The 115,343-nt window shown below is 38.3% G+C and carries 111 protein-coding genes and 6 pseudogenes (2 of these 117 cut by a window edge); 85 read left to right on the forward strand and 32 right to left on the reverse strand.

Annotated elements, in window-relative coordinates; all coding sequences use genetic code 11:
• Positions 1-21, forward strand: partial view of a phosphopyruvate hydratase gene (gene eno, locus HJG58_RS10020; protein ID WP_170248754.1) — the end only. It extends 1,269 nt beyond the left edge of the window; only the last 21 of its 1,290 coding nucleotides appear in the window; its start codon lies beyond the left edge, outside the window; the stop codon is at positions 19-21.
• An 82-nt stretch (positions 22-103) separates the two neighbouring features.
• On the opposite strand, the gene HJG58_RS10025 is transcribed toward eno, so the two are convergent.
• On the reverse strand, positions 104-781 hold the full coding sequence (locus HJG58_RS10025) for a DUF421 domain-containing protein (RefSeq protein ID WP_170248755.1): 678 nt from the start codon (positions 779-781) through the stop codon (positions 104-106).
• 347 nt (positions 782-1,128) lie between these two features.
• Entirely contained in the window at positions 1,129-1,809 is a 681-nt protein-coding gene (locus tag HJG58_RS10030; RefSeq protein ID WP_170248756.1) for a hypothetical protein, read from the reverse strand.
• Between the two features lie 373 nt (positions 1,810-2,182).
• Between HJG58_RS10030 and HJG58_RS10035 the strand changes: the two genes are divergently transcribed.
• From HJG58_RS10035 to HJG58_RS10130, 20 genes and pseudogenes are all read left to right on the forward strand, one after another.
• A complete protein-coding gene (locus HJG58_RS10035; protein ID WP_328704628.1) occupies positions 2,183-4,378 on the forward strand; it encodes a TonB-dependent siderophore receptor in 2,196 nt (731 codons plus the stop codon).
• 277 nt (positions 4,379-4,655) lie between these two features.
• Entirely contained in the window at positions 4,656-5,045 is a 390-nt protein-coding gene (ftsB, locus tag HJG58_RS10040) for a cell division protein FtsB (RefSeq protein WP_170248757.1), read from the forward strand.
• Entirely contained in the window at positions 5,011-5,727 is a 717-nt protein-coding gene (ispD, locus tag HJG58_RS10045) for a 2-C-methyl-D-erythritol 4-phosphate cytidylyltransferase (protein WP_170248758.1), read from the forward strand. The genes ftsB and ispD overlap by 35 nt, the downstream gene beginning before the upstream one ends.
• A gap of 348 nt (positions 5,728-6,075) precedes the next feature.
• Entirely contained in the window at positions 6,076-6,747 is a 672-nt protein-coding gene (locus HJG58_RS10050; protein WP_170248759.1) for a 3-oxoacid CoA-transferase subunit A, read from the forward strand.
• A gap of 18 nt (positions 6,748-6,765) precedes the next feature.
• Complete coding sequence (locus HJG58_RS10055; protein WP_170248760.1) at positions 6,766-7,419, forward strand: 3-oxoacid CoA-transferase subunit B; 654 nt, start codon at positions 6,766-6,768, stop codon at positions 7,417-7,419.
• 12 nt (positions 7,420-7,431) lie between these two features.
• Complete coding sequence (pcaF, locus tag HJG58_RS10060) at positions 7,432-8,643, forward strand: 3-oxoadipyl-CoA thiolase (RefSeq protein WP_170248761.1); 1,212 nt, start codon at positions 7,432-7,434, stop codon at positions 8,641-8,643.
• Between the two features lie 2 nt (positions 8,644-8,645).
• Positions 8,646-10,001, forward strand: a complete 1,356-nt coding sequence (locus HJG58_RS10065; RefSeq protein ID WP_170248762.1) for a 3-carboxy-cis,cis-muconate cycloisomerase — start codon at positions 8,646-8,648, stop codon at positions 9,999-10,001.
• Positions 9,998-10,783, forward strand: a complete 786-nt coding sequence (pcaD, locus tag HJG58_RS10070) for a 3-oxoadipate enol-lactonase (protein WP_170248763.1) — start codon at positions 9,998-10,000, stop codon at positions 10,781-10,783. The genes HJG58_RS10065 and pcaD (HJG58_RS10070) overlap by 4 nt, the downstream gene beginning before the upstream one ends.
• Positions 10,784-10,825: 42 nt before the next feature.
• Positions 10,826-12,181 carry a 4-hydroxybenzoate transporter PcaK gene (locus HJG58_RS10075; RefSeq protein ID WP_170248764.1) on the forward strand — a complete coding sequence of 452 codons (1,356 nt, stop codon included), beginning with the start codon at positions 10,826-10,828 and terminating at the stop codon, positions 12,179-12,181.
• Positions 12,182-12,196: 15 nt separating this feature from the next.
• Positions 12,197-12,610 carry a 4-carboxymuconolactone decarboxylase gene (gene pcaC, locus HJG58_RS10080; protein ID WP_000997505.1) on the forward strand — a complete coding sequence of 138 codons (414 nt, stop codon included), beginning with the start codon at positions 12,197-12,199 and terminating at the stop codon, positions 12,608-12,610.
• A gap of 10 nt (positions 12,611-12,620) precedes the next feature.
• Positions 12,621-13,346 carry a protocatechuate 3,4-dioxygenase subunit beta gene (pcaH, locus tag HJG58_RS10085; RefSeq protein ID WP_000077913.1) on the forward strand — a complete coding sequence of 242 codons (726 nt, stop codon included), beginning with the start codon at positions 12,621-12,623 and terminating at the stop codon, positions 13,344-13,346.
• Between the two features lie 14 nt (positions 13,347-13,360).
• Positions 13,361-13,990, forward strand: a complete 630-nt coding sequence (gene pcaG / locus HJG58_RS10090; RefSeq protein ID WP_170248765.1) for a protocatechuate 3,4-dioxygenase subunit alpha — start codon at positions 13,361-13,363, stop codon at positions 13,988-13,990.
• A 69-nt stretch (positions 13,991-14,059) separates the two neighbouring features.
• Positions 14,060-14,887, forward strand: a complete 828-nt coding sequence (gene aroD / locus HJG58_RS10095) for a type I 3-dehydroquinate dehydratase (protein WP_170248852.1) — start codon at positions 14,060-14,062, stop codon at positions 14,885-14,887.
• Positions 14,888-14,906: 19 nt separating this feature from the next.
• Positions 14,907-16,358: pseudogene (locus HJG58_RS10100) on the forward strand (NosD domain-containing protein).
• A gap of 57 nt (positions 16,359-16,415) precedes the next feature.
• Positions 16,416-17,735, forward strand: a complete 1,320-nt coding sequence (locus HJG58_RS10105) for a carbohydrate porin (RefSeq protein WP_170248766.1) — start codon at positions 16,416-16,418, stop codon at positions 17,733-17,735.
• 82 nt (positions 17,736-17,817) lie between these two features.
• The gene (locus HJG58_RS10110) at positions 17,818-20,247 is read left to right on the forward strand and encodes a glucose/quinate/shikimate family membrane-bound PQQ-dependent dehydrogenase (RefSeq protein ID WP_170248767.1); all 2,430 of its coding nucleotides are present in this window, start codon (positions 17,818-17,820) and stop codon (positions 20,245-20,247) included.
• Positions 20,248-20,896: 649 nt separating this feature from the next.
• Positions 20,897-21,355 carry a DUF6438 domain-containing protein gene (locus HJG58_RS10115; RefSeq protein WP_170248853.1) on the forward strand — a complete coding sequence of 153 codons (459 nt, stop codon included), beginning with the start codon at positions 20,897-20,899 and terminating at the stop codon, positions 21,353-21,355.
• A 135-nt stretch (positions 21,356-21,490) separates the two neighbouring features.
• Complete coding sequence (locus tag HJG58_RS10120) at positions 21,491-21,904, forward strand: YeeE/YedE family protein (RefSeq protein ID WP_170248768.1); 414 nt, start codon at positions 21,491-21,493, stop codon at positions 21,902-21,904.
• 4 nt (positions 21,905-21,908) lie between these two features.
• The gene (locus tag HJG58_RS10125; protein WP_032003759.1) at positions 21,909-22,322 is read left to right on the forward strand and encodes a YeeE/YedE family protein; all 414 of its coding nucleotides are present in this window, start codon (positions 21,909-21,911) and stop codon (positions 22,320-22,322) included.
• A gap of 4 nt (positions 22,323-22,326) precedes the next feature.
• Positions 22,327-23,193 (forward strand): MBL fold metallo-hydrolase, encoded by an 867-nt coding sequence (locus HJG58_RS10130; RefSeq protein ID WP_170248769.1) that lies wholly within the window; start codon positions 22,327-22,329, stop codon positions 23,191-23,193.
• An 88-nt stretch (positions 23,194-23,281) separates the two neighbouring features.
• On the opposite strand, the gene pcaU is transcribed toward HJG58_RS10130, so the two are convergent.
• On the reverse strand, positions 23,282-24,094 hold the full coding sequence (pcaU, locus tag HJG58_RS10135) for an IclR family transcriptional regulator PcaU (protein WP_086265678.1): 813 nt from the start codon (positions 24,092-24,094) through the stop codon (positions 23,282-23,284).
• A 42-nt stretch (positions 24,095-24,136) separates the two neighbouring features.
• A complete protein-coding gene (locus tag HJG58_RS10140; protein ID WP_170248770.1) occupies positions 24,137-25,057 on the reverse strand; it encodes a LysR family transcriptional regulator in 921 nt (306 codons plus the stop codon).
• Positions 25,058-25,146: 89 nt separating this feature from the next.
• Between HJG58_RS10140 and HJG58_RS10145 the strand changes: the two genes are divergently transcribed.
• From HJG58_RS10145 to HJG58_RS10160, 4 genes are read left to right on the forward strand one after another with little or no spacing between them, the layout of a single operon-like run.
• Positions 25,147-26,388: an acyl-CoA dehydrogenase family protein gene (locus HJG58_RS10145; protein ID WP_170248771.1), complete on the forward strand. Its 1,242-nt coding sequence runs from the start codon at positions 25,147-25,149 to the stop codon at positions 26,386-26,388.
• Positions 26,389-26,405: 17 nt separating this feature from the next.
• Positions 26,406-27,527, forward strand: a complete 1,122-nt coding sequence (locus HJG58_RS10150) for a phosphotransferase family protein (protein ID WP_086265676.1) — start codon at positions 26,406-26,408, stop codon at positions 27,525-27,527.
• The gene (locus HJG58_RS10155; protein ID WP_017481016.1) at positions 27,524-28,222 is read left to right on the forward strand and encodes a histidine phosphatase family protein; all 699 of its coding nucleotides are present in this window, start codon (positions 27,524-27,526) and stop codon (positions 28,220-28,222) included. Before HJG58_RS10150 ends, HJG58_RS10155 begins: the two co-directional genes overlap by 4 nt.
• A 16-nt stretch (positions 28,223-28,238) precedes the next feature.
• Positions 28,239-28,982, forward strand: a complete 744-nt coding sequence (locus HJG58_RS10160) for an SDR family oxidoreductase (RefSeq protein ID WP_001140455.1) — start codon at positions 28,239-28,241, stop codon at positions 28,980-28,982.
• A gap of 34 nt (positions 28,983-29,016) precedes the next feature.
• Here the strand turns inward: HJG58_RS10160 and HJG58_RS10165 are convergent, their stop codons facing one another.
• The 3 genes from HJG58_RS10165 to HJG58_RS10175 all read right to left on the reverse strand — a co-directional run bounded on the left by HJG58_RS10165 (position 29,017) and on the right by HJG58_RS10175 (position 32,599).
• Positions 29,017-30,273: an OprD family outer membrane porin gene (locus HJG58_RS10165; RefSeq protein ID WP_170248772.1), complete on the reverse strand. Its 1,257-nt coding sequence runs from the start codon at positions 30,271-30,273 to the stop codon at positions 29,017-29,019.
• A gap of 109 nt (positions 30,274-30,382) precedes the next feature.
• The gene (locus tag HJG58_RS10170) at positions 30,383-31,732 is read right to left on the reverse strand and encodes a spinster family MFS transporter (RefSeq protein WP_017481019.1); all 1,350 of its coding nucleotides are present in this window, start codon (positions 31,730-31,732) and stop codon (positions 30,383-30,385) included.
• A gap of 399 nt (positions 31,733-32,131) precedes the next feature.
• Positions 32,132-32,599, reverse strand: coding sequence for a MarR family winged helix-turn-helix transcriptional regulator (locus tag HJG58_RS10175; RefSeq protein WP_000884020.1), 468 nt, complete (start codon positions 32,597-32,599; stop codon positions 32,132-32,134).
• 150 nt (positions 32,600-32,749) lie between these two features.
• Here HJG58_RS10175 and HJG58_RS10180 point away from each other — a divergent pair, with 150 nt between their 5' ends.
• The 13 genes from HJG58_RS10180 (at position 32,750) to HJG58_RS10240 (ending at position 47,029) form a co-directional block, all read left to right on the forward strand.
• The gene (locus HJG58_RS10180; RefSeq protein WP_170248773.1) at positions 32,750-33,859 is read left to right on the forward strand and encodes an amidase; all 1,110 of its coding nucleotides are present in this window, start codon (positions 32,750-32,752) and stop codon (positions 33,857-33,859) included.
• Positions 33,860-33,895: 36 nt separating this feature from the next.
• Positions 33,896-35,044, forward strand: a complete 1,149-nt coding sequence (locus tag HJG58_RS10185; RefSeq protein ID WP_170248854.1) for an acyl-CoA dehydrogenase family protein — start codon at positions 33,896-33,898, stop codon at positions 35,042-35,044.
• Between the two features lie 25 nt (positions 35,045-35,069).
• Entirely contained in the window at positions 35,070-35,429 is a 360-nt protein-coding gene (locus HJG58_RS10190; RefSeq protein ID WP_000387554.1) for a hypothetical protein, read from the forward strand.
• A gap of 10 nt (positions 35,430-35,439) precedes the next feature.
• Complete coding sequence (locus tag HJG58_RS10195) at positions 35,440-35,967, forward strand: nuclear transport factor 2 family protein (RefSeq protein WP_170248774.1); 528 nt, start codon at positions 35,440-35,442, stop codon at positions 35,965-35,967.
• Positions 35,968-35,996: 29 nt separating this feature from the next.
• Complete coding sequence (locus HJG58_RS10200) at positions 35,997-37,274, forward strand: aromatic ring-hydroxylating oxygenase subunit alpha (RefSeq protein ID WP_170248775.1); 1,278 nt, start codon at positions 35,997-35,999, stop codon at positions 37,272-37,274.
• Positions 37,275-37,284: 10 nt separating this feature from the next.
• A complete protein-coding gene (locus HJG58_RS10205; protein ID WP_002120925.1) occupies positions 37,285-37,770 on the forward strand; it encodes an aromatic-ring-hydroxylating dioxygenase subunit beta in 486 nt (161 codons plus the stop codon).
• 10 nt (positions 37,771-37,780) lie between these two features.
• On the forward strand, positions 37,781-38,518 hold the full coding sequence (locus tag HJG58_RS10210) for an SDR family NAD(P)-dependent oxidoreductase (protein WP_170248776.1): 738 nt from the start codon (positions 37,781-37,783) through the stop codon (positions 38,516-38,518).
• Between the two features lie 34 nt (positions 38,519-38,552).
• Entirely contained in the window at positions 38,553-39,506 is a 954-nt protein-coding gene (locus HJG58_RS10215) for a PDR/VanB family oxidoreductase (RefSeq protein WP_170248777.1), read from the forward strand.
• 45 nt (positions 39,507-39,551) lie between these two features.
• Positions 39,552-40,508 (forward strand): p-hydroxyphenylacetate 3-hydroxylase reductase component, encoded by a 957-nt coding sequence (locus HJG58_RS10220; protein ID WP_080592267.1) that lies wholly within the window; start codon positions 39,552-39,554, stop codon positions 40,506-40,508.
• Positions 40,509-40,706: 198 nt separating this feature from the next.
• Positions 40,707-41,621: a transcriptional regulator FeaR gene (gene feaR, locus HJG58_RS10225; RefSeq protein WP_170248778.1), complete on the forward strand. Its 915-nt coding sequence runs from the start codon at positions 40,707-40,709 to the stop codon at positions 41,619-41,621.
• A gap of 209 nt (positions 41,622-41,830) precedes the next feature.
• Positions 41,831-44,146 (forward strand): primary-amine oxidase, encoded by a 2,316-nt coding sequence (gene tynA, locus HJG58_RS10230; RefSeq protein WP_170248779.1) that lies wholly within the window; start codon positions 41,831-41,833, stop codon positions 44,144-44,146.
• A gap of 144 nt (positions 44,147-44,290) precedes the next feature.
• Complete coding sequence (locus tag HJG58_RS10235) at positions 44,291-45,508, forward strand: hypothetical protein (RefSeq protein WP_170248855.1); 1,218 nt, start codon at positions 44,291-44,293, stop codon at positions 45,506-45,508.
• A gap of 33 nt (positions 45,509-45,541) precedes the next feature.
• Complete coding sequence (locus HJG58_RS10240; protein WP_170248780.1) at positions 45,542-47,029, forward strand: NAD-dependent phenylacetaldehyde dehydrogenase; 1,488 nt, start codon at positions 45,542-45,544, stop codon at positions 47,027-47,029.
• A 57-nt stretch (positions 47,030-47,086) separates the two neighbouring features.
• Here the strand turns inward: HJG58_RS10240 and pcaD (HJG58_RS10245) are convergent, their stop codons facing one another.
• The 7 genes from pcaD (HJG58_RS10245) to HJG58_RS10275 all read right to left on the reverse strand — a co-directional run bounded on the left by pcaD (HJG58_RS10245) (position 47,087) and on the right by HJG58_RS10275 (position 53,470).
• Entirely contained in the window at positions 47,087-47,866 is a 780-nt protein-coding gene (pcaD, locus tag HJG58_RS10245; RefSeq protein ID WP_170248781.1) for a 3-oxoadipate enol-lactonase, read from the reverse strand.
• Between the two features lie 10 nt (positions 47,867-47,876).
• Positions 47,877-49,091 carry a 3-oxoadipyl-CoA thiolase gene (pcaF, locus tag HJG58_RS10250; protein ID WP_170248782.1) on the reverse strand — a complete coding sequence of 405 codons (1,215 nt, stop codon included), beginning with the start codon at positions 49,089-49,091 and terminating at the stop codon, positions 47,877-47,879.
• Between the two features lie 399 nt (positions 49,092-49,490).
• The gene (locus tag HJG58_RS10255; protein WP_170248783.1) at positions 49,491-50,144 is read right to left on the reverse strand and encodes a 3-oxoacid CoA-transferase subunit B; all 654 of its coding nucleotides are present in this window, start codon (positions 50,142-50,144) and stop codon (positions 49,491-49,493) included.
• An 18-nt stretch (positions 50,145-50,162) separates the two neighbouring features.
• On the reverse strand, positions 50,163-50,834 hold the full coding sequence (locus tag HJG58_RS10260) for a 3-oxoacid CoA-transferase subunit A (RefSeq protein ID WP_032053885.1): 672 nt from the start codon (positions 50,832-50,834) through the stop codon (positions 50,163-50,165).
• A gap of 134 nt (positions 50,835-50,968) precedes the next feature.
• A complete protein-coding gene (catA, locus tag HJG58_RS10265; protein WP_002113693.1) occupies positions 50,969-51,889 on the reverse strand; it encodes a catechol 1,2-dioxygenase in 921 nt (306 codons plus the stop codon).
• Between the two features lie 160 nt (positions 51,890-52,049).
• Entirely contained in the window at positions 52,050-52,340 is a 291-nt protein-coding gene (gene catC / locus HJG58_RS10270; protein WP_003651954.1) for a muconolactone Delta-isomerase, read from the reverse strand.
• Between the two features lie 23 nt (positions 52,341-52,363).
• Positions 52,364-53,470, reverse strand: a complete 1,107-nt coding sequence (locus HJG58_RS10275; protein ID WP_170248784.1) for a muconate/chloromuconate family cycloisomerase — start codon at positions 53,468-53,470, stop codon at positions 52,364-52,366.
• Positions 53,471-53,570: 100 nt separating this feature from the next.
• On the opposite strand from HJG58_RS10275, the gene HJG58_RS10280 reads away from it, so the two are divergent.
• The 7 genes from HJG58_RS10280 (at position 53,571) to HJG58_RS10310 (ending at position 61,375) form a co-directional block, all read left to right on the forward strand.
• Positions 53,571-54,485, forward strand: coding sequence for a LysR family transcriptional regulator (locus HJG58_RS10280; RefSeq protein WP_005074181.1), 915 nt, complete (start codon positions 53,571-53,573; stop codon positions 54,483-54,485).
• Between the two features lie 81 nt (positions 54,486-54,566).
• On the forward strand, positions 54,567-55,361 hold the full coding sequence (locus HJG58_RS10285; RefSeq protein WP_216076556.1) for a TorF family putative porin: 795 nt from the start codon (positions 54,567-54,569) through the stop codon (positions 55,359-55,361).
• 496 nt (positions 55,362-55,857) lie between these two features.
• On the forward strand, positions 55,858-56,655 hold the full coding sequence (locus HJG58_RS10290; RefSeq protein WP_170248785.1) for a 2-keto-4-pentenoate hydratase: 798 nt from the start codon (positions 55,858-55,860) through the stop codon (positions 56,653-56,655).
• Positions 56,656-56,666: 11 nt separating this feature from the next.
• Positions 56,667-57,572, forward strand: coding sequence for an acetaldehyde dehydrogenase (acetylating) (locus HJG58_RS10295; protein WP_170248786.1), 906 nt, complete (start codon positions 56,667-56,669; stop codon positions 57,570-57,572).
• An 11-nt stretch (positions 57,573-57,583) separates the two neighbouring features.
• On the forward strand, positions 57,584-58,603 hold the full coding sequence (gene dmpG / locus HJG58_RS10300) for a 4-hydroxy-2-oxovalerate aldolase (protein ID WP_170248787.1): 1,020 nt from the start codon (positions 57,584-57,586) through the stop codon (positions 58,601-58,603).
• Between the two features lie 416 nt (positions 58,604-59,019).
• A complete protein-coding gene (locus HJG58_RS10305; RefSeq protein ID WP_170248788.1) occupies positions 59,020-60,330 on the forward strand; it encodes an OprD family outer membrane porin in 1,311 nt (436 codons plus the stop codon).
• Between the two features lie 184 nt (positions 60,331-60,514).
• Complete coding sequence (locus HJG58_RS10310; RefSeq protein ID WP_063098924.1) at positions 60,515-61,375, forward strand: alpha/beta fold hydrolase; 861 nt, start codon at positions 60,515-60,517, stop codon at positions 61,373-61,375.
• 114 nt (positions 61,376-61,489) lie between these two features.
• On the opposite strand, the gene hcaR is transcribed toward HJG58_RS10310, so the two are convergent.
• Positions 61,490-62,389: a DNA-binding transcriptional regulator HcaR gene (hcaR, locus tag HJG58_RS10315; RefSeq protein ID WP_170248789.1), complete on the reverse strand. Its 900-nt coding sequence runs from the start codon at positions 62,387-62,389 to the stop codon at positions 61,490-61,492.
• Positions 62,390-62,653: 264 nt separating this feature from the next.
• On the opposite strand from hcaR, the gene hcaE reads away from it, so the two are divergent.
• The 9 genes from hcaE to HJG58_RS10360 all read left to right on the forward strand — a co-directional run bounded on the left by hcaE (position 62,654) and on the right by HJG58_RS10360 (position 71,894).
• Positions 62,654-64,057, forward strand: coding sequence for a 3-phenylpropionate/cinnamic acid dioxygenase subunit alpha (hcaE, locus tag HJG58_RS10320; protein WP_170248790.1), 1,404 nt, complete (start codon positions 62,654-62,656; stop codon positions 64,055-64,057).
• A complete protein-coding gene (gene hcaF / locus HJG58_RS10325) occupies positions 64,054-64,614 on the forward strand; it encodes a 3-phenylpropionate/cinnamic acid dioxygenase subunit beta (protein ID WP_170248791.1) in 561 nt (186 codons plus the stop codon). Before hcaE ends, hcaF begins: the two co-directional genes overlap by 4 nt.
• A complete protein-coding gene (gene hcaC / locus HJG58_RS10330; RefSeq protein ID WP_170248792.1) occupies positions 64,614-64,940 on the forward strand; it encodes a 3-phenylpropionate/cinnamic acid dioxygenase ferredoxin subunit in 327 nt (108 codons plus the stop codon). Before hcaF ends, hcaC begins: the two co-directional genes overlap by 1 nt.
• A 2-nt stretch (positions 64,941-64,942) precedes the next feature.
• Positions 64,943-65,758, forward strand: coding sequence for a 3-phenylpropionate-dihydrodiol/cinnamic acid-dihydrodiol dehydrogenase (hcaB, locus tag HJG58_RS10335; protein ID WP_170248793.1), 816 nt, complete (start codon positions 64,943-64,945; stop codon positions 65,756-65,758).
• Between the two features lie 62 nt (positions 65,759-65,820).
• Positions 65,821-66,777: a 3-carboxyethylcatechol 2,3-dioxygenase gene (locus tag HJG58_RS10340; protein ID WP_170248794.1), complete on the forward strand. Its 957-nt coding sequence runs from the start codon at positions 65,821-65,823 to the stop codon at positions 66,775-66,777.
• A gap of 10 nt (positions 66,778-66,787) precedes the next feature.
• Complete coding sequence (gene hcaD / locus HJG58_RS10345; RefSeq protein WP_170248795.1) at positions 66,788-68,008, forward strand: 3-phenylpropionate/cinnamic acid dioxygenase ferredoxin--NAD(+) reductase subunit; 1,221 nt, start codon at positions 66,788-66,790, stop codon at positions 68,006-68,008.
• A gap of 420 nt (positions 68,009-68,428) precedes the next feature.
• Positions 68,429-69,634, forward strand: a complete 1,206-nt coding sequence (mhpT, locus tag HJG58_RS10350; protein ID WP_170248796.1) for a 3-(3-hydroxy-phenyl)propionate transporter MhpT — start codon at positions 68,429-68,431, stop codon at positions 69,632-69,634.
• Positions 69,635-69,805: 171 nt separating this feature from the next.
• The gene (locus tag HJG58_RS10355; protein WP_170248797.1) at positions 69,806-70,996 is read left to right on the forward strand and encodes an MFS transporter; all 1,191 of its coding nucleotides are present in this window, start codon (positions 69,806-69,808) and stop codon (positions 70,994-70,996) included.
• Between the two features lies 1 nt (position 70,997).
• Positions 70,998-71,894 (forward strand): LysR substrate-binding domain-containing protein, encoded by an 897-nt coding sequence (locus HJG58_RS10360; RefSeq protein ID WP_170248798.1) that lies wholly within the window; start codon positions 70,998-71,000, stop codon positions 71,892-71,894.
• A 32-nt stretch (positions 71,895-71,926) separates the two neighbouring features.
• Here HJG58_RS10360 and HJG58_RS10365 read toward each other — a convergent pair whose 3' ends face one another.
• Positions 71,927-73,537 (reverse strand): bifunctional 3-(3-hydroxy-phenyl)propionate/3-hydroxycinnamic acid hydroxylase, encoded by a 1,611-nt coding sequence (locus HJG58_RS10365; protein WP_170248799.1) that lies wholly within the window; start codon positions 73,535-73,537, stop codon positions 71,927-71,929.
• Positions 73,538-74,010: 473 nt separating this feature from the next.
• On the opposite strand from HJG58_RS10365, the gene HJG58_RS10370 reads away from it, so the two are divergent.
• From HJG58_RS10370 to HJG58_RS10385, 4 genes and pseudogenes are all read left to right on the forward strand, one after another.
• A complete protein-coding gene (locus HJG58_RS10370; protein ID WP_170248800.1) occupies positions 74,011-74,841 on the forward strand; it encodes an alpha/beta fold hydrolase in 831 nt (276 codons plus the stop codon).
• Between the two features lie 160 nt (positions 74,842-75,001).
• On the forward strand, positions 75,002-76,240 hold the full coding sequence (locus HJG58_RS10375) for an NADH:flavin oxidoreductase/NADH oxidase family protein (protein WP_170248801.1): 1,239 nt from the start codon (positions 75,002-75,004) through the stop codon (positions 76,238-76,240).
• Positions 76,241-76,262: 22 nt separating this feature from the next.
• Positions 76,263-76,593 (forward strand): annotated as a pseudogene (locus tag HJG58_RS10380) (saccharopine dehydrogenase NADP-binding domain-containing protein); the annotation flags it as partial.
• Between the two features lie 155 nt (positions 76,594-76,748).
• Positions 76,749-77,324 carry a dihydrofolate reductase family protein gene (locus HJG58_RS10385; RefSeq protein WP_170248802.1) on the forward strand — a complete coding sequence of 192 codons (576 nt, stop codon included), beginning with the start codon at positions 76,749-76,751 and terminating at the stop codon, positions 77,322-77,324.
• A 48-nt stretch (positions 77,325-77,372) separates the two neighbouring features.
• Here HJG58_RS10385 and HJG58_RS10390 read toward each other — a convergent pair whose 3' ends face one another.
• Entirely contained in the window at positions 77,373-77,789 is a 417-nt protein-coding gene (locus HJG58_RS10390) for a MerR family transcriptional regulator (protein ID WP_170248803.1), read from the reverse strand.
• 155 nt (positions 77,790-77,944) lie between these two features.
• Here HJG58_RS10390 and HJG58_RS10395 point away from each other — a divergent pair, with 155 nt between their 5' ends.
• Positions 77,945-78,637 (forward strand): type 1 glutamine amidotransferase domain-containing protein, encoded by a 693-nt coding sequence (locus HJG58_RS10395; protein WP_170248804.1) that lies wholly within the window; start codon positions 77,945-77,947, stop codon positions 78,635-78,637.
• A gap of 94 nt (positions 78,638-78,731) precedes the next feature.
• Here the strand turns inward: HJG58_RS10395 and HJG58_RS10400 are convergent.
• Positions 78,732-79,937: pseudogene (locus tag HJG58_RS10400) on the reverse strand (NAD(P)/FAD-dependent oxidoreductase).
• A gap of 157 nt (positions 79,938-80,094) precedes the next feature.
• Positions 80,095-80,643, reverse strand: a complete 549-nt coding sequence (locus HJG58_RS10405) for an RrF2 family transcriptional regulator (protein WP_170248805.1) — start codon at positions 80,641-80,643, stop codon at positions 80,095-80,097.
• A gap of 384 nt (positions 80,644-81,027) precedes the next feature.
• On the opposite strand from HJG58_RS10405, the gene HJG58_RS10410 reads away from it, so the two are divergent.
• A complete protein-coding gene (locus tag HJG58_RS10410; protein WP_079381131.1) occupies positions 81,028-81,396 on the forward strand; it encodes a hypothetical protein in 369 nt (122 codons plus the stop codon).
• A 57-nt stretch (positions 81,397-81,453) separates the two neighbouring features.
• Here HJG58_RS10410 and HJG58_RS10415 read toward each other — a convergent pair whose 3' ends face one another.
• Complete coding sequence (locus HJG58_RS10415) at positions 81,454-82,473, reverse strand: MBL fold metallo-hydrolase (RefSeq protein WP_170248806.1); 1,020 nt, start codon at positions 82,471-82,473, stop codon at positions 81,454-81,456.
• A gap of 139 nt (positions 82,474-82,612) precedes the next feature.
• A complete protein-coding gene (locus HJG58_RS10420; protein ID WP_170248807.1) occupies positions 82,613-83,182 on the reverse strand; it encodes a TetR/AcrR family transcriptional regulator in 570 nt (189 codons plus the stop codon).
• A 187-nt stretch (positions 83,183-83,369) separates the two neighbouring features.
• On the opposite strand from HJG58_RS10420, the gene HJG58_RS10425 reads away from it, so the two are divergent.
• The 6 genes from HJG58_RS10425 (at position 83,370) to HJG58_RS10450 (ending at position 88,754) form a co-directional block, all read left to right on the forward strand.
• Positions 83,370-83,786, forward strand: a complete 417-nt coding sequence (locus tag HJG58_RS10425; protein WP_170248808.1) for a DUF2946 domain-containing protein — start codon at positions 83,370-83,372, stop codon at positions 83,784-83,786.
• 52 nt (positions 83,787-83,838) lie between these two features.
• Positions 83,839-85,935, forward strand: coding sequence for a TonB-dependent receptor (locus tag HJG58_RS10430; RefSeq protein ID WP_170248809.1), 2,097 nt, complete (start codon positions 83,839-83,841; stop codon positions 85,933-85,935).
• Positions 85,936-86,211: 276 nt separating this feature from the next.
• Positions 86,212-86,373, forward strand: coding sequence for a hypothetical protein (locus tag HJG58_RS10435; RefSeq protein WP_154020721.1), 162 nt, complete (start codon positions 86,212-86,214; stop codon positions 86,371-86,373).
• Positions 86,374-86,609: 236 nt separating this feature from the next.
• Positions 86,610-87,161: a TetR/AcrR family transcriptional regulator gene (locus HJG58_RS10440; protein ID WP_216076558.1), complete on the forward strand. Its 552-nt coding sequence runs from the start codon at positions 86,610-86,612 to the stop codon at positions 87,159-87,161.
• Positions 87,162-87,264: 103 nt separating this feature from the next.
• Positions 87,265-87,441 (forward strand): hypothetical protein, encoded by a 177-nt coding sequence (locus HJG58_RS10445; RefSeq protein ID WP_170248811.1) that lies wholly within the window; start codon positions 87,265-87,267, stop codon positions 87,439-87,441.
• A gap of 194 nt (positions 87,442-87,635) precedes the next feature.
• Positions 87,636-88,754, forward strand: a complete 1,119-nt coding sequence (locus HJG58_RS10450; protein ID WP_170248812.1) for an MBL fold metallo-hydrolase — start codon at positions 87,636-87,638, stop codon at positions 88,752-88,754.
• Here the strand turns inward: HJG58_RS10450 and HJG58_RS10455 are convergent.
• Entirely contained in the window at positions 88,751-89,665 is a 915-nt protein-coding gene (locus tag HJG58_RS10455) for a LysR family transcriptional regulator (RefSeq protein ID WP_170248813.1), read from the reverse strand. The two genes, HJG58_RS10450 and HJG58_RS10455, sit on opposite strands and share 4 nt — an antisense overlap.
• Before the next feature lie 533 nt (positions 89,666-90,198).
• On the opposite strand from HJG58_RS10455, the gene HJG58_RS10460 reads away from it, so the two are divergent.
• The 5 genes and pseudogenes from HJG58_RS10460 (at position 90,199) to HJG58_RS10480 (ending at position 94,555) form a co-directional block, all read left to right on the forward strand.
• Entirely contained in the window at positions 90,199-92,598 is a 2,400-nt protein-coding gene (locus HJG58_RS10460; RefSeq protein ID WP_170248814.1) for a membrane-bound PQQ-dependent dehydrogenase, glucose/quinate/shikimate family, read from the forward strand.
• A 108-nt stretch (positions 92,599-92,706) separates the two neighbouring features.
• Positions 92,707-92,952: pseudogene (locus HJG58_RS19030) on the forward strand (TetR/AcrR family transcriptional regulator); the annotation flags it as partial.
• 344 nt (positions 92,953-93,296) lie between these two features.
• Positions 93,297-93,644, forward strand: a complete 348-nt coding sequence (locus HJG58_RS10470) for a TonB C-terminal domain-containing protein (RefSeq protein ID WP_170248815.1) — start codon at positions 93,297-93,299, stop codon at positions 93,642-93,644.
• 195 nt (positions 93,645-93,839) lie between these two features.
• Positions 93,840-93,980, forward strand: coding sequence for a hypothetical protein (locus HJG58_RS10475; protein WP_170248816.1), 141 nt, complete (start codon positions 93,840-93,842; stop codon positions 93,978-93,980).
• A gap of 128 nt (positions 93,981-94,108) precedes the next feature.
• Positions 94,109-94,555 carry a hypothetical protein gene (locus tag HJG58_RS10480; protein ID WP_235944502.1) on the forward strand — a complete coding sequence of 149 codons (447 nt, stop codon included), beginning with the start codon at positions 94,109-94,111 and terminating at the stop codon, positions 94,553-94,555.
• A gap of 92 nt (positions 94,556-94,647) precedes the next feature.
• Here HJG58_RS10480 and HJG58_RS10485 read toward each other — a convergent pair whose 3' ends face one another.
• Entirely contained in the window at positions 94,648-95,043 is a 396-nt protein-coding gene (locus HJG58_RS10485; protein WP_328704629.1) for a putative four-helix membrane protein, read from the reverse strand.
• 79 nt (positions 95,044-95,122) lie between these two features.
• Between HJG58_RS10485 and HJG58_RS10490 the strand changes: the two genes are divergently transcribed.
• The 3 genes from HJG58_RS10490 (at position 95,123) to HJG58_RS10500 (ending at position 96,449) form a co-directional block, all read left to right on the forward strand.
• Positions 95,123-95,236 carry a hypothetical protein gene (locus tag HJG58_RS10490; RefSeq protein ID WP_153887866.1) on the forward strand — a complete coding sequence of 38 codons (114 nt, stop codon included), beginning with the start codon at positions 95,123-95,125 and terminating at the stop codon, positions 95,234-95,236.
• Positions 95,237-95,327: 91 nt separating this feature from the next.
• Positions 95,328-96,041 (forward strand): YegJ family protein, encoded by a 714-nt coding sequence (locus tag HJG58_RS10495; RefSeq protein WP_170248857.1) that lies wholly within the window; start codon positions 95,328-95,330, stop codon positions 96,039-96,041.
• 171 nt (positions 96,042-96,212) lie between these two features.
• A complete protein-coding gene (locus tag HJG58_RS10500; protein ID WP_017481067.1) occupies positions 96,213-96,449 on the forward strand; it encodes a hypothetical protein in 237 nt (78 codons plus the stop codon).
• 254 nt (positions 96,450-96,703) lie between these two features.
• Here the strand turns inward: HJG58_RS10500 and HJG58_RS10505 are convergent, their stop codons facing one another.
• Positions 96,704-96,862, reverse strand: a complete 159-nt coding sequence (locus HJG58_RS10505) for a hypothetical protein (RefSeq protein WP_170248818.1) — start codon at positions 96,860-96,862, stop codon at positions 96,704-96,706.
• A 351-nt stretch (positions 96,863-97,213) separates the two neighbouring features.
• On the opposite strand from HJG58_RS10505, the gene HJG58_RS10510 reads away from it, so the two are divergent.
• Entirely contained in the window at positions 97,214-97,429 is a 216-nt protein-coding gene (locus HJG58_RS10510; protein ID WP_017481069.1) for a hypothetical protein, read from the forward strand.
• Positions 97,430-97,554: 125 nt separating this feature from the next.
• On the opposite strand, the gene HJG58_RS10515 is transcribed toward HJG58_RS10510, so the two are convergent.
• A complete protein-coding gene (locus tag HJG58_RS10515; protein ID WP_170248819.1) occupies positions 97,555-98,019 on the reverse strand; it encodes a DoxX family protein in 465 nt (154 codons plus the stop codon).
• Positions 98,020-98,264: 245 nt separating this feature from the next.
• Between HJG58_RS10515 and HJG58_RS10520 the strand changes: the two genes are divergently transcribed.
• On the forward strand, positions 98,265-98,624 hold the full coding sequence (locus tag HJG58_RS10520; RefSeq protein ID WP_170248820.1) for a hypothetical protein: 360 nt from the start codon (positions 98,265-98,267) through the stop codon (positions 98,622-98,624).
• A 29-nt stretch (positions 98,625-98,653) separates the two neighbouring features.
• Here HJG58_RS10520 and HJG58_RS10525 read toward each other — a convergent pair whose 3' ends face one another.
• Positions 98,654-99,586: a LysR family transcriptional regulator gene (locus HJG58_RS10525; RefSeq protein ID WP_170248821.1), complete on the reverse strand. Its 933-nt coding sequence runs from the start codon at positions 99,584-99,586 to the stop codon at positions 98,654-98,656.
• A gap of 99 nt (positions 99,587-99,685) precedes the next feature.
• On the opposite strand from HJG58_RS10525, the gene HJG58_RS10530 reads away from it, so the two are divergent.
• The 4 genes and pseudogenes from HJG58_RS10530 to HJG58_RS10540 all read left to right on the forward strand — a co-directional run.
• Positions 99,686-100,120, forward strand: a complete 435-nt coding sequence (locus HJG58_RS10530) for a DMT family transporter (RefSeq protein ID WP_170248822.1) — start codon at positions 99,686-99,688, stop codon at positions 100,118-100,120.
• A 9-nt stretch (positions 100,121-100,129) separates the two neighbouring features.
• Positions 100,130-100,588, forward strand: a complete 459-nt coding sequence (locus HJG58_RS10535) for a DMT family transporter (protein ID WP_170248823.1) — start codon at positions 100,130-100,132, stop codon at positions 100,586-100,588.
• A 99-nt stretch (positions 100,589-100,687) separates the two neighbouring features.
• Positions 100,688-100,798, forward strand: a pseudogene (locus HJG58_RS19035) (hypothetical protein); the annotation flags it as partial.
• Positions 100,799-100,994: 196 nt separating this feature from the next.
• A pseudogene (locus HJG58_RS10540) lies at positions 100,995-101,300 on the forward strand (ShlB/FhaC/HecB family hemolysin secretion/activation protein); the annotation flags it as partial.
• Positions 101,301-101,522: 222 nt separating this feature from the next.
• Here HJG58_RS10540 and HJG58_RS10545 read toward each other — a convergent pair.
• Positions 101,523-102,440 (reverse strand): LysR family transcriptional regulator, encoded by a 918-nt coding sequence (locus HJG58_RS10545; RefSeq protein ID WP_033850151.1) that lies wholly within the window; start codon positions 102,438-102,440, stop codon positions 101,523-101,525.
• Between the two features lie 98 nt (positions 102,441-102,538).
• On the opposite strand from HJG58_RS10545, the gene HJG58_RS10550 reads away from it, so the two are divergent.
• From HJG58_RS10550 to HJG58_RS10560, 3 genes are all read left to right on the forward strand, one after another.
• Positions 102,539-103,921, forward strand: a complete 1,383-nt coding sequence (locus tag HJG58_RS10550) for an omega-aminotransferase AptA (RefSeq protein WP_170248824.1) — start codon at positions 102,539-102,541, stop codon at positions 103,919-103,921.
• Between the two features lie 106 nt (positions 103,922-104,027).
• Positions 104,028-105,596 carry a CoA-acylating methylmalonate-semialdehyde dehydrogenase gene (locus HJG58_RS10555; protein WP_170248825.1) on the forward strand — a complete coding sequence of 523 codons (1,569 nt, stop codon included), beginning with the start codon at positions 104,028-104,030 and terminating at the stop codon, positions 105,594-105,596.
• A 107-nt stretch (positions 105,597-105,703) separates the two neighbouring features.
• Complete coding sequence (locus HJG58_RS10560; RefSeq protein WP_170248826.1) at positions 105,704-107,095, forward strand: amino acid permease; 1,392 nt, start codon at positions 105,704-105,706, stop codon at positions 107,093-107,095.
• 87 nt (positions 107,096-107,182) lie between these two features.
• Here HJG58_RS10560 and HJG58_RS10565 read toward each other — a convergent pair whose 3' ends face one another.
• Positions 107,183-108,268 carry an HlyD family secretion protein gene (locus HJG58_RS10565; RefSeq protein ID WP_170248827.1) on the reverse strand — a complete coding sequence of 362 codons (1,086 nt, stop codon included), beginning with the start codon at positions 108,266-108,268 and terminating at the stop codon, positions 107,183-107,185.
• Positions 108,265-109,842 carry an MFS transporter gene (locus tag HJG58_RS10570; protein WP_170248828.1) on the reverse strand — a complete coding sequence of 526 codons (1,578 nt, stop codon included), beginning with the start codon at positions 109,840-109,842 and terminating at the stop codon, positions 108,265-108,267. The genes HJG58_RS10565 and HJG58_RS10570 overlap by 4 nt, the downstream gene beginning before the upstream one ends.
• Before the next feature lie 166 nt (positions 109,843-110,008).
• On the opposite strand from HJG58_RS10570, the gene HJG58_RS10575 reads away from it, so the two are divergent.
• Complete coding sequence (locus tag HJG58_RS10575) at positions 110,009-110,632, forward strand: TetR/AcrR family transcriptional regulator (RefSeq protein WP_170248829.1); 624 nt, start codon at positions 110,009-110,011, stop codon at positions 110,630-110,632.
• Between the two features lie 93 nt (positions 110,633-110,725).
• Here the strand turns inward: HJG58_RS10575 and HJG58_RS10580 are convergent, their stop codons facing one another.
• Positions 110,726-111,613 carry an AraC family transcriptional regulator gene (locus HJG58_RS10580; RefSeq protein ID WP_170248830.1) on the reverse strand — a complete coding sequence of 296 codons (888 nt, stop codon included), beginning with the start codon at positions 111,611-111,613 and terminating at the stop codon, positions 110,726-110,728.
• Positions 111,614-111,900: 287 nt separating this feature from the next.
• Here HJG58_RS10580 and HJG58_RS10585 point away from each other — a divergent pair, with 287 nt between their 5' ends.
• Positions 111,901-112,953, forward strand: a complete 1,053-nt coding sequence (locus HJG58_RS10585; protein ID WP_170248831.1) for an NAD(P)-dependent alcohol dehydrogenase — start codon at positions 111,901-111,903, stop codon at positions 112,951-112,953.
• Between the two features lie 72 nt (positions 112,954-113,025).
• On the opposite strand, the gene HJG58_RS10590 is transcribed toward HJG58_RS10585, so the two are convergent.
• The gene (locus HJG58_RS10590) at positions 113,026-114,369 is read right to left on the reverse strand and encodes a PepSY-associated TM helix domain-containing protein (RefSeq protein WP_170248832.1); all 1,344 of its coding nucleotides are present in this window, start codon (positions 114,367-114,369) and stop codon (positions 113,026-113,028) included.
• Between the two features lie 301 nt (positions 114,370-114,670).
• Positions 114,671-115,343 carry the final stretch of a multicopper oxidase family protein gene (locus tag HJG58_RS10595; RefSeq protein ID WP_170248833.1) on the reverse strand. 1,292 nt of this gene lie beyond the right edge of the window, so only the last 673 of its 1,965 coding nucleotides appear in the window; its start codon lies beyond the right edge, outside the window; the stop codon is at positions 114,671-114,673.

Here is a 115,343-nt window from a genome sequence, read left to right on the forward strand (position 1 = left end):
GAGTTTAAAGGTTTAAACTAATCTTTAAATAAAAGTTAAAATTAATTTTTTAACATTTTAAGGTGCTATTTTCTGTTTTTAGTAGGAAATAGCACCTTTTCTATTATCCTAATCGGCGTGTTTTTAAAGACTCAGCCCAACGGTGATGTTGACATCGGCTACATTCTTGGTCGATTTTATTTAAAATTTTAGTTTCACCACATTTCATACATGAATAAAAAGTATTAAGTTTAAGTACATTGGCTCTGCGGTAAGCGTCAGGGAATAATGGTAGGCCCCATTTTACGTCCTCATCTTCAAAATAAAGCAGACTAAGAATACCATCAGACTCTAATAAAGCTGTTCTCACTTGTCCAAGATGCTCAACATGTTGTTGCCGCATTTCTGAGAAAAACTCATCATGAGAATATGATTGTTTTTGGAAATCTTTGTAGACTATAAGACCATCCTTAACAATACAAAGCGCTTTTCCTTCAAGTAAATCTTCAATTTTTTTATGCTTTACCATGCTCCATGTAGCAAATCGATAAAGAAAAAGAATAACGATAAACACAACAAAGGCATGTGCAATAGGTATATCCTCAGTAAACATCGGATCGCCAGCTGCTGACCCCAAACATAAAATGATTGCGAGTTCAAAAAGGGAGAGCTGACGTACACCTCGTTTACCAGATAATCTTAAAAAACTAATAATGATGATAAACATCACGGTACATCGAACTAAAACTTCTAAAACAAAGTTCCAGGTGGTATCACCTATAAATATATTAATAAAATCCATTTTTCACCTTTCTCCTTATTAAAATATTGAGAGAAATCCTTATAAAATTCTTAACAAATTAGAAAATAAAAAAATATACTTTTTAGGTAGTTATTGGTTAAAAGAGTGAAGCATATGTGACTTTTTATAAATTTTATTCGCAACTAATTCTGTGTGAATAAACTTAATATTGTTAGTCTAATTATGTCCTGTACTATTCAAAAATAGATCTATTAAGAGGTGATGCTATTCCCAAAGGGAAGGAAATATTAAAAGATATATCAACAAGAACATTCTTATTAGGTAGATTAGATTTAATAAGGATGCAAGCTATAAAAATAACTGATATTAAGATTTAAAAAAACAGTTTAATGACAATCAGGAGTATAAGGAATCTCATCTAGACGTTTTTGAAAAACTTGAGGATCCATAACATTTTTATACATTTGTTGATATGTTTTTTTGTGATCTTCAATGTTGTGATAATCAATAACTTCTTGGAGTTTATCTTTATATTCTATATGACCAGCATGGAACATTGCTGCATAATGTCCCCATAAAGTATATTGATATCGCAAAGCAGCTTTGGGAATTAAATTTATCTCATTTAAATAACTATTCGCGGTTTTTTCATAACATGCTTTTATTTCATGAGCATCTTTCTTCATTTTACTTAAGAAAATACATTGCATCTCTTGTAATTTTGAATTTTCTGATTTAGTTAGTATTTTTTCGGTAACGCGATAAGCTTCATTAAGACAACCTAAATGTACAAGTATTTTACGTTTAGTTTTTAAAATGTTTAAGTTGTTATCGTTAGATGGCATCTTTTTTAATAAACGTTTTAATTTTATATGGGCTGTTATTTGGTCTTGTTCAGTATTTAATTTATAAATAATGTCATTAAATTCATATGTATAGGTATTAATAGGTCTATTTGTTTTTTGGGAGTCCTCCACATTAATTATTTTTGATGGACTATCATCAGTATGATTATTACAAGCGCTCAAACCTAAGCTTACTAAAGAAAATGCTAAAACTTTATGCACTACAACTTTTACCTTTATTCTCTATGATGAGATTTTGGAAGAATAATAAAATATAAAAGAAAATACTGTTTAGTTTGTTATTTTTTGAGTTAATCATAAAACTATTGCATAACATTTTATTGGCTAATTGAAAGAGCAATAAATTTAAAAGATGTGATGACCAAACAAGGTTTGAAGAGAGTGAAAATATATAAGTGATTAGAACCATTGATAATTTAATTTAAACAAATAGGAATAATTATTAATATATTATTGATAATAACTATCATTTATGTTAATTTTTGTGCCGACTTTTGCTGCTTTGTAATAAGGAACAAAGTAGTAAAAGGGTAAGGAATCTCGCACAGCACATTAATTATTATGGAATTTTCTTATGTACACTTCGCCCTTTAGAAAAGCATTTAGAGCTCATCCTTTAGCATTTGCTATGGCTTTAACTGTTCCTTCAGTTGGTTATGCAGATGAGAAAAATGGAACAGCCACCTTAGAAACGATAAGAGTACAAGCAGAACAAGAAAATTCCACTGTTACCGAAGGTTCGGGCAGCTATACAGCAAAAAGCACAAATACTTCTACAAAATTAAATTTATCTCTTCGTGAAACACCGCAGTCGGTGAAGGTTTTAACCCGTGAATATTTAGATGATCGTAAAATCGATTCTTTTCAAGATTTAATGAACAATATTACGGGTGTTTCGACCTCACGTACTGATGAGCGTCAGAAAGTTTATGCACGTGGTTTTGAGGTAGATTATTACTTAATAGATGGAATACCGAGCACGATTAATTTAGGTACAGGAGACCTTGATTTAGATATTTATGATCGCGTTGAGGTGGTGAAAGGTGCTAATGGTCTAACCACAGGTGCGGGAAATCCAGCGATGGCGCTGAACATGATTCGTAAACATGCAAACTCAAGAGAACTTAGTGGTAATGTCAGTACATCATTAGGCTCATGGAACTCTTGGAGTAGTTCGGCAGATATTTCTGCACCGCTTAATGCTGATGGTTCATTGCGTGGACGTATGTTTGTGAAGCATTCTGATGAAAATTCATTTATGGATTTTTATGAGAAAGAACGGAATGTATTTTATGGCGCTCTTGATTATGATCTGAGCGATAAAACAAGTATGTCGCTTGGAGCTACATATCAAGAATTGCATCGTGATGGTATCCGCTGGGGTGGTACACCAGCTTTTTATACTGATGGGACCCGTACCAATTTTTCTAGAAGCTTAACAGTAAGTGCACCTTGGACTTACTGGGATGTGAATACAAGGGCAGTGTTTGCGAACTTAAAACAGAATTTATTTAGTGACGTTAATTTAAATGTTGCTTATACCTTCCGCAAAGAAGATACGGACTCTATGTTGTTATATACAGCTGGAAGAGTAGACAAGGCAACCAACACCAGTCCATTAGAAAATCCAAATGATAATTCGGAGAATAAAACTGATTATGTTTCTGTATATGGCGCAAAAGCTGCCAGTGAAGAAAACAATATTGATGTTTTTATTAATGCCCCACTTACACTTTTTAATCGCCAACAAGAAATCATTATTGGCGGATCTTGGAATAAGAATGAAAAGACCAAAGATCTTTTTGGTGGATCTAACAAAAACCAAGACATTGAAAAATATTTAGGTGATCCGCTTAACTATAATGATATAGCTCAAGAGTTGCTTCAGCCTGTTGTTTTAAACGGCAAAAATGCGCTGAATGAAACCACACAAACTGCGGCATATATTGCTGGAAAATTTCAAATTCTGGACCCTTTGAAAATTATTGCTGGTGCGCGTTTATCTAACTGGAAATATAAATCTGAAAATGACAAAGGTAACCGTGAATTTAACAATGAATTAGCACCATATATTGGCGCTATTTATGATTTTGCCCAAGATCATTCTGTCTATGCGAGTTATACAGAAATTTTCAAACCTCAAGATCGTAAAGATATAAATGATCAATATATTGACCCGATTAAAGGTAAGAGTTATGAGGCTGGCTTAAAGAGTGAGTGGTTTGGGGGGCATTTAAATACAGCATTGTCAGTATTTCGAATAGAACAATCTAATTTTGCTGAATCGATACCTGGAGTATTTATTGTCCGTAATGGTACACAAACTACAGAGCAAGCTTACCGTGCTGTAGATGGTGTTGAAAGTAAAGGCTTTGAGTTTGAAGCTGATGGGGAAATTAACGATAACTGGGCGGTTAATTTTGGTATTGCTAATTTTGAAGCAAAAGATGCAAAGGGTACGAAGGTTAATACGACAAACTCTCGAACAACTTCAAATTTATTTGTTAAGTACAAACTTAATCAGTGGAGTGCAGGACTTGGCTTAAATTATAAGAGTAAATACTATACGGGTAGTGGAAGCTCTCGTATTGAGCAAGATGCTTATGTTTTAGCAAGTGCGATGTTTGGCTATCAAGTAGATAAAAATATTAAACTTCAATTTAATATCGATAATATTTTTGATGAGAAGTATTACGAAGGTATTGGTGAAAACTCAATGAATTGGGGAACACCGAGAAATGCAACGCTGAGTGTTCGTTATAATTTTTGATACAGACATACTCATATAAGTAACCGATTTATAAAAGCCCTTAAAAGAGGGCTTTTTTGTGCGTAGATTGATTTATAAGCAGTTGTACTTATAAATATTATTTCCCTTTCAAATTCCATTCATTTTTGACAAAATGAAACATGTCACAATGGTCAATTAAAGTAATATGCCCATTAATAATTTTGCTTAAATTTTTGCAGGAATTTCGCATGCTACTTCTTAATTACTATACAATACAATCTCTTAACAAAAGTTTTTAATTAAAAATCTTAATGATATGTTAGAAGTATTTCGATCCACTTCAAGCAAACTGATATTACTACTGGTTATTGTTTTGGTAGCCATACTGCAATATCAATTTTGGTTAGGTGAGGGTGGCTATCTCCCTCATCAAGCTCTCATGCAACAAATTCAGCAACAAGCTGAAGTAAATGAAGAGCTTAAAGAACGAAACCGTATTTTGGCAGCAGAGGTTTTTGACCTGAAAAATGGTACAGAAGCAATAGAAGAACATGCTCGCCTTGATCTTGGTTTGGTTAAACCACACGAGACATTTGTTCAAATGAGTACAATTAGTACCCATTACAAGCCTATTTATATTGACCCGAACGTTAAAGTTGATTTGGAAACGAATGAGACACCTGCATCCCCAGATATCCCAGACTAAATTATGGGCAGTTATTCCAGCTGCAGGTTCAGGAAGTCGATTTTCTAAAACTGAATTGAAACAGTATCAATATATTCAGAATACGACTGTTTTAGAACATACTGTTCGACGCATAAGCCAGCTTCCATTAAATGGTTATGTTCTGGCAATTGGTACCCAAGATACCTTTGCTCAGACGCTCGCATTTCAAAATATAGATAAGGCGCATTTTTGTATAGGTGGGGCTGAACGAGTCCATTCGGTATTAAATGCTTTAAATCATCTTTTAACTTTTGCTAATGAAAATGATTGGGTACTTGTGCATGATGCAGCTCGGCCTTGTGTAACAATTGAATGTTTAAATACCCTTGTTGAACAAGCAATTAAATCAAATCATAGTGCTATTTTAGCGATTCCTGTTCGTGATACGCTAAAACAGGTTGAGGCAAATAATCATATTAATAAAACGGTAAGTCGGGATTCATTATGGCAGGCTCAAACGCCTCAAATTTCTAAAATTGGGAAGCTCAAAAAAGCAATTGAATACGCTTTAGAAAATAACATTGCTATTACCGACGAGGCAAGCGCACTCGAATATATGGGTGAAACTGTGCAGGTTGTGATGGGGCGTTCTGATAATATTAAAATTACTTATCCTGATGATTTAGAACTTGCACGTTTAATTTTACAATCACAGTCTTAAGATAGATATACATAATAATATTTGTAGTTTTATTTGAAAAATAGCCTAAGTAAACATTTCATTTCTACATATCTATTTATAAGAATTAATGTTTTTTACACCTCAAATCTATAAGATTAGTTGAGTAATTTACTTAGATAATGTTCGATCATCGAGCAAAATATATTTATACCGAACAAAACTGTATGTAGCTTACTAGATCAAAATACGAAAATTATCAAAAATGTTTAAAAGGGAAATCTAAGGGAAACACTCGGGATTGAGTGAAATATTTATCTATTCTTCTCGCCTCAGTGTGCCTAACTCTCTTACCTATCTCTTCTTCAATGAGCACAATGGAGTTGTCTAATGATTGACAAAAGTAAGTCCTCACTAAGCGAGGTTCTATCGCAGATTAATGATGGTGCAACCATTCTGATTGGTGGTTTCGGTACCGCAGGACAACCCGCTGAACTCATTGATGGTCTTATTGAACTCGGTGTTAAAGGCCTGACTATTGTCAGCAACAATGCCGGTAATGGCGATTACGGTCTGGCTAAGCTACTTAAAGCTGGTTCGGTTAAAAAAGTCATCTGTTCTTTTCCCCGTCAGTCTGACTCTTATGTGTTTGATGAGTTGTACCGTGCTGGAAAGGTTGAGCTTGAAGTGGTCCCGCAAGGTAATCTGGCTTGCCGTATTCAGGCAGCCGGTATGGGGCTTGGGGCGGTATTTACCCCAACAGGCTTTGGAACACTTTTGGCCGAAGGTAAAGAGACCCGTGAGATTGATGGGAAAGATTACGTACTTGAATATCCAATCAAGGCTGACTTTGCCTTGATTAAAGCTTACAAAGGCGACCGCTGGGGCAATCTGGTTTACCGTAAATCTGCACGTAACTTTGGCCCAATTATGGCGATGGCTGCGGATGTCACCATTGCTCAGGTTTCTGAAGTGGTAGAGCTAGGTGGATTAGACCCTGAGCACATTATCACCCCGGGTATCTTTGTACAGCACGTTGTACAAGTAGCGTCAGCACAGTAAGCAATAAGGAGAAATAACATGAGCTACCAGAAACTCAGCCGTGACCAGATTGCACAACGTGTGGCACAAGATATTCCAGATGGCGCCTATGTGAACTTGGGTATTGGCCTACCGACCAAGATTGCAAGCTACCTACCTAACGATAAAGATATTTTTCTTCATTCTGAAAATGGCCTGTTAGCTTTTGGCCCACCGCCAGCAGCAGGTGAAGAAGACCCTGAACTGATTAATGCGGGTAAAGAGTTTGTGACCATGCTTGAAGGTGGTAGCTTTTTCCACCATGGCGATTCATTTGCGATGATGCGTGGTGGTCACCTTGATATTGCAGTACTCGGTGCATTTCAGGTTGCTGCGAATGGTGACTTGGCAAACTGGCACACGGGAGCACCGGATGCGATTCCTGCGGTTGGTGGTGCGATGGATTTGGCGGTTGGGGCCAAGAAAGTATTTATCACCACAGACCATGTGACCAAACAAGGTGAGCCGAAGATTGTGGCTGAGCTAACTTATCCGGTTACGGGCAAAAAATGTGTTGACCGAATTTACACCGATCTTTGTGTGATTGATGTGACCAAAGAAGGTTTAAAGGTGATTGAGAAAGTGGAAGGCCTTAGCTTTGATGATTTACAGGCTTTAACAGGTGCAACTTTGATTGATGCGACTCAAGGGTAAGGAAGTAGGGAAATGACATTAAAAAACGCTTATATCATCGATGCCATCCGTACTCCATTCGGCCGTTATGCCGGTGGCCTTGCTCCTGTCCGTGCCGATGACCTGGGGGCTGTGCCGATTAAAGCGCTCATGCAGCGTAACCCGAATGTAGATTGGGAACAGGTCGATGATGTGATCTATGGCTGTGCCAACCAAGCCGGTGAAGACAACCGTAATGTCGGCCGTATGTCAGCACTGCTTGCAGGTTTACCATACCAAGTACCGGCAACCACGATTAACCGTTTGTGTGGTTCATCACTTGATGCCATTGCCATTGCTGCCCGTGCCATTAAGGCAGGTGAAGCGAATTTGGTGATTGCTGGGGGTGTAGAAAGCATGAGCCGTGCACCCTATGTGATGGGTAAGTCAGACAGTGCTTTTAGCCGTAGCCAGAAGATTGAAGACACCACCATGGGCTGGCGTTTCATTAACCCGAAACTTAAAGAATTGTATGGTGTAGACACCATGCCCCAGACTGCCGAAAACGTGGCTGAACAGTTTAACGTCAATCGTGCAGATCAGGACCAGTTTGCCTTGGTGAGCCAACAACGCACCGCAAGCGCGCAAGCCAAAGGCTTTTTTTCTAAAGAAATCGTGCCAGTTGAAATCCCTCAGCGTAAGGGTGATGCTGTTGTGATTGATACCGATGAACATCCACGTGCATCAACCACCCTTGAAGGTTTAAGCAAACTTAAACCTGTGGTTAAAGCAGATGGCACAGTCACTGCGGGGAATGCTTCAGGCATCAACGATGGTGCAGCAGCTCTACTGATTGCTTCTGATGATGCAGTTCAGGCTTACAACTTAAAACCACGTGCCAAGATCATTGCTTCAACAGCCGTAGGTGTAGAACCACGCATTATGGGTTTTGCTCCTGCACCAGCCATTAAAAAATTACTTAAACAAGCCAACCTGACTTTAGAGCAGATGGATGTGATTGAGCTCAATGAAGCGTTTGCTGCACAAGCTTTGGCAGTGACCCGTGATTTAGGTTTGCCAGATGATAGCAACAAGGTAAATCCAAACGGTGGTGCCATTGCATTGGGCCATCCACTGGGTGCATCAGGTGCACGCCTCGTGACGACAGCCTTGAACCAACTTGAGCAAACAGGTGGTCGTTATGCCTTGTGTTCAATGTGTATTGGTGTGGGCCAAGGCATTGCTTTGATTATTGAGAGAGTCTAATCATGAGCCAGTTATATGCCAGCTTGTTTTATCAAAAAGACGTCACTGACATCTTTAGTGACTCATCTTTAATCAAATATATGATTCAGGTTGAAGTTGCGTTAGCTCAAGCACAGGCAAAAGTTGGTGTGATTCCTCAAAATGCGGCTAATACAATTGCCCAAGTAGCTGAGCAGGCAATAGAAAAGTTTGACTTTTCAGCTTTGGCTGTCGCAACTGGCTTAGCTGGAAATATCGCAATTCCATTTGTAAAACAGCTTACAGCAATTGTTAAAGATGTTGATGAAGATGCTTCGCGTTATGTGCATTGGGGTGCAACGAGTCAGGATATTTTAGACACAGCTTGTATTTTGCAATGTCGTGATGCGTTGAACATTGTGGAAGCTCAACTTCAACAATGTTATGCGACTGCATTACAGCAAGCCAAGCAATATCGCCATCAAGTCATGATTGGGCGTACATGGTTACAGCAAGCTTTACCCATTACTTTGGGGCATAAACTTGCTCGTTGGGCTTCTGCATTTAAACGTGATTTAGACCGTATTCAAGCTATGAAGTCACGTGTACTGACTGCTCAGTTAGGTGGTGCTGTGGGTTCATTAGCTTCTTTGCAAGATCAAGGTTCACTTGTGGTTAATGCATTTGCGAAGCAACTGAATCTGACTGTACCGACAAGCACATGGCATGGTGAGCGCGATCGTATTGTAGAAATTGCAAGTGTGCTTGGCATGATTGTCGGGAATACGGGCAAGATGGCACGGGATTGGTCACTGATGATGCAAACTGAAATTGCAGAGTTGTTTGAGCCAACCGCCAAGGGGCGTGGTGGTTCATCGACTATGCCTCATAAGCGTAATCCAGTCGCAGCAGCATCCGTATTAGCTGCGGCGAATCGTGTACCAGCACTTATGTCTAGCATCTATCAAAGTATGGTGCAGGAACATGAGCGTAGCTTAGGTGCATGGCATGCAGAATGGTTAGCAGTTCCAGAAATCTTTCAGCTTTGTGCTGGAGCATTAAGTCGTACTGGTGAAGTCTTACAAGGTTTTGAAGTTAATGCTCAGCATATGCAACAGAATCTTGAATGTACGAATGGATTGATTATGGCAGAAGCTGTAATGATGGCACTTGCTCCTAAAATTGGACGTTTAAATGCTCATCATTTAGTTGAAGCTGCATGTAAAACAGCGGTAGCACAAAACCAGCATTTGTTTGATGTTGTTAGCCAACTAGAAGAAGTGAAAGGACAGTTTAGCCAAGCAGAAATACGGGATATTTTCAAACCGGAAAACTATTTGGGCAATATTCAGCAACAGATTGATGCAGTTTTGCAGGAAGCACAAGGAGAGTCAAATTGAAACAGACTATTAGCAATCGCCAAGGAAAACAGCTAGCTGTTTATATTGACGGTTTAAAAGATGCTCCTGTGCTTGTGTTCTCTAATTCATTAGGCACAGACCATGGTATGTGGCAGTCACAGGTAAGTGAATTAAAAAGTCATTTTAATGTCATTACATACGACACACGTGGTCATGGTGAAAGTGATGTAGTTAGTGGCACCACATTGCAAAACTTAGCTGAAGATGTGGTTGATATTTTAAATGCCTTGAGTGTTGAAAAAGCTCATTTTTGTGGCATTTCAATGGGTGGAATTACTGGGCTTTGGTTGGGTATTCATCATCCAGAGCGCTTTTTAAGTATTACTGTTGCGAACTCGGCAGCCAAAATTGGTCAGGCGGAGGCTTGGTTGAGTCGTGCTGACTCGGTAGAACAAAATGGTTTAGCTGAGTTGGTAAAAACCACGCATACCCGCTGGTTCAGTGAAAAATTCGACTATCAACATAATGTTGTTGCGCAGACGACGATTCAAAGTCTTGCAAACACACCGGCACAAGGTTATGCAAATGCATGTCGTGCTTTAGCGTATGCCGATTTAAGAGATGAAATTGCACAAATCCAAATTCCGGTACTGCTGGTTGCGGGAACAGAAGATCCAGTAACTACAGTAGCAGATGCTGAGTTTATGCAGTGCGCTATCAACAATAGTCAGATTGCTAAATTGGAAGCATCTCATCTTTCTAATATTGAGCAACCGCAAAGATTTACTCAGGAATTGACTAGGTTTATTCAGCAAATCTAATAGCTTAGTGATTTAAAAGGAATTGGCCTTAAGGAGGCAAATATGGCGTCTCAGGATTACGCTGCACCAAATAAAAGTATCGATGCTCAAGCATTAATTAATGATGCTCCACTCAGTAAGTATCAATGGATGATCGCAATCATCTGTTTCTTAATTATTTTTACTGATGGTATTGATACTGCTGCAATGGGTTTTATTGCACCAGCTTTGGCACAAGACTGGGGAGTTGATCGCTCTCAGTTAGGTCCAGTAATGAGTGCTGCACTTGGTGGAATGATTATTGGCGCTTTGGTTTCTGGCCCAACAGCTGACCGCTTTGGGCGAAAAATTGTTCTAGCTATTTCAATGTTTGTATTTGGTGGTTTTACCTTAGCTTCTGCTTATGCAACCAACTTAGATAGTCTTGTTGTTTTACGTTTTTTGACAGGTATTGGGCTTGGTGCAGCGATGCCAAATGCCACTACGTTGTTTTCTGAATACTGTCCAACTCGCATTCGTTCACTGCTCGTGACCTGTATGTTCTGTGGTTATAACTTAGGTATGGCAACTGGTGGTTTTATCAGTAGTTGGCTGATCCCGACTTATGGTTGGCACAGTCTATTTTTACTTGGCGGCTGGTCACCTTTGATCTTAATGATTTTAGTGATTTTAGTTTTACCTGAGTCTTACCGCTTTTTAATTGTGAAAGGTAAGAATCCTGAAAAAGTACGCAAAATCTTAAATCATATTGCGCCAGCTCAGATCCAAAATGCGACTGGATTTCACGTACCTGAAGAGAAAACTGAAACAGCTCAAAAGAAAAATGTCTTTGGAATTATGTTTTCTAAACCATATGCAAAAGGAACACTTTTACTTTGGTTGATCTATTTCATGGGGCTCGTGGTTGTTTACTTGCTTACAAGCTGGTTACCAACGCTTATGCGTGAAACAGGTGCCTCAATGGAGCGTGCTGCATTTATCGGTGGATTGTTCCAGTTCGGTGGTGTGGTAAGTGCCTTGTTTATTGGTTGGGCGATGGACAAATTCAACCCGAACCGAGTGATTGCTATTTTCTACTTTGCTGCAGGTCTATTTGCGATTGCTGTTGGTCAAAGCTTAGGAAATTCAACATTACTTGCAGTATTGGTGCTTTGTGCGGGTATCGCAATTAACGGTGCGCAATCTTCAATGCCTGCGTTAAGCGCTCGTTTCTATCCAACGCAGTGCCGTGCAACTGGCGTGTCTTGGATGACTGGTATTGGACGCTTCGGTGCAGTATTTGGTGCTTGGATTGGTGCTGTGTTACTCGGTAATGATTGGTCGTTTACCGCCATTCTTAGTTTATTACTAATTCCAGCGACTGCTGCGGCTGTTGCTGTATTTGTTAAATCAATTGTTGCGCATACCGATGCAACTTAATAGAGGTCTATCACAATGAATGATGAACAACGCTATAAACAAGGCATTGAGGTGCGGACTGAAGTTTTGGGTGAAAAGCATGTTGGTCGGTCTTTGCAAAATCTGAATGACTTTAACCAAGATTTTCAAAATTTTATTAGCCGTTATGCATGGGGTGAGGTGTGGTCTCGTCCAGGCTTACCGCGTCATACACGTAGTTTAGTCACTATCGCAATTTTATTGGCGCTTGGTCGTGAAGACGAACTACGCATGCATTTACGTGCTTGCTTTAACAATGGCGTAACTAAAGAAGATTTAAAAGAGCTGATCTTACACAGTTCACTCTATGCAGGTTTACCTGCTGCAAACGCTGCAATGCATATGGCTGAAGAAGTCTTTAAAGAGTTGGGGATAGAAGTAAACCCAATTGCAGCGAAAGAACAGGATTAAGGAGATAAAGATGTCACAACATAGCTGGGGTGCCTACGCCCAACGTAATACAGATGATCATCCACCAGCGTATACGCCAGGTTATAAAACAAGTGTATTACGTTCGCCAAAAAATGCATTGATCTCAATTAATGAGACTTTAACTGAAGTTACTGCACCGCATTTTTCTTCAAATCTGTTTGGCCCGAAAGATAATGATTTGATTTTGAACTATGCCAAAGATGGTTTGCCAATTGGTGAGCGTGTCATTGTTCATGGCTATGTTCGTGACCAATTTGGTCGTCCTGTAAAAAATGCACTTCTAGAAGTATGGCAGGCCAACGCTTCTGGCCGTTACCGTCATCCAAACGACAAGTTTATTGGTGCAATGGATCCTAACTTTGGTGGTTGTGGTCGTACCTTAACTGATGAAAACGGTTTTTATATTTTCCGTACCATTAAACCGGGTCCGTACCCATGGCGTAACCGTATTAATGAATGGCGTCCTGCACATATTCATTTCTCTTTAATTGCTGATGGTTGGGCTCAGCGCCTAATTTCGCAGTTTTATTTTGAAGGCGATACGCTCATTGACACTTGCCCAATCTTAAAAACGATTCCTTCTGAAGATCAACGTCGTGCCTTGATTGCACTAGAAGATAAAAACAACTTTATCGAAGCTGATAGCCGTTGTTACCGTTTTGACATCACTTTACGTGGCCGTCGAGCGACTTACTTCGAAAATGAATTGACTTAATCGGGAGCACGAGCATGAATAACTGGAATTTTCAGGAACTAAAAGAAACTCCATCTCAAACAGGTGGACCTTACGTTCACATTGGCTTATTGCCACAACAAGCAAATATTGAAGTATTTGAAAACAACTTTAATAACCAGTTAGTACAAGATCAGACCAAAGGTGAGCGTATTCGTCTTGAAGGCCAAGTGTTTGACGGATTAGGTTTACCGCTACGCGATGTGCTGATCGAAATTTGGCAAGCCGATGCGAATGGTATTTATCCAAGTCAGGCAGATACGCGTGAGCAAAAAGCTGACCAGGCATTTCAAGGTTGGGGCCGTACAGGTGCAGACTTTGAAACGGGTGTTTGGAGCTTTAATACAATTAAGCCGGGCGCGACAGCAGGCCGTAAAGGTTCAACTCAAGCACCTCATATTGCATTAGTCATTTTCGCTCGCGGTATTAACTTAGGTCTTCATACACGAGTTTATTTTGAAGATGAAGCTGAAGCAAATGCCAACGACCCGATTCTAAATAGCATTGAGTGGGCACCACGTCGCCAAACACTTATTGCGAAACGTTTTGAAGAAAATGGTGAAGTTGTTTACCGCTTTGATATTCGCATTCAAGGCGATGACGAAACTGTATTTTTTGACATTTAAGAAATACCTAAGGCTACACCTGATTATTCAAGGATGCGTGTAGCCTTTTTAAGGATGAACCATATGAACATGAAAGCATTATTAAGCCTAAGTTTGCTTGCACTCCCATTTTTTACAGCACAGGTGAATGCTGAACCTGTTGCTTTAGCCGCTCAAACACAACCTGCCGCTACAGCCGTTAAAACGATTGTTCCGATTACCGCAAAAACCAAAGAACAAGCTTTGGCACAAGCTCAGGTCATTGCAAATACAGCAGATGCTGATTTGGCAGAGTTTCGTATCGATTTACTCAGTTTCGCGAGTGATACAAAACAAGTGATTGCCTTGGGTCATGAGTTAAAAAAGATTTTAGGCAATAAACCAATGATCGCCACAATTCGTACCAAAAACGAAGGTGGCCAGCTTGAAATTAGTGATGTGGATTATGGTAAGACTTATCAGGCTTACTTAAAGAGTCCGTTCATGGACTGGTTAGATGTTGAAATGTTCCGTGATCAAAAAGTAGTTTTAGACATTGTTCAAAAAGCACATCAAAAGAAAGTGCTCGTTGTCATGTCTAATCATGACTTCCAAAAAACACCAAGCCAAGATGAAATTGAAAAACGCTTATTAAAACAAGATCAAATGGGTGCAGATATTCTCAAAATTGCCGTAATGCCAAAATCTAAACAAGATGTTTTCACTTTAATGAACGCAACTTTAAAGGTAAGCCAGCAAACCACTAAACCTTTATTGACGATGTCAATGGGGCAATTAGGTACGATTTCTCGTGTTGCGACTGGCAATATGGGCGGAAGTTATAGCTTTGGCATGATTGGTCAGGCTTCTGCACCGGGTCAAATTGATGTGACCAAGCTCAAACAGATTTTACAAACCGTTCAACCAACAAACCCATAAATCATAAGGATATGATGAAATGAATACATTACGTTTAACTACTCTTGCATTAGGTTTGATGGTTTCAGGAGTAGCGGCAGCACAAACTTATGTTGTTGATCGTTATCAAGACGATAGCAATAAAGGCTCTTTACGCTGGGCAATTGAACAAGCCAATGCAAACCCAAGCGAAGCTAGCGACATTTTGATTCAAGCAGTAGGCAAAGCGCCTTATGCGATTAAATTAAATAGTGCACTTCCTGAAATTAAAGCACCTGTCAAAATCATTGGTACACAGTGGGATAAAACTGGCGAATACATCGCAATTGATGGTTCAAATTATATTAAAGGCGAAGGGGCGAAAGCTTGTCCCGGTGCAAACCCTGAGCAGTACGGCACCAATGTACGTACTATGACTTTACCGGGATTGGTACTACGTGACGTCAACAATGTCACTTTAAAAGGTTTAGACATTCATCGCTTCTGTATTGGGGTATTGATTAACCGCTCGAGCAATAACCTCATCTAACATAACCGTATTAGTAATAACTACGGCGGTGCTGGTGTCATGCTCACTGGTGATGATGGTCAAGGTAACCCAACCGCAACCACGACCAATAACAACAAAGTTTTAGACAATATTTTCCAAGACAATGGTGATGGTCTAGAGCTGACACGTGGTGCTGCGTTTAACTTAATTGCGAATAACCATTTTGTTTCAACCAAAGCAAACCCAGAACCATCACAAGGTATTGAAATTTTGTGGGGTAATGATAATGCGGTAGTTGGTAATAAATTCGAAAACTATTCAGATGGCTTACAGATCAACTGGGGTAAGCGTAACTATATTGCCTACAACGAAATGACCAATAACTCGATTGGTTTCAACATGACGGGTGATGGCAATATTCTTGATAGTAATAAAGTACATGGTAATCGTATTGGTGTAGCCATCCGTTCTGAAAAAGATGCAAATGCAAAAATTACATTGACTAAAAACCTGATTTGGGACAATGGTAAAGATATTAAACGCTGTGAAGCGGGTGGTTCATGTGTACCAGATCAGCGTTTGGGTGCAATTGTATTTGCTGTGCCTGCACTTGAGCATGCCGGATTTGTAGGTTCTCGTGGTGGCGGTGTGGTTGTTGACCCATCTAAACAACAAAAAACATGTACTCAGCCAAATGAACAAGGCTGTAATGCTCAACCTAATCAGGGTATTAAAGCTCCTAAATTAACTGCAAATAAAGGTTCAGTTGCTGTAGAAGTCAATGGCTTGCCAAATCAACGCTATCAAGTTGAATTTTTTGGTAATCAAAATGCGTCATCAAAAGAAGCTGAGCAATATTTAGGAGCAATAACTGTTGCTACAGATGCACAAGGGATCGCAAAAGCGAATTGGAAGCCGTCTGTAAAAGTTGCCTCAATTACAGCGAATATTACTGATCGTTTTGGCGCAACTTCTGAGCTTGGTTTTACAAGTGTTAAATAACAATAAGGAAAGCGCCTCATATGAGGCGCAGCATAGAAATGATAAAAGGGACTTGAAATGCCAAATTTAATGAAATTGAGTGTTTTAACGCTCGCTGTATTAGGTAGCCAATTTGCGCTCGCGAATGAGCCTTGGTCACAAGACCGTCAATGGTTGCTAGGTGACTGGAATGGAAAACGCCAGCAATTAGAGCAGCAGGGCTATAAATTTACAGCTTCTATTATGAGCCAAAGTGCCACAAATTTAGATGGTGGTTACAACGACAGCAATACTTTTGAAAATGCTGCACAACTTTCTTTAGGTGCAAACCTAGATTTAGAAAAAATTGCTGGATGGAAAGATACAACAGCAAGCGTAATCGTGACCAAACGTGATGGTAATGCATTAACTCTCGAGCGTATTAAAGACCCACGTTCTAGCCAATTGGGTAATGCTCAAGAGATTTATGGTCGCGGTAAAATCTGGCGTTTATCTCAAGCATGGGTGAAGAAGGGTTTTATCGATAATACTGTACAGGTCAAATTTGGCCGTATGGGAATGTCAGAAGACTTTAATAGTTCTCAATGTGAATTTCAGAACTTATTGCTTTGCGGTGGACAACTAGGAAAATCAATCGGTTCAATTTGGTATAACTCACCAGTAGGTGTTTGGGCGACAAACGTTAAATATCAGTTTGCGCCTGAATGGACTTTGGGATTGGGGGTGTATGAGGTCAATCCAGACAACATTAAAACCGAATCAAATAGTGATGGTTTTAATCTGGATATGAACAATGTGAAGGGCGCCACCATACCAGTTGAACTTGCATGGAAACCAAAACTTGCTGCCTTTAATCGCTTGCCGGGTGAATATAAAGTAGGTGCACTGTATTCAACCGCCGAAGCAAATGATATTAAAACTGCGGGTAAAGTGCATGACGGGAAACAAAGTTTCTGGATTAATGTACAACAACAACTGACGAATAAAGGCGAAGATCCGAAACGCGGTTTATATGTAAGTTTTAATGGCGTTGTAAATGATAAGGCAACGACTTTTGTTCAAAGTACGCAACAACTTGCTCTTTGGTATAAGGGGCCATTTGATAGCCGTCCAAATGATTCGATTGGTTTTGGTATAGCCAATTATGTAGTTAATGACCGTGCTAAAGATAAACAGATCGCAACAAATGAAAGTCGTGGATATTACAGCTATGATTCGATTGCATCTGACTATATTCCAATTCAAGACGACGAACTAAATGTCGAGTTGAACTATACCTATCAATGGTCTCCGGCCGTCATGTTACGTCCAAACATCCAATATATTCATCAACCTGCTGGTGTAAAAGAAGTTGATGATGCTTGGGTGGCTGGTCTTAGTGTGAAAGTCAATTTTTAACAATATTGATGGCTGGTTAGACATAGTTTAACTGGCCCAAATGCTTGAACTATTCGGGTTCAGTATATGTGGAGTAGGATCTATGTCTGAATCAGATTCTAAGTTTCATATCTTATTCAAAATATGGTGTTTTATATTAGGTCTAGTTTTATTGGCTACTGGTGTTTTTTATATCGTAGGTGGCGGAAAGCTAGTATCTCTTGGTGGTTCTTGGTATTTCCTTATCTCAGGACTGTTTATAACCATTTCGGCAATTAGTATTTTCCGTAAAAAAGCACTGGGTGTCTGGATTTTTGCGGCTGTTTTTGTTGGTACCGTAATTTGGTCATTTGTTGATGCTGGATGGGAATTTTGGCCGCTATTTTCGCGCTTAATGTTTCCTGCCGGTCTTTTTGCTGCGTTGTTATTTACCTTACCTTCAATTCGACGTTACCAATTTCAAACGAGCTTGGCATCTTCATCCTATGCTATAGGTGGACTAGTTGTTGTAGGTATGTTGATTGCGCTCTATCAAATGTTCCAACCGCATCCAACAGTAGCAAGTTCAGGTGAAAAACTACCTCTAGTACCAGTTGATCCTGCAAAAAAACAGGTAAATTGGGAAAATTATGGTAATGATGCAGGTGGTAGCCGCTTTGTTGCTCTCGATCAAATTAACCGAGATAACGTTCATAAATTAAAAGAAGCTTGGCGCTTTAGAACGGGCGACTTTACAACGGGGAGCGGTAATGGGGCTGAAGACCAAATGACTCCGCTACAAGTTGGAAATAAAGTGTTTTTATGTACACCACATAACAACATTTTTGCGATAGATGCCGACTCGGGCAAGCAACTCTGGAAAGCTGAGGTGAACTCTACAGCCGATGCTTGGGAACGTTGCCGCGGTGTTGCATACTTTGATTCAACTAAACCGCTTGTACAACCAACTTTAGCTGGTGCAAATGCAGTAACTGCGGTTGCAACCAATACAGCATGTCCACGCCGTGTATATACTAATACACCTGATGGTCGTTTAATTGCAGTGAATGCAGATAACGGTCAGCGCTGTGCTGATTTTGGTGTAAATGGAACGGTTGATTTGCTAGAAGGTCTTGGTGCTGGAACAAAAGCTCCACGTTTTGAAGTGACTTCTGCACCGACTATTGCTGGAACAACCATTGTGGTGGGTAGCCGTATTGCCGACAACGTGGCCGCAGATATGCCGGGTGGTGTTATCCGTGGTTATGACGTGATTACGGGTAAACTTCGCTGGGCATTTGACCCGCGTAATCCAAACCCGAACTATGTTCTTAAACCGGGTGAAACCTATAAACGTAGTTCGGCAAACTCATGGGCTGCAATGTCATATGATCCGCAAATGAATACGGTGTTTTTACCTATGGGTAGTTCATCAGTAGATGTTTGGGGGGGGAATCGTAATCCATTAGATCATAAATATAATTCTTCTGTATTAGCACTTGATGCAACAACCGGTAAAGAGAAGTGGGTATATCAAACTGTTCATAATGATTTATGGGACTTTGATTTACCAATGCAACCGAGTTTGGTTGACTTCCCATTAAAAGATGGTACGACTAAACCAGCTGTTGTCATTGGAACCAAATCAGGTCAATTCTTTGTTCTTGACCGAGTAACGGGTAAACCTTTGACTAAAGTAATTGAACAGCCAGTTAAAGCTGCGAATATTCCGGGTGAGCAATACAGCGCAACTCAACCACGTTCAGTTGAAATGCCTCAAATTGGTAATCAGACTTTAACTGAGTCGGATATGTGGGGTGCTACGCCGTTTGATCAGCTCATGTGCCGTATTAACTTTAAGTCAATGCGTTACGAAGGATTATTTACTGCACCGGGTACTGATGTATCATTAAGCTTCCCAGGCTCTTTGGGCGGCATGAACTGGGGTAGCATCGCTTTTGACCCGACTCATCGTTATATGTTCGTGAACGATATGCGCCTTGGCTTATGGATTCAATTGATGGAGCAAACTCCTGAAGATATTAAGATTCAGGCGAATGGTGGAGAGAAGGTAAATACAGGTATGGGTGCTGTACCAATGAAAGGTACACCATATAAAGTGAATAAAAACCGCTTTATGTCAGCACTAAGTATTCCTTGTCAAAAACCGCCATTTGGTACCATGACTGCGATTGATTTGAAAACTCGTCAGGTTGCATGGCAGGTACCATTAGGTACAGTAGAAGATACTGGGCCTATGGGAATTAAGATGGGCTTAAAAGCACCGATCGGTATGCCAACAATTGGCGGGCCGATGGCAACTCAAGGTGGTTTGGTTTTCTTTGCTGCTACACAAGATTACTACTTACGTGCATTTGATTCATCTACAGGTAAAGAACTGTGGAAATCACGTATGCCAGTAGGTAGCCAAGGAACACCTATAAGCTATGTTTCACCTAAAACAGGTAAACAGTATGTAGTTGTTACCGCAGGTGGAGCACGTCAATCACCTGATCATGGTGATTATGTGATCGCTTATAGTTTAGAACAATAATTAAGTTAGGCAAAAGAGAGTATTTCTCTTTTGTCTTTATATTTAATATATTTTTTGTATAAAATGATAAAAGTAATTTCTATATTTTTAACTAGATAGCTTTACCAAATAGTAAAAAAGTGCTTGATGTTGTTGCTAAACTTAAGATAGCCTTATGGTCATTTCATCCTGAACGCTAGATATAGTCTAATGATTGACCATTTTCTTATAATGTTTTACCTATAAATAAAAACTTAACTTTTATTAAGTTTTGTTTAACTTAAGGTTGTGAATTTTAATTAGAAATAAACATTATTAGGTTTTTAATCTTAAAAATTAGGTTTTTTTTGTAGGAAAAACGAGCATAAATATATATTTATATTATATTTATATAATTTATTAGGTTGAGCTAGAATGATCGACGCAGATTATTACTACCCAGTAATAATTTGTATTTCAGGAATTTAAGCTCTTATTAGCTTAAGGCTCATCGAAAGATGGGCCTTTTTTTATGGGTGAAACAAAATGATTTTTTAATTCTGCTCAATAGCCTAAGCAAAATTAAAAGTTAAATAATGAATAAATCACAAAAAATAGTCTTTAATGACAAGAAGTGTATGATTTGATAAATTAAAGCCACTTGATAATAATAGGTGATGTAATGAGATTTTTGGTTCTTGCAACTTTATCTGGTTTAGCCTTGATGGGTTGTGCTTCTGTTCAGCAAGCACCGAATACACAAGAGACAATACGCTATGCTTCTAGCCCATGCTTTGGTGCATGTCCGATTTATTCTGTAGAAGTAACACCTACGGGTTTAATTCGCTTTGAAGGTAAGCAATATACAAAAGCAATTGGTGTTAAAGAAATACAAGGTAGCGTAAAAGATTATCAAAAACTTGCAAAGGATTTAAAAACTTATCGTCCTCAAACAGGAACTCAATCAAAAACTGCAGGTTGCCAGCAAACAGCGACCGATATGTCTAGCTATTACATTACTTGGATTCAACCAAATGGTACTGAAACAAAATTAAGCCATTACACAGGTTGTATCTCTCCAGCAAATAATAGATTGAATAAAGTTATGGAAAAGTTACCTGAACAGTTAGGCATTAAAGATCTAATTTAATGATAAAAGCCCCAAAATCTTGGGGCTTTTTCTTGTTAAGACGAATTATATACTTAAGAGTTTTATTTTAAGTATTTCTAAAAGAATCAGCGTATAATACATATTATAAAAACATATATTGATGAGAGTAGTTATATGTCAAATATTGTCTATGCTTTCTTAGGTGGTTTGCTACTGGGCATTGCAACAGTTGGGTATTTATATATAAATGGCCGTATAGCCGGAATTAGTGGTTTGCTTGCTCAAGTCATCAATCCTACTAAAGACACCTTTAAGAGTTCGGCATTCTGGTTTATTGCGGGACTCGTGATTACACCTTTCATATATGGTTATTTTTATCAGCCTGAAATTGAAATTAAAGCCAATATATTTGCCCTTATTTTAGCAGGCGTACTTGTGGGCTTTGGAACACGGTTAGGGTCGGGTTGTACAAGCGGTCATGGTATTTGTGGTATGAGCAGGCTATCAAAACGCTCGATGATTGCGACAGCAGTTTTTATGTTTGCTGGCATGTTAACGGTTTATATCATTCGTCATGTGTTGGGGTAATCTTATGAAAAATATTTTTGCTTTTTTATTTGGTAGCTTATTTTCATTGGGTTTAATGATCTCTGGCATGTCTAATCCAGAAAAGGTATTAGGTTTTCTAGATATCTTTGGGCAATGGGATATCAGCTTAATGTTTGTAATGTTGGGGGCTATTGCTGTGGCATTTATCCCTTTTCAAAAGGCTATAAAAAGCCCTAAAACACTCTTTAATGAACAAATTCAATTACCAACGAATACGCAGATTGACCAAAGGTTAATTGTAGGCGCTTTTATTTTTGGTATAGGCTGGGGAATAGCAGGCATATGTCCAGCGCCCGCGTTAACACTTATTGGATTAGGACATTTTGAAGCGCTTTATTTTATTGTCGCAATGTTATTAGGAATGTTTATTTATCGAATTTTAAATAAAGGAAATTAAACCTATGCAACAACCTCTAGTAAAAGATTTTTTTGATGAAAATACCAATACTTTCAGCTATGTTGTTGCGGATTTAGCGACTCGTCAATGCGCTATTATTGATAGCGTGCTTGACTACGATGCCGCATCGGCCACTACAAAAACAACTCATGCTGATCTGATTATTGATTATATCTTGGCTCAAAACTTCAAAGTACAATGGATTTTAGAAACCCATGTACATGCCGACCATATGACTGCGGCTCAATATTTAAAATCTAAATTGGGCGGTACAATTGCAATTAGTCAAAAAATTTCAGTAGTACAAGAAACATTTTCTGCTATCTATAATTTTGATTTTAAGAAATTTAACGAAAATCAGCCTTTTGATTATTTATTTGATGATTATGAACATTTCAAAATAGGAGAGATAGAAGCCTATAACATTCCTACACCAGGGCATACGCCCGCTTGCTTAAGCTATGTGATTGCTGATGCTGTTTTTGTAGGTGATACTTTATTTATGCCCGATTATGGCTCGGCCAGATGCGACTTTCCTAAAGGAAGTGCTGCTGAGCTTTATGATTCGGTACAAAAACTTTATACACTTCCTGACGACATGCGCATGTTCTTATGCCATGACTATAAGCCCGAAGGCCGTGATGAATATATCTGTCAAACAGATATAAAAACTCAAAAGCAAAGCAATATTCATTTAAATCGACGAGTTTCCAAGAACTCATTCATCAAAATGCGTCAAGAAAGAGATGCTACTTTGGCAATGCCAAAATTAATTTTGCCTTCAATTCAAATTAATATGAATGGTGGAAATTTTCCGGAACCTGAAGCGAATGGTATCCGTTATTTAAAAATCCCATTTAATTATTTTTAGAAATAGCCTAAGCATATATTCCGATCATTTCACTTATTAAAATAGCCTAAGCAAAAAATTAATCTTATGAAAATAGCCTAAGCAAAATTTAGAGAACTTGTCTTAAATCGCGCGCCGTCTCTTGCAATAGCGGCAAAATGTGTTGAACTAAATATTCTTCAGTTGTTTTCATGGTCGGAGAAACAATATTTAGAGCTGCAACCACTTTAAAGTCTTGCCCATAAATCGGTACGGCGAGCGCATGAACGCCTAATTCGTGTTCTTCACGCGAATAGCACCAATCTTGTTCTCGAATTTCTTTTAATAACTCTAAAAATTTATCATTTTCGACATGCGTATATTTAGTTAGACGCTGAAGTGGATATTTTTGGAGCCAGTCTAATTGTTCTTCTTGGCTTAAATGTGCCAGTAAAATTTTTCCAGCTGAGGTTGCATGAGCAGGCAAGCGATTACCCAAGTGCAAACCATATGGATTTACACGGTCAGTTTGTTGATGGGCTGCACTACGGGCAATGGTAATGGCTTCATAACCATCAAGTACCATCACTGAATAAATAAGAGAGGTTTGGTTAGTTAACAGATTTAATAAAGGTTGAGATACTTTCGGAAGCTGAGCCGCACCTAAATAAGCTCCTGAAAATTTAAGAACTTTTGGGGTTAAATAATAATAGTGGCCATCTGACTCAAGATATCCTAAATATTCTAATGTTAATAAATGACGTCTTGCTGCCGCTCGGGTGAGTCCAGTTTTTTCGGCTGCCATAGAAATGTTTAAACGATGTTGATTACTACTAAAGCTATCTAAAATCGCCATGCCTTTACCAATGCCAGCAATGTAATCTTCATGACGAATCGTTTTTTTGTTGTCCTGATTCTGGATTATCCGTTCATCTTTACTCATTACTGATCCTTGTACGATAGAAGCTTAGTAGATCAATTTGCTTTACTGAAAAAGTTTAATGATTTCATGTCGCAAAAATTGATGCCTTAAATTATCCCTTAAATCTTCGTGCCAAAACATACCCATTTTAATATTGGTTATCTCAAAAGGCAGAGAATGTAAGCGAATTGCAGCACTATAAGACAAATGCTGCAAAATCATTCGAGGCATAGTAAGTATTGCGTCGGCTTGAGCTCCCAAAACTTGTAACGCTGTTGAGTAGTTTTGACAGCGCATAAATACATTTCTTGAAATTTTTTGGTGTTGATTTAAATAAATATCTTCAAGTAAAGCGCCCGTACGGCGTGAGGAAACACCAATATGCCGACCACTGATGTAAGTAGATAAATCGACTTCTTTAAGTTGACTGCAAATGACGAACTCGTCTGTTACCAAATGATCAAAGGTAATTTTGGGTGATAAATATTGTTCTAGGTCAATCACGAAATCGAGCTGCTGTGTCGCTAAGTCAGTCATAATATGTTTTCGATCTAGCTTCATACTCACAAACTGCAAATCTAAATTAAGATTTTGAAAATGTTGAGCCAGTCTTGGAAGAATAATTGGCTCAATTTCATCATGCACGGCGATTTTTAAGTTTTTTAAGCTTGTTGGATCGAACACATGCTTCTGCTGGCTAATATTTTGAATGGTTAAAAGTGCTTGCTTAACAGTTGGGTAAATCTGCTCGGCAAAAGGAGTGGCAGACATTTTATTGCCTACTCGTATAAATACATCATCTTCAAGTTGCTGACGTAACCGCTGCAAAGCATGACTTGCCGCTGACTGCGTAATATTAAGGCTACTTGCCGCATTTGAAATACTTTTTTGCTCATAAATCGCGATAAAAAGCGGATATAAATTGATATCAATCCGGTGGAAAAAACTTAGGTCTAGGCCATGTAGGTTATGAATATTATTCATGAGATGTTATTTAATAAAATCATTTCATTCATATTAAGTTTCAAGTTATGTTGATGTAAAGACCAGATAATGATGTGAAGGAAAAAAGAATGTTTGAACTTTCAAAGAAGGCTCAAGATTTTGCTGAGCGAACAAAAAAATTTATTTTAGAAGAAATAGAACCTAGCGAAGCAAAATTTTGGGAAGAGGTTCATGAGTTAAATCCAGATGGAAACTGGAAAAAATGGCAGTGGCCTGAACTGTTAGAAACTCTGAAAACTAAAGCTAAACAAGCCGGTCTTTGGAATATGTTTTTACCCGATGAAAAGTTGGGTGCTGGGTTAACTGTTCAAGAATATGCGCATATTGCTGAATTGACTGGCCGCAGCTTATTGGCACCTACCGTTTTTAACTGTAATGCACCGGATACCGGAAATATGGAGGTGTTATGGCGCTATGGTAATGAACAGCAAAAACAACAATGGTTACAGCCTTTATTGGACGGAAAAATTCGCTCTGTTTTTTGTATGACTGAACCAGATGTGGCTTCAAGCGATGCAACCAATATGCAAGCGACTGCACTCATCGACGGTAATGAAATTGTTTTAAATGGCAAAAAATGGTGGTCGTCTGGTTTAGGTGACCCAAATGCTAAAGTCATTATTTTTATGGCCCATACTCCAGATGAAACCAAAGACCGCCATCATCAACACTCTATGGTTTTAGTACCGATTGATACGGCGGGTGTGGAGATTCAACGGATGTTACCTGTGTTTGGCGACTACGATGCGCCACATGGACACGGTGAGGTTCACTTTAATAATGTTCGAGTACCTATTGAAAACTTTATTGGTGGAGCGGGTCAAGGTTTTGAAATTGCACAAGGGCGTTTAGGGCCAGGGCGTATTCATCATTGCATGCGCTGTATCGGGGCTGCTGAAAAAGCACTAGAACTGATGATTGATAGAGGCATGTCTAGAATGGCGTTTGGCAAAGAAATTTTAAAACTTGGTGGAAACCTCGAACGCGTAGCCGATGCACGGGTAGCCATAGATCAAGCTAGACTTTTAACCTTGTATGCTGCTTATAAAATGGATACTTTAGGAAATATGGCTGCTTTAACAGAAATATCTGCAATTAAAGTAGTCGCTCCAAGCGTTTTAGAAAAAGTAGTCGATATGGCGATTCAGCTACATGGTGGTGCAGGTGTTTCAAGAGATACGCCATTAACGGGTTTCTTTGCCCAAGCACGCAGTTTACGTTTAGCTGATGGTCCGGATGAAGTGCATAAAGGCATGATTGCCAAATTAGAGTTAGCCAAACGTGGTTATGGTCGTCATAAGAAAGTATAAGTTTAAAGGAAATAAATATGTCGGTAATTGATGTAGGCGGTGAAGTACGTGAAGGTGAAGAACTTGATATTGGGGCAGTTGAAAATTGGTTAAAGAACCAAGATGTTGAGCTGGTTGGTCCAGCAGTTGTTACTCAATATACGGGCGGTGCGTCGAATTGGACTTATCGTTTAAAATATGAAAATACCGATTTAATTTTACGACGTCCTCCTAAAGGAACAAAAGCGAAGTCGGCCCACGATATGGCCCGTGAATATATGGTGCAGAAAAACCTTGCACCGTATTATCCGGTGCTTCCTAAAATGGTGGCACTTTGTCAGGATGAGTCGGTCATTGGCTGTGATTTTTATGTCATGGAACGCATTGAAGGTATTATTCCTCGTGCAAAATTACCGCCTGAGCTTGGTTTTAATGAAGAAGATGTTCATCAACTTTGTGTAAACGTTATTGATAAGCTCATTGAGCTGCATCAAGTTCCATATGAGAACACCCCTTTAGCTGAACTAGGCAAAGGTACAGGATATTGCCGTAGACAAGTTGAAGGTTGGGATAAACGCTATGAAAAAGTCCGTACTATTAACGTTCCTTCATTTAAATATGTTCGAAAATGGCTAAACGATAATATCCCTCAAGACTCTACGACTTGTATTATTCACAATGATTGGCGTTTTGATAATGTGATTTTAGATCCAGAGCACCCAACAGAAGTGATTGGTGTGTTGGATTGGGAAATGGCGACTTTGGGTGATCCATTAATGGATTTGGGTAGCGCTTTGGCCTATTGGGTGGAACCTACGGATAATATGATTTTTAGATCGACGCGCCGTCAGCCTACTCATCTAAAGGGAATGTTCTCTCGTAAAGAAGTCGTTGAATATTATTTGCAAAAAACAGGTCTGGAGCCTCAGAACTGGGCTTTTTATGAAGTCTTCGGTGTATTCCGTTTAGCAGTGATTGCCCAGCAAATCTATTATCGCTATTACCATAAACAAACTCGAAATCCTGCTTTTAAAGATTTCTGGATTGTCATTCATGCGCTACATATTCGAGCTTTAAAACTTATCGCGCAACAAAAACTCCAAGAATCTGAATTTGCTCAGCAATCTCTACAGAAAATACAGGGTATTTTAAGAAAATGACCACAATTTATCTGGTAAGACATGGGCAGGCATCATTTGGTAAAAGTAACTATGATGAACTGTCTGAAAATGGTGAGGCTCAAGCGACGTTATTAGGACAATATTTTAAGCAAATATTGAAAGAACAACCTTATGTGGTTGCAGGAACCATGCAGCGTCATGAACAAACCGCACAACTTGCACTTAATGAATGCTTCCCAGATACAGTAATTCATCATAATAATTTATGGAATGAGTTTAACCACCAACAGGTTTTTGCACGTTATGAGCCACGTTTTGAACAGCCTGAGTTGTTAAAAGCTGACGTAGCACAAGAACAGAATCCTCGCGCTTATCTCGCCAAAATATTTGAAGGCGCAATTGGACGATGGACAGATGGAGATTTTCATCATGAATATGATGAGTCTTGGCCACACTTTAAAGAAAGAGTCGAAACAGCATTGCAGCAACTTTGTGATGAGTTAGCAAAAACCAAACCTCGCTATGCAATTGTTTTTACATCTGGTGGTGTGATTTCTGTTGCAATCGGCAAATTGCTTGAACTTAGCCCCAATCGAACTTTTGCGTTGAATTGGGCAATTGCTAATACAAGTCTCACGACTTTGCGGTTGGTTGGAAATGAAGCTCAGGTTTTAAGTTTAAATGAACATCATTTTATAAAAGCTGAGCGTCCAGATTTACTGACATGGATTTAAAAATAAGGATAAAAGCATGGCAAAGACAATTTTAATTACAGGTGCAAGTTCTGGTTTAGGCGCAGGTATGGCGCATGAATTTGCAGCCAAAGGTTATAACTTAGCGATTTGTGCACGCCGTTTAGACCGATTAGAGACTTTAAAAACCGAACTAGAAAATCAGTACGGTATTAAGGTAATTGCGAAAAGTCTGGACGTTACCAATTACGATCAGGTTTTTGAAGTTTTTCGTGCCTTTAAACAAGAATTTGGCTATTTAGACCGAATTATCGTAAATGCGGGAGTTGGAAATGGTCGCCGTATTGGTAAAGGTAATTTTGAGATTAATAGAGCCACGGCCGAAACAAACTTTATCTCTGCTTTAGCACAGTGTGAGGCAGCGATTGAAATTTTTAGAGCGCAAAATGCAGGTCATTTGGTGGTGATGTCATCCATGAGTGCGATGCGCGGATTACCAAAACATTTATCGACCTATGCGGCAAGTAAAGCTGCGGTTGCTCACTTGGCTGAAGGTATTCGTGCTGAATTACTGGATACGCCAATTAAAGTTTCTACAATTTTCCCGGGTTACATTCGCACAGAAATGAATGAAGGTGCTAAACATTTACCTTTTGAAGTAGATGCCAAAACAGGATGTAAAGCTTTGGTCAAAGCGATCGAAAAGCAACCTGTAAAAGCTTATGTGCCACAGTGGCCGTGGTTACCCATGAGTATTGCCATGAAGGTTTTGCCTTTAAAGTTGGTCAATAAATTAGGATAAAAAATACCCCCTAAAATTAGGGGGTAATATTTATTTAGAACTTTTTGGTGTAATTAACAAATAAACGATCTTCACCAAAGTCATTGCCGTGTTTTACATTGTAATCAATACGAATATATTGTAGAGCCACGCCTTTTAAGAATGGCTGCTGAAATGCATAGTTTAGAATAACGTTTGACTCGGTTTCATGGTTCTTTTCACCATTTGCTGCTTTAAAGTCATTGCCGTAAACATATTTCACCATCGCATTTAAACCCGGTACATAGTCTTTAAAATCGTAGCCATACATGACATGGTAAGACTTTTCATCTTCTTTAAAGAAGCCGGTGGCATTCCAGTTAATGAAATAGGTTTCTGGTAAGAAACCATCCGGTAGTGGGTAAGCCGACTCTCCAATAATTTGTTGGTAACCCAAACCAAAGGTATGGTTTTTTACTTTGACGGTTTCAAGTAACCCAATGTTCTGGGCATCAATATTAAAAGTATTACCGTCATCTTTCGCATTGAAGTATTTAAATTTGGAAGTTAGAGCAAAAGTTGGTTGTTTCCACGTATGTTCCAGCCCCACATAGTGTTTGTTGTAGAGGTCTTCCAAATTACCAAAGTAATATTCGCCCTTTAAAGACGGCGTAAATTGATAGCGCAGGTCAATGTAGTTAAGGCCATCAGATTCTTTAGTAATTCCATTTGATGTGAAAGAAAACTTTTTAAAGTCTTCTTCATTTCGGGGAGACACTTTTTCAACCCGACCAATTTCTGCATAAAGTTGATCTGAAAGTTGCGACTTAAGGTTAGTTCCCCAATATGAAGTAAGTAATTGTCGGCTCGCATCTACGGCAGTGACAGGTAAATCGAGCCAGAGTTCACCGACACTTAAAAGAGTTTTGTCATAACCTAGCTTTAAAGTCGCGCCGTATTTTAAATAGTCTGATGCCTGAGATTGTGTCTCTTTATTAAAAGGCAAAACAGTATCTGCCACGTGTTTGTCTGAACTTAAACGCACGGCGTATTGAACAGATGTATCGGCCCCAATCGTGATTGGCTTATCTGCTATGACTAACGGGGTGTCATGCATTTTCGATTTATAAAATAATGACGCTGCCTGAGACCAACTGCCGGTATCTTTTAAGGCATCATTATCAAAATCACGGTTGATATAGGCATTTTTTAAAGTGAATTTCCATTCATCTTCAGTTTGCTGATTTGGATTTGCGGCCCATGAGTTGCTGCACATCAGTAATAAAGTGGCAACAGCTAAAGTGTGTAGTTTAAAACGGTGAAATAATTTCATAATCCATTTCCCAAGTGTAAGCCAGTCCTCGGCACTAAATAATTTCTAATATTTCAGTACTCTCTAAGCGTTTAGTTAGAGAGTACATTTTTGCAATTGGTGAAACCTATTAATTTAATTTTTCAACCTTCATGCTTTCACTAAAGAATTTACAGCCTTTAAAAAGCAGAATTAGAGCCAGTACACACGACAGACCACCTACAATAGATAAAGAAGAACCCACCATTAACGGACTACCAAAAACTTTATCTGTGATAATGGCCACCAATGTTGTACCAATGCCGAGCCCAATTAAGTTACTCACCAAAAGGAAGAGGGCAGAAAGGCGTGCTCTAAATTGGTTTGGGGCTAACATTTGCAAAGCAGTTGCTGAAATTACTAGAGGGAAAGATGCAAAGAACATTGCAGGAATCAGTAAGCTAACTGAAAGCCAGAGTTGATCTGTTTGGGTAAAAAATGCAATTGGAATAATCAGGCCAACAATACCAATTACACCAGTGAACATTGGTGCATCTTGGCGCCCTTTTTTAATAAACCAGTCATTTAGCCAACCTGCACAAAATACGCCTAATGTATTTGCGACTAACAGAATGGTACCAAGCATATAGCCTGTTTCAGTCGGCGCGAGTTGAAACTTACGAATATAAAATGCAGGTGTCCAGCTAGTTAGGCTATAGAGTGCCATTGCATAAAAGGTAAAACCTAAATAATGACAAGCAAATGTTTTCGAATGTTTTTTAATAAACTGAAGGCATTGTGTGAATTTAACTTGGTCAACTTGTCCATTTGGGTTGAGTTGCTGGCCTTTACGTGCAGGGTCTTTAACGGTGAGGATAAAGAGCAAACCAATAATAATGCCGGGTAAACCCACCACTAAAAAGGCAATTTGCCATGCTTTAAGTGCACCCAATAAAGGAACCTCAATAAGTGTCACGCCTTTAAGCAGGTTAATCACATAACCACCAACTAAAAAGGCGATACCTCCACCTAAGAAAGCGCCAATTGAATAGATCCCAACAGCGCGGCCTAGTTTGTCTTTACTAAACATGTCACTAAACATTGAATAAGCAGCTGGAGATAAAGCCGCTTCACCGACACCTACCGCCATACGGCTTAAGAACAGTTGAATAAAGTTTTTACTTAAACCACAAGTTGCTGTTGCCAGACTCCAAACAATAATCCCGATTGAAATTAGTTTTGGTCGTGAAAAACGGTCAGCAATGTAGGCTAAGGGTAAACCCATCACCGCGTAAAACAGTGAGAAGGCGAGGCCATGTAATAAGCTAAATTGAGTATCTGAAAGTTGGAGGTCTGCTTTGATGGGTTCAATCATCAGTGCCAGAATTTGGCGGTCAATAAATGAAAATATATATGCCAACATACAAAGTATGACCACATACCATGCATATGCATTGCTTTTCTTCTGGGTCCTTTCAACAGCGATATTACTTTGGTTCATACACTTAATCCTTATGTATAAAACGCTTAAAGAAATTGATATCTAACTTTTATTATTCCTCTAAAGTTTTCGATATTTCCCCCTTTTAGATAAGAATAATAAATAGGCTAGAAATGAGTAATTTGGTCTCGTACAGACCGGAAGAGTGCGTCTAAACCCAATTAGGAGTTAATGGGATTTTTAAGGTCATGGAATTATTATTTTCTTTTTATATGTAAAATTCCATTACTTATTGAGTATGTTAGAATACCTAAAAAGTATGTTAAGTAATTATATATAGATAAGCTTGTGATATAAAAATTGATTTTATTTATTTTTATTGTTTTAACGAAAGAGCAGCTAAAGAAAAAGAAATTTTTAACTGCTCTAAGAAAGCTAATTTATCATAATGAGAAATATTTAACTGGATGGCATCAGGTCAAATAATTTTTTTAACTGGTTATTTAAATTATGTAGCTCGTCTTCTGAAAAAGCGTTAAGGATGCCTGCCAAGGTAACCACACTAATCTGATTAATCTGTTCAACCAACTCAATACCTTTGGCCGTTAATTTCACCATCGAGATGCGTTCATCAGAAGTAGAAGAGTAGACCTCGACAATTCCATCTTCTACCAAGCGATATACAGCTTTTGTTGCCGTTGTTAACTTTAAAGTAGAAAGATTAGCAATGTCGGTAATACTGGCTTCCCCAAGGGCATTAGTGCTTAAAATAATTTTACGGCGTGTATTATCAATACCTAGCTTTTTTATTGATTTTTCAATCAGTTGTGAATACTTTCCATTCACTTGGGAAACCCAAAAAAAAGGGAAATTTTGAATACTCGACGGTTCTTTATTAGGAAGAAATTGTTCTAAATGATCAAGCATAGCTAAGCAATAACTTAGTGAAAAAAGGGTAATCCTATTATAAACAAAATTTTGCATATTTCCTTGAGAACAAATTATAAAAAAATACTTGACAATTCCATTAAATTTTCCGATATTTTAATTAATCGATAAAAATACATGGAAAAGTGAATGAATATTATTAGTCAAGAAGTGCATAAAGGAAGTGGCAAGCTCAAGGTCATGGTGAAAGACACAATTGATATTCAAGGTCTAAAAACCATTGCTGGCAGTCGAGCTTTATTAAATGTTGAACTTGCTCAGGATGATGCTGAGGTCGTTAAAAACATTTTACAAGCAGATTGTGAAATTATTGCGAAAACGAATTTGCATGAATTGGCTTTTGGCATTACCGGCATTAACCACGCTTTTGGTACACCCATTAATCCTAAATATCCTGAACTTATTCCTGGTGGCTCTTCAAGTGGTTCTGCTGCGGCTATTGCAGCAAAACAAGCTGACTTTACTCTAGGCACAGACACGGGCGGTTCTATCCGGATGCCCGCTGCATGTTGCGGAGTTTTTGGTTTAAAACCGACTTTTGGTCGGGTAAGTCGCAAAGGCGTATATCCGCCGTCGAGTTCTTTAGATTGTGTTGGTCCTTTTGCAGATTCAATTGAGATGATTGAAAAAGCCATGCAAATTATTGACCCAACTTTCAAGCCTACTGAATGTACTAGTGCACCAAAACTTGCTGTTCTCGATGTAAGCGCAGATGAGGTTGTTTGGAACTGTATCCATCAAGCACTTCAAAAAGCTAATTTACAGACCACTTCAGAAAAAGTTGAACATTTTGAAGCAGCCTATGATGCAGGAATGCAGATTATTAATTATGAAAATTGGCAAGCTTTTGGTGAGTTAACCAAAACAGGTTTAATTGGTTCTGATGTAAATGGTCGTTTATTAAAAGCAGCACACACCACTTTAGAGCAAGTAAAACAAGCCGAAGTTGTGAGAGCGCAACTGACTCAAGAACTCGATGCTTTATTAGAAAAATATGATGCATTGGTTTTACCGACACTTCCACAAATTCCACCGAAAGTTTCTGAAGCTAAAAACACTGTCGCTTTTTTGAATCTTACAGCTTTAGTTCGACCATTTAATTTATCAGGACATCCAGCCATTTCAGTGCCACTTGAAACCAGTGACGGTTTACCAGTGGGCTTACAGATCGTATCAAAGCATCAAAAAGATGAGCAATTATGCGCTATAGCTAAATTTTTTGTTGATGCAATGCAATAAATTACAAGGAGTTAGATGATGAATAAGTTGTCTAAAATGGAGTTTGCTTCTCAAGACAAAGCAGTTGACTTAGACGCTTTGTGTCAAGAAATTCGTGAGCGTGCCTGTGCAGGTGAGTTTGATAATCAGGCCTACGTGAGCCAAGACATTATCGAAAAACTTAAACAGATTGGTGTTTATCGTGCCTTGGTGCCTAAACGTTTTGGCGGTGAAGAATGGTCTCCACGGCAATTTTGTGAGTTGATCGAGACTTTATCTAAAGCTGATGGTTCAGTCGGTTGGGTGGCAAGTTTCGGTATGAGCCCTGCGTATTTAGGAAGTTTGCCTGAAGATACACTGAAAGAATTGTACCAAAACGGGCCAGATGTGGTGTTTGCCGGAGGTATTTTTCCACCGCAACCTGCTGAAATTACCGATGAAGGTGTAGTGGTTCGTGGACGTTGGAAATTTTCCAGCGGTTGTATGGGAGCGGACATTGTTGGTGTGGGGATTTCACCGCTTAAAAACAATGAAATGCAAGGCTTACCACGCATGGCAGTGATGCCTGCCAAAAAAGCCAAAATCGAAATGACTTGGGACACCGTTGGCCTAAAAGGTACAGGAAGCCATGACTTAGTCGTCGAAGATGTATTAGTCGAAAAGAAATGGACCTTTGTACGTGGTGAACCTTCGAAACTAAGTGAGCCATTTTTTAAATATCCGTCACTGTCTTTAGCTACGCAAGTATTAACCGTGGTGGGTATTGGTGTTGCAGCTGCCGCATTAGAAGAATTTGAAAAATTAGCCCCGGGTAAAGCATCTATTACAGGCGGTTCAGAAATTGCCAACCGTCCAGTGACTCAATATGAGTTCGCTCAAGCTGATGCAGAGTTTCAGGCTGCAAAATCTTGGTTTTATCAAACCATGGATATTGTTTGGAATGAAATTATTGCTGGTCGTGAAGCAACAGCTGAACAGATCAGTGACATGCGTTTGGCATGTACCCATGCAGCGCGAGTTTGCGCCAAAGTCACCCGAAAAATACAAATGCTCGCGGGTATGACAGCGATTTATACCAACAATCCATTTAGCCGTTTTGTAAATGACACCAACGTGGTGACTCAGCATGCATTTATGGGCGATGCGACTTTACAAAATGCAGGCTCAATCAGTTTCGGGTTAAAACCAACCCCAGGTTATTTATAAGTTTAATTTTTAAAAGGATATTGAAATGGAAGCTAAAAAATCATTACGCGTCTTGTTCTGCATGGGTATTAACCAAAACTTTTTTGATGCAGAACCTGCTGAAGCAAAAGCGGTTTGGGCAGCGTTTGGTGAAATGTGGAATGGCATTCATGACTTACCGGGTGTGCATGTTTTTGGAAATCTTGATGATGACCAAAGCATGGTTGGCCCAAGTGCAGGTTGGCCATGGACGACATACTTGCTTGCAGATGTTCCAGATATTGAAACAGTTCATGCCGCTTGTAACTTGTTTAGAACTACGGTGGTGGGTGAAGGTCCATACAAACTTTGGAAATATTGCAAAGTTGAAGCTCGTGTTGGACGCGAATTAATTATCCAACGTTAAGGCGACCGTAATGAATGACAAAGTGAATTTTGCAGAAATCATAGAGCGGCTAGAACAGTTAGAAGCGCACAACGCCATTCGTAACTGCCTGAACCGTTATATGGAAATCTGTGACGAGCTTAATGCAAATACAGACCTTGATGAGCTGATGAATCTTTTTGATCAAGACTGTATTTGGGAAGGCGTTGGCGAGAAATATGCCAAATCCTTTGGCCGTTATGATTCTTGGCAGTCGATTTACGACATGTTTAAAAGCTATACCCAAAAAGAATCTCACTTTGTTATGAATGCCCACTTTGTGAATTCAGAACAAATTTATGTAAATCAAAATGATGCAAATGCTTCTTGGCTGATGTTGCAAACTTCAACATTTAAAGATGGCCGTAGTCATCTGAATACAGCAAAGCTCAACGTGAAGTTTCAAAAGCAAGCAGATGGAATATGGAAAATTAAACATTTCCAAACACAGAATATTTTCAGTCGTCCCGTATCGCATTGGCACAGCGAAGCCGAATTGCCGGTACCTTCCCATGAATGACCCAGGACATATTTAAAAGGACTATTGATATGAACAGTATTATCCCAACGCATAACATTGGCACTGATTACGATGCTTTGGTTCAAAGTGACCGTGCTCATACTTCTCTTTATAAAGATGAACGCATTTTTGATGAAGAGATGGAAAAAATCTTTTATAGCACTTGGGTGTGGGTTGCACATGCGAGTGAAATTCCGGAAGGCGGAAGCTATAAAACTATTAATATCGGTAAACAGCCTGTTGTTGTGGTGCGTGACCGTAAAAAGAAAGTCCATGTACTTTTAAATCGTTGTCGTCATCGTGCAGCAACCGTATGCGAACATAAAAAAGGAAAAACTAATAGTTTTGTATGTCCGTACCACGGTTGGAGTTATGCACTTGACGGTAGTTTACGTGGTGTGCCATCTCCGGAAAGCTACGGCGATTGTTTAGATAAGTCAGAATTACCGCTGGTGAGCCTACGGGTAGAAGAATATAACGGCATGATCTTCGCTTCATTTAAAGAAGACATTCAACCGCTTGATGAGTTCCTTGGGCCAGCAAAAAAATGGATTGATCTGTTTATGAAACAAGGCGCGGGTTATCCAATTAAAGTGTTGGGTGAACACCGTTTCCGTTTCCCGGGTAACTGGAAAATCCAGCTTGAAAATACTACAGATGCATATCATTTCCCGTTAGTACACAAGTCATTCTTAAGTTCTGTAGATGAAAAAACCGAAGAGCTCTTTAACTTCGAAAACCAACCGGGCTTTGTTGAAGACTTAGGAAACGGTCACAGTGTCATGGTGATGATTCCTGAACTGGTCGATTTAGAAGAAGAGCTCATGGAACGTCCAATTCAAGAGCGTTTCGAAGACTTGGCTCAAGCTTTGCGCGACGAAGGCCATGAGGAATTAGAAGTACGCCGTATTGTGCGTGCAGTTGGTGGTTCTGGCTTTAACTTAAATTTATTCCCGAATATTGCATGTTCAATGGCGTTCTTCCGAGTGTTACAGCCAATTTCAGTTGCTGAAACAGAAATTCATCACTCGGTGATTACGATGGATGGTGGTCCGCAAATTGCCAACCAATATCGCTTACGTTTGCATGAACATTTCCAAGGTCCATTTGGTTTTGGTACGCCAGATGACTCTGAAGCTTGGGAACGCGTACAACACGGTGCCAATGCTGGTAATGATTTATGGATCATGCTCAACCGAGGTTTGCCGGGCGAAGTCAAAACTGAAGATGGCTTAAAAAGTGATGTCAGTGCTGAAACAGGTATGCGTGCAGCATATCAGCAGTGGAAAAAGATGATGACGGCTTAAGGAGAGAGCAATGAATATGAATCTGCAATTATTAAATGAAGTCACTGCTTTCATCTGGGCTGAAGCAGATATGTTAGATCACAGTGAATACCGTGAATGGCTCAATTTATGGAATGAAAAAGGCGTTTATATCATCCCAATTGACCCAAACTTAACGGACTACGAAAACAACTTAAATTATGCCTATGACGATAATCATATGCGTACTTTGCGTGTACAGCGTCTTGAAAATGGTGAAGCGATTTCTACAGCGCCTAAAGCAAATACTGTGCGTAGCATTTCTCGTGTACGAGTGATTCAAGATCAGGATGATGAAATCGTTTTACGCTGTGCTCAAAACTTACGTGAATTCCGTAAAGAAAACCTCAAGCATTACACAGCTGATATTACCTACCATCTAACTCGTGATGCAGCTACAGGTTTTAAGATTAACCGTAAAATCATTAACTTGGTTAACTCAACCGATACCTTAGCTGGTATTAGCTACATTCTTTAGGAGCGGTAACATGAAACAGGTTGTTTTAGTGACAGGTGCTGCTTCTGGACTCGGTAATGTGATTGCTGAATATTTTGCGAGCCAAGGCCATCAAGTGATTTTGTCGGCAAGTACGCTTGAAAAAGCCGAAAATGCCAAGGCTCAAAGTCAGTATGCCCAAAATATGTTTCCCTTGAAATTAGATATTTCGGTTGAGGCAGATTTTTATGCAGCAGTGCAATTGATAGAAGAGAAATTTTCTAAACTTGATGTGTTAATTAATAATGCTACCGTCACCAAAGCAACGCCAGTATTACAAATTACCGCAGCCGATTTTGATTGGGTGACCCAAGTCAACCAACGCGGTACCTTCCAAGCTTGCCAAATTATTGGTCAATATATGGCTAAAAAGGGTTATGGACGCATCATAAATATGGCGTCGTTAGCAGGACAAAATGGCGGTACTGCAACAGGTGCACACTATGCGGCAACCAAAGGTGCGATTGTGACTTTAACCAAAATTTTTGCTAAAGAATTTGCTGCAAAAGGAGTGACGGTCAATGCGGTTGCACCGGGCCCAATGGAATCTCCAATTGTTCATAGCGTGGTGCCAGATGAAAAAATGGAACAGTTCATCCAGAATATTCCGGTTAAAGCCTTAGGAAGTATGCATTTTATTGCTGAAACTTGTGGGTTGCTTGCGAGTCCAAATGCGAGTTTTGTGACTGGTGCAACATGGGATATTAACGGTGGTTTATTCATGCGTTAAGCCAATAGGCTACGCATGAAAAGGGAGTTAAATCATGACTACACTTTATGATGTTGTCGTTAAAAATCGCCATGTTGAAGGCGGAAATATTGCAGTCATGGAATTTGAGTCTGCAACTTCTGCAACATTGCCAAAAGTTGAAGCTGGTGCACATATTGACGTGCACTTACCGAATGGTATGGTGCGTCAATATTCACTTTGCCAAAATCCAAATGATGAAGGTAAGTTCCGCCTTGGAATTTTACGTGACCCTGAATCACGTGGTGGCTCAGTTTCGGCTTTTGATGAAATTAAAGATGGCATGCAAATTCAGGTGAGTGAGCCAAAAAATTTATTTCCACTTTTAAAAGCCAAACACAGCGTATTGATTGGCGGTGGAATTGGAATTACGCCGTTAATCACAATGGCATATCAACTTGCACATGAAGGCGAATCATTTGAGCTTCACTACTGCGGGGCTAGCCCAGAAAACTGTGCTTTTGTTGATGAAATTAAAAATGGTGAGTTAGCAAAACACACAACTTTTCATTTTAAATCGGAAGGTGCAAGCCACCGAGCATTTTTTGAATCTGCCATTAAAGATATTGATCTTGAGAGCCATATTTACACCTGTGGTCCAGTCGGTTTTATGGATTGGGTGATTAACCTTGCTACGACTCACAATTTTCCTGAGCAGCAAATCCACAAAGAATATTTCCAAGTCGAAACTGACACCTCGGGAGATTCATTTGAAGTGGTGGCTGAACGTAGCGGAAAAATCATTATGGTTGAAGCTGGTGAAACCATTTTGCAGGCTTTGGCTAAAGAAGGCATCGAGATCGAAATGTCATGCGAGCAAGGCGTATGTGGAACCTGCATGTGTGATGTGATTGAAGGCGAACCCGATCATCGAGATGTTTATTTTACTGATGAAGAAAAGGCCAGCAATGAGCAAATATTGGTGTGCTGTTCACGCTCTAAAACACCGAGATTAGTTTTAGATATCTAATGCTCTCGCGATTTATATGGATGTAAGAGAAGGTTTAGGAGAAAGATGATGAATGTATTACAACAAATAGATGAGTTTACGGTCGATCCATTACAGTTCCGACGAGCATTAGGAAATTTTGCAACAGGCGTTACCATTGTTACCGCACAAAATGCACAAGGTGAGAAAGTCGGTGTAACCGCAAATAGTTTTAACTCGGTGTCTCTCGACCCACCACTTATTTTGTGGAGTATTGATAAAAAGTCTTCAAGTTTTTCGGTATTTGAAGAAGCGACACATTTTGCCGTCAATATTTTATCGGGCACGCAAATTGAACTGTCTAATAAGTTTTCGAGACGCAATATTGATAAATTTGCAGACACAAACTTTCAACTTGGTGCTGGACGCGCACCAATTTTAGAAAATTGTTCTGCGGTGTTTGAGTGTGAACGTTATCAAGTGATTGAAGGTGGTGACCACTGGATTATTGTTGGCAAGGTAGTCCGTTTTCATGACCAAGGTCGAAGCCCGTTGGTCTACCATCAAGGCGCATATTCTTGTGTCATGCCGCATCCAAGCCTTCAAGTGAAACAAACTGAAGAGAATGGCGTAGACCAAACACATTATGGGCACTTATATAATAATGTTTGCTATTTGATGAGTCGTGCTTTTAAAGCTTATCAGACTGACTATATTCCTAAACAAATGGCTTCTGGATTCCGTACCAGTGAATCACGGCTGTTGCTGGTTTTGGCAAGTGGTACTGCTTCAAGTAAAGAAGATTTACCACGAGATATTGCTATGCCAATGCAAGAGGTTGAGAGATCGGCCGAAATTTTAAAATTTGAAGGATTGCTGGTCGATCACGATAATTTATACGCACTGACCGAGAAAGGTAAACAAACGGCACAGTATTTATTTGATATTGCCGATAGCCACCAAAATGAAGTGTTTAAAAAATATTCTGAGGAACAAAAGGATATTTTTATTACCATGCTGCGAGACTTTGCAGGAGTAGCATAAGCCTCATTAAGCTGATAAATTGAATTGATTTATCAGCTTCTTTACATCTAACTGACTATCATCAAAAGAATTCCAAGGATAAGGAATTTTTGGCACATAAATTGTTTATCAATAAAACAAGATTGTAAATAAGCCAAGACAGTGCACCACCACAAACGCAAAATCTTGAGCGGTGGCACATGTATAGAGAGGTAAGGGATGAACCAATATGTAAGTGATGCTTTACTCACATGGACGCACCATATTAAAAGTGTGTGCGGCAATTTTGAAACCGATTTTGACGGAACCCGTAATTTATTCATTGGTGAAGTTCAGTGCTTTTTATTGGGCGATACTGAAATTGCTTTTATTAAAAACAATGCCAATAAAATTGTCCGAAAAGCCGATGAAATTGATCGAGTGAATAACCGTTTTTGTTTTTTGATTTTGCAGTATTCGGGAAAAATGCTGCTCGAGTATAAAAATGAAACGCTAAGCCTGAATGAAGGCGATATTGTGTTGGTCGATCCGGTCGAAACCATTTCGATGTATCCGCAAGGTTTGGTAAGTCAGATTTCTGTCCATCTGTCGCGTGAAAAATTACTGAAAGAAAATATTAGTACCGAATATTTTGGAAAACTGATTACGCAAAATATGAGTGGTTTTTTACTCAAGAATATTTTGAAAAATATGTCTGCTGAAAACATCAAACTTTGGTACGCAACCGAAGACGGTAATGCTTTTGAAGATGCGTTAATTGCCCTAATTAAACCTACAATCAATTATAAAAATATTAATAGTTCCAATAACCTGATGGAAAAAGCCGAGCGTTTTATTATTGAGAACTTAGCAAAACCAGATTTAACTCCTAAATTAATTGCAGAACATATTGGGGTATCTCTACGCCATCTCTATCGTCTATTTCTTCAAGAAAATTTATCTATTAACAAATATATACAGCTCAAACGCCTAGAAAAAGTCAAAGCAGATTTACTTGATAAAAAGAACAAACAGAGTTCGATTACCCAGATTGCCTTGAAATGGGGTTTTTGGGACGGGGCGCATTTCTCAAAGATCTTTAAAAAGACTTATGGCATTTCTCCTAAAGAATTTAGAGAGGGTATCTCGGTTTAAAACTTTCATCTCTCAATGTCATTTTTAGACAAGTTCGACGTCATTCTTGAACAAGCTAGCCCTATGTAACTGTGTTGAAATTAAATTCATTAGAGCAGGCTAGATAAGCTTAATAATCATAAAACTATTAAGTTAATCTAATGAATTTCACTCACAGGAAAGTGCATTTTAACTGTCTGATTCAGATAGTTCAGGGATAGATCAAAAGGATGAAACCAATGCGTAAACAACGATTATTGAATGACATACAAAAAATACTGGCACTTAACTTATCAATCGCTGCAAGCTTTTGGGGACTCAATACTCAAGCGTTTGCTCATGGTGGAAAGGCCGAAATGGTCTCACTTTATCAAAATATGAGTGAGCAAGGTGCTAAAGTTGTCAAAGACGATTTTACTAATACTTATATGATCACCAAAGGTTCTATGGTGGTTCGGGCCAAACCCAATTCAGATCAGGTTTTGATAAATGGTAAACCTTTTAAACTCAGTGTCCCTTTATTAGTCAAAGATGGTAAACCTGTTATTGGAAAAGATTTTTTTAATGAAGTTTTCCAGTCTGGGTTAGATCAAACCTTTAAAATTGAAAATACGTTTCATCCACTCAATAGTTTAAATTCCGATGAAATTAAAAAGACATTTGATGTGATTAACCGCTCAAAATATGCCTATAAAAATATGCGTTTTGCCGAATTAAAGCTTAAAGAACCTGAAAAAGCAAAAGTTTGGGACTACTTCATCAATCACAAAGAATATACAGACGCTCGAATTGCATCTTTCATTTTGTTAAAAGGTACCCAAGCGATTGAAGGTGAAGTTAATCTTAATACTCAACAAGTCACCAAATGGAATGTACTTAAAAACACTCATGGAATGGTGTTGCTCGATAATTTTGAAGCCGTACAGCGTGTAATTGAGACGAGTAAAGAATATCAGGAAGCTTTACGCAAACGTGGCATTACCGATGTGAAGAAAGTGATTGCTACTCCGCTAACTGTTGGATATTTTGGCGGTAAAGATGGTCTGGATAAACAACTTAATATATTAAAAGTCGTTGCTTACCTAGATGTAGGGGATGGTAACTACTGGGCGCATCCTATTGAAAATCTAGTTGCTGTAGTCGATTTAGATAAAGAAAAAATTATTAAGATTGAAGAAGGTGCAATCATTCCTGTACCAATGGCAAATCGACCTTATATGTCGAATAAGCCAGTACCAAATAAGCTAAAGCCACTCAATATTACTGAACCTGAGGGCAAAAACTTTAGCATTACCGGTCAAACTATACATTGGGGTAATTGGTGTTTCCATGTCGCACTAGACTCTCGTGTTGGCTTACAGCTTTCAACCGTGACATATAAAGATAAAGGCGTAAAACGTAAAGTCATGTATGAAGGTAACCTTGGTGGAATGGTGGTTCCATATGGTGACCCTGACATGGGATGGTACTTTAAGTCTTATCTGGACTCCGGTGAGTACGGAATGGGAACGCTCACATCAGCCATTCAACTTGGAACTGATGCACCTGAAAATGCAGTTTTACTTGATGCTGTGATTGCAGACTACAAAGGTCAGCCACAAGTGATTCCAAATGCAATCGCAATTTTTGAGCGATATGCTGGCCCTGAATATAAACACCAAGAAATTTTTGGTGATCAGGATGCAAGTGAAGCACGCCGTGAGCTTGTTGTGCGTTGGATTAGTACGGTTGGGAACTACGATTACATGTTTGACTGGGTATTTGCCCAAAATGGTGTAATTGGAATTAATGCGGGTGCGACGGGTATTGAAGCTGTTAAAGGTGTTAAATCACGCACCATGCATGACAGTACCGCCAAAGAAGACACCAAATATGGAACTTTAATTGACCATAATATTGTGGGTACAACGCATCAACACATCTATAACTTCCGCTTAGATATGGATGTAGACGGGGAAAACAACAGCTTTATACATATGGACCCTGTGGTGAAAGCCAATGACAAAGGTGGTGTCCGTACAAGCTCAATGCAAATTGACAGTAAAGTCATTACGAATGAGCAAAATGCGGCTGAAAAATTTGATCCATCCACTATTCGCTTACTCACGAATTTTAACAAGGAAAATAAATTAGGTAATCCAGTTTCTTACCAACTTATTCCGTTTGCGGGTGGAACACACCCTGTTGCGAAAGGTGCTAATTTCTCTAAAGATGAATGGTTATTTAAACGTTTGAACTTTATGGATAAGCAAATTTGGGTGACTCAGTACAATCCAGACGAGCGCTATCCTGAAGGTAAATATTCAAACCGTTCGACTCATGACACAGGGTTAGGACAATTCATTGGCAACAACGAAAATATTGAAAATAAAGACCTTGTGGTGTGGATGACAACTGGTACAACCCATGTAGCACGTGCTGAAGAATGGCCAATCATGCCTACAGAGTGGGTCAATACACTTATCAAACCTTGGAACTTCTTTGACAGCACCCCGACTTTAAACTTGGGCGAAGAAGAGCAAAACACGCAGCACGACCATCACTAAACGAGTAAATGATCTAGAGTGGGTAATGAATCGGTTACCCACACTTGAGCACGGTTAGGCCGTTCGCAAAAAAGGAATTTCTCAATGAAAAATTTATTTTCTCAGGTTGTGAGAGGGACTCTCTTTGTCTCATTTTTTTCAACTGTGCATGCCGGTGAGCTTGAAATTAAGCCAACTTTTGAAGCAACTTTTGGAGCTTTTAGTAGTGGTAAAAGCTATAACGGCGAAAATCTAGAGGATGAAAGAATTAATTGGCAAGAAGGTCATCTTAAATATGGTGCTAAAGGACAGTACACCTTTGAAAACAATCAGCTCTATGCAAGTTTGAGCGGTATTAGCTCGGCAACATTTGGTGATGGTGATGCCGGCCAAAATAGTAGTGGCAAAGAACGTAAAACAGATGTAAATGAATGGATCATTGGTTTTAAAGATGGCACCAATAAAGATGAGTTGACGACCTATGATTTAAGTATTGGTCGGCAAAATATCATGATTGGTGACGGGTTCTTCATTGCAGGTGATGCGTTAAACCTCGGTAAAGCACCTGCGGATGGTACATTAGACCGTGGCGGGGCATATTATCTGGCAGCTCGTCGAAGCTTTGATTTTACAAGTTTGCTTCAATACAAACCGCAAGAGAACACAACCTTAAAACTGGCTTATTTAAAGTCCGACAATAAAGCACAATTTTCACCTGAACTCTTTGTGACTGATCTGATGTATCAGCTTAAAGATAAGGGCGTTGGGTTCACCTATTTAAATGTATTAGACCTTGATGATGCTGAACAGGTTTCAGGGCGCGAAGATCTTAAAAATTATGCTTTACGTTTGAATTATCAACCTTTACCAGAACTACAGCTCAAAACTGAGTTTGTAGTGCAAGATAAAAAAGATGGCCAAGAAAATGCTGGCTACTTGGCACTGAACTATAACTTTTTATCTTCAAAATATACGCCCTCATTAGGCTATCGTTTTAGCCATTTTTCAGACCAATACGACCCTATGTTTTACGGGAATACGGTCGGCTTTGGCACATGGTTTCAAGGTGAAGTTGCCGGAAATTATGCTGGGCCATTCAATAAAAATGCAGATATTCATCAAGTTTCTTACATGATGAACTTGCAAGAAAATTTTATGTTGGGTGCTTTGGCGTATAAGTTTAAAACAGTAAATAAGTCTTTAAGCAATGTGGATGGACATGAGTTAGATATCTTTTCGGTCTGGTCGGTCAATAAAAAATTCAATGTTATTCCTTTAGTTGGGCTTTATAAACCGAAACACGATATCCATAGTGGTGGTACTCAAAACTACGATGACAAAACCAATGTCTATGCGCAGTTAATTTTGCAATACATCTATTAATAGATCCTTTTAAATGAATTGAGAGAAATAAAAATGAGTGAAGTTCAGATTTTACAAAGCGTGCAGCAATTTATGGCACGTCAACATGGACATTTTATTGATGGAAAGTTAGTTGCTGCTGAGCTTTTAGATAAAGTGGATATTGTGAATCCATCGACTGAACAAGTTGTTGCTCAAATTAGTATAGGTAGTCAACAAGATGTAGTAAGCGCCGTTAAAAGTGCTGAACATGCTTTTCAAAATGCTTGGGCTGAAACTACGCCGTATGAACGTGGCGTTAAACTAAATAAGTTGGCAAATTTAATTGAGCAACATGGTGAAGAACTTGCACAGCTTGAGTCGTTGTCTACAGGAAAACTTATCAATATTTCAAGACATCTTGAGGTCGCACAATCCGTTATTTTCTTAAGATATTTTGCTGGTTGGGCAACCAAAATTAATGGTCAAACCATGCAGCCTTCTATTCCTTCTATGCAAGGTGAAAAATATACAGCTTTTACTTTAAGACAACCAGTGGGTGTGGTTGCAGGTATTGTGCCTTGGAATTTCTCACTGATGATTGGCGTTTGGAAAATTGGCTCAGCTTTAACAACTGGTTGTACCATTGTGCTTAAACCAAGTGAGTTTGCCAGCTTATCTTTATTGCGTTTAGCTGAACTTGCCATCGAGGCAGGTATTCCAGCTGGCGTAATTAATGTAGTGACAGGCAAGGGGGAGACTGGACAATATTTAATTGAATCGCCGCTTGTGAAGAAAGTCTCATTTACAGGTTCAGTACCAACTGGCATTGCCATTGGTAAGCTCGCGATGAGCAGTGATTTAACCCGTGTAAGTCTGGAGCTGGGTGGTAAAAATGCGATAGCTATCTTGGCTGATGCAAATATTGATGAGATTTTACCAACTTTGTTGCAAGCAACTTTTATGCATCAAGGTCAAGTTTGTGCATCCCCAGAGCGTTTTTTTGTACACCATACAAAACATGATGAACTTGTCGAGAAACTCTCGAAAGCACTCACTGGTTTCAAAATTGGATCGGCTATGGATGAAGGAAGTATGTTTGGTCCACTCTCTAATCAGCCACATTTTAATAAAGTGAAACATTATTTAGATATGGCTAAAGCCAAAAACCAGATTATTGCCGGTGGTGAGGCTTTAGATCAGGCAGGATATTTTGTACAACCGACTTTGATTTCCTTTAAAAATACAGATGATCCTTTATTTTCAGAGGAAACTTTTGGTCCAGTGGTCGGGGTAATGCCATTTGAAACTGATGAAGAGCTTATTCAGCTTATGAATCAGTCGCGCTTTGGTTTAACCGCAAGTATCTGGACAAATGATTTATCTAAAGCATTGCGTTTGATTCCTAAAATTGAAGCAGGGACCTTGTGGGTCAATATGCATACGTTCTTAGATCCATCAGTTCCATTTGGCGGGGTAAAAGCTTCAGGAATTGGCAGAGAGTTTTCAGATGCATTTATTGAAGATTACACTGAATTAAAATCGGTCATGATTCGATATTAAGTTTCTACGAGATATAAAAAAATGGCCTTTATAGGCCATTTTTTTTGAATCATTAAATTAACCTAATAAAAAATCCTTTAGGATTTTATTAAAAGCTTCTGGTTGCTCTACATTGGAAATATGAGAGGCATCTATTTCTGCAAGTTGTGATTGTGGAATGCGTTGCTGCATAAATTCACCATCTGCGATAGTCGTTACAGGGTCTTGAGTTCCAGCAATCACCAATACAGAAATTTTAATGTCTTTTAATTGCTCTTGGACATCCGCTTTAGCCAAAGCCTCACAACAATTGGCATAACCCATTGCGCTGCCAGCACTTAAGTCGTTACACAGGTTGTTGACAATTGAAGCATGACTTTGGATAAAGGGATCTGTAAACCATCGCGAAGCTGCTGTAGCTGCGATCGGTTGTAAACCTTGCTCACGTACTAATTTTGCACGGTCAAGCCATGCCTGTTCTTGTCCAATTTTAGCGGCAGTATTTGCCACAACCACATGACTAAAACGATCAGGGTAATGAATCGCCAGCCATTGACCGGTTAAACCACCCATAGAAATACCACAAAAAGCAGCTTTGCTAATATTCAGATGATCCAGTAAACGAACAACATCTTCACCTAATTGCTCTACAGTGTATGGGCCGTCAGGGGTAGATGACGAACCGTGACCACGAGTGTCATAGCAGATCACAAAAAATTGATCTTTTAACTCATTAAACTGTTTTTGCCACATGCCATAGTTGGTGCCCAAAGAATTGGAAAACACTAGAGCTGGGGAAGACGGTTCACCAAAGGTTTGATAGTTGATTTGTGCATCGGCAGATTGAAAAGATGGCATTTGTTTCTCCTTAAAGTGCTTCAACACGTTCAATAATCAAAGCAATACCTTGGCCGACACCAATACACATTGAACATAAGGCATAACGACCACCTGTTTGTTCAAGCTGGTTTAAGGCAGTGGTCACTAGTCGTGCACCTGATGCACCAAGTGGATGACCTAAAGCGATGGCACCACCATTTGGATTTACCTTGTTGCTATCATCTGGCAAACCTAAATCACGAGTCACTGCCAAAGCTTGTGCAGCAAAAGCTTCATTCAGCTCAATTACATCCATCTGATCTAAAGTCAGATTGGCTTGTTTTAGTAATTTTTTAATGGCTGGTGCCGGAGCAAAACCCATAATGCGTGGTTCTACACCCACTGCTGTTGAAGCAATAATCTTGGCACGGGGTTTTAAGTTGTAAGCTTGAATGGCATCATCGGAAGCAATCAGTAGAGCTGCCGCACCATCGTTAATCCCTGAAGCATTGCCTGCTGTTACTGTGCCATCTGCTTTAACCACAGGTTTAAGTTTGCTTAAAGCTTCAAGCGTGGTCGATGCACGTGGATGTTCATCGGTATCAATCACCACCGCATCACCCTTACGTTGAGGGATTTCAACTGCCACGATTTCTTTAGAAAAAAAGCCTTTGGCTTGCGCGCTTGTGGTGCGTTGTTGGCTCACCAAGGCAAACTGGTCCTGATCTGCACGATTGACGTTGAACTGTTCAGCCACGTTTTCGGCAGTCTGGGGCATGGTGTCTACACCATACAATTCTTTAAGTTTAGGATTAATGAAACGCCAGCCCATGGTGGTGTCTTCAATCTTCTGGCTACGGCCAAAAGCACTGTCAGACTTACCCATCACATAGGGTGCACGGCTCATGCTTTCTACACCACCAGCAATCACCAAATTTGCTTCACCTGCCTTAATGGCACGGGCAGCAATGGCAATGGCATCGAGTGAAGAACCACACAAACGGTTAATCGTGGTTGCCGGTACTTGGTATGGCAAACCTGCAAGCAGTGCTGACATACGACCGACATTACGGTTATCTTCACCGGCTTGGTTAGCACAACCATAGATCACATCATCGACCTGTTCCCAATCTACATTCGGGTTACGCTGCATGAAGGCTTTAATCGGCACAGCCCCCAGGTCATCGGCACGGACAGGAGCAAGGCCACCGGCATAACGGCCGAATGGAGTACGGATGGCATCGATGATATAAGCGGTTTTCATTCTAACTTTTGTCCTTTACTTCAGGCCTTTTAGCCATTCTCCGTAGGTATTTCGCGGTGGCGACATGGATGTCGCCTCGTTGCTCAGCACAACAGGGATGTTGTGTCTGAGTAACAAAGGTTTTTGGTTACTTTTTTAAAAAAGTGACACGAATTAGCTGGTGGTATCTGGCTTAAACAGGTAAGCCTCCGTTGTGATGATTTATAAATTTTCATATCAACGGATAACATCACGGCTGTAATTTACTGTGATATCCATAGGTCTATTGCATAAGCGATACCTTACTTTTGAAAGGTCAAAAGTAACAAAAACCTTTGTTGAACAGAGGAGGCTTCCTTGCCTCCCTGTCCAACGGGCGACATCCATGTCGCCTGTCACGATAGTTACTGCTGTTTAAACTTACCCTTGAGTCGCATCAATCAAAGTTGCACCAGTCAAAGCCTGTAACTCATCAAAGCTAAGACCTTTCACTTTCTCAATCACCTTCAAACCATCTTTGGTCACATCAATCACACAAAGATCAGTGTAAATACGGTCAACACATTTTTTACCCGTCACTGGATAAGTTAGCTCAGCCACAATCTTCGGCTCACCTTGTTTGGTTACATGGTCTGTGGTGATAAATACTTTCTTAGCGCCCACAGCCAAATCCATCGCACCACCAACCGCAGGAATCGCATCCGGTGCTCCCGTGTGCCAGTTCGCCAAGTCACCATTCGCGGCAACCTGAAATGCACCAAGTACTGCAATATCAAGGTGACCACCACGCATCATCGCAAATGAGTCGCCATGGTGGAAAAAGCTGCCGCCTTCAAGCATGGTCACAAACTCTTTACCCGCATTAATCAGTTCAGGATCTTCTTCACCAGCAGCTGGCGGTGGGCCAAAAGCCAATAAACCATTTTCAGAATGAAGAAAAATATCTTTATCCTCAGGTAAGTAGCTCGCAATCTTGGTTGGTAGGCCAATACCCAAGTTCACATAGGCACCATCTGGAATATCTTGCGCCACACGTTGTGCAATCTGGTCACGGCTGTGTTTCTGGTAGCTCATGTTATTTCTCCTTATTGCTTACTGTGCTGGCGCTACTTGTACAACATGCTGTACAAAAATACCCGGGGTGATGATGTGCTCAGGGTCTAATCCACCTAGCTCTACCACTTCAGAAACCTGAGCAATGGTGACATCAGCAGCCATCGCCATAATCGGGCCAAAGTTACGTGCAGATTTACGGTAAACCAGATTGCCCCAGCGGTCGCCTTTGTAAGCTTTAATCAAGGCAAAGTCAGCCTTGATTGGATATTCAAGTACGTAATCTTTCCCATCGATCTGGCGGGTCTCTTTACCTTCGGCCAAAAGTGTTCCAAAGCCTGTTGGGGTAAATACCGCCCCAAGGCCCATACCAGCTGCCTGAATACGACATGCCAGATTACCTTGCGGCACTACTTCAAGCTCGACTTTTCCAGCACGATAAAGTTCATCAAACACATAAGAATCTGACTGACGTGGGAAAGAGCAGATGACTTTTTTAACCGAACCAGCTTTAAGTAGTTTCGCCAAACCATAATCGCCATTACCGGCATTGTTACTGACGATGGTTAAATCTTTAACACCGAGTTCAATAAGACCGTCAATGAGTTCAGCGGGTTGTCCTGCGGTACCGAAACCACCAATCAGAATGGTTGCACCATCTTTAATCTGCGATAGAACCTCGCTTAGTGAGGACTTACTTTTGTCAATCATGTGAGAAACCCTAGAGCATGAGGTAACGTGATGTATTACTACCGCTAAAAATTTACTTAAATTCTTAATGGTAGTAATAAATGGAATAAATTTTGTGAGTCAAAAGCGAACTTTTAACTCACATATACTTTCAATTAAGCACTAGCGCGACGACGTTCAACTTCAGTTGAAGGAGCAGCAGCGGCATCTTTAACAAGTTCAATGTTAAATGTGATGTGTTTGAAAGCGTGATCTAAACCACGGCGTTGAATTTCAGCTGGGTCAGTTACATCAACTGCTGTTGCAACTAAGCCGTCACGGGTTGCGAAAGCAAAGTCATCCCATAAGTACTCATCACCCTCAATGTTGAATTGAGTAGTCAGCTTGCGATAACCCGGTGCAGAAACGAAGTAATGAACGTGAGATGGACGGTTACCATGACGGCCTAATTTGTTAAGAAGGGCCTGAGTTGTACCTTCTGGCGGGCAACCATAACCTACAGGCATAGTTGTTAATGCAACATACTTACCATCAGCATCAGTCAAGATGGTACGACGTAAGTTGAAGTCAGATTGAGACTTATCAAAGAATGAATAGTTACCCAAACTGTTGGCATGCCATACTTCAACTTTGGCATTTTCAATGATATTGCCATCAGTATCAGTTACAGTACCTTCAATAATTAAGGTGTCGATTTTGCCAGATTCTGTACCATCATCCATACGCGCAAAACCAACAGATTCAGGCGCACCAGCTACATAAAGTGGGCCTTCGATGGTACGTGGTGTGCCACCCGTAACACCAGCTTTGGCATCAGCTTCATCTGCACGTAAATCAAGATAATGCTCTAAACCTAAGCCAGCTGCCAAAAGACCAAGTTCGTTTGCTTGACCTGCGTCTGTGAAATATTCCAAACCTTTCCATACTTCTGATGGTTGGATGTCTAAATCTTCAATGGCTTGAAATAAATCCCCGAGAAGGCGCACTACAATTTGTTGAACACGTGCATCAACTTCGCCTTTTGCAGTGTCGACATTCATTTGTTTTACAAGCGCATCAATTTGTTGACGGTTCATACTAAAACTCCTTAAGTATGCAATACGGTTTTGGGTGGCAGCGCTGCGGGCATTTTGTCTTGCTAGCGAATAATTGCCGCCACGTTCCTTGTTACCTTCTGAATAATCTGCTTGGTTTTTAAATGGACTTCAGAGATCACATTTAAAAAATTCTTTTGGTTTACGAATCATCATCACGAACAGAAGAAGGGTGGCGATTAAGTGCCATCACTTCGATGTTCATGTAGGGATAGAGAGGTAAACCCTGTAAAATATTGTGCAATTCTTCATTACTCTCGACATCAAAAATACTGATGTTTGAGTACTGGCCTGTAACTCGCCAGATGTGACGCCATTTACCTTGGCGTTGCAGATCTTGCGAATAAGCCTTTTCAACGGCCTTAATTTCATTTGCTTTGTCGGCTGGCATATCAAGTGGAATATGCACATCCATACGTACATGAAATAACATGGGAAACTCCTTATCCTGTTGCCTTAACGACGTAACTTCTCGACTTTATCTTCATCAATTTCAATGCCTAAGCCCGGAGCTGTTGGCAAGTGCAATTCAAAGTTTTCGTAACGTAGCGGTTCCTTCAAAATTTCTTCGGTAAGTAATAACGGACCAAATAATTCAGTACCGAATGCTAATGTTTCAAAAGTTGCAAATGCATGAGCAGAAGCAATGCTACCTACAGGGCCTTCAAGCATGGTACCGCCATAAAGATCAATTCCAGCCAAACCTGCAACCTTGGCAACTTCACACGCTTCGATCAGACCACCAGATTGTTCAATTTTTACGGCAAATACATCAGCACCATGGCTTTTTGCAATACGGTATGCGCTGTCGGGACCAGTTAAAGCTTCATCTGCCATAATTGCGACATCAAAACGACGTGTTAAACGAGCAAGTGCTTCAGTATTTTGAATAGCACAAGGCTGTTCAATTAAATCAATCCCGCCATCTTGTAGCTGTTGAATACCTTGAATACATTCCAGCTCTGACCATGCACGATTTACGTCAACGCGTACACTAATATCAGCACCGAGTGCTTTTTTAATTGCAATCACATGATCAACATCGTGTTGCAAAGGGCGTGAACCAATTTTGAGTTTGAACGTGTTATGACGTTTTAACTCAATCATTTTTCGAGCTTCAGCAATATCTTTTTCTGTGTCACCAGACGCGAGCGTCCAAAGTACAGGTAAACTATTACGCAGACGTCCGCCTAAAACTTCGCTTAACGGCACGCCTAAACGTTTTGCCTGAATATCCAGTAAAGCAGTCTGAATGGCACATTTCGCGAAACGGTTACCATTAATATTCTTACGAATCAGTTTTAGTGTTTGAGCAACATTTAAATCTTTAACTGATGCGAGTAATGGTGCAAAGTAAGTATCAATATTGGCTTTGACACTTTCAGGACTTTCTTCACCATAGTTCAGTCCACCAATGGTGGTCGCTTCACCCCAACCGACAATACCATCCATGGTCGTAATTTTAACGAGCACCAAAGTCTGAGTACGCATGGTAGTCACAGACAACTGGTGAGGACGGATAGTTGGAATATCCACAAGTATGGTTTCTATGGTTCTATACATGAAGTTTCAACTATTTCAAACTTGTTTACATACCATAGAAGAATGTAATAGCCTAAAATAGATATAGAACGGTATTTTAAGATACTAAAAAGGTATATTAATGGAATTAAGACATCTACGTTATTTTGTTACCGTTGTTGAAGAACAAAGTCTGACTAAGGCCGCAGAAAAGCTTTTTATTGCTCAGCCACCACTCACGCGCCAAATCAAAAAACTAGAGGAGGAGTTAGGCATTGATCTATTTGTGAAAGGCTCACGTCCATTAAAAGTGACTGAAGCAGGGCTGTTTTTTTACCAACATGCGGTACAGATTTTGACCCATACAGCTCAAGCTGCTTCTATGGCAAAGAAACTGAAGCTAGTCGAGAATGTTGTTAAAGTTGGCTATGTGAGTTCGCTTCTTTACGGGCGATTACCGCAGGTCATTTATCTATTTAGACAAAAAAATCCTGACATTCATGTCGAGCTTATTGAATGTGGTACACGTGATCAGGTCGAAGCATTAAAACTAGGTAAAATTGATTTAGGTTTTGGTCGTTTACCCATTAGCGATCCAGCGATTAAACGACTTTTACTTCGAAAAGAAAAATTAAAACTCGCGATTCATAAAAAGCATCCATTAAGTGAATTTCAAGAATCGGGAATTTATTTATCTCAAATTATTAATGAGACAATTTTTTCTTATCCAACAACACCTAAACCCAATTTTTCGACCACTATTCAAGCTTTATTTACTAAATTAGGTCTTGTGCCGGCCAAGCTGACTGAAGTACGAGAAATTCACATGGCGCTTGGCTTGGTGGCATCTGGAGAGGGTATATGTATTATTCCAGAAAGCGCCTGTGATATTGGAATGAAGAATCTAACTTATTTAAATATCTTAGACTTAGAAGCCTATAGTCCCATTTCTCTTTCTATGCGCAATATGGACCAAAGTTCGTATATTCCTAAAATTTTAGATTGTATTGAAGAAATTTATAGCGAAGAAGAAGTGTCCAGAAATTTGAATTTATAACTTTTTAATACGTTTTAAATTGAATTATCATGTTATTTTAAAACTTTAAGATTATAGGTAATATTTAATAGGAATTAATAGATGAGAAAAATTTTAGGGATAGCTTCTCTTATTATGTCTACTGGTGTTGTACATGCTAAACAATTAAATGAACAAGAACAAATTTCTCCATACAGTGCTAATGTAACCTTCGCAAGTCAATATATATCACGTGGTTTTCAACAAACTTGGGGTAAGCCAGCATTACAGATCGGTTTAGACTATGCAAATCCGAATGGATTATTTGTGGGCACTTGGGCCTCGAATGTAAGTTCCAAATATATTCGTGATGCTTCAGTTGAGTGGGATTTTTATACAGGTTATATAAAAACTTTTGATAAGTTTTCAGCTGGAATGACGGTTTTTTATTACTATTATCCAGGAGCCAAAAGTACACCTGAAACGGGGAGTACCAGCTATAACTATGGCGAAATTGTGCCTCAAATTGGTTATGGGCCTTTGACTCTTAAATATTTTATTACCTATACCCCAGATTATGCAGGCTATAACTCAAATACGATGGGCGGCCCTGAGGGTAAACGTTCACGAGGAACAACTTATTTAGATTTAACTTTTACTCAGCCTATTAATGAGTCTTGGACTTTTGGTGCTCACTATGGCTATGAAAGAATTAAAAATTTCTCGGAAGCTAACTTTCAAGATATGAAAGTCGAGCTGATTAAAGATTTAGGCGATGGTTGGACTACAGGGTTAGCCTATACCAAAGCTTGGGATAAGCATGGATATTATAAAAAGTATAGTAATGGTGAACCAGATGCGCCAATTTCAAATCCGATTGACTCGACTTTTACAGTGTCTGTAAAAAAAGTGTTTTAAGTTAAACTTATTAATAGTGGTCTGATTAACTACGTTTGAAAGATATCTGTAAACTTTCAAACGTAGTTAAGATGGGCTTTTTTATGTTTTAAAATGAATTGCAGTAGGTGTAAATTAAGAGTTACTTAAGCATCTTCAACAATAACTAAACGTAAGACTATCTAGTGTAATATATAAAATTTGAAAATTAGTATTTTTCTAACCTCTAAAAAAATATATTGATTAATAAAATTATTATAGTTACTTAGCATTAAATTTTTTAACAGCATTTTGGGGCTGATTATAAATAAAAACTATTATATGAAACAAAATAAGTATTGGCATTTAATTAGGGATTTTCCCATTCTTAAGCTGTGTTTTATATGTACGTTCCCGTAGGTAGCTGTCTCGGAAAATACAAGGGATTTGTTGTTTCTAACTTTGCCTGAACTTCGTATTCCGTTCTATACCTTTCGTACGCAGTAAACATTCAATTTTGCAGTTTAAGGAAATATTGATGTCAAATTCTGCTGTTGTCGATTCAGTTGCTTTGGCTTTAAGGCAGGCTGAACTATCACAAACTGCGATTGTTCCAATACGTGCTGAACTCGGTGGTGAACAGGCAAGTGTGGATATCGCTTATGCAGTACAGGAAATCAATACTGTACGTGCATTATCGGAAGGACGCCGTTTAGTAGGTCGTAAAATTGGGTTGACTTCAAAAGCCGTACAAGCTCAGCTTGGGGTGGATCAGCCTGATTTTGGAATGCTATTTGCCGATATGGCATACGGTGATGGTGATGTAATTCCAATAAGTAAATTAATTCAGCCAAAAGTTGAAGCTGAAATTGCGCTTGTACTCAAACATGATTTAACCCAAATCAGACATACATATGCAGACATTATTAGCGCTACAGACTATGCCTTGCCTGCTATTGAAGTCGTCGATAGCCGTATTGAGAACTGGAAAATCTCATTAATTGACACTGTTGCTGACAACGCTTCTAGTGCAGCTTTTGTTTTAGGTTCGCGTCCAGTACAGCTTGATCAACTTGATTTAGTGAACTGCAAAATGGTCATGACTCGTAGTAGTGAAATTGTCTCAGAGGGCGTGGGTAAAGCTTGTTTGGCCAACCCGTTGAATGCAGCTATTTGGTTGGCCGATGAAATGGTACGACGTGGGCGTCCGTTACAGGCTGGAGATATTGTTTTAACAGGGGCATTGGGTCCAATGGTTGTAGCTCAAGCCGGAGATGAGTTCGTAGTAAAAATTGAAGGCTTCGACTCAGTTACCGCATGCTTTGCTACTGAATAAAGGATAGGGAAATGAATAAGATCAAATGTGCCTTAATCGGTCCGGGAAATATTGGAACAGATTTATTGTATAAATTACAGCGTAGTGAAGTGCTAGAACCTGTATGGATGATAGGGATTGATCCTACTTCTGAAGGCTTGGCCCGTGCTGCAAAAATGGGTTTAAAGACTACATCTGATGGAGTTGATGGTTTATTACCTCATGTACTTGAAGATGATATCAAAATTGCTTTTGATGCGACTTCAGCGTATGTGCATGCAGAGAATAGCCGTAAGCTTAATGAGCTTGGCGTGTTAATGATTGATTTAACGCCTGCGGCAATTGGTCCATTTTGTGTGCCGCCAGTGAACTTAGAAGCTCTGCTAGACGCAGGTGAAGTCCCTAACGTCAATATGGTGACTTGCGGTGGGCAAGCAACTATTCCTATGGTCGCAGCGATTTCAAGAGTACAGACAGTTAACTATGCTGAAATCATTGCGACTGTATCAACAAAATCGGTTGGCCCAGGTACTCGTAAGAACATTGATGAATTTACTCGTACTACGGCTGGTGCAATTGAAAAGGTTGGGGGAGCTAAACAAGGTAAAGCCATCATTATTATTAACCCGGCTGAACCACCATTAATGATGCGCGACACGGTTCATTGTTTAGTTGAAGGAGAGCCTGACCAAGTTGCAATTACGGAATCAGTCAATACGATGATTCAAGAAGTCCAAAAATATGTTCCGGGCTATCAGTTAGTTAATGGCCCTGTATTTGATGGTAATCGTGTTTCTATATTTCTTGAAGTAGAAGGCCTAGGCGATTATTTACCGAAATATGCAGGTAATCTTGACATTATGACTGCGGCAGCTGCACGTACTGCAGAAATGTTTGCAGAACGCGTTTTATCTAACCAAAAAGTAGAAGCTGTTTAAGGAGAAACCGTATGTCTAAGATTATTGTGCATGATATGACGTTACGTGATGGTATGCATCCTCAACGCCATCAAACTACAGTTGAGCAAATGATTGCCATTTCAACCGCGTTAGACGAAGCGGGTGTGCCATTAATTGAAGTCACTCATGGTGATGGATTGGGGGGAAGTTCTGTTAACTATGGTTTCGCTGCCGCAACAGATGAAGAATATTTGTCTGCCGTTGTGCCACGCATGAAAAATGCCAAAGTGTCAGCGTTGTTATTGCCTGGCATTGGAACAGTTGATCATTTAAAAATGGCACATGAAATTGGTGTTTCAACCATTCGTGTTGCAACACACTGTACAGAAGCAGATGTATCTGAACAGCATATTACTGCTGCCCGTAAATTGGGAATGGATACGGTAGGCTTTTTAATGTTAGCTCATATGGCTACACCAGAACATTTGCTACAAGAAGCAAAAAAGATGGTGTCTTATGGGGCTAACTGTATTTATGTTACAGACTCTGCTGGTTATATGTTGCCTACAGATGTAAGCGATCGGATTGGGTTACTCCGCCAAGAACTTGATAGCAATATTGAGTTAGGTTTCCATGGTCACCATAACTTGGGTATGGGCGTTGCCAATACTGTTGCTGCGGTTGAAGCTGGTGCAATTCGAGTCGACTTGGCGGCAGCTGGTCTAGGAGCAGGAGCAGGCAATACGCCGCTTGAATTATTTATTGCGGTTGCAAATCGTATGCAAATAGAAACAGGCATAGACTTGTTTAAAGTGCAAGATATTGCAGAAGATCTTGTGATACCAATGATGCTAAATCCAATTCGTGCCGATCGTGATGCAGCAACATTAGGTTATGCAGGTGTATATTCTTCTTTCTTGTTGTTTGCAAAACGTGCTGAAGCTAAATATGGTGTTTCTGCACGTGAAATTTTATTAGAGCTTGGTCGCCGTGGTACGGTTGGGGGACAGGAGGATATGATTGAAGATCTTGCCTTGACCATGTCAAAAGCGAAAGTAATGAGCGCATAAGTTTTTTACAAATGAAAAAGAGCACTCCACGAGAGTGCTTTTTTATATCTAATGATTTGATCTAGATGAAATAACTTGAATATAAGTGTTATTTTCTATAAATGGATGGATATCATTTTTGATTGGATGAGTTTCTATTTAAATAAAAAAACGATTAGAAAATTAAAAATAGCAAATTTAAATAAAGATATTTTAATAAAAAATAGATATATAACAAATGTTTATTCTGGTTTTTAGGTAATGATTAATTGTTTTTAATGATCTGTTAAAAATCCTCATTACTGGAAAAGTAACATTTTTTTAAAGCATTGAGTTTAAAAAGAAAAGTATCTTAATACTCTAGTCGAATTTTTCATAAAAATAGAGTTGAGCATGATAGGGCTTGTTTTCATGGATTGATTGAAAGGAAGTACGCAATGCGTCGTCAAACGTTATGGATCGCAATGGCTTGCGCAATAGCAACAATAGGGGCTACTGGCACATATGCAGGCTTTGTTGAAGATAGTCAGGTTCAGCTGAAATTTAAAAACTTCTATTTAGACCGCCAGTATGATGACACCCCTGCAAAAAACTGGGGTAGTTGGTCACAAGCTGCGACACTGGATGCAAAATCGGGTTATGCAGAGTTTGGGGCATTAGAACTTGGTGTTGATGTGTTGGCACAGTATGCTGTACGTCTGGATGGTCGTGACCGTAATGCCGATTGGGTTCTGCCGTATAGTGGAATTTCTGGTACAGGCATAGGAAAACAAGAGCGTCAGTTTGGAAAAATAGGAGCAACTCTTAAAGCGAAAATCAGCCAAACTGAATTACGAATTGGTGAAATTTTACCTGTAACACCAGTAATTCATTTTGACCCATCTCGTCAATTATTGACCACTTATAATGGGGTATGGCTAGAGTCAAAAGATATTAAAAACACCAAATTAACGTTAGGTTATTTGGATAGTATCAATGCCCGTTATGAAAATCAGCCAATGGATTTTGGTCTATGGCCTAAAGCATTAAATAATGATGGTAAAACTGATGGGATGTATGTTGCAGGCATAGATTACCAATTAAATAAAAACTGGTCTGCAAGTTACTTTTATGGCGATGTGACGAATATCTATCGTCAAAATTACTTGGGTGTGAACTATAAAAATAATTATGACAAGTTAAAAGTCGATTCACACATACGTTTTTTCGACAATGCAGAGTCGGGAGATGCCTTGTATGGTGATATTGATAATCAGGCATTGTCTATAGGCTCAACCTTAACTTATGGCTCGCACAGCGTAGGTTTGTCTTATCAGCAAATGTTTGGCGACTATGGTAGTAATCCGAGTGCAGCAACAGGCGCTCCGTATTTTCCAACACTTGCAGGTTGGGTACCACAGCCTTATTTAGATAACTGGTCAGTTGCGAGTTTTATTCGTAAAGATGAAAAATCGGTTGGTATAACCTATAGCTACGATTTTAGTGAACTGGGCATTCAAGGATTAAAAACTACTGCAAAATATTGGCATGGCTGGGGTATCGATTCAGCATATGAATCAAATACATTAACTGGAAACGGCAAAGAGGATGAATTTAACTTTATTCTGAATTATGTAGTGCCAGAAGGGAAGTTAAAAGGCTTGGGATTCCAGTGGATGTATATAGATGTCAATTTTGACAATATTGCAGGCCAAAAGAGTGATTTGCAAGAAAATCGTATTGCAACGACATACACCTATAAATTTTAAATACTTTTAAATATTGCTTTAAATAACATTGGTTTATTAATACTTATTTTATATCACCTCATCGTAAACAAGTATCAGTTTAGGTGCTGTGAACAGGTAATATAGGTGAGTAAAACATTTGAAATTTGGCGTATTAAATCGGCCTAATCTTGGGTTGGGCTGTACAAATTGTAAGAGGAATAAGATGGGAACAGTACAAATCCCCGAATATAAAACAGATCCATTTTTTGGTTTGGAAGACAAATGGATTGAAACTGCAGCAGGCGAGCTCACTCATTATCATGAGCTTGGAGAAGGTACTCCAATTTTATTTTTACATGGTTCTGGTACGGGTGTTTCAGCAGCAGCAAACTGGTGGTTGAACTTACCACAAATTGCTGAGCAAGGACGTTGTATCGCAATTGATTCAATTGGTTATGGCCAAACTGTTGTTGCAGAAGGAACTGTTTATGGTATTCGTGAGTGGGTAGATCATGCAGTCCGTGTATTAGATGCTTTAGGAATTGAAAAAACTTGGTTGGTTGGTAATTCTTTAGGGGGATGGTTAGCATTCCAGTTTGTATTAGATTATCCAGAGCGTGTACTAGGTATTGTATCAATGGGAACGGGTGGTGCTAAGCAGACAGCAGCACTTAAAGCACATGCTAATCCTGAATTAACAGAAGCTGGTATCCGTAAAACTTTAGAAATGTTTGTAGTGGATAAGTCTTTAGTTACTGATGAATTGGTTAAAGTTCGTTTTGAGGCCGCTAAAAATGACTATGCATCAGATCGATTAATGGAAGTGGTTGGGGCTCGAGACCGTGACCGATTCGAGTTTCCTCTCGATTTCGATAAAATGAAAAATATTCAGATTCCTGTGTTACTTATTCATGGTGTGCAAGATGTAGTTATTCCTGTATCACGTACTTGGGATATTTTGAATATTGTACCGAATGCTGATGCTCATATATTTAGTCAATGTGGGCATTGGTCGCAAGTTGAAAAAGCTGATGAGTTTAACCAGATCATTAAACAATATTTAGCATTGCATGATGTTAAATAAAAGATAGAAAGAAGAGTAGGAGAACTAACTGATTTCTCCTTCTCTTAAATTATAAATTTGTTTTTGTTGAATATTTTTTAAATCATCTTAGACTTTTGTATTAACTTAAGGATTTTAAGACCGATTAATATTTAAGTAAAAAACTTTACTCAATAAATCGATAAACTCTTTAACACCCGAAGACTCAGCATCTTTTCTATAGCTGACATATAAATCTAAAAAAGGTAGATCAACATCTAAGGGGCGAGTGACAATATTATTTAAAGTTAATGGTTCTATATAACTAGGTAAAATGCCACAGCCTAACCCCATTCCTATTGAGTTAATATTAAATAAAATATTATGTGCAGTCTGAACAATATTAAATTTAATATTGTGTATTTCGGCAAAATTAAGAATTGTATGATGTAAAATTGAAGACTGTTCTGAAGATGGAATAATAAAGTCAATATTGTTTAAAAGCCTGACGGGTATACGTTCGTATTGTGCAAGTGGGTGATTTCGAGGAAGCAATAGCATTAGCGGTTCACGTAATACGAACTGGCTTTGTATTTCATCGTTATTTAAGTTATCCCTCATAAATGCAATATCAATGACTCCATTCTTTAATGCCTCCATTTGTTCGGTATTATTCATACTGCGTAATTCAATTTTGAGGTTTGGATTTTGTACCCGTAAACTTGGAAGAACAGATGGAAAAACTTTCATTTCTACTACTGGAACAAAACCAATCGTCAGTTGTTGTTTTTTAAATTTCGAAACTTGACGAGCCATTGCAATCGCTTTATCTGCTTGAGCTAACGTTAAACGCGCTTGCTCAAGAAATACACTTCCTTCTTCGGTGAGTTCGACTTTACGTTTAGTGCGATGTAGTAATGTAACACCAACCTCATCCTCAAGGTCTTTAATTTGTTGACTTAATGATGGTTGAGCTGTGTAGAGGCGAAGTGCAGCTTTACTAAAGTTGAGTTCTTCAGCCACCATTACAAAGTAGCGTAAATGACGTAATTCCATATCAGTTGTGATCCCAAAATCCTATTATTAACGTTGGATAGTTAATAAAATATGCTAAATGCTTGAAAACCATAAATCCGTTTATAAAACCACTGATCAGTATCAGTCGAACTTAATTTTAATATTTAAAATCTATAATGAATAATTCATAAAAAGTCTAATTTGAAACAAATAAAATATTTCACTTAAAACAGTTAAAAAATCATTATCCATTCAAATTGAATTTTATGTTGTGCGTTTTTGGCGGCAGCAGGAGTGCTTCTCATGAATGGAAAAATTGAAGTGTGTGAAATCGATGCTTTAGTCGATGCACAAAATGGACGTATCTCGCCAACTATCTATACAGATCCACAATTATACGAACTAGAGTTAGAGCGTGTTTTTGGACGTTGTTGGTTATTTCTTTGTCACGAAAGCCAGATTCCAAAATCAGGCGACTTTTTCAATACGTATATGGGTGAGGACCCAATTATTGTTACGCGTCAAAAAGACGGTTCTATTAAAGCATTATTAAATCAATGTCGTCACCGTTCTATGCGGGTTAGCTATGCTGACTGTGGTAATACGCGTGCGTTTACCTGCCCATATCATGGCTGGTCCTATGGCATTGACGGTTCTCTTAAAGATATTCCATTGGAAGGTGTTGCCTTCCCACATGGTGCTTGTAAAGAACAATGGGGATTGCAAGAGGTTCCTCGTGTTGCAAGCTATAAAGGTTTGGTCTTTGGTTGTTGGGCAGATGACACACCCGAATTACTCGACTATATGGGTGATATTGCTTGGTATCTCGATGCAATGATTGACCGCCGTGAAGGTGGTTCGGAAGTCATTGGTGGCATTCATAAATGGGAAATTAACTGTAACTGGAAATTTGCAGCAGAACAGTTTGCTTCTGATCAATACCACGCGCCGTACTCGCATGCCTCTGCAGTACAAGTTTTAGGTGGTAAACCAAATGATGATGCTTCTAAAGCATTAGGTACAGCACAAACGGCACGTCCAGTTTGGGAAACAGCAGAAAGCTGTGTGCAATATGGTCAACGTGGCCATGGTTCAGGTTTCTTTCTGACCGAAAAACCAGATGCCAATTTCTGGGTTGATGGTCAAGTAGCAGATTACTTCCGCGAAACCTATGAAGAAACCAAAGAGCGTTTGGGTGATACTCGTGCTTTGCGTTTGGCAGGACATAACACCATGTTCCCAACTTTGTCTTGGCTGAATGGTATGACGACGATGCGTATTTGGCATCCACGTGGACCAGATAAAACTGAAGTTTGGGCTTTCTGTATCACGGATAAAGTAGCACCGCAGCACATCAAAGAAGCGATGGAGTTGAATGCTTGTCGAGCATTTGGCCCAGCTGGTTTTGCTGAAGCAGACGATGGTGAAAACTGGATTGAGATCCAGAAAGTGTTACGTGGTTATAAAGCGCGAAAAAGCAAACTCATTATGGAAATGGGTCTTGGCAATGAAAAATACCGTGAAGATGGTATTCCAGGTATTACTAACCATGTTTTCTCTGAAACTGCTGCACGTGGCATGTATCGTCATTGGGCAAACCTGTTGATGCATGAAAAATGGGAAGACGTACAACGGGCAGATGAGGCTTATGAGCAAGAGCTTTTGAAAAAAGCGGCTAAAAAGGATGAGAAGGAGCTTGTGAAATGAACCAGATCATTGACTCATTAAAACCACAGCCAATATGGCGTTCTATTGGATTGGAACTTCACCACGACATTAGTCAGTTTCTGTATGCAGAAGCACAATTGTTAGATGATTGGAAGTTTCGAGATTGGTTGGATATTTTAAGCGAAGACATTTTATATACGCTCAAAACGACGACAAATGCGCAAACACGTGATCGTCGTAAATGTATTGCCCCACCATCAACATGGATTTATCACGACGACAAATTTGTACTAGAGCGTCGCGTAGCAAAATTAGAAACAGGGATGTCGTGGTCCGAAGAACCACCATCACGTACTCGTCACTTGATTACTAATATTCGGGTCGAAGCAACTGCGCAAGCAAATGAATATCAAGTTTTTAGTAATTATTTGCTTTATCGCTCGCAAAAAGAAAAAGACGTATTGACCTATGTTGGTAAACGAGTTGATCTGATTCGAAAAGATGATAGCAGTAGTTTAGGTTGGAAAATTGCTAAACGCGATATCACCCTCGATCAAGCGACTTTGATTTCTCACAATATTACGGTGTTTTTCTAATGAATAAGATTTTCGTTTGTCAGATTGATGAGTTGGATGAAGGCGAAGCGCTGAAAGTAGATTGTAATGTAGGTGATATTGCTGCACTCGCTGTATTTAATTTCAATGGTGAATTTTTTGCCATGAATGATAAATGCAGTCATGGTAATGCTTCTATGTCAGAAGGCTACCTAGAGGATGATGGCACGGTTGAATGTCCACTTCATGCATCACGTTTTTGTTTGAAAACTGGCGTACCACAATGTGTACCAGCAACTGATCCAATTCAGACATTTCCAGTGGTAATTGAAGACGGCGCACTTTATGTTGAAATTATTGGAGCGTAATGATGGGCTGGCTAGAGGATGAAGTTGCACTAATTACTGGTGGTGGTTCGGGACTAGGGCTTGCGTTGGTTGAGCGCTTTTTGCAAGAGGGTGCGCATGTTGGTGTGTTGCAACGGTCTCAATCAAAAATAGATGAATTGATTGCACGCTATGGTGACAAAATTGTGGCGATTAATGGAGATGTGGCGAGTTTTCAGGATAACGTTCGTGCTGTGCAGGCTACAGTAGAACGTTTTGGAAAACTGGACTGTTTTATTGGTAACGCTGGTATTTGGGATCATTATGCCGACATCGTTAACATGAGTGGCGAACAGTTAGATAAAGCCTTTGATGAAATCATGAGTATTAATACTAAAGGCTATTTGTTAGGTGCCAAAGCTGCTTTAGACGAGCTACTTAAAACCGAAGGTTCGATGATTTTTACCTTATCTAACTCGGCTTTTTATTCATCTGGTGGTGGGCCAATTTATACTGCCTCAAAACATGCTGGTGTAGGTTTAGTGCGTGAACTTGCTTATGAATTAGCACCTAAAATCCGCGTGAATGCGGTTTCTCCCTCTGGTATGAATGTCAATGTAAAGGGCGCTGCTTCGCTTGGGCAAGAAAATCTAGGACTCCTTGATGCACGCGATCCCCAAAAAATTGGGCAAGGCATGCCACTGAAATTTTTACCAGAACCTGAAGATATGACGGGCTCTTATGTATTACTCGCATCTCGTCAAAATAACCGGCCATTATCGGGTGTTTTCATTAACGCTGACTGTGGTTTGGGCATTCGTGGCTTACGCCAAGCGAATGCTGGCTTTTTTGATGCTTAATTTTAATCCGATATTAATGGACTAATAAGACAGCTAAAACTGTCTTATTTCGGAGCTAAATCATGACTGTTAAACTTATTTGCGCTTCTCATAGCCCGCTAATGGAATTTGCGTCTCCAGCAGAACAACACCAAGAACAAACGGTGCGTAAGACGTTTGAAAAGCTCGCTTCAGAGGTCAAAGCATACGACCCAACTTTAATAATTGCCTTTGGACCAGATCATTTTAACGGCTTCTTTTATGATCTAATGCCGAGTTTCTGTGTGGGTGTCCGTGCAACAGCAGCAGGTGACTGGAATTATGGTCCTGGTGAGCTTAATGTGCCTGAAAACACAGCATTAAATTTAATTCGAAAAGTCCTTGATGAAGGTGTAGATGTTTCATATTCATATCGTATGCAAGCGGATCATGGGGTAACACAGCCGCTGCATTTTTTATGTAACGGCCAACTTAATCGCTATCCAACCATTCCAATATTTATTAATGGTGCTGCCGCACCAATGCCGACCACAAAGCGGACTATTGCATTAGGTCGTGCAATTGGTACCTTTATTAAGTCAATCAATCTGGACAATGAACGTATATTGATTTTAGGTACAGGCGGTCTTTCACATGATCCTCCAACACCTCAGATGGGTTCGGTACCACCAGAAGTTGAAGAATTTCTGATTGCTGGACGAAACCCTACAAGTGAAGCTAGAAATGCACGTCAGGCCAAAATCATTTCAGTTGGACAACGTTTAGCAGCAGGTGACAAGAGTGTATCTGTACCGCTTAATCCGGAGTGGGATGAGCGGTTATTGGAAAAATTCAAAAATGCAGACTTTATTGCGCTTGAAGCGATGACTGAAGACGAAATACGACGTGAAGGTGGGCGCGGGGGACAAGAAGTCCGAACTTGGATGGCTGCTTTTGCTGCACTACACACAGTGGGTGATTATGAAATGACCTTACATTGCTATGAACCAATCAGTGAATGGATTGCTGGCTTTGGCATAGTCTCTGCCGAGCTGAAATAAAGGGTAAGCAATGAATATTCAAACTATTGTCATTATTGGTGCCGGGCAAGCTGGTGCAAGTGCTATTTTAGAATTACGTGCTAACAAATATGAAGGTCGAATTATTTTAATAGGTGATGAACCCCATTTACCTTATGAGCGTCCGCCTTTGTCTAAAGATATGATTCTCAGACCTGAACAGACTAAAATTGAGATTCTGTCTCAACAGAAACTAGAAGACCTAGGTGTTGAGTTCATTAAAGGTAATGCCGTTGTAAAGATTGTACCTGAACAATATCAAGTGATTTTGGAAAATGGTGAACATGTCTATTATGACAAGTTATTATTGGCAACTGGTGGTTCACCTCGCCGTCTTCCGGTTTTGGATGGGGTGGGTAAAAAGGTTTATACCCTACGGAATCTAGACGATTCACAAGCTTTAATTCCGGTTTTTCAGCCAAAGAATCGGATTGTATTGGTTGGTGGTGGTGTCATTGGTCTAGAGTTAGCGTCTAGTGCTCGATTTAAAGGTTGTCATGTAACTGTTCTAGAACAAAGTGCAATGATCATGGGACGTTCGCCAGCCATAATTAGTGACTTTTTACTTGATCAGCACCGTAGTCGAGGTGTTGATATTCGACTCAATGTGAAAATTGCTGATACCGAACTGCGCGGCGAAGAAATTGTCATTCTATTGGAAAGTGGTGAAGAGATCATTGCCGATGCTATTGTTTATGGGGTTGGAATTGTGCCAAATGCCCAATTGGCCGTAGACGCTGGTTTAGACGTAGATTTTGCTATTAAAGTGAATGAAAATTGTCAGACTTCCCATCCAGATATTTATGCTGCTGGTGATGTAGCAACACAACTAAGTACTAATGGTCATTATATTCGTATAGAAACTTGGGAAAATGCCAATAACCAAGCGGGTACTTTTGCTCGTCATGTTATGCAGGTAGAGCATCCTAAAGTAAATCCATCATGGTTTTGGACCGACCAATATGACCTGAACTTTCAATTTGTTGGAGATATGTCGGCAAAAGAGTGGCATATTCGAGGCAATATGAATCCGCAAGAAAATCAAAAAGTGGGATTTACCTTATTTGGATTAGATCAAGGCATTGTTGTTGCTGGTATTGCTGTTAATCAAGCTAAAGATGTGAGGCATTTAAAAAAATTGGTTTCTAGTTCTATCGCCTTTGATAAAGAAAAAATGCTAGATGTCTCAATTGAATTGCGAAAATTAATTTAAATAAAGTCGTTATACTAAAGACCTATTTAACGTTGAAAAGAAAAACCGTCATGATTATATGACGGTTTTTTTATGCCTGATTATAGATATCACATAAAAATTGAAAGCATTAATACTTAATTTGAACTGTATAATAACTTTTAACTATTGAAAAAGCAGTTTTGTTTCATCGAGATTAATCTGTTTTTTAGATATATAAATTTAAAAAGCTTGCTAATTTATCTCTAACTAACTGAAATTTAATTTAATTTTCATACTTAATTATAAGTGATTTGTCTAAGAATAAAATATATTAAAGAAAATGAAATTTTTTTCTTTTTTGTTTTTACGGATAAATAAAACTTAAGGCTAATGTCGAAATCAAAGTGATTAATAAATGATGTGCTGTGATTTTTCAAACTGATAGAAAAGGATTTTTCTATGAACCGTGCAGGAAATAAGCACTCTATTATTACGATCGCCATTTGTTTTCTAATCGCTGTGATTGAGGGAATTGATATACAGGCAGCTGGTATTGCGGCTGTTGGTATTCGAGAATCCTTTGGTTTAAATAGCTCTCAACTAGGTATTTTTTTTAGTGCAGGAATATTGGGGTTATTACCCGGTGCATTAATTGGTGGACGTTATGCAGACCGCATTGGCCGTAAGATGGTGTTGATCGGAGCTGTGGCTATTTTTGCTGTATTTACCCTTTTTACAGTCTGGGTAAATACTTTCTATACTTTGCTATTGGTACGCTTTCTTGCTGGAGCAGGTTTAGGGGCTGCAATGCCGAATTTGATTGCTCTTGTTTCAGAAGCTGTTTCTAACGAAAATCGTGGTCGTGCCGTTGGCCTAATGTATTGTGGTATGCCAATAGGAGCCATCTTAGTATCTTTACTAGCAGCCTACGATGTAAGCGGTCACTGGCAAACGATTTTCTATGTAGGAGGAATTGTTCCATTGCTTGTGATTCCTCTTATGGTCAAATTTTTACCAGAATCTCGAGAGTTTTTACAAACGAGATTTCAAGATAAATCGATTACGTATATACAAAGCTCTTTTAAAAACCTTTTTCAAAATAATTATGCTTCGCAGACCTTATTACTGTGGGCAAGCTATTTCTTTACCTTGATGGTTGTTTACATCATGTTGAGTTGGTTACCGTCTCTATTTATGGAGTTAGGATTCTCTCGTCAACAGGGCAGCTTAGCTCAAGTATTTTTTCAAATGGGAGCTGCCATTGGTACAGTTGTATTGGGTATTTTGATTGACCGTTGGAATAAAGCTTATGTGATTATACTTATGTATATAGGTATTTTAGCTGGTTTATTTAGTTTAAATGGAGCTGGAAATTTAACTGCAATGTATGCAGCCGCAGCCTTAATGGGAACATTTACCATTGGTGGTCAAGGCGTTTTATATGCTTTTGGAAGTATTGTGTACCCGACTGAAATCCGGGCAACTGGAGTAGGTAGTGCAGCAGCAGTTGGACGTATTGGTGCAATGTTGGGTCCCGCAATTGCTGGTCAGTTACTTGCCATGGGAAGTGGTGCTACAGGTGTTATTTCCGCTGCTATTCCTGGAATTGTCATTTCAGCATTACTGATGCTTTTGGTGATTCGTCGATTACATCAGACTAAATAGCTCAAATAAAACAATGAAAAAAGCTCAGATTTTCGGAGCTTTTTTCATTTATGAAACTATTCAAGAAACCTCAAACCTTATTCACTGCAAGCTTAAAAACAAATCACTCATTGTAAATGTCAGATGAATTTATTTCTTGTTCTAAAAAAGAACCTTAATTGAGTAAGAGAAATGTACCCAGCTGCCCAGCAAAAGCTTTGGAATCGTTCATTTATCCTTTGTGTATTAAACAACCTTTTTTTATTCATTTATTACTATGCTTTGCTCACCATATTACCCCTTTATATTTTAAAAGAATTATCAGGTTCAATTAGTCAGGCAGGTTTGGCATTAACTTTATTTTTGATTTCATCGATTGCCATTCGTCCTTTTGCTGGTTTGATCATTGAACGTTTCGGCGAAAAAACAGTGTTGCGAGGTTCAGCATTACTGTTTGCATTTTTGGCGCTTGGTTATTTATGTGTAAATCAACTATGGATATTACTGATGATCCGATTCGTGCATGGAATCTGGTTTAGTATTTTAACTACGGTCACCGTACCTATTGTGAATGAATTCATTCCAGAGCAGAGGAAAGGCGAAGGCATGGGGTATTTCGTCATGTCTACAAATTTAGCGGTTGTATTTGGGCCAATGATTGCACTAGCTACTCTACGTTACACTAGTTTTTATAACCTATTTATTCTTCTCACTTTAATTGTATGTATGGGTTTATTTTTTTGCTTTCTTATACCGGTGACATCGTTAAAAGATAGGCAGTGGGTACAAGCAAAGAAGAAAATTAGTTTAAACGATATTATTGAAAGGAAAGTAATTCCTATTGGTTTGATTGCATTATTCGTTGCAATGGCTTATTCAAGCATCATGAGCTTTATAAGTATCTATAGTGAAACTAAAAACTTACTCCCTGCAACAAGTGTATTTTTTATTGTTTTTGCAATATCAATGATTATGGCGCGTCCTTGGGTTGGCTATTCATACGATAAAAGAGGGGCTAACTCAGTTGTTTATCCTTCGTTTATTCTTTTTTCGGTAGGATTGTTCTTGGTGAGTCAAATGCAAACCCAGTGGGAATATTGGTTTGCTGCTGCTTTAATCGGTGCGGGGTATGGCTCACTTTTTCCTGTTTTTCAAACCATGGCTATACAAACGGTCGAGAAAAACAGAATTGGGTATGCGGTTTCAACCTTTTTTACTTTATTTGATTTAGGGATGGCGATTGGTTCGCTTATGGTAGGATTTATTATTGCCCATATAGGCTATGAGAAAACTTACCAGTTATGTGCATGGCTAACGATAATGACTTTATTTTTATATCGTTGGCTATGTAATCGAGATACAAACACAAAAATTGGGATATGACATGGAATTACGTCACTTACGCTATTTTGTTGCGGTCGCTGAAGAGCTAAATTTTACGAAAGCAGCATTACGAATGCATACGGTACAGCCTTCGCTCAGTCAACAGATTAAAGACTTAGAAGATGAAGTTGGTGTTCAGCTTTTTATACGCAGCAAACGAAAAGTCGAGCTTACAAAAGCAGGGGAAGTTTTTTTTAAAGAAGCGCTTATTATTTTAGAACACACCGAGAAAGCCATTAGCTTGGCTAGACAAACTGCAAAAGTTGAACAAGAACAATTAAATATTGGCTTTGTTCCAGTCGCTGAAATGAAAGTTTTTTCTTATATCATGCCGAATATTAGAGCGCATTTCCCAGAGCTTAAAATTGATTTTCAAAGTTTAACTGATGATGCTCAACTACAGGCGCTTAAAAAGGGGGAAATAGATATTGCTTTTACGCGTTATGGGGCAAATACAGGTGAACTGGTTTCTATTCAAATCTTCCAAGAGCCACTCACTTTAATTATTCCTAAAAACTCGCCAGAAGCACAGCAAGAACGCATTAGTATAAAAAGTTTTGAGCATCATAATTTTGTGATGTGTAATGAAGAAGCTTCACCTGAGCTTTATCGAATTATTGATGGTTTTTTTAAAAAATCTAAACTGAATGTTAATATTGTGCAGCATTCAACCAACATTTTACTCAATGTTAATTTAGTGGGAATGGAAATTGGTTGGAGTCTCGTTCCTCAGTATGTTATTCCATTGTTAGGGGATAAAATTGTAGTTAAAAAGACGGTAGAACCTTTACCAATGATAGGTCTACACGTTTCTTATCGCAAAGACCATGTAAACAAAGCTATAGATTTAATTTTGGATGTACTTAAAAAACAGTTTCATCTAAATTTTGCATTTTAAAAAAGCCATTCTAAAGAATGGCTTAATTATACTTAGTTGATCAAATGCATTTTTTGGAACAGTTCTTCACTTATACTATTTACAGTTTGAGGAATGGCGAGACCTGCAATAAAACGGTCAGGTCTTAAAATCACCATAGATTGATTTGTTTGGCTAAACCAAGAGCGAATTTCAGTGTCTAGATCACCAATAGTAATTACATGTTCGTCAGAAGGTCGATTCGGAGCGTCTAACTGAATCGCAGGTATGACTTGAATAAATTTAATACCTAATTTAGCCCATTTTTTCATACTATTTGGTGAGATTCCCCAAGTAGGATTAACTCCCCAAGCAAGAATGGCAAAGTTATTACCAATCACTTCGTCGAGTAAAACTTTGTCTTTATTTTCAAGCTGGACATGAGGCTGGATGAACATCTTGCCGACAGGTGTATTCTTTTCTGGAAAAGGTGCCAATATGCCTTGATGATATTTCGGCATGGGTTTAAAACGCATTTCTAACAAATAACGTTTTATCGGTTGTATGTAATTTAATACATAAGCAATACCGTCACGAAGAACACCTTGCCATTTCTTTGGTGGAGCAAGAACATGTCCTGCTAAAACAGATAAATTAATCATGGCTTGAGCGTGGTCTTTTCTTTCTAGTTGGTAACTGTCTAGAATCTCTGGTTTTGCAATTTTTTTAATGACTAATGCCATTTTCCAAGCAAGATTAAAAGCATCACGCATGCCACTATTGTAACCTTGACCTTGCCATACAGGCATAATATGTGCTGCATCTCCAGCTAATAAAATACGGTCTACACGAAAACGGTCTGCAATCCGTGCATTGTGTGTATAAACACGTTGACGTATCACTTCGATATTGTCCGTATGAGGTAAAACTTTACTCAATAAACGATTAATATTTTCGGGTTTACTCAATTCTTCCTGAGTTTCTCCAGGCATTACCATAAACTCAAAACGACGAATACCATGTGGCAAAGCTGCCGATACATAAGGACGTACAGGATCACAGCATAAATATACATGAGGCGTCGCTAGTGGATCGTTGGCAAGATCAATAACAATCCATTGGTTTGGAGCAGTTTCACCCTCAAAATTAATGTTAAGTGTACGGCGTACAAATGAATTTCCACCATCGCAAGCAATTAAATACTGCGCTTGAACAATTTCCTGCTTTTGATCTTTAGTCGTTAAATTTAACGTTACATGGTCTTTGTCTTGAGTGAAGCTATTTAATTGACGTGAAAAACGCACCTCTGTGGTTGGATAGGCTGCTAAACCTTCCAGTAAAACACGGTCAACTTGGGGTTGGATAAATGCATTACGACGTGGCCAGCCAAATTCGCGAGTCATAGGCTGAATATCCGCAAAACAGCGACCTTTAGGTGTTAAAAACCGCATAGCATGATTAGGGGTAGTGTGCGGTAAAACTTGTTTGATTAAACCTACTGACTGAATCGTGCGTAATGATTCATCATCAATACCAATCGCTCTTGGATAATCAATGAGTTGGTCTAGTTGTTCAATAACAGTAACTTGTACACCTTGTTTACTTAAATAATTTGCAATTGTTAACCCAACTGGGCCTGCACCTAAAATTGCAACTTCCGTGGTGTAATGTTGAGTCTGATTCACAGTAAATATCCCTTACTATCAAGTTTTCTTATTAATATCAAAATTGAAACAAAGCTAAATTTAATCAATAGTTTAATAAGACGACTTTTTGAAAGGTAATGTATGCCTTATTGATTTTAATATATTGTATTTAAATGATTTTTAAATATTTTGTAATAGGTTTTTTTAATCCAATCATTGTTTTAAATTATATATAATTGTATGGAGGTTGGAACGACGTTTAATCAACCTTTTCATTCGCCATTATTTTCTTAGCTATTTTCACGAAAGTAAAAAATTCAGTACTAGAATAGATATCAACCGAAAAAAATTACTTTTACATTAATTGACTGAGTAATTACTGTTGCTCATATCAGAGCATGTTAATTTATGTGCAACATTGTTATTAGAACATCAAAGCTCATTTTAACTGAGTATAAATATTCAAATCTTTATAACGAATCAACAAGCAGTTTTTCATTAGGAGAACAAAGATGGGATATGTAACCACAAAAGATGGCGTAGAAATTTTCTATAAAGATTGGGGACCACGCGATGCCCAAGTTTTATTTTTTCATCACGGTTGGCCTTTAAGTTCAGATGATTGGGACACGCAATTGCTTTTTTTCCTTAAAGAAGGTTTTCGTGTAGTTGCTCATGACCGCCGTGGACATGGGCGTTCGAGTCAGGTGTGGGATGGTCACGATATGGACCATTATGCAGATGACGTTGCAGAAGTGGTTAAACATCTAAATATTAAAAATGCAATTCACATTGGCCATTCAACGGGTGGCGGTGAAGTGGTTCACTATATTGCACGTCATGGCCAAGACAATGTTAAAAAAGCTGTACTTGTCAGTGCAGTACCCCCACTAATGGTTAAAACTGAAAATAATCCTGAAGGTTTACCAAAAGAAGTTTTTGATGACCTTCAAAACCAAGTCCTTACAAACCGTGCGCAATTTTTCCGCGACTTGCCATCTGGCCCGTTCTATGGTTTTAACCGACCAGATGCGAAACCCTCTGAAGGCATCATCTCTAACTGGTGGCGTCAGGGTATGACGGGTAGTGCAAAAGCGCATTACGATGGTATTGTGGCGTTCTCACAAACTGACTTTACCGAAGATTTAAAGAAAATCACCATTCCTGTTTTAGTGTTACATGGTGACGGTGACCAGATCGTGCCTTATAAAACGTCTGGCGTAAAATCTGCAGAGTTACTTCAAAATAGCCAACTCAAAATCTACCCAGGTTTTTCTCACGGTATGTTAACTGTAAACCATGAAGTGATTAATGCTGATTTGTTGGCGTTTATTCGTGAATAATTTAAAGATTTAAACTTTAAAAAAGAGGCCTATTAAGTGCCTCTTTTTTTTATATAAAAATTAATGAATTCAAATGTCTAAATATAGAAATACTAAAAGGTATTGACATTAAAGCTAGCTTTAACCTTAAAGTAAAGCCATACTGAATGAGGTCATTCCAATGAAAGTGTTCGAAAAATTAGTATTCCCAAATGGCTCATATGTTTCTAACCGTATTGCTAAAGCGGCAATGGAAGAAAACATGGCTGATTTAAACCATGCACCATCAGAAGAATTAATACGTTTATATCAAGCTTGGGCAAATGGTGGCGTAGGTCTAATTATTACTGGAAATGTGATGGTAGACCGCCGAGCGATGACTGGACCGGGTGGTGTAGTATTAGAAGATGAGCAGCATCTAGATACTTTTAAAAAATGGGCACAAATTGGTCGTTCAAAAGGTACTCAGGTTTGGCTTCAAATTAACCATCCGGGGCGTCAAATGCAAGCGAACCTTGGTCAGCAGACTTGGGCGCCATCGGCTATTTCACTTGATCTTGGCAAAATGTCAAATCGCTTTAATACGCCAATTGAAATGACTGAATCTATGATTGCAGAGGTGATTCAGCGTTTTGCAAACACGGCGCGTTTAGGTGAAAAAGCAGGATTTACAGGTGTAGAAATTCATGCAGCACATGGTTACTTATTAAGCCAGTTTCTTTCTCCTCTCAGCAATAAACGCCAAGATCAGTGGGGTGGTTCTTTAGAAAACCGCGCTCGCATTTTAATTGAGATTGTGGAAGCAGTTCGTAAAGTAGTTTCGCCTCAGTTTACTGTTGCAGTAAAACTGAACTCAGCCGACTTCCAACGCGGTGGATTTAGTGCTGAAGATGCTCAACAAGTAGTTAAAATGCTAAATGAACACGCTGTAGATTTGGTTGAACTTTCAGGCGGTAGCTATGAAGCACCTGCCATGCAAGGTCAAGCTCGTGATGGCCGTACTCTTGCTCGTGAAGCTTATTTTTTAGAATTTGCGCAAGAGATTCGTAAAGTTGCCAAAATGCCTGTTATGGTGACAGGTGGCATACGCCGTAAACAAGTGGCAGAGAAAGTAATTGAAAGCGGTGTAGATATGGTCGGTATTGCCACAGCTTTAGCAATTGAACCTAATTTGCCAAATGCTTGGAAACAAGGCCAGAATCTTACTCCTGAATTAAAACCGATTACTTGGAAGAACAAAACACTTGCTTCGCTTGCCAATATGGCGGTGGTTAAATTCCAGTTACGTAATTTAAGCTCTGGTAAAAAAACAAAACCAAATGTTTCACCAGCTTGGGCTTTAATTTTGCAACAATCAGCGATGTCATGCCGTACCCGCCAATACAAAAAAGGCATGCGTGACTATTCATTTGCTTCTTAATAAGTGAGTTGTGTTATGACAAATTAACGATTCAAACTGGATAATTTATGGAGCAAATGGCTACACGGGCGAGTTAATCGCTCGTGTAGCTGTACGCCAAGCGCTAAAACCAACTTTGGCTGGTCGTTATAAAGCAAAAGTTGCTGTACTTGCTCAAGAGTTGGGACTCGACTAAAGCTTTTGGGGTGGATAACGTAGATGCGGTAAGTGGGCAACTCCAAGGTTTTAAACTGGTCATGCACTGTGCAGGGCCATTTTCAGCATCATCAAAACCTATGATGGAAGCGAGCATTAAAGCAGGCGCTCACCATTTAGATATTACGGGTGAAATCGCTGTATTTGAATTGTCACAGTACCGTAAATGGCTCACTGACAGTAGTGAATTATTTACTCAAAAATACCGTTAAAGGTGGTACATATACACCAGCAAAATTGATGGGTTATAAGCTAGTGACTGAGCTGCCAGATTCTGGTTCGTTGATCGTTATTTAATAGAGGAATGAGAATAATGAGAAAATTAATTCTGTTTTTACACGCATCGCTTGACGGTTTTGTTGAAGGTCCAAATGGGGCAATGGACATAGGATGGATTGCTTATGATGCCGATTTGGCAAAACATGCAAGAGAAATTTTGAGCACTGTCGATACGGTGATTTGGGGACGTGCGACTTACCAGATGATGCATAATTATTGGCCAACCATGCTTTCAAATCCAGAAGCTTCGGAACATGAGCGAAATCATGCTGAATGGATTGAAAAGACTGAGAAAATCGTTTTTTCAACAACCTTAGATAAAGTTGAGTGGAATCATTCCAGACTTGTAAAAGATCATGTTGAAGATGAAATTAATAAGCTCAAACAGCAATCTGGCAAGGATATGATTATTTTGGGGAGCCCTCGATTTGCACACTATTTCATGCAACTTGGTTTAATTGATGAATACAAAATTACGATTTCGCCTGTATTGATTGGTGAAGGCTTGCGACTATTTCAAGGTATTCAGGAAAAGACTAATCTTAAACTCATTGAAAATAAAACTTTTGCTTCTGGAGCAATAGGTCTTCACTATCAAAAGATAGTCTAGTTTTTTCTATATTATTTATATAAAAAAACTTCTATTTGAAGTTAAAAACTACTGAGTGTTTACTTTGTCGAAATAGAGATTCATAAGTCGTTCTGCATTTTCTTCGCAAGTAATTTCATCTGGTTTGTTATTAATAGCTTCAACCATGGTTCGTAAATTTTGCTTACTTACTTTTAACTTTTCTTCTAAAAGTTCTATTTCCTGAATTTTGGATTCAAGCGTTTGGATGAGTGCATCATGGTTCCAAGTAGCAACTTTTGATGGCAAAAAAGCTTTAATTTCTGCTAAAGAAAACCCGACTTGCTGGGCTTGCTGAATGAGGGAAAGCTGCTTTAAATCGTTATCGGTATATTCACGATAGCCATTCGATTTTCTTTTTGCTTTAGGTAAGAGTTTGATTTGCTCGTAATAACGAATTGTAGGGGTGCTTAAGCCGCTTAGTTTCGATAACTCGCTAATATTCATAGCCACATACTCTATTGACATTAAAGTTAACTTTAGACTTATAGTAATGTAAAAGCAAGGTTCATAACTTTACCAAGCGCACACTTTCAGTAACAGCTTTCTATGTTTTGATAGATGAAAGATAGAATTATAAGTATGAAAAATGAGGTGATGAAATGTCTAAACGCATATTACATGTCGTGACCAATATTTCACGCTATAAAGATGTTGATGAACCAACAGGGCTGTGGTTAGGCGAACTCACCCATGCTTATGATGAGTTTGAAAAACAAGGTTATGTGCAAGATATCGTGAGTCCAAATGGCGGAAAAACTCCAATTGAACCAAAATCGCTTGTGCCTCTCGTTGCTGATAAGTCAGTTAAAGACCGAGAAAAAGATCAGGCTTTTATTACGCTGCTGGCAAATACCTTTAAGCCTTCTGATATTAATTGGCAAGATTATGACGTGATCTATTACACAGGTGGTCATGGGGTGATGTGGGATTTTTTAGATAATCCCGAACTTCAAGAAATCACCAAAAATATTTATGAAAAAGGCGGCATTGTTTCGAGTGTTTGTCATGGCTATTGTGGCTTGCTGAATGTCAGACTTTCAAATGGTGAACGACTTATAACAGGCAAAAAATTAACAGGCTTTGCATGGAGTGAAGAGGTTTTGGCAGGAGTGGCAAAAAAGGTGCCATACAATGCTGAAGAATTAGCTAAAGAATATGGTGCACATTATGATAAGGCCTTTATTCCATTTGCACCACACGTGGTTCAGGATGGCAACTTGATTACTGGCCAAAACCCGTTTTCAGCTAAGAAGACGGCTTTAGCGATTATAGAAACGCTTGAAAAGTCATAATTTAATAATTCAAATATAAACCCTAAAAGTAGAACCAGAGATGGGCTTACTTTTAGGGTTTTTAAATAAATGGATTGATCCTGCCAGGTTAAATTTAAGGAACAATCACAAAATCAGGATTGGCTATTGCAAAAACAGCTTCACGGTCTGCAACTGGTGGATAAATCCAGACAGTATTAATTTCCTGTTTAATTTTTTTCGCTTCCTCACGTACAAATTGAACTTGTCGATCCCAACCTTCAGTATAAAGTGCACCCCAAGGACCCAAGTCAACGCAAGTGACATACTTCGTTTGGCTGTATGGATGAAGTGGCAAATCAACTAATTCTGCTGCTGCATTGTAACCTGCTACACGACCTAGGCTCATGGCGTGCTGACACGACATCACGTTAAAATTCCCTAAATCATCGGTAGGAACTTTTACCGTATCGCCAGTCACAAAAATGTTTTTTGCTTCAGGTGCATGTAAATAAGCATCCCCAATCAAACGGCCTAAATTATCTTTTTCACCTGCAATTTGAGAGGCGAGTGGGTTGGCCCGCATGCCCGCAGTCCAGATTACAGTTTCTGTTTCAATTTTTTCGCCATTAGAAAGCGTTACGCCAGTGGCATCTAACGCCGTAACTCGTAGCCCAGCTTTACCTTCAACACCTAGCTCGTTTAGGGCTTCTCGAATAACCGTAGCAGCTTGGTCGCCCATTGCTGCACCAATTTCTGTTGAAGAATCAACTAAAACCACACGAATATCAGTTTCGCCTAAAATACTACGCAGACGTTCAGGCATTTCGGTCACGGTTTCTAACCCAGTCAGTCCACCACCAGCAACAACTACAGTGTTACGCGCTGCATTTGCAGGTTTGTTGGCTAAATTTTTAAGATGTTGATCTAATTTTTCAGCATCTTCTAGGGTGCTTACGTTAAATCCATATTCGGTAAGGCCTGATATCGGGGGCATAAAAGTCGTACTACCGGTTGCCAGAATAAAACGATCATAGCTTAAGGTTTGATTGTTGCCATCAGTGGTTGAAACTTCGATTGTCTGTTGGTTTGAGTCAATTTTATTTACCCAACCTGCCAGAAATTTAACCCCAACCACGCTTAATAACTATGAAATATCAGGGTTCATGTTTTCAAGCACAGCTTCATAAAGGCGAGGACGGATCCCAACATTTGGGCTAGGGGAAACCATCAGCACCTCAATGTTTTGTTCTTGTGAAGCCAAGTGAATTGCTCTTTGGGCAGCGAATGCCGCCCATAAACCAGCAAAGCCAGAACCAGCAATAATAATACGCTTACTCATTTGATTATCCTTTTGATAGATTTTTCGGACAACAAATTCCAGCTCATCACAAAATTTTGGGTGAGCGAATCCTTTCCCTGATTGTCCGAAAAATCTGAGAAGGCGTTTAAAAAGAATTAAGAGAATTTTATGTTAGGGTACGAACCCTATCAGTTCATTAGTCGGGGGTATCCCGCGATATTTTACTTTTACGCATTTTTGCTGTTCTTCCTTCGATGCGTTCATTGATCCAGCCATTTACATCACTAAAAAACACGTCAGGTGCATAACGGCCAAAACGGTCTGCAATATCGCCAAGTGTATGAGCACCTAAAGCGTCTCGCATGGCTTTTTCGGCCTGTAGCATGACGGCATGCACTGCACACACACCACTGGTTGCCCAATCTGGCGGAGCATGATTAAAGACCGCACATTTACCACGAACTTCTTGACACTCAAAAAGCGGTTTTTCACCTTCTATTGCATTCACGATATCTAAAAAACTGATTTCATGAGCGGATCGAGCGAGTAAATACCCACCACGAACACCTTCTTGAGCAATAACGAGACCTGCCTTTTCAAGTTTAGGAAAAATCTTGGCCATAAAACTTGGAGAGACTCCTTGTAATTCAGCAAGATCCTTACTACTCAAAGGTGTGTCTTCATTGTTCACAAGAAAAAGAAGACAGTGAATCGCATACTCGACGCTACTAGTGATATAAGCCATTTAATTTCATAATTGATCAATTAAAAACGCAGACCAATGTAGTCTGTGTTTTAAGTCAATAATAAAACTAAGACAAAGTTGGTTCTAGTTTTAAATAAACGCTATCAACGTGTTAATTATGAATATATCTAATTGAATAATTTAAATTTTAATAAATAAAAATATTTTATTGATTTCTTTTAATCGTACGGATGTCTAATAGATGTTTAATCAAATAGTTCACAACTTATAAGTAAGATAGAGGAAGGGGCTAGACATTTATCATTTATTTATAGAGTCTTTTAAATTATATTTATGTAGATTGTTTCAATTAAAATATTGCATAGCTTTATCTGAATAAAAATATTTTTTACATAGCACGATGAATGAATAAGAGAGTTGTTTTTGAAAACTGAATTTACTATTAGATGTATTTATGCACTTTGCCTTATTGGTGCAGGGTTCAACCATTTACAAACAGTTTTGATGCATGGTTTGTTTTGGGACTATAACAATGCGCCTTTATTTACTTGTATTTATTGGACATCTTTAACGTTTATTGATCCACTTGCAGCAATTCTTCTATTTTATAGACCTCGTATCGGCTTAATTCTAACTTTTCTTATTATATTTAGTGATGTCATTCACAACACTTGGATTACATTAAAAGTAGGGCGAGACTTGCTCAACTATATGTATATTTCTCAATTTTTATTTCTGGTTTTTGTTTTGTGCACAATTAAGTTTCCGTGGAAGGCACATCACACAAGTTAAAATTTTAAAATTGGAGAGTAAAAGCATTCTTTTACTCTCCAAATAATTTCTTCAAACTTACGAACGCCACCAATAATTTTCGACATTTGGTTCATTTAAGTTCAATAGTTCACCCATTTGCGGTGTGCTAATCGCTAACTTATTTTGTTGAGCCAAAGCCATGATACGTTCAAATGGATCATCCCAAGCATGAAGCGCCAAATCAAAAGTACCATTATGCACGGGTAACAAATGACGTCCTTTTAGATCGATATGTGCTTGTAAAGTTTGCTCTGGTTGCATGTGAACATCGGGCCATTCGGGGTCGTAAGCGCCAGTTTCTAACATGGTCAGATCGAAAGGTCCATAACGATGTCCAATCTCTTTAAACCCATCAAAATATCCCGTGTCACCGCTAAAAAATACACGTAAATCATTATCAATAATCACCCACGATGCCCAAAGTGTCGCATTGCTATCACCCATACCACGGCCTGAAAAATGATGGGCAGGGGTAGCCACTAATTTTAGTCCATCTACCTGTGTGGTATCCCACCAATCAAGTTGTTGAACCTTTTCTGCTGGAATTCCCCATTTAATGAGTGTGTCACCCACACCAAGCGGAGTTAAGAAGTGCTCAACTTTATCGTTAAGCTGCATTACTGCATGGTAGTCGAGATGGTCGTAGTGGTTATGCGACAAAATCACGCCTTTAATGGGTGGTAATTCGGCAATGCTAATTGGGGGCTGATGGAAACGTTTTGGTCCAAGCCATTGAAAAGGTGATGCACGCTCTAAAAAAACAGGGTCGGTTAACCAAAACTCATTTTGAAGTTTTAACAAGATAGTTGAGTGGCCCAAACGAAATAGAGAGCGGTCAGGCGCACTTAAAAGCTGTTCTTTTGACAAACTTAAAACAGGAATTGCTTTGTTTGGAACAGTGTCTTTTGGTTTATTAAATAGAAACTTCCACATAAGTTGAAGCGTTTTGCCAAAAGAAGGCTTGTGTTGGTTCGGACGCGTATTTCTAAATTTGCCATTGTGTTGCTGTGATGGCATTAAGGGAGTAGGCAAGTCTGTTGTGTTTGAAATAGTCATTTTGTTTTTCCTTATTGGAACAAACCTATATGTACAAATAAGAACTTGGGCTAAGTACTTATTGTGATTTATTTAAATGAGTATTTACTCACTCATTAATTCATTCAAAAATAAGGACGCCGTGCATCCTTACTTTTATCTATATTGAAACTGCATGCCAAAAGGCTTCAAAACCAGATTTGCGATAACGCTCGGCTTGAGAAGGGTCTTGGGCAATAAAATTGAGTGTAACTTCGGCAAGCGCACCTAAAATTGAAGCAATAAATAACGGTGGATAGTCTCTTAATCTGCCATCGTTAATACGTTCTTGAATGTTTTGAGTGAGGTCACAAAAGGTTTGCATGCCAATTTGTTTGCTTTGCTCAGTAATTTGTTCCGAAGTCGAAAGCTGTGCCATGACTTTACGCTTAAGGGGAGCTTCTAAACTCCAGTCCAAATAGCTTTGCCAGATATGCGACATTTGTATTTGTAAGTCAGAATCGGCAGGGTAACTAAGCATCATGACCTGACGTAACTCAGCCTTTAACGAAAGATATAACTGGTTCAGCAGTTCCTCTTTATTACTAAAATAGGTAAATAAAGTACCTTCTGCCACGCCAGCAACTTTGGCAATTTTTGAGGTAGACGCACGCTCGCCAAGCTCTGCTAATGTTTCAATAGCAGCACTTAAAATTGCATTACGTTTATCTTCACTACGAGGACGAGCCATATACAAACATATTAATTGAGTGATTACTCAATCATATATGAAAAATGAAAGAGAGCAAGTTATCTTTTGTGTAGAAGTAAAAAATTATTCACAATTTTTAAAAACAATGAAGATGAGAGTCGAAGATTGCTGAATATATTAAAAAAAATATGCTATTTTTCACAGCACTTTGGTGAGACTAATTTTCATGTATCGGTTTGGGCTTTTAATCGGCTTACTAGCAATATTGCTACAGAACCTCGTGTTCTGGCAAAGCCTATTGCCCAGCGAAATGCATCAGCAAATGGTATGTGAACAAATTAGTGAAATGATGAATCATTCAAGTATGCAGTCTGAACCACATTTATCTCACCATATAAAAAATGATTCTCATAAAAAGCTCTTAAACAAAAACGTTCAGCACGACTCAAGCTTAAGCTGTCATTTTTGTTATCTCTATAGCCACATTGCGACTATTGATGGCTTCAAGTTAACCTTGTTTGCAATTGGTGTCGTTGTTCGCTTCATTATGCTGGCAACGCTAAGTTATATATTATTTTATTTAAGACGCTTATTTCTTTCACCGCAAGGGCGAGCTCCTCCTAAACAACTTTGTTTTGCTTAATTCATTACTAGGTACGTATCTGTTCCTATTTAATTACTAAACAGAGTTTGTCATGTCTAAATTTTTATTTCATCCACTCGCGTGGAGCATTTTATTTGCTCAATTTTCTATGTCAGTCATGGCACAAAGCCAACTTGAAAACCAGATTGCCGAGCTAGAAAAAATTACGGTTAAGGCCCAAGATAGCAGCGAAAATTCTAATTCTTCAATAGCATTAACCCAATTTGACCATAGTTTGTTAGATGTTCCATTTACTAAGTCTCATGTATCGGCTCAAGATATTAAAAATAATAATATTCAACGTGTGAGTGATGCATTAGCTTTAGTTAATGGTGTGGTGTATCAAGACAGTTATGGTGGTGGTTTTTGGGATAACTATTCTTTTCGTGGTTTTAGTACTGACCCCAACATGGGAACAAACTATTTACGTAATGGTTTGAGTTCTTTAAGTGGTATTCATACTGCAAGAGATATGGTGAATGTTCAGGCAATTGATTTTTTAAAAGGACCTATGGCAGCCATGTATGGGCAAGGAGCTATAGGTGGCATTATGAACATTACCACCAAACAACCAGAATGGATGCCAAAAAATGAAGTAAGCTTAAGTGGTAGTACATTAGAAGAATATCGAGCTTCATTAGATAGCACAGGCGCATTAAATGATGCTGTCGCCTATAGGCTTGGACTGGCTTATGAAAATAATCAGAGTTTCAGAGACCATGTCGACAGTCAGCATTATTTTATTGCCCCACAACTTGCATGGAAAATTTCGGATCAGACGCAGCTTAATTTAGATACAGAATTTTCTGAACATCAAGGCGTGTTTGATCGTGGTGTTCCAATAGTAAACGGGGCATTTGTTGTCAACAAAAAGACCTTTTTGGGTGAGCCTTCAGATGGAGACATTAAGGTTAAAGACCAACTGTACCAGTTAAGGTTAAATCATCAATTTAATGAAAATTGGAATAACACAACAGCTTTAAGCTATGGTCATGGCGAACGGGAAGGAACCTCTACTGAAATTTCGAGTATTTCAGCAGATGGTCAAACTGCAAACCGATTTAGACGTTACCGACAATTTGAAACTGATACATTTCAGTTCCAGTCGATTTTACGCGGGAAACTAAATACAGGAACAATTAGGCACGAAGTAGTCGCAAACATTGAAGCTGGGCACTATACCATTGACCAAATTCAGCTTCGTAATGCAGTCGGTACATCTAGTCCGATTAATATTTATAATCCAGTTTACGGACAAAATATTTTAGTGCTGAGCAGAATAACCAAAAATACCAAAGAAATTCAAAATATGCTGGGACTGAACTTACAAGACCAGATTTTTTTGAATGATCAATGGAATTTGTTGCTTGGAGGGCGTTTTAATCGCCTTGAGCAACAAATTGATGACTACAGAACAGGAATATCGGCTCAGCAAAAATTTACACCTTTGAGTCCACGTGTTGGAGTGAACTATCAACCTACAACAAAGCTTTCTTTCTATAGTAATTGGGGAAAATCTTTTGAGTTAAATACAGGTCTTAATAAAGAGAATCGACTGTATGACCCAGAGAAAACCAAGAGCTGGGAAATTGGGACAAAATACCAATTTTTACCGCAAAGCTGGTTTGGTCTAACTTATTTTGATTTAGATAAACAACACTTACTGACTGAAGGTATAACCGACAGTTATGTAGATAGTGGTCGCGTCCAAAGTCATGGTGTTGAAATTGAGTTAAAGCACAAGTTTAGCGATCATTTGAATGTGGGCGCGAATTATACTTTAACGAAAGCTTCTGTTTTAGAAAGTGAAGTCGATGCCAAAGGCGCTCGCCTAAAAAATATTCCTAAGCACACTGCAAACTTAAACGCAGATTATCAGTTTGAATTATTTGGAAGGGCTGCTGGCTTAGTAGGCAACATCAATTACTTTGGTAAACGTAGTGCCAACTATATCGATAATGGAACAAGTTTGCCTGAGTTTACAGTGGTTAATGTCGGTGGATATATGCAAGTACGCCCAGATTTAAGGGTACAGTTGAATGTTGATAATGTCTTTGATAAAGATTATTACGTTTCAAGTTATACAGATGAATGGGTACAACCCGGTGAACCTTTAAAGGCAACTTTATCTATGACTTGGAATTTTTAAATAAAAAATTAGTAAATAGAAAGGTTTAACCAAAATGGGGTATATTGACAGGCCCCATTTTGCAAAGCGCTGTTCAGTATTACTGTATAAGTTGTTTAGTTAAAGTATCTAATACTATGAAAAACAATAATTAATTAAATAATTTCTAGCCAATTTCACATTGACAGCTCAAATATTGAAGATTACCATTTGCGGGCTGGCCTACATTGCCAGCCGGTTTTGACGGACCGCTATTTGAACCACATCAGGATTATTTCTTCTGAGGAGTAGTCTTGTGTGCACACCTCGTTCCCTCCCGTAGCGGTAGGGCGGGAGTGGGACACCTTCGGGTGTGCTGGAGTTCAAACCAGTCCGTCAACCTGCTTCCGTTCTGCCACCATAATTTATAATGCTTTGGCAGAACTCCCAAAAGAAGGAGTTGGCTATGCACATTCATAAATTATTGGCAGTCACTGTCAAAATCTATCTCGACACAACTTAAATCAATTTAAAGAAACTTGATTGCCTATAAGCTTTTCAGGCTTTAAATCATTACGTCTAAAACTTAGCAACAATAAAACTTGAGATGTGCCAAGCACAGTCTTTACGGCTTTGCTGTGCCTTTTTTTCTCCCAGAAAAGGCACAGGCTTTTTTATCTCTTTTAGCAACAACAAGAACTTATAACGGTAAAACGATGCCAACCTTAGAAAGATCTTCCAAAAAATTACAGGTTCTTCATACAGCAATTGAGCTGTTTAATCTCTATGGATTTCACAATGCGGGTGTGGACTTAATCGTCAAAAAATCCAAAATTCCTAAAACCACTTTTTATAATTACTTTCACTCAAAACAGCGGCTTATTGAAATGTGCGTATCCTTTCAAAAAAGCAAACTCAAAGAAGAAGTGCTGGCAATTATCTACTCAAGCCGTTACCGAACCTCAAGCGATAAACTCAAAGAGATTATTGTTTTACATGTCAATTTTAATAGCCTGTACTATCTATTACTTAAAGCCATTTTTGAAACTAAACAGATTTACCCGCAGGCCTACCGTATAGCGCTTGAATATAGAAAATGGCTGCTTAAAGAACTTTTTGATTTAGTTTTTAGTTTAGAAGCTCATGCATTAAAACCCGATGCCAATTTGGTTTTAAACCTAATTGATGGCTTGATGTTCCAGATTTTAAGCTCAAAGAGTTTGGATGAAAGGGATATGGTGGTGGAGAGGTTTTTTACTATGAATTGAACATAGTTTTAATTGTTTGATTTTTGAGTATATGTAACAAAATCAAACATATATTAAAATAAAATTATTTAGAATTATTTCATCATAATTTGGGAATTTGCTTATGAAATTGTTAGGAATATTATCTATCCCTTTTATTATCTCTGCCTGTGTTACTAATCAGAATATGCAAAAGGAAGAAACCCCAGAATGTATGAATTATCATGCAATGATGACAGCGCCTATGCCAGCACAGGCAATGGAAAACTTAAAAAAAGCTTGTTACGAATCTAGAAAATAGCGTTGAGCATTTATATTTAAAAAAAAATTTATTAATACGAGAATATTAAGTTAAAAAATAACTGCTGACTGTTCTTATTTTTGCAACTTAAGTTCTTATTTTAGTAGCTTGTTTTAATCTTTCGAAATCAGAAATATAAGAATGTTTTTATCAAGTATAGAACATTTAATTTAATTGTATATCTGAGGTTTCGAATGAAAAAGATCTTTTTAAATACCACACTCCTAAGCTTAATGTATTTGAACATAAGTCATGGAGCCAATGCTCAAAGTACGATAGATATTCCAGAAGCTCCCTCTACTGTAAATGCGGTTTATGTTTCCCAATCGAGTAAAAAAGCTTTAAATCCATCGGAAAAAATTGACCGGCTATATAACCGAAATCTTCAGCAAGAGTATGTACTGCAACGTATGACAGAACATACTTATTTTTTTCAATCTCAATTTTATGGAACGATGTTTTATGTAGGTGAAAAAGGAGTACTGTTATTTGACCCAGTTGAAAATGCTGGAGAAAAGATTTTAAAAGCGATCTCAGAAGTAACAAAACTACCTGTTACAACAATTGTCTATTCTCATGCGCACGCTGACCATATCAGCTCAGCTCCAGTAATTGTTGAAGCATCTAAAAAGGCAGGTGTCAAAGTACGTATTATTTCATCTGATGCTACAGCAGAGCTTTTAAACCGAATTAAAAGTAAATTACCAAAACCTACTGAAACAATTCCTTTTAAAAATGGTAGTTTTAATTTTGAAGGGGTGAATGTTCAAGTACATGGTTTCAAATATGCAGCACATACTGCCGATACAGGTGTTTGGTTAATTCCAAGTGAGAAAGTTGCACATATTCCCGATCTAATAAATGCCGATCAATTACCTTATTGGGGTTTTGCTGGTGCTGAAGTTCCTCTTTATTTTGAAGAAAATTTAAAAGAATTAAAAAGTTTAAATTGGGTATTTCTGAGTGGTGGCCATGGAAATGTTGGATCTAAAGCTGATGTAGATTTCTATTTAGAGTTTCTAAAAGATATGAAACAAGCAGTGGGCCAATCATATGGCGTGGTGCAGTGGGGAGTAGGAGCTCCTGATCCTCAGAAAACAAATTCACATATGGCCCAGCTACCAGCATATCTTGATGCAATAGGTAATCAGGCAACTGAATATTTGCGACCAAAATATGGACAATATTATGGGTTTGAAACTTCAGTTCCAAAGAATGGTGAAATCACAGCTTTATTAATGTACGCCTATCAATATATAAAAAGTCTATACCTAAAATCGGGTATAGACTTTTTATATATTGATTTTAATTAGATATCCTGCATTTTATTGATTAAATTTGGCATTTTTTCAATTAAAAAATCGAGAAAAACTTTAGATGCTGGAAGTGCTCCACTTCTAGGTGGAAATATTATATGAAAATTTCCTTTAGGAAGTTTCCATTCAGGTAAAATAACTATAAGTTTATTTTCATTTATTAAATCTCGGCATCTGATAAGAGGGAGTAAAGCAATACCTTGGTTATCTTGTGCTAATGACATGAGTAATGTTAGGCTTGAAGCTTTAATAAATGGCTTTATACTTGTATTTAACTTTTGTTCTAAATTTTCAAAAAACCAAGTCTGATTTTCATTATCTAGGTTGTTGCTTAATAATTTGTGATTATTTAATTCGTTTGGATGTTTAGGTATTCCATACCGTTGAATATATTCAGGGCTAGCGACTAAAACGGATTCAAGATAGCCTAAATGTCTCATTACTAAATTGTTATCAACTTCTTTGCTAGAGCCGACCCTAATACAAATATCTATTGATTCTTTTAATATATCAATTTTTTTATTAGTCACTATAAAGTTTATTGCAACTTTAGGGTATTTCTCCATAAATTCTGGAACAATCAAAGGTAATTGTCTTTCTGCAACTCCAATTGGAACACTCACATTAATAGTACCTATTGGCTCCTCTTGACATTGATCAATTAAATCATAAACATTTTGAGCCTCTTTAAGCATAGATTGAACATATTGATAAATTTGTTCGCCAATAGCCGTCATTTTGACTTGTCGAGAGTCCCTTTGTAGTAATTTAATATTTAGATTTTTTTCTAATGTAGATAATCTACGGCTTAATTTGGATTTGCTTATACCAGTTTTTTCTTCAACTTTGCTTAATCCACCATGCTCTACAATTAGGGAAAAAATGTATAAATCGTTTAGGTCTTTCATAGGGGCTGCATCAAAAATTAAGATTTTTATTTTTCTATAATATGCTTATTTTTTGTAATTTTACTGAAAATAAATAATAGCTAGAAAAATAAATGTATATTTTAGTAGAGTATTTTTTAAGAAATTTTTGTGTATCTATTTGTTTTTTATATATGATTTTTACCATGTATTTTGAGAGAGTGAAAGATATTTTTTAAATACATTTTTATAAAAATATTAATATAAACTATTGTTATTTTTTATTTATTTTTTTATGTTGCAAAAAATGCAACATATAATTTCATTTTTAGCGATAGTTTAGCTTTTTAAAAAAATTATAATTAATAGTGTCTTTGTAAAAGTATTTGTGTGTAGAAAAATCTATCTTCTACTGTTTTTAAGCATTATTCACACTCTCTATTCCTTTAAAATTCACCTAACCTTTCGCAAAATTTTTAAATCTAGATACTGTGACTGTGAATAGAAATTATATACGGTGATTTTAAAGATATGGCTTGGAATTATGTTTAAAAATAATTTAAAAAGAGGTAATAATGGGCTCTAAATCTATAGGGAGTGCAAGCTTTTTTATAAAAGCTTATGCAGTGATACAGTTATTGTTTGCTCTGACTTTGTTTGGTGGTGGAGCATATTTAATAATATTAAATGGATCTTGGTATTACTGCATTACTGGATTATTACTCATAATATCAAGTATATATCTGTATCTAAACAAGATTATAGGCGCTAAAATCTTTGGCATAGTTTTTGTGTACACACTCATTTGGACAATTTGGGAGTCTGGTACAAGATTTTGGGGCTGGATACCTCGTGTAGCGACCATAGCTGTATTCGCATTTTTTTTATCTTTACTCCTGCCATATATTGCGCATGGTATACGAAAAAGAGTTGCTTATAGTTTTACCGGCTTAATTGTTACATGTTTTGTTATAGCAGGTGCATTAGCATGGTATCCCTATTTCACTTCTCTCGATACAAGCCAAATTCCTCAAAATACTTCAAATGTATACCATGCGGATAGTACTCAACCAGATAGTGATTGGCGGTATTATGGAAGAGATGTGCAGGCAACCCGTTTTTCACCCACTGATCAAATTAACCCTGAAAATATTAATCAATTAAAACAAGTCTGGGTAACGCGTACAGGAGATATGCCTCCTGTAGATAAAAAAAATAAGTGGGCTGCCCAAACAACACCAATTAAAGTCAATGATGCTCTTTACTTGTGTACTGCTACCAATAACATGCTGAAATTAGATGCGCGTACTGGTAAGAAAATTTGGGAATATAAACACAATTTAGCTTACGAGAAATTACCGTCGACTGCAGTGTGTCGTGGTGTCACGTTCTATACTTCAAAAGTAATTCCTGAGAATGAAATATGTCATGAAAAGGTGATTGAAGGCACGCTAGATATGCAACTTATAGCGGTAGATGCAAAAACAGGAAAGGCATGTCCCCAATTTGGTACAAACGGACATGTGAACTTGCTAGAAGGGATTGGTCATACAGTTCCAGGATTCATGGCTGTTACATCGCCACCCCCTGTAGTAAATGGAGTAATTGTAGTCAACCATAAAGTTCAAGATAACCAACGGCGTACAGCTCCTTCTGGTGTAATACGTGCATATGATGTTGATACTGGCTCTCTTAAATGGGCTTGGGATGTAAGACAACCAAATCGACATGGATTACCTCCCAAAGGTGAAACTTATAGCCGTGGTACGCCTAACTCTTGGACAGTTATGACTGTTGATGAAAAATTAAATACAGTCTATGTTCCAACAGGAAGTTCAGCACCTGACTACTATAGTGCTTTACGTACAGAAGAAGAAAATCAAGTTTCTACCGCAGTTGTCGCATTAGATGCTCAAACAGGTGTAAAAAAATGGAGTTTTCAAACTGTTCATAAGGACGCATGGGATTATGATTTAGGATCACAAGCAACTCTACTTGATTATAAAGATCAATCAGGAAAGATTGTTCCAGCGCTCATTATGCCAACAAAAAGAGGACAAACATTTGTATTAAACCGAATTACAGGCAAACCCATTTCAAAAGTTGTCGAGCGCCAAGCTCCTGAATCTGTTATTCCAGATGATGTGCGTTCACCTACACAACCATGGTCTGTAGATATTCCTCGATTAGGGTTTTCAGATCTAACAGAATCAAAAATGTGGGGCATATCACCAATTGATCAAATGCTTTGTCGTATTAAATATAGACAGGCATATTATGTTGGTGAATTTACTCCTCCTACGGTTAATAAGCCATGGATTCAATATCCTGGATTTAATGGTGGTAGTGATTGGGGAAGCATAGCTTATAACCCTAAAAATGGCATTTTGATCGCTAACTGGAGTAATACCCCAATGTATAACCAGTTGGTTGCAAGAGCTAAAGCAGATCAAGAAGGTATTTTACCGATGGATGATCCGAAATTTAGTGCTAAGAAAAATGGCTCAATTGCGGCAATGGCTGAATCTCCTTATGCAGTAAATGTTCAACCATTCTATGCTCCAATTACCAACGTATTATGCAATGAACCACCATATGGAATGATTACTGCTATTAATATGAACACCAAGAAAGTGATTTGGCAAAAACCTTTGGGAACTGCAGAGCACAATGGTCCATTTGGATTGCCAACATATTTACCTATTAATATTGGTACACCTAATAATGGTGGGCCTATTATTACAGATGGTGGAGTTGTATTCGTTGCTGCTGCAACTGATAACCGTTTGCATGCCTTTGACAGTAAAACTGGTAAGTCGATCTGGAGTGCCAAATTACCTGCGGGTGGACAAGCAACACCTATGACTTATTCTATTGATGGAGAGCAGTATGTTGTCATTGTTGCAGGTGGCCATTACTTTATGCAAACACCGCCCGGTGACTATGTAGTTGCTTTTAAACTAATGAAAAAATAAATTTAAAAGCTTTTACCAAGTTCTATTTTTAGAAAAAGAGGCCATAAAAGGTCTCTTATTTCTTAGTTTTACTGCTTGAGGTATGGTGGCATAATTAGGCGGCACAGCATACTTAAAGTCATTTTTAAAATTAAATACATTTACCTACAGGTCTATCCCATGGCAATTGAGTATAGAAAATAGCTACTTTAAGAACTTTTTGATCTGGTTTTTAGTTTGGAAACTCATGCACTAAAACCAAGTGCCGACTTGGTTTTAAACTTAATTGATGGCTTGATGTTCCAGATTTTAAGCTCAAAAAGTTTGGAAGAAAGGGATGTGGTGGTGGAGAGGTTTTTTGTTCGGGTACATTAATCAGTTCTTTTTAGCTGAGAATAAGCTGTAAATTGATCTTTGGCTTAATACACCGCTAGAGAATTTTATAAAAATAATCAGAAAATTGTAAACAAAAAAAGCGCTAACTGGGAAAAGTTGGCGCTTTGGATTTAAGATGGTAATAGTAAATAATTTCCATTAAAGAAAAGATGGCTTTCAAATGAGCCAGATTTGAAACTACCTTCGATAATGGTGTGTTGTGTGTGCCTTTAAAAGATGTAGCTGGTAAATAAATACTAAAGCTCATATTATTTAGGTTATTCAATGATTTATTTAATCCTAGCATTTATAAAAATATGAGTAAACGTAACTATAGGTAAAATATGATAAAAAGATATTTAGTAAGAGGGCTATTTTTTTTAACTCTTGGCATGTCTGTCTATGCAAATGATGAAGTTCCAAGTACCAATATTTCTAAATCAGCACCAAAACATCTAACAGCAGAGGCACGCATAAAACTTTATAAAAATGGTTCATTTGAAGTAGTTCTTACTAAGAGTAGTGGTGATCCAGAGCAAGATGAAAAAATTTTAAAAATGATTAGAGCTTCAAACTTTAAGAGATTTCAGGAAAAGTTAAATCTTAGATATAAGAATTTGGATTACCCAGTTTACTTCAGTCAACCATTTATAATTACACTTGCTACAGACAAAGTTAAAATCGAAGAATAAATCTATTTTTGCATTATAGTGGGCTAAGTGTAAGTAAATTGCACTTTTGGCATTAGAGAAAGCTCACATAGCATAGGGAGCTTTTTTATTACACATTGCTTAAAAAATATACAGAAAACTCCCTGAAACGAGTTGGAACGCTACAAACGCGAATGATACTTTAAGTTTCACTCTTCCCAATAAGTGAGGTGAGCAATGAAATTGTTAGCTTTGATTAGTGTGGGAGTTGCAGCGAGTTATTGGTATAAAACTATAAAAGATAGCAAGCCAACTCTACTAAAACCAAATTTTGATGAAATAGTAAAAAACTTTGTATTAGCAGAATTTAAAGCCTAATGCATATTAATAATCCCAATTAAATAAGAAGCTCATCGGAAGATGGGCTTTTTTATTGAGTGGTGTTTATTGAGTTTAGAGCTAGTCGGTATTTATAATTGCACCAAATTTTTAAATACAAATGGCAAATGACAACTACTACAGTAAGGCTTAATCACACCTCATCTTCTAGCAGTAAAGGAGATGGACGTGATCAGAAAGAAAAATTTATAGATTATTGTGAATATAAGTATTTTCTACCTGATAGTCAGAAATGGGGTGTTTCAGTGAAAACTGAATTAACTCAAGCAGAAATAATAGAAAAGCAAAAATGCAATGATGCTATCAATAATCCTTTCACATCAGAATACTATCTTTTGCTTTGTCTCATAATTATTACGATTATATTTTTCACTTTTTGCAATATGAAAGGTTATCTTTCTATAAAAAGAAGAGAGCAAGAGACAGGAATTAAAGCGAATATATCATTTGAAATGAGCATAGTCTCTTTGGTTTCATTTTTACTTACTCTCTTTGTCTCAATATTATTCTACGTCGTTTATTTTCTATATCTTAATTATAAGTATCAGTACTGAAGTATCTAAGTTAGTCGAACATGTTTCGCTATAGAAATCCCACTAAATATTGATTATTAGTGGGATTTTTAATTTATATATTAGATAGCTTCTTAGGTTCTTCTTAAAAAAAACAATAATCCAAAACAAAATATAAATACAATATACCAAGTGTCTCTTACAAGTTGATAGTCGCCTATACTTTGTAGTATTTCAAATATAGGTCCACATGCAAATATTGATACCATTACATATCCTGCAAGTGTAATGCCCCAGTCATCAAGACCAAGTTTACGTTCTGGTTTTTCACCAGTTGATTTTCGTTTAATCCATTTTAAGAATGACTTATAATAAAAATATAAAGCTCCAATCCCGACAATCATTAATATAAGTGTGTCGAGGGGGCCACTATAAGAGGAGCTTCCAATTCTTGGACTCATATGTATTGCAGCTAATCCATGTAGTGATGTAGACAATAATATTAATAATGCACTTAATTTTTTGATCATAATAAATATAACTGAACTAAACCTAAATTTTAGGAAATTAATTGGAAAGTTTAATTTATATAAAAGGTAACCTGTTTGAATTGGCTTTGCTAGAGGTTTTTGCTCAAGAACCTTAATTTGGCTTCGTCTTAGCCTTGGCCGTTATTTTTTTATGAATATTAGTGTCATAGTTAAGAAATTTAAAGATATTTAAATTTATCATAGTGTTATTATAAGAAATTTTAATATTAATTAACTGTAATATGGATTATATGAATAAATTGTATAAGAATGAATCTCCAGAAATGATTCTAGCTTTTGAGAATGCTATAGGTACATTTAAATATTTTTGGCGTGAACTTTATTGGGAATATCGACGAATTGTTCCTGCTTTAGAACTGGCTTATGTGAAATGTGCATTCATCCAAGAAAACCTTGAAGATAAAAATGACCCTTTAATCGAGTATATGTGGATTGATCAAATTGATTTTGATGGTAGTACAATTTCAGGAACTTTATTAAACGAACCTTATATTATTGATAATGTGCAAGCTGGTGAAACTGTAAAGCTTCAATTTGAGTCTATCGTTGATTGGATGTTTTTATCTAATGGCACTGTTCATGGTGGGTTTACGATTCAACAATATCGTAAGACTTTAAATGCATCAGATCGTAAAGAATATGATGAGGCATGGGGGATTGATTTTGGTAATCCTGATGAAATTTTTCTAGTTTATGAGCAGAAAAATTGTCCCGAAAACCTAGATGAACACCCCATGTGTAAGAATATTTTGGATCAGTTCATAAATATTATAAAGACAGACCCTGCAATCATTACTGAAAAAGATGAAAGTGGTAATCAATTATTACATCGTGAAGTTATAGCGGGTAATTATTTATTTGTTCAAGAGCTTTTAAGGTTGAATACGAATAAGTTGGAGGTAAATAATCAATCAATGGCTCCTTTAGATTTGGCTTATAAGATGGGGTGGACCAATATTGTAAGTTTACTTAAGTAGCTTTGAATCTAGCCCTCTAGTGGAGGGCTTTTTTGTTTTGATGGATCCTAAAATTACTTTACTAAAGAAGTCATTTAATTAGATGATCGATTTTTTAGTCTGAAAAAAATAATACAGCTCAAAGAACGGCGTGATATGGTATGTAAACACCTCCAAAAATATGGATTAGATATGTCAGACAATACAACGAAATGGCTTTGTGTAGGTGGTGTACTAAGTGGAGAATGGAGAGAGCAGCAATTAGAAGCTTTTGATGTTGATCCTAATGATTTAAATACTCATAGTTATGAACCAATGAAACTTATTAACCCTGTTACCAAAGCAGAACAGCACTTTTATGTATATACGGAGTTACAGGAACAGGCATATGAAAGGGCAATAAATTTTGCCTTATACAAAAATCAATAAGGATGAGAGAGCACTTAGGTGCTCTTTTTAATGAGTGGGTAAGTACTGGTTAAGTAGAAATACAATTAAAAAAGCCCCTCATATCTGAGAGACTAGTCATATCAATTTTCTGGAATGAATGGCTGCAATTTCTTAAAATAACTAAACAAATCAAATTGATAAAAGTAGTTAATAGTATAATAAATCAGTGCACTAATTTATTCTTAATAGTAGCAGGACCTCAAAATAACTTCCAAGGCACTGTTAATAAGAAATTATTTGTTATTTGGATCAGGTTGATCATTATTCTCAGGCAAATCTTTTACGGTGCCAGGAACTTCTGATGGTTGTGTTGCAGAATGCTTATTCATTTGGGCTTTAATGACATTAGCGTTGTTAGTTGTATTTTGAGAAAAACTTTTAAAACCTGACATTTTTATCTTCTTATCTTCACTAGGGAAAGTTCATACTACGCTTTAAATCACTTTACATTACGGTTGTTTTAAGACTGATATGTGTTGATATGTCATAGAAATGGACTTTATTTCGACTGTATATTTCGTAAATAAAATCAATTATATGTAACCTGTTGAGTCTTATCCTTTAAAACTTGAAATTATCCTATCTCAATTTCAAGTAGGGGTACATAAAGCACACATATATAAATTTTCTCAATGTACAGATAATTAAATTTTAAAAATTAATTTAAATTAGTTGCCTACAAAATATTGATAGTATAAAAATTTTGTTAAGCATAATATGTCTAATTAAATTGGAGCATATAAATGCTAAAAGACATTACAATTATTGATTACCAAGGAAAAGAAACAAGGGCACAGGCAAACTATACAGAGGAAAATACTAATAGAATCAATCATTCATCTAGAGTTCAGAGAACTAAAGTTGAATATATTTTGTTAAGAGGTGAATTTATTTACCCTACTTTAAATATGGTTTTCAACAGTTCTGATGGCAACAGCTATTATATAGAATATAAATGACCTACTTCGGTGGGTTTTTTATGAGTGATCTATATATAAAAAGACCAGTTAATTGGTCTCTATTAGTCGAACATGTTTAGCTATAGGAAGTCCTGCTAAAGATTTATTATTAGCAGAACTTTTATTTACATATACTTTTTAAATAACAAATGATCAAGAGTTAAAGGATCAGGCTTTTTGGAAAGAATAAAAGTTAGAATAAATATATAAAGCAGATCATGAATATAAAAAAACCAACTTGTCCAAGTTATTAGATCTAGTCCTGATGGAATTGTATAGATGCCTACTGTGATGAATGCAATAAAACAAATAAAGATTAAGATCAAACAAGAAAGTTGAGTAAAAAGCCCGATGATAAGCATTAGTCCTAGTACAAACTCACAAAGAGACACAAAGACAGCCATGAATTCAGGAAATGGTATTCCTGCATGAATTATGGTATCCAACATAATTTGCCGATTCTTTTCTACAAAAAGCTTGTTGTATCCAGTTGTTAAAAAGAATAGACCAACTGATATTCTTATTAAGGCTACAGAAAAATTACTAAATTGTGGTGAGTAGAGGGGGTTTTGGAAAAATATTTTCAACATAGAGCGGGAAAAAAGTGGAAAAATATTCTAGAAATATGGATGAAGTGTTCACGCTTAAGCAAGTTTTGTGATGTATGATATTTGTCTTTCAATTCTTTACGCTAAAAAGAAATTGACTGATTTTATTTTAAAAATTAATAGATTATCACAATACAGTAAGCCCTATGCTATATGGGCTGTGGGCGGGGGTTACCTTTCTAATTTATGATATATTGGTTCTAAATAGATAATTAGTATTTATAAATATGAAAAAGTATATTCTTTGGGGGCTTGTGATAAGCCTACTTTCAGCTTGCTCAAATAATGTATTAAATGCTGAAGCTCCTAAACAAGCTCAAGAACAGCAACAAAAGATAGAATCTAAGCCTCTAGTACCTAGCAAAAGTAAAGAATGGGATCCGTCTTTTGATTGTGATCCAGTTAAAGCTAAGAATCTCATAGGTAAAACTGATTTAACAGAAAAGCAGATCCTATCGATGACTAATGCAAGAGTCTATCGAAGTGCTTATGTTGGGGAGCCAGTTACAGAAGAATTTCGCCCAGACAGAGTAACTATAGTACTCAACCCAGAAACTAAAAGAATAGTTGCTAGTATGTGCGGCTGAGTCTTTATAGATTTGTTATAAATAAAAAATTAATTCTGCCAATACGGTGTGTCTCCATAGATTTCAGCAAAATAATCTATTACCACTCGAATATTTAAGGGAGGATGGCGGACATTTGGATAAATGGCTGCGATATGTTGTGGCTGGGATTTAATCGCGACTTCATATTCAGGTAAAAGCTTGATTAAGTGTCCTTGTTTTAAAGCTTCGCCAATCAACCAGTCAGGAAATAGAACAATACCCATACCATGAAGCGCAGCTGTCATTAAGCTCTCGGCATTGTTTGAAGAAAGTAAGGGGGTAATTGGATAATGTACCCATTCTTTATCAGGCTTTCTCACTAACCAGCGGTTAGGACCTTCAAAACCTTTATAGACTAAGCATTTGTGTTGATTGAGATCTTTAGGCTGATCAAGTACACCATATTTGGCAACATACTGAGGAGAGGCGGCCAAATGATATTTTTGTGTAGCAAAAATACGTGCATGAAATGATGAATCAGTTAGCGTTCCAATCCGAAATATTAAATCTGTGCTTTCGCGTAACGGATCTATAAATTCGTCGGTTTGAATTAGCTCTATTAAAAGTCTTGGATAACGCTCTGATAAACCCGCCAACCACGGCGCAATATGCCGTTGACCAAAAAATACAGGAGCATTAATGCGGACGAGTCCCGATGGCTCTATAGTTTTATCTTGTAATGCCTTTTGTGCTTCATCAAATTGTTCGGTAATTCTTTTTGCATATTCAAAAAATAATTTGCCCGATTCGGTCGGTGTGATTGCTCGCGTATTACGGTAGAAAAGTTGTTGCCCCAACGCATCTTCAAGCTGTTGGATGGTTCGAGAAATCATAGATGCAGATACGTCTTCTTTACGCGCTACATTCGAGAAGTTTTGAGCATTGTAAACGCTAATAAAGAACCGAAGCGTGCGGATATCAATCGAATTTGTTAAATCCATTTGTGCAATTTCTGCAAAAGTGATTCATAAATTATGCTGTTTTTCTGATGAATTGGCTACCTTAGTATTCGTTGCCTAGATACAGAAGAGGCAATGTAGATGCAAATTCTATTACTACTCCTAACCATTTTAGGGGGAATGGGGCTATCGGTCGAAGCTGGGCTTTTAGGGCCGTTAGGAAAGGAAGTAGGTGAGTTGTGGGCCACGTTTAGTATTTTTGGCGTGGGTGCAGCACTTACCTTTTTACTCATGTTGTTTTTTAGTCCACGTAATAGTCATTCATTTTTTACGCTTCCTTCTTGGCAATTACTCGGTGGTGTTCTTGGCCCTGCTTACGTCATTATTTTGACCATTACCACTCCAATTATCGGTATTGCCATGACGATGATAGGCATTTTAGCGGGTCAGGTGTCTAAAAGTCTGATCATCGACCACTATGGTTTGTTGGGGACTCCGCACCGAAAGGTAGACCGTAAACGAATATTGGCACTCATCTTTATTATTGCTGCACTTGTACTTGTCGCAAAAGCATAGGAGACGCGCATGACAATTTTAATGATTTTTCTCGCCGTCATTGGTGGTGCTTTATTGAGTGTACAGGCCGCAATTAATGGTCAACTTGGAGCAAAAGTTGGTGTATTTCGTAGTGCTTTTTTGACTTTCTCAGTCGGTGCTTTAATTACGGCACTCCTTATTTTTTACTTTGAACCAAAACACACCTTAACGCTATTAGATGTTCCTAAATGGCAGTTATTAGGCGCCATGTGTGGCGTACCTTATATTGTCATTATGGTACTGGCCGTGCAAAGAATTGGAGCTGCCGTAGCTACGGTAGCTGTAATTTTTGGGCAACTTTTGATGAGTATCTTGATTGATAACTTTGGCTGGTTTGGTAATGAAATGCTCCCTTTTTCACCGTATCGATTAGGAGCGCTAATTTGCTTAGGGATTGCTTTATATTTTATCTATTCAAGTAGTAAAGACAAAAAGATAGAAGCGTAATATAAGCTTAAGATTGAAATTAATATAGGTCTCATTGTTGGTCGTAAAGCCTACTAATAATGAGGCTATACTTCATATTTTAAGTACGTTGATAAATGAATGAAGTTGCTGTCGAGAGAGAAAGACTCTTTAGTTCTAATCAGCGAAAAGGCATACCTTGAATATAAGAATACAATGTTTGAGCTCAATAAATTAAAAAGCAAAGATTTTTACCCCGCAACAATCCGCTTCTCAAGCATCTCCATAAAAGTTTTTAAAACAATATCTTTTTATTGAAATTAATAAGATGGTGGTCGGTAGTTACTTCATCTTGATAAATTTAATTTTATCAAAAGATAAAGAAAAATTGAATAATATGTTTTTTTATGTAAAATAATGTGATTATACGTACAATTCTGTCTATAAGATGTTAACTAGAAATTTTATAACTTCTTCCCTTATTCTTTTTGCGGGTTTTCACCAATATGTTTATGCCATCGAAGACGTTTCTTTGCCCAGTCAGGTGCTACAAGATCAACGTTTAAAAGAGCTTAACCAGCAATTACAAGACCAGCTTGCCCAGCAAACTCCTTACCAAAACACCAAGCCATTACAAGACTTTAAGCATCTGGTTATTGAAGAAAGCCCATGCGTAGTGGTTAAAGAAATTAGCCTTATCCCTTTAAATGCTCAGTCGTACTCTGAACTACAGCAATTTAATTTTGTGGTGAAAACTAGACACGAAGCATCAAAAATATTAAAAATAAAAATTTAAATAGAGTTAATGTATAAATATATATAGTGATTAAGCCAATTCTATCATGAAAATAGAATTGGCTTATTTTTTAAATTAATGAATATAGCTAGATTATTTAGATCAGTTGAATAATAGTTATCATTTTTGCAAAAGCATAAATAAGTAAAAATCTCTCAGATTGAAGAATATAAAATATTTCTAACCCGCAACAATCCGCTTCTCAAGCATCTCCATAAAGGTTTTTAAAATAATATTGTGATTTTTGCCCTTGTGAGTAATTAAACAAATAGGTGTGCTGTAATGCATTTTCTCCTTTGAAACAGCTTGCATAAAACCATCTTCAACCCATTTTTTTGCATAGTGATCGGGTAAAAAACCCAAGAATTTTCCAGTTAAAATCAGAAATGCGATGCCTTCACGGTCACTTGCTGTCGCCTTACAGTCTAAAAGCTGATGCAACTTTGCCGCTTCTGGTGTGATGGCATAATTAGGAAGGATTGCTTGCCATGTTTTTAACTCATCTAGATTCATGTTGCTGCACTGGCTGAACAACGGATGATTTTTGCCGCAATATAAAAATGAACTCTCGCTATATAAATCGAAATAGTCTAGGCCAGACAAAGGCGTAACAAGTGGAATAACGCCTGCGTGCAAACGGTTATCGAGTACACGGCATTCAATATCTGACAGAGTACTCATACTGATATTAATAATAACCTCGGCATGTTCCTCTGCAAGTTGGGTCAACGTATTGGTGATATAGCCTCTTGGCATCGTCACAAGGTTGTTAATAATTCCGATATTAAACTCACCCTTAAGACGATTATGCATTTGGTTAACTTTGGAGCGGAAGTCTTCAATCGCTGCCGTAAGTACTTCGATATATTCTAAAATTTCTCGTCCTTCATCGGTCAGGGCAAAACCTGCGCGACCACGTTGGCATAGTCGAATGCCCAGACGATTTTCTAAATCACTCATATGCAAACTGATTGCAGAACGGCTAATGCCAAGAATGCTTTCTGCAGATGTAAAACTATGACAGTCGCAAACCGTTTTAAATATTTTAAGTAATTTAATATCAAAATCAGTGACTTGATTTAATTTTTTGGGTTTCATTTAGTTTTGTTTTTTTAAATCTAAACTCAAGATAATTTGAATTTATCAAACTTATCTCGCTATGTACACTCAAAACCATAATTTGAAAATAAACAGGAATGGTTATGTTTGATACGGATAAATTCAGCGACTCTGAGCATACTTTGGATGCGGCTCAACCTAATAATAATATGCACATAAATTATCAAGCACACTGGATGCCTTTCTCAGCAAATCGAAACTTTGCTAAAGATCCGCGCATGATCGTGGGCGCAAAAGGATCATACCTAATTGATGATTCTGGCCGTGAAATTTACGATTCACTCTCAGGCCTATGGACTTGTGGTGCTGGTCATACGCTTCCTGAAATTCAACAGGCGGTAAGTGCACAATTAGGTCAGCTTGATTACTCACCAGCTTTTCAGTTTGGCCATCCGTTGTCTTTTAAGTTGGCAGATAAAATTGTTCAGCATATGCCTGAAAAACTACAACATGTTTTCTTTACCAACTCGGGCTCAGAGTCTGCAGATACGGCGATCAAAATGGCACGTGCGTATTGGCGCATTAAAGGTAAACCAAGCAAAACCAAATTGATTGGTCGTGCACGTGGCTATCATGGTGTAAACGTTGCGGGAACAAGCTTAGGCGGCATTGGTGGCAATCGTAAAATGTTTGGTCAGCTTATGGATGTAGACCATTTACCGCATACCTTGCAGCCGAATTTAACTTTTACCAAAGGCTGTGCAGAAACAGGTGGGGTCGAGCTTGCCAATGAAATGCTTAAGTTAATTGAACTACATGATGCTTCAAATATTGCAGCCGTAATTGTTGAACCTATTTCTGGTTCAGCGGGCTGTATTGTACCGCCAACGGGCTATTTACAACGTTTAAGAGAGATCTGTGATCAGCATAACATCTTGTTAATTTTTGATGAGGTGATTACAGGTTTTGGGCGTTTAGGGACATGGACAGGGGCAGAATACTTTGGTGTAACACCAGATATTTTAAATTTTGCCAAACAAATTACCAACGGCGCTATTCCACTGGGTGGCGTGGTGGCAAGCCACGAAATTTATGATGCCTTTATGCAGCAAGACTTACCAGAACATGCAGTCGAGTTTACCCATGGCTATACCTATTCGGCGCATCCGGTGGCTTGTGCGGCTGCTTTAGCAACACTCGATGTTTTAGAAAAGAAAAATTTAATCCATCAATCGGCTGCATTGGCTCCAAGTTTTGAAAAAATGCTGCATGGCTTAAAAGGCGCACCGCACATTTTAGATATTCGTAATTGTGGTTTGATTGGTGCGTTGCAGTTAGCTCCGCGTGATGGCGATGCCACAATCCGAGGCTTTGAGCTTGGTATGAAACTCTGGAAAGAAGGGTTCTATGTTCGCTTTGGAGGCGACACGCTTCAGTTCGGCCCAATGTTTAACAGTACAGAGGCTGATATTGACCGCTTAATGAACGCCGTGGGCGATGCGCTTTATCAAGTGAATTAAGGCTTATAGACATTTAAGAGCATTGGTAGCGTTATAGATGTTCTTTAAAAACCAAATGAAAAATACAGTTTGATCTGAAAACTAATTGTAGTAAGGAGTAACAACAATGACAAATGGCCTAGAAGATTTTAGCTATGAAGAAGTTTCAACTGAAAATAGTACGCATAGTGAACAAGCCAAAAAAGTGCTAGGGCATTTCATTCAAGGAAGAATTGTATCTAAAACGGCAAGAAAACAGCCAGTTTACAATCCTGCGATGGGTGAAATTAGTAAAGAAGTCGAAATTGCAGATGCTCAAACGGTAAATGAAGCAGTTCAGGTAGCCGAGCAAGCATTTCCTGCATGGCGCGATACACCAGTCATTAAACGTGCGCGTGTCATGTTTAAGTTCAAACAATTATTAGAACAAAATGCCGAAAAGATTTGTGCTTTGATTGGGCAAGAGCACGGTAAAATTTCTCATGATGCTCAAGGTGAATTGCAACGTGGTATTGAAAATGTTGAATATGCTTGCGGTGCACCAGAGCTTTTAAAAGGGGAATATTCAAAAAATGTCGGTCCAGATATCGACTCATGGAGCGAGTTCCAACCGCTAGGTGTGGTTGCAGGGATCACACCGTTTAACTTCCCAGCTATGGTAGCTTTATGGATGTTCCCAATGGCACTGGTCTGCGGTAACTGCTTTATTTTAAAACCTTCTGAAAAAGCGCCTTCTGCCGCTTTATTTTTAGCGGAGCTATTAAAACAGGCTGGATTGCCTGATGGTGTTTTTAGCGTTGTAAATGGCGATAAAGAGGCAGTTGATACGTTGCTACATCATCCTAAAATTCAAGCGGTTAGTTTTGTTGGTTCTACGCCTATTGCAGAGTACATATATCGTATGGCAACGGCGAGTGGTAAGCGTTGCCAAGCTTTAGGTGGAGCAAAAAATCATGCGATTATCATGCCTGATGCCGATATTGATAACGTAGTAACGTCATTGTTAGGCGCAGCTTTTGGTTCTTCTGGTGAACGTTGTATGGCATTGTCAGTAGCAGTTGCCATTGGTGATGAAGTTGCCGATGTAGTCATTGATAAGCTAACTCAAGAAATGAAAAAATTGAAGTTCGGCAACTATGCAGATGCAAGCAACGACTTTGGCCCACTGATTACCCAAGCACATAAAGACAAAGTACAAGCCTATATTCAAAGTGCAGAACAGCAAGGCGCAAAAATTGTGATAGATGGCCGTGATGCAAGACCGGCAGGCTATGAAAAAGGTTTCTTTGTTGGACCAACTTTAATTGATCAAGTCACACCAAACATGACCAGTTACCAGCAAGAGATTTTTGGTCCCGTTTTGCAAGTTATGCGTGTGAATAATATGCGAGAAGCCATGCAACTCATTAATGATCATGAATATGGTAATGGTACTTGTATCTATACTCGTGACGGTGAAGCAGCACGCTATTTTAGCAGTCACATTCAAGTCGGTATGGTGGGGATTAACGTGCCTTTACCGGTACCTGTTGCTTATCATAGCTTTGGTGGTTGGAAGCGTTCATTATTCGGTGATCTATATGCCTACGGTCCAGATGGTGTCCGTTTTTATACACGCCGTAAAACCATTACCCAGCGCTGGCCTTCAACACAGGTCCGTGAAGCAAAACAATTTGCTATGCCTACATTAAATTGATGAATAAAAGGGAAAACTCTGATTTTCCCTTTTTTGTTTCGTACAAGTTGGAGAAGTACATTTTAAAACGGTTTTAAAATCAGTTTGTCAATTTGAAGGAATCGAATATGAACAATGATAAAACAACAAAATTAGGTGAAGGACTTTCTAATCGACATATCACCATGATTAGCATAGGTGGTGTTATTGGTGCAGGTTTATTTGTAGGCTCTTCTGCTGCGATTGCAAAAGCAGGCCCAGCCGCTGTACTCGCTTATATAATTACAAGTATTTTAGTTTTTCTGGTCATGCGCATGCTCGGTGAAATGGCGGTCGCGCAACCAGACACTGGTTCATTTTCTACATATGCCCGTAAAGCAATTGGCCCTTGGGCAGGGTTTACCATCGGATGGCTATATTGGTGGTTTTGGGTGCTGGTGATTCCAATTGAAGCTATTGCAGGGGCTGAAATTTTACACGCATGGTTCCCGCAAATCTCAAGTGCTGTCTATGCGCTTGCTTTTATTATTTTACTTAGTCTGGCGAATTTTTTTAGTACCAAAAGTTTTGGTGAGTTTGAGTTCTGGTTTGCACTCATTAAAGTTATTGCGATTGTAGTGTTTATTATCATTGGAGCAATGGCTGTCTTTGGAATTTGGCCTTTAGCAACAAATGTCAGTGGTGTCGGCAATCTATTTTCAAATGGTGGATTTATGCCACATGGAATGGGCGGGGTTTTATCAGCAATTTTAATCTCGGCATTTTCATTTTTTGGAATAGAAATTCTTTCTATTGCTGCGGCAGAATCTAAAAATCCCGAAGAAAAAATTAAACGTGCAACCAATTTGGTGCTATACCGAATTATTTTATTCTTTGTTGTTTCTATTTTTCTTGCAGTTGCTTTGGTCGATTGGCGTTCACCAGACTTACAAAAATTTGGTACCTTCCAGTTTGTGTTAATGAGCCTGAATGTTCCTGAAACTAAACTGATTATGGATGCTGTCGTTTTTATTGCAGTTGCAAGCTGTATGAATGCCGCAGTTTACACTTCATCTCGCATGTTATTTGCTTTAGGTACGCGTCAGGAAGCACCGAGAGTTGTGACAAAAATTAATGGAGCAGGCGTACCAACCTCAGCTGTATTTTTATCTACGTTGATTGGTGTGGTCTGCTGTGCTGTCAACTATATGTTCCCGGGACAAGTCTTTGGGTTCTTGCTCTCAACCACAGGCTCAATTGCATTACTGGTGTATTTGGTGATTGCATTTTCACAATTGCGTTTAAGACATAAATGGGAAAAAGAGGGTACAGCTGTATCTTTTAAAATGTGGTTGTTCCCATGGTTAACTTGGTTTGTGATTTTAGTCATTATGACCGTTTTAGGTTATATGTTCTTATCACCAGCCTATAGTTATGAAACTACCTTATCTTTAGGTGTAACTTTGGTGGTGGTCATTTGCGGGTTGTTTGTCACGCGAAAGCGTAAAGCAACCAGATCGGTTGCTATGAACTTAGATTAATCATTCAATAAAATTAAATTGAATATAAATTAAAAAAGAGACCGTAAAAGGTCTCTTTTTTAATTTATATTCCAAGGTTTAGACTAATTATTTAGTCGTATCAATAGAGACTAAAACAGATAAACCAGGACGTAATAATTCAACATCTTTTTGATTTTCAATAAGCTTAATTCGTAAAGGAAGGCGCTGAACAATCTTGGTAAAGTTACCAGTCGCGTTAGTCGCCGAGATCGGAGAAAAAAATGCGCCAGTAGAAGGAGAAAAGCTGTCTACCACACCTTTTAATTCAACGTTATAAGCATCTACATAGACATTAACTGGTTGTCCAATCTTGATCTTTTTTAATTCAATTTCACGGAAGTTGGCTTCTACATAAACCTGATCTAAAGGAACAACCACCATGAGTGGATTACCAGCACTCACAAAGTTACCTACATTAGCTGACTTTTGACCAATCATTCCATCAATAGGTGCACGAACCTCTGTATAGCTCAAATTCAGTTTTGCTTTATCAAGCGCCGCTTGGGCTTGTTTAAGGGCTGCTTGTTTGGCTTGTACCTGAATCTTGTATTGGTTGAGCTGATACTGTGCATCAATCACTTTTTCTTTACTGCTGTCTAAGTCAGCATATTGTTCAGTCAATGTAGTCTTAGACTGCTGGGTAATTAATCTAGATTCCGCTCCAAGTGCCTGTAGTTGCTCATAACGCGCCGTATTATCTTTTGTGAGTTTAATTCCGGCTTCTACTTTTCTCAGCTGTGCTTCAGTTTCTCGAATAACAGTGGGTTGTCTATCCACTGCGAGCATTGCTTCACTCAGGTCAGCTTGCGCTTTGGCATAATTAGATTCAGCCTCAGCGAAAGCAGCTTGATAATCACGTGCATCAATCCGCGCTAAAAGTTGGCCTTTTTGTACGGTCTGGTGATCTTTAATGTAAATTTCCTCAATATTGCCCGACACTTTAGGGGCAATGGTTGAGTACTCTACATCTACACGTGCATCGTCTGTTTCAACAACCGAAGAGGGTAAAAATATAAGTTTTAAAACCCACAAAATAGATGCTAAGACAATAATAAACGCAATAGCCATAACCCAATGCTTTTTGAGAAATTGCACCTTGGTTAACTTGGGTGGTTCGGTATGGGTGGTGTCTTGGGCTTCGAGAGTACTCATAAAGATTTTCCTGAGTTATGACTATTCATTAACTTAATGAGAGCAATACGTGGCGGATAAGTTCGAACTGGCAAAATCAACATCACGATGAACAAAATAGCGGTAAGGCCAGCTAAGATGAGATATTGATCGCTAATAACTAAAACTGATTGTTGCGCTTGAATCGCAGAGTTGAGAGCAGATAAACCACCTGAAACACGATCTGCACCATTTGCGGTGAGCACAGGTGGAGTAAGTGGGTTAATAACAGGGCCTTGAATATTTTGGAAAACATGTTGAGCAGTATTTTCAATCAGTCGTGTTGAATGGTATTCACCGCGAACTCGATTGACCCAGTCCAAAATACAAACACCCAGTACACCGCTAATAGCACGCGGGGTATTAATCATAGGGGATGCATAAATTGCCATGGTTGGGTGAACGCTGTTTGTTCCCATCATTAAGAGCGAGAGCACGACACAGGTTTGTCCCAAACATGAGATTGCATGCCAAAAATAAAACTGTTCTTGATTCCATGTAGTATCAAGTTGACTTGCACCTATGCAACCCGCAATGACCAGAAGTAAGCCAAACCCGTGCACATATCGGCTATCCACCCACGCTTGGTTTAAAAGCTTCACAACAATAGGAATATAGATAAATTGCAATGCCGCAATTTGTAAGCCAATCCACATGGTCTGAGTGGGTTTATAGCCATGCACAGCACTTAAGTAATTGAGTGGTAATGTGCTGGTGGACATACCAATAATGACAAAGCAAAAGAGTGCGAAAACAGCATAAGCAAAATTTCTGATTTCGAGCATTTGCGGTTTAATGAGTGGTGAAGGATAGCGCCATTCATGTATGAAAAACCAAGGTAAAGTGATGGCACTAATTAAAGCTAAAACACAAATGAATTTAGAGTGGAACCAATCTAAATGATTTCCATGCAACAACATGGTGCTCAGGCTCGCTAAGCTAATAATTGCTAAAATGGCACCCATCCAATCGTAAGTTTTTATTCTTGAATAATTAAGAGGATCTTGGGGAATCCCAAAATACACCAGAGCAGCACTTAGCGCACAAAAAGGAATGGTTTGAAAAAATATCATTTTCCAGCCAATTACATCTAAATAAAAAGCTGAGAGTGCAGTACTTAAGTTGGGAAAGAACGTCGCAGTTAATGCATAGCAGGCTAATCCCCATAGCCGAATGTCAGGTCCTAAAAATCTAAGCGCACAGGCCATGAGTAAAGGAATGGTTAAACCATTAGCGAGGCCTTGTAAGCCACGTAATAGATAAAAGATTTCGATATTTGGACTAAAAGGAATTAAAACGCTAGAAAAAAGGCAAAGTCCTATGGCAAAAAGAAGAACTCTGCGCATAGAAAAAATGACTGCCCAACTCGTAGACAGGATCATTCCAATAATCATTGCACTTGCGTAAATACTGTTAACCCAATAACCCGAGTCGACACTAATGCCCATTGCACCTCGAATGTCGACTAAAGTAATGCTGGTAATTCGGTTATTAAATTCAACAGTCATTGCAGCAAATATTACACCTGCTAAACCGATGAGTGGCTTTGTATTCATCTTTTACCTTAAATCTTAAACATCAATTCATTGCACGGAGTAGATATTTACTGTACTGTACCGATCGGTACTCTACTCTTTAATTAAATTTCCGTCAATTCTCGATTTTGAACTTTTCGATGAGTTACACTTAGAACGAAATTGCTAAAATTTTTATAAGGTCAATATGTCTAGTTTAACGAAAGCTCATGAAAAAGATCAAAAAATTCTGGATGCAGCAACAAAGTTTTTTTTGATCCACGGCTTTAGTGGAACAACGACCGACATGATTCAAAAGGAAGCGGGGGTTTCAAAAGCTACTATGTATGGTTGCTATAAGAATAAAGAAGCGATGTTTGCAGCGGTGATCGAACGTCAATGTACCAACATGCAAAAACAAATTATTTTAGTTGAGACAAAAGCCGACAATTTACGCTCAGCTCTAACTGAAATTGGAAAGACCTATTTGTGTTTTATATTATCGCATTCAGGTTTGGCTTTTTTTAGGGTCTGTATTGCAGAAGCTGTAAGATTCCCTGAGTTATCTGAAAAATTCTTTGAATTAGGTCCACAGCGTCTAGCAAATATCATTGCAGGATATCTAGAAAAATCCGTTAGACAGGGCGAAATTGAATTAAGCTCTTCTTCAGAAGTTGCTGCGAATATATTTTTATCGTTATTAAGAAGTGATGCTCATCTAAAATGTTTGACGCATCCTGATTATTTAATATCAGAGAATGAAATTAGTACTTGGGTTGAGTATGCGGTTGATTTGTTTTTAAAAAATATCAATATTAAAAAAAGTATTTAAAATCACTCTAGGACAAAAAGATCCAAGTGCTGTGAATATTATTACTCAGTTAAAACTGATAAATAGAAAAGCCCTCAATATTCAGGATGTTTCTTATATATTCTTAATATCTACTGACGGAGAAACCCCAAAAAAACGTTTATATTCTCTAGAAAATTGCGACAAACTTTCATAACCGACTTGCATGCTGGTAGATGAAATGTCATATTCTTCGGTCATTAATAAACGCCGTGCTTCGGTCAACCTCATTCTCTTTTGATATTGTAAGGGACTCATGGAAGTTATATCCCTAAAATGTTGATGAAAACTTGATGCACTCATCCCCATTGTGCTTGCCAGTTCTTCAACACTAAATGATTTTGCAAAATTTGTTTTCAGCCATTCAATCGCTTTCACAATTCGATGCCCTGTAGTGCCTGCCGCTACAATACGTTTAAGTCGATCGCCTTGTGGGCTCATCAATAAACGATAAAAAATTTCCTTAATAATAAGAGGAGACAAGATGGGAATGTCTTGTGGCGTATCTAGTAGTTTTATTAACCGTATAAACGCATCATTCAGCTCTGAATTGACTACTCCAACCGCCATTCCTTTTTTCTCAGTATTTACATCTTTAAAAGGAATATGCGCCTCAAGCATGATTTGGGCGAGTACATACGGGTCTAGGCGTAACACGATTGAAAGATAAGGTCGTTCAACTGAAGCTTCAAGAACCTGAGCAATTACAGGCAAATCAATTGCAGTAAAAAGGAAATGGTTAGAGTCGTACGTATAGGTTTCTTCGCTAAGAATCACCTGTTTTTTTCCTTGAGCAATCATACATAGACTGGCATCCATCATGCTGCTACTTGGTTGGGTCAATGTCTCTGCACGATATAAAGTCAGTCCCATAATAGCTGTTTCGAATGTACCTTTTTCTCGGGTCCATTGATTGACAAGTTGAGCTAATTCTTGATTACTGTCTAGAGACCTATTCGCCATTCAGATTCTACCGATTACCCTCTGTGTTTTTATTGTAGGCATTTCAAATAAGAAAAATAGTGAGAAGTACAACAATTCGGAGGATTAGGCAAATCTGTGAGAGGAATAGAACAACACTCTACAACTTTCATTTTTATACTGAGGAACATGGCAAAAAACTGATTGATTCAATTTTGCTGGATCACCGTTCCCAAAACGTATTCATGGGTTTTCAAAATCAATAGCCATTAATGAATATCCAGTGAAGGAATCATTTCTATTTAAACATTAAACACGAGAGAAAAAATATGACAACTGAAGTTTTAGGTTATGCCGCGCTGTCATCAGAAACTCCTTTAGTTCCGTTTAAATTTGAACGTAGAACCCCACGTGAAGATGATGTTGTTATTCAAATTGAATACTGTGGTGTTTGCCATTCCGATCTACACCAAGCTAAAAATGATTGGGGATTTAGTGCTTATCCTTTAGTTCCGGGTCATGAAATTGTCGGGCGTGTCACCTCAATTGGCCCTAAAGTCACAAAGTATAAAGTTGGTGATTTAGTGGGCATTGGCTGTATGGTCGACTCATGCCGTACTTGTTCTGCTTGTCATTCAGGGTTAGAGCAATATTGTGAAGAAGGTAACATCCAGACTTATGGCGGCGTAGATCGCCATGACCAACGCCCAACTTATGGTGGATATTCACAAAGCATTACCTGTAGCCAAGATTTTGTATTAAAAGTACCTGAAAATCTGGATGCTCAAGCTGTGCCACCACTGCTTTGTGCTGGCATTACCACTTGGTCGCCACTACGTCACTGGAATGTTGGCAAAGGTAGTAAAGTCGCTGTAGTGGGGTTAGGTGGTTTAGGGCACATGGCAATTAAACTTGCCAATGCTCTAGGCGCTGAAGTGACATTATTTACCCGCTCAGCAAACAAAGAACAGGATGCAAAACAACTTGGCGCACATCATGTTGTGTTATCAACAGATGACACTCAAATGAAATCAGTATTAAATCAATTTGATCTAATTGTTGATACTGTGCCTTATGACCATGATTTAAAGCCTTATATTCCAACTTTAGCTTTAAATGGAACCATTGTGTTGGTTGGATATTTAGGTGAAATTAGCGCAAATTCAGTACCTATGATTTTAGGGAGAAAATCAATTGCAGGGTCGGTCATTGGTGGAATTAAAGAAACACAAGAGCTACTCGATTTTTGTGGTGAGCATAATATTGTTTCTGAAGTTGAGATGATTGATATGAAAAATATTAACGGAGCTTTTGAGCGTATGTTAAAGAGCGATGTGAAGTATCGTTTTGTGATTGATATGAAAACACTGTCTGAAGATTAATTTAGTAGTTATTTTCGGCTGTGCATACTATGCGTAGTGTGCACAGCTCAAAAGTTTAATACCAATGTGAGTTTATGATTTAGACGGGATGTATTTACGCATAGCAAAGATAAATAGCGTAAATAAAATACTAAAACCAAAAACAGGTAAGCTAAGCCCTAACACGATTCCCACCAATATTAACCATATTTTTTGTGAACCAGTTGCACGATTCCAAATCAATAAGCTTTGACCAACAAAGTGAGTTGTCATGAGTTTTAAATTCGAGTTTTTAAACGCAGCTCTATATCCGTAAATAATCATAATACACAGTGCGGAAGCATAAAGTGCCAGTATCAATTGATTTATCCAACCAAATAAAACCCCGATATGGGCATCAACTCCCCAACGAGTGAGTTTTGCCACTAACGAGTAGTCTTTAAACGCAAGTTGATCGATGACTTTGTGTTGTTCCATATCAATGGCGATACTGTCTGCTTGAGTTGGCCATTTGCGCTGAATTTCGGCTACAGTCCAAGCTTGATTTCCACTAGTCGGTGATTTGATTTGTATTTGTGCTGCATCAATACCATGTGCTCTAGCGATTGAAAGAGCAGTATCGTACTCAGTCGAAACAATATTTAAATTAAGATTTTCACTATGAGGCATCTCGTGATGTTCATGGTGCATCACTGTAGGTAAATTATCTGTTTGAAGGGAAGTTGCTAATGTTGGCGTTTGCCAGTTAAGCCACTGACGAGCAACTCGAATATTATCTCCAGCCCACTGGGACCATGTAAGCCCCGTAATGGCGATTATTAATAAGAGAGGAAATAGACCTAAACCCAATGTGCTATGCCATCTTAATAATCTATTTTTTTGTGTCTGTCTAATTTTAAGATTTTGACGGCGTTTCCACCAATTATAAAGTCCGGTTAAAGTCAAAATTGCTAACCAGCTTGCAGCCAGTTCACTATAAAAGCGCCCCCATTTTCCTAGTAATAAATTGCTATGTAACTGGTCGAGCGTAGTTCGAAATGGCAGAACCCCACTGGTACCATAAACCGCTAGATGACCTTTGGCTTTAAGTGTAAAAGGATCAATAAAAACGGCTTCACTTGTAAAAGCGTGGATAGGGTCTGAAAAAATTACACGTGTTGTCTGATCAGAGCTAGGAGCTGGCCTAACTTCAATCACCTGTGCAGACTTTGGCATTACTTGCTTTGCAGCTTCAATTTGCTGGCTCAGCTTATGTGGTGGTTGCTTCAATGGCTCAACGTATAGAACATCTTTATAAATCGCTTGTTCAAGTTGAGGTGTAATCGCATAGAGTAAGCCGGTGAATGCTGCGACCAATATAAATGGTGCAATAAAAAAACCGGCATAAATATGAATTAAACGGTAAAGACTACGCCAGAAAGATGATTGGGTCAGCATCGGAAGTTAATGTCTATCAGATTTTGGGCTGGATTATAACGAGTTATTTATTTTAATGTTGATTGTGCAGTAACCACTATTAAATTATTTGAGTAGCTCTGATGTGCACTTTTTAAGCCAATAATTAAATGGTTTTTATTGCTTGGTAAATTTTATACCTTTTTCTATTTACTATTTAAGACTTTATTTGATAACTCTACAACTTATAATTCAAACTGTTTTGCTTCCTTATTAGTATTAAAAAACCGCTTATTTTAATATAAGCGGTTTTATTAGAATAAAGTTTTACTGCAGTCCAGAACTAGTGATGGCCTTGTGAAACTCCACCATTTCCATCAGGAAGAGTAATTCGAATATTTTGCATCATGCCTTGATCTTCATGATCCAAAATATGGCAGTGCAATACAAAGTCACCGATGTAGCGTTGGTACTTGGTTCTCACAATGACTTTATAACTGGCTCCTTGTACGTTTTTAACCCAGATTGTATCTTTCCATGTCCCTTTTAGACCACGATATTGTGGATCAGGTGCAGCCGTTTTGTCATAGTCATCCACGGCATTTATATCACTGACATCTTTACCGTTAGGGTCATACACTGCTACGACTTGAAATGGGTTTACATGAATATGAAAAGGATGGCTAGCTAATTTAGAGGTGAGTATCCATTCATCGGTTTTGCCTAACTCGAGCGTACGGTCAATTCGATCTGGTTGATACGGTTTTCCATTCACCAGAAACTGAACTGGATCAGCATTTGTATCAATATTAAATTCTAAAAATTGTTTATACGGTGTAGTTGGTAAGTCCTGATGAGGAACAAAATGACTAAGCTTCAGATTTTGTTGTAAATCTTGAAGAACTGCGGGACGCATATCTGGGGCAATATTTCGGTATGCATTATTGCTTAAAGCCGTTGTTAAAGACTGCGTAGCAGAGCTGGCTTTATTGACTTGAACTATACCGAGTAAGTGC

Source organism: Acinetobacter geminorum (assembly GCF_013009345.1).
Classification (GTDB): Bacteria; Pseudomonadota; Gammaproteobacteria; order Pseudomonadales; family Moraxellaceae; genus Acinetobacter; species Acinetobacter geminorum.

What these genes read in the sequence shown, in the direction of transcription:
- HJG58_RS10025 (WP_170248755.1), bottom strand. Translation starts at nt 781, where the DNA reads ATGGATTTTATTAATATATTTATAGGTGATACCACCTGGAACTTTGTT.
- HJG58_RS10035 (WP_328704628.1), top strand. Translation starts at nt 2,183, where the DNA reads ATGTACACTTCGCCCTTTAGAAAAGCATTTAGAGCTCATCCTTTAGCA.
- ftsB (WP_170248757.1), top strand. Translation starts at nt 4,656, where the DNA reads ATGTTAGAAGTATTTCGATCCACTTCAAGCAAACTGATATTACTACTG.
- ispD (WP_170248758.1), top strand. Translation starts at nt 5,011, where the DNA reads ATGAGACACCTGCATCCCCAGATATCCCAGACTAAATTATGGGCAGTT.
- HJG58_RS10050 (WP_170248759.1), top strand. Translation starts at nt 6,076, where the DNA reads ATGATTGACAAAAGTAAGTCCTCACTAAGCGAGGTTCTATCGCAGATT.
- HJG58_RS10055 (WP_170248760.1), top strand. Translation starts at nt 6,766, where the DNA reads ATGAGCTACCAGAAACTCAGCCGTGACCAGATTGCACAACGTGTGGCA.
- pcaF (WP_170248761.1), top strand. Translation starts at nt 7,432, where the DNA reads ATGACATTAAAAAACGCTTATATCATCGATGCCATCCGTACTCCATTC.
- HJG58_RS10065 (WP_170248762.1), top strand. Translation starts at nt 8,646, where the DNA reads ATGAGCCAGTTATATGCCAGCTTGTTTTATCAAAAAGACGTCACTGAC.
- HJG58_RS10075 (WP_170248764.1), top strand. Translation starts at nt 10,826, where the DNA reads ATGGCGTCTCAGGATTACGCTGCACCAAATAAAAGTATCGATGCTCAA.
- pcaC (WP_000997505.1), top strand. Translation starts at nt 12,197, where the DNA reads ATGAATGATGAACAACGCTATAAACAAGGCATTGAGGTGCGGACTGAA.
- pcaH (WP_000077913.1), top strand. Translation starts at nt 12,621, where the DNA reads ATGTCACAACATAGCTGGGGTGCCTACGCCCAACGTAATACAGATGAT.
- pcaG (WP_170248765.1), top strand. Translation starts at nt 13,361, where the DNA reads ATGAATAACTGGAATTTTCAGGAACTAAAAGAAACTCCATCTCAAACA.
- aroD (WP_170248852.1), top strand. Translation starts at nt 14,060, where the DNA reads ATGAAAGCATTATTAAGCCTAAGTTTGCTTGCACTCCCATTTTTTACA.
- HJG58_RS10105 (WP_170248766.1), top strand. Translation starts at nt 16,416, where the DNA reads ATGCCAAATTTAATGAAATTGAGTGTTTTAACGCTCGCTGTATTAGGT.
- HJG58_RS10110 (WP_170248767.1), top strand. Translation starts at nt 17,818, where the DNA reads ATGTCTGAATCAGATTCTAAGTTTCATATCTTATTCAAAATATGGTGT.
- HJG58_RS10120 (WP_170248768.1), top strand. Translation starts at nt 21,491, where the DNA reads ATGTCAAATATTGTCTATGCTTTCTTAGGTGGTTTGCTACTGGGCATT.
- HJG58_RS10125 (WP_032003759.1), top strand. Translation starts at nt 21,909, where the DNA reads ATGAAAAATATTTTTGCTTTTTTATTTGGTAGCTTATTTTCATTGGGT.
- HJG58_RS10130 (WP_170248769.1), top strand. Translation starts at nt 22,327, where the DNA reads ATGCAACAACCTCTAGTAAAAGATTTTTTTGATGAAAATACCAATACT.
- pcaU (WP_086265678.1), bottom strand. Translation starts at nt 24,094, where the DNA reads ATGAGTAAAGATGAACGGATAATCCAGAATCAGGACAACAAAAAAACG.
- HJG58_RS10140 (WP_170248770.1), bottom strand. Translation starts at nt 25,057, where the DNA reads ATGAATAATATTCATAACCTACATGGCCTAGACCTAAGTTTTTTCCAC.
- HJG58_RS10145 (WP_170248771.1), top strand. Translation starts at nt 25,147, where the DNA reads ATGTTTGAACTTTCAAAGAAGGCTCAAGATTTTGCTGAGCGAACAAAA.
- HJG58_RS10150 (WP_086265676.1), top strand. Translation starts at nt 26,406, where the DNA reads ATGTCGGTAATTGATGTAGGCGGTGAAGTACGTGAAGGTGAAGAACTT.
- HJG58_RS10155 (WP_017481016.1), top strand. Translation starts at nt 27,524, where the DNA reads ATGACCACAATTTATCTGGTAAGACATGGGCAGGCATCATTTGGTAAA.
- HJG58_RS10160 (WP_001140455.1), top strand. Translation starts at nt 28,239, where the DNA reads ATGGCAAAGACAATTTTAATTACAGGTGCAAGTTCTGGTTTAGGCGCA.
- HJG58_RS10165 (WP_170248772.1), bottom strand. Translation starts at nt 30,273, where the DNA reads ATGAAATTATTTCACCGTTTTAAACTACACACTTTAGCTGTTGCCACT.
- HJG58_RS10170 (WP_017481019.1), bottom strand. Translation starts at nt 31,732, where the DNA reads ATGAACCAAAGTAATATCGCTGTTGAAAGGACCCAGAAGAAAAGCAAT.
- HJG58_RS10175 (WP_000884020.1), bottom strand. Translation starts at nt 32,599, where the DNA reads ATGCTTGATCATTTAGAACAATTTCTTCCTAATAAAGAACCGTCGAGT.
- HJG58_RS10180 (WP_170248773.1), top strand. Translation starts at nt 32,750, where the DNA reads ATGAATATTATTAGTCAAGAAGTGCATAAAGGAAGTGGCAAGCTCAAG.
- HJG58_RS10185 (WP_170248854.1), top strand. Translation starts at nt 33,896, where the DNA reads ATGGAGTTTGCTTCTCAAGACAAAGCAGTTGACTTAGACGCTTTGTGT.
- HJG58_RS10190 (WP_000387554.1), top strand. Translation starts at nt 35,070, where the DNA reads ATGGAAGCTAAAAAATCATTACGCGTCTTGTTCTGCATGGGTATTAAC.
- HJG58_RS10195 (WP_170248774.1), top strand. Translation starts at nt 35,440, where the DNA reads ATGAATGACAAAGTGAATTTTGCAGAAATCATAGAGCGGCTAGAACAG.
- HJG58_RS10200 (WP_170248775.1), top strand. Translation starts at nt 35,997, where the DNA reads ATGAACAGTATTATCCCAACGCATAACATTGGCACTGATTACGATGCT.
- HJG58_RS10205 (WP_002120925.1), top strand. Translation starts at nt 37,285, where the DNA reads ATGAATATGAATCTGCAATTATTAAATGAAGTCACTGCTTTCATCTGG.
- HJG58_RS10210 (WP_170248776.1), top strand. Translation starts at nt 37,781, where the DNA reads ATGAAACAGGTTGTTTTAGTGACAGGTGCTGCTTCTGGACTCGGTAAT.
- HJG58_RS10215 (WP_170248777.1), top strand. Translation starts at nt 38,553, where the DNA reads ATGACTACACTTTATGATGTTGTCGTTAAAAATCGCCATGTTGAAGGC.
- HJG58_RS10220 (WP_080592267.1), top strand. Translation starts at nt 39,552, where the DNA reads ATGATGAATGTATTACAACAAATAGATGAGTTTACGGTCGATCCATTA.
- feaR (WP_170248778.1), top strand. Translation starts at nt 40,707, where the DNA reads ATGAACCAATATGTAAGTGATGCTTTACTCACATGGACGCACCATATT.
- tynA (WP_170248779.1), top strand. Translation starts at nt 41,831, where the DNA reads ATGAAACCAATGCGTAAACAACGATTATTGAATGACATACAAAAAATA.
- HJG58_RS10240 (WP_170248780.1), top strand. Translation starts at nt 45,542, where the DNA reads ATGAGTGAAGTTCAGATTTTACAAAGCGTGCAGCAATTTATGGCACGT.
- pcaD (WP_170248781.1), bottom strand. Translation starts at nt 47,866, where the DNA reads ATGCCATCTTTTCAATCTGCCGATGCACAAATCAACTATCAAACCTTT.
- pcaF (WP_170248782.1), bottom strand. Translation starts at nt 49,091, where the DNA reads ATGAAAACCGCTTATATCATCGATGCCATCCGTACTCCATTCGGCCGT.
- HJG58_RS10255 (WP_170248783.1), bottom strand. Translation starts at nt 50,144, where the DNA reads ATGAGCTACCAGAAACACAGCCGTGACCAGATTGCACAACGTGTGGCG.
- HJG58_RS10260 (WP_032053885.1), bottom strand. Translation starts at nt 50,834, where the DNA reads ATGATTGACAAAAGTAAGTCCTCACTAAGCGAGGTTCTATCGCAGATT.
- catA (WP_002113693.1), bottom strand. Translation starts at nt 51,889, where the DNA reads ATGAACCGTCAACAAATTGATGCGCTTGTAAAACAAATGAATGTCGAC.
- catC (WP_003651954.1), bottom strand. Translation starts at nt 52,340, where the DNA reads ATGTTATTTCATGTACGTATGGATGTGCATATTCCACTTGATATGCCA.
- HJG58_RS10275 (WP_170248784.1), bottom strand. Translation starts at nt 53,470, where the DNA reads ATGTATAGAACCATAGAAACCATACTTGTGGATATTCCAACTATCCGT.
- HJG58_RS10280 (WP_005074181.1), top strand. Translation starts at nt 53,571, where the DNA reads ATGGAATTAAGACATCTACGTTATTTTGTTACCGTTGTTGAAGAACAA.
- HJG58_RS10285 (WP_216076556.1), top strand. Translation starts at nt 54,567, where the DNA reads ATGAGAAAAATTTTAGGGATAGCTTCTCTTATTATGTCTACTGGTGTT.
- HJG58_RS10290 (WP_170248785.1), top strand. Translation starts at nt 55,858, where the DNA reads ATGTCAAATTCTGCTGTTGTCGATTCAGTTGCTTTGGCTTTAAGGCAG.
- HJG58_RS10295 (WP_170248786.1), top strand. Translation starts at nt 56,667, where the DNA reads ATGAATAAGATCAAATGTGCCTTAATCGGTCCGGGAAATATTGGAACA.
- dmpG (WP_170248787.1), top strand. Translation starts at nt 57,584, where the DNA reads ATGTCTAAGATTATTGTGCATGATATGACGTTACGTGATGGTATGCAT.
- HJG58_RS10305 (WP_170248788.1), top strand. Translation starts at nt 59,020, where the DNA reads ATGCGTCGTCAAACGTTATGGATCGCAATGGCTTGCGCAATAGCAACA.
- HJG58_RS10310 (WP_063098924.1), top strand. Translation starts at nt 60,515, where the DNA reads ATGGGAACAGTACAAATCCCCGAATATAAAACAGATCCATTTTTTGGT.
- hcaR (WP_170248789.1), bottom strand. Translation starts at nt 62,389, where the DNA reads ATGGAATTACGTCATTTACGCTACTTTGTAATGGTGGCTGAAGAACTC.
- hcaE (WP_170248790.1), top strand. Translation starts at nt 62,654, where the DNA reads ATGAATGGAAAAATTGAAGTGTGTGAAATCGATGCTTTAGTCGATGCA.
- hcaF (WP_170248791.1), top strand. Translation starts at nt 64,054, where the DNA reads ATGAACCAGATCATTGACTCATTAAAACCACAGCCAATATGGCGTTCT.
- hcaC (WP_170248792.1), top strand. Translation starts at nt 64,614, where the DNA reads ATGAATAAGATTTTCGTTTGTCAGATTGATGAGTTGGATGAAGGCGAA.
- hcaB (WP_170248793.1), top strand. Translation starts at nt 64,943, where the DNA reads ATGGGCTGGCTAGAGGATGAAGTTGCACTAATTACTGGTGGTGGTTCG.
- HJG58_RS10340 (WP_170248794.1), top strand. Translation starts at nt 65,821, where the DNA reads ATGACTGTTAAACTTATTTGCGCTTCTCATAGCCCGCTAATGGAATTT.
- hcaD (WP_170248795.1), top strand. Translation starts at nt 66,788, where the DNA reads ATGAATATTCAAACTATTGTCATTATTGGTGCCGGGCAAGCTGGTGCA.
- mhpT (WP_170248796.1), top strand. Translation starts at nt 68,429, where the DNA reads ATGAACCGTGCAGGAAATAAGCACTCTATTATTACGATCGCCATTTGT.
- HJG58_RS10355 (WP_170248797.1), top strand. Translation starts at nt 69,806, where the DNA reads ATGTACCCAGCTGCCCAGCAAAAGCTTTGGAATCGTTCATTTATCCTT.
- HJG58_RS10360 (WP_170248798.1), top strand. Translation starts at nt 70,998, where the DNA reads ATGGAATTACGTCACTTACGCTATTTTGTTGCGGTCGCTGAAGAGCTA.
- HJG58_RS10370 (WP_170248800.1), top strand. Translation starts at nt 74,011, where the DNA reads ATGGGATATGTAACCACAAAAGATGGCGTAGAAATTTTCTATAAAGAT.
- HJG58_RS10375 (WP_170248801.1), top strand. Translation starts at nt 75,002, where the DNA reads ATGAAAGTGTTCGAAAAATTAGTATTCCCAAATGGCTCATATGTTTCT.
- HJG58_RS10385 (WP_170248802.1), top strand. Translation starts at nt 76,749, where the DNA reads ATGAGAAAATTAATTCTGTTTTTACACGCATCGCTTGACGGTTTTGTT.
- HJG58_RS10390 (WP_170248803.1), bottom strand. Translation starts at nt 77,789, where the DNA reads ATGAATATTAGCGAGTTATCGAAACTAAGCGGCTTAAGCACCCCTACA.
- HJG58_RS10395 (WP_170248804.1), top strand. Translation starts at nt 77,945, where the DNA reads ATGTCTAAACGCATATTACATGTCGTGACCAATATTTCACGCTATAAA.
- HJG58_RS10405 (WP_170248805.1), bottom strand. Translation starts at nt 80,643, where the DNA reads ATGGCTTATATCACTAGTAGCGTCGAGTATGCGATTCACTGTCTTCTT.
- HJG58_RS10415 (WP_170248806.1), bottom strand. Translation starts at nt 82,473, where the DNA reads ATGACTATTTCAAACACAACAGACTTGCCTACTCCCTTAATGCCATCA.
- HJG58_RS10420 (WP_170248807.1), bottom strand. Translation starts at nt 83,182, where the DNA reads ATGGCTCGTCCTCGTAGTGAAGATAAACGTAATGCAATTTTAAGTGCT.
- HJG58_RS10425 (WP_170248808.1), top strand. Translation starts at nt 83,370, where the DNA reads ATGTATCGGTTTGGGCTTTTAATCGGCTTACTAGCAATATTGCTACAG.
- HJG58_RS10430 (WP_170248809.1), top strand. Translation starts at nt 83,839, where the DNA reads ATGTCTAAATTTTTATTTCATCCACTCGCGTGGAGCATTTTATTTGCT.
- HJG58_RS10440 (WP_216076558.1), top strand. Translation starts at nt 86,610, where the DNA reads ATGCCAACCTTAGAAAGATCTTCCAAAAAATTACAGGTTCTTCATACA.
- HJG58_RS10445 (WP_170248811.1), top strand. Translation starts at nt 87,265, where the DNA reads ATGAAATTGTTAGGAATATTATCTATCCCTTTTATTATCTCTGCCTGT.
- HJG58_RS10450 (WP_170248812.1), top strand. Translation starts at nt 87,636, where the DNA reads ATGAAAAAGATCTTTTTAAATACCACACTCCTAAGCTTAATGTATTTG.
- HJG58_RS10455 (WP_170248813.1), bottom strand. Translation starts at nt 89,665, where the DNA reads ATGAAAGACCTAAACGATTTATACATTTTTTCCCTAATTGTAGAGCAT.
- HJG58_RS10460 (WP_170248814.1), top strand. Translation starts at nt 90,199, where the DNA reads ATGGGCTCTAAATCTATAGGGAGTGCAAGCTTTTTTATAAAAGCTTAT.
- HJG58_RS10470 (WP_170248815.1), top strand. Translation starts at nt 93,297, where the DNA reads ATGATAAAAAGATATTTAGTAAGAGGGCTATTTTTTTTAACTCTTGGC.
- HJG58_RS10475 (WP_170248816.1), top strand. Translation starts at nt 93,840, where the DNA reads ATGAAATTGTTAGCTTTGATTAGTGTGGGAGTTGCAGCGAGTTATTGG.
- HJG58_RS10480 (WP_235944502.1), top strand. Translation starts at nt 94,109, where the DNA reads ATGACAACTACTACAGTAAGGCTTAATCACACCTCATCTTCTAGCAGT.
- HJG58_RS10485 (WP_328704629.1), bottom strand. Translation starts at nt 95,043, where the DNA reads ATGATCAAAAAATTAAGTGCATTATTAATATTATTGTCTACATCACTA.
- HJG58_RS10495 (WP_170248857.1), top strand. Translation starts at nt 95,328, where the DNA reads ATGATTCTAGCTTTTGAGAATGCTATAGGTACATTTAAATATTTTTGG.
- HJG58_RS10500 (WP_017481067.1), top strand. Translation starts at nt 96,213, where the DNA reads ATGTCAGACAATACAACGAAATGGCTTTGTGTAGGTGGTGTACTAAGT.
- HJG58_RS10505 (WP_170248818.1), bottom strand. Translation starts at nt 96,862, where the DNA reads ATGTCAGGTTTTAAAAGTTTTTCTCAAAATACAACTAACAACGCTAAT.
- HJG58_RS10510 (WP_017481069.1), top strand. Translation starts at nt 97,214, where the DNA reads ATGCTAAAAGACATTACAATTATTGATTACCAAGGAAAAGAAACAAGG.
- HJG58_RS10515 (WP_170248819.1), bottom strand. Translation starts at nt 98,019, where the DNA reads ATGTTGAAAATATTTTTCCAAAACCCCCTCTACTCACCACAATTTAGT.
- HJG58_RS10520 (WP_170248820.1), top strand. Translation starts at nt 98,265, where the DNA reads ATGAAAAAGTATATTCTTTGGGGGCTTGTGATAAGCCTACTTTCAGCT.
- HJG58_RS10525 (WP_170248821.1), bottom strand. Translation starts at nt 99,586, where the DNA reads ATGGATTTAACAAATTCGATTGATATCCGCACGCTTCGGTTCTTTATT.
- HJG58_RS10530 (WP_170248822.1), top strand. Translation starts at nt 99,686, where the DNA reads ATGCAAATTCTATTACTACTCCTAACCATTTTAGGGGGAATGGGGCTA.
- HJG58_RS10535 (WP_170248823.1), top strand. Translation starts at nt 100,130, where the DNA reads ATGACAATTTTAATGATTTTTCTCGCCGTCATTGGTGGTGCTTTATTG.
- HJG58_RS10545 (WP_033850151.1), bottom strand. Translation starts at nt 102,440, where the DNA reads ATGAAACCCAAAAAATTAAATCAAGTCACTGATTTTGATATTAAATTA.
- HJG58_RS10550 (WP_170248824.1), top strand. Translation starts at nt 102,539, where the DNA reads ATGGTTATGTTTGATACGGATAAATTCAGCGACTCTGAGCATACTTTG.
- HJG58_RS10555 (WP_170248825.1), top strand. Translation starts at nt 104,028, where the DNA reads ATGACAAATGGCCTAGAAGATTTTAGCTATGAAGAAGTTTCAACTGAA.
- HJG58_RS10560 (WP_170248826.1), top strand. Translation starts at nt 105,704, where the DNA reads ATGAACAATGATAAAACAACAAAATTAGGTGAAGGACTTTCTAATCGA.
- HJG58_RS10565 (WP_170248827.1), bottom strand. Translation starts at nt 108,268, where the DNA reads ATGAGTACTCTCGAAGCCCAAGACACCACCCATACCGAACCACCCAAG.
- HJG58_RS10570 (WP_170248828.1), bottom strand. Translation starts at nt 109,842, where the DNA reads ATGAATACAAAGCCACTCATCGGTTTAGCAGGTGTAATATTTGCTGCA.
- HJG58_RS10575 (WP_170248829.1), top strand. Translation starts at nt 110,009, where the DNA reads ATGTCTAGTTTAACGAAAGCTCATGAAAAAGATCAAAAAATTCTGGAT.
- HJG58_RS10580 (WP_170248830.1), bottom strand. Translation starts at nt 111,613, where the DNA reads ATGGCGAATAGGTCTCTAGACAGTAATCAAGAATTAGCTCAACTTGTC.
- HJG58_RS10585 (WP_170248831.1), top strand. Translation starts at nt 111,901, where the DNA reads ATGACAACTGAAGTTTTAGGTTATGCCGCGCTGTCATCAGAAACTCCT.
- HJG58_RS10590 (WP_170248832.1), bottom strand. Translation starts at nt 114,369, where the DNA reads ATGCTGACCCAATCATCTTTCTGGCGTAGTCTTTACCGTTTAATTCAT.